This window comes from Streptomyces sp. NPDC047079, assembly GCF_040643755.1.
Lineage (GTDB): Bacteria > Actinomycetota > Actinomycetes > Streptomycetales > Streptomycetaceae > Streptomyces.
Window position 1 is genome coordinate 1 of sequence record NZ_JBEYUZ010000003.1, and the last position, 115343, is coordinate 115343.

At 70.1% G+C, this 115343-nt stretch carries 98 protein-coding genes, 5 tRNA genes, 4 pseudogenes and 1 riboswitch (1 of these 108 running past the window's edge); of the genes and pseudogenes, 57 read left to right on the plus strand and 50 right to left on the minus strand.

Translation table 11 applies throughout. The annotated features are described in order from the left end of the window. Positions 1 to 531: 531 nt before the first annotated feature. On the minus strand, positions 532 to 2199 hold the full coding sequence (locus tag ABZ823_RS04830; RefSeq protein ID WP_361653698.1) for a substrate-binding domain-containing protein: 1668 nt from the start codon (positions 2197 to 2199) through the stop codon (positions 532 to 534). 763 nt (positions 2200 to 2962) lie between these two features. On the opposite strand from ABZ823_RS04830, the gene ABZ823_RS04835 reads away from it, so the two are divergent. Further along, entirely contained in the window at positions 2963 to 5602 is a 2640-nt protein-coding gene (locus ABZ823_RS04835) for a SpoIIE family protein phosphatase (protein ID WP_361654726.1), read from the plus strand. Between the two features lie 205 nt (positions 5603 to 5807). Here ABZ823_RS04835 and ABZ823_RS04840 read toward each other — a convergent pair whose 3' ends face one another. From ABZ823_RS04840 to ABZ823_RS04865, 6 genes are all read right to left on the minus strand, one after another. After that, positions 5808 to 6692 (minus strand): carbohydrate ABC transporter permease, encoded by an 885-nt coding sequence (locus tag ABZ823_RS04840; protein WP_361653700.1) that lies wholly within the window; start codon positions 6690 to 6692, stop codon positions 5808 to 5810. Next, a complete protein-coding gene (locus tag ABZ823_RS04845; RefSeq protein WP_361653702.1) occupies positions 6689 to 7672 on the minus strand; it encodes a sugar ABC transporter permease in 984 nt (327 codons plus the stop codon). Before ABZ823_RS04845 ends, ABZ823_RS04840 begins: the two co-directional genes overlap by 4 nt. Continuing rightward, positions 7669 to 8982, minus strand: a complete 1314-nt coding sequence (locus ABZ823_RS04850; RefSeq protein WP_361653704.1) for an ABC transporter substrate-binding protein — start codon at positions 8980 to 8982, stop codon at positions 7669 to 7671. Before ABZ823_RS04850 ends, ABZ823_RS04845 begins: the two co-directional genes overlap by 4 nt. Before the next feature lie 339 nt (positions 8983 to 9321). Next, complete coding sequence (locus ABZ823_RS04855; RefSeq protein WP_361654728.1) at positions 9322 to 11241, minus strand: copper resistance protein CopC; 1920 nt, start codon at positions 11239 to 11241, stop codon at positions 9322 to 9324. 312 nt (positions 11242 to 11553) lie between these two features. Then, complete coding sequence (locus tag ABZ823_RS04860; RefSeq protein ID WP_361653706.1) at positions 11554 to 12327, minus strand: SDR family NAD(P)-dependent oxidoreductase; 774 nt, start codon at positions 12325 to 12327, stop codon at positions 11554 to 11556. After that, complete coding sequence (locus ABZ823_RS04865) at positions 12315 to 12794, minus strand: cupin domain-containing protein (protein WP_361653708.1); 480 nt, start codon at positions 12792 to 12794, stop codon at positions 12315 to 12317. Before ABZ823_RS04865 ends, ABZ823_RS04860 begins: the two co-directional genes overlap by 13 nt. 262 nt (positions 12795 to 13056) lie before the next feature. Between ABZ823_RS04865 and ABZ823_RS04870 the strand changes: the two genes are divergently transcribed. The 4 genes from ABZ823_RS04870 to ABZ823_RS04885 all read left to right on the plus strand — a co-directional run bounded on the left by ABZ823_RS04870 (position 13057) and on the right by ABZ823_RS04885 (position 15136). Further along, positions 13057 to 13650: an HhH-GPD-type base excision DNA repair protein gene (locus ABZ823_RS04870; protein ID WP_361653710.1), complete on the plus strand. Its 594-nt coding sequence runs from the start codon at positions 13057 to 13059 to the stop codon at positions 13648 to 13650. A gap of 63 nt (positions 13651 to 13713) precedes the next feature. After that, positions 13714 to 14391: an HdeD family acid-resistance protein gene (locus ABZ823_RS04875; RefSeq protein ID WP_361653712.1), complete on the plus strand. Its 678-nt coding sequence runs from the start codon at positions 13714 to 13716 to the stop codon at positions 14389 to 14391. Positions 14392 to 14592: 201 nt separating this feature from the next. Then, positions 14593 to 14943, plus strand: a complete 351-nt coding sequence (locus tag ABZ823_RS04880) for a hypothetical protein (protein WP_361653714.1) — start codon at positions 14593 to 14595, stop codon at positions 14941 to 14943. 52 nt (positions 14944 to 14995) lie between these two features. Beyond that, positions 14996 to 15136 (plus strand): hypothetical protein, encoded by a 141-nt coding sequence (locus ABZ823_RS04885; RefSeq protein WP_361653716.1) that lies wholly within the window; start codon positions 14996 to 14998, stop codon positions 15134 to 15136. Positions 15137 to 15198: 62 nt separating this feature from the next. Here the strand turns inward: ABZ823_RS04885 and ABZ823_RS04890 are convergent, their stop codons facing one another. Further along, positions 15199 to 16782 carry a helicase HerA-like domain-containing protein gene (locus ABZ823_RS04890; protein WP_361653718.1) on the minus strand — a complete coding sequence of 528 codons (1584 nt, stop codon included), beginning with the start codon at positions 16780 to 16782 and terminating at the stop codon, positions 15199 to 15201. A 104-nt stretch (positions 16783 to 16886) separates the two neighbouring features. On the opposite strand from ABZ823_RS04890, the gene ABZ823_RS04895 reads away from it, so the two are divergent. Both ABZ823_RS04895 and ABZ823_RS04900 read left to right on the plus strand, forming a co-directional pair. Then, entirely contained in the window at positions 16887 to 17183 is a 297-nt protein-coding gene (locus tag ABZ823_RS04895) for a type II toxin-antitoxin system VapB family antitoxin (protein WP_004943146.1), read from the plus strand. Positions 17184 to 17344: 161 nt separating this feature from the next. Then, positions 17345 to 17992 carry a LytR C-terminal domain-containing protein gene (locus ABZ823_RS04900; protein ID WP_361653720.1) on the plus strand — a complete coding sequence of 216 codons (648 nt, stop codon included), beginning with the start codon at positions 17345 to 17347 and terminating at the stop codon, positions 17990 to 17992. Positions 17993 to 18240: 248 nt separating this feature from the next. On the opposite strand, the gene upp is transcribed toward ABZ823_RS04900, so the two are convergent. Then, a complete protein-coding gene (gene upp, locus ABZ823_RS04905; protein WP_361653722.1) occupies positions 18241 to 18876 on the minus strand; it encodes a uracil phosphoribosyltransferase in 636 nt (211 codons plus the stop codon). 156 nt (positions 18877 to 19032) lie between these two features. Here upp and ABZ823_RS04910 point away from each other — a divergent pair, with 156 nt between their 5' ends. The 8 genes from ABZ823_RS04910 (at position 19033) to ABZ823_RS04945 (ending at position 23881) form a co-directional block, all read left to right on the plus strand. Continuing rightward, positions 19033 to 19218 (plus strand): hypothetical protein, encoded by a 186-nt coding sequence (locus ABZ823_RS04910; protein ID WP_361653724.1) that lies wholly within the window; start codon positions 19033 to 19035, stop codon positions 19216 to 19218. 287 nt (positions 19219 to 19505) lie between these two features. Then, complete coding sequence (locus ABZ823_RS04915; RefSeq protein ID WP_361654731.1) at positions 19506 to 20033, plus strand: hypothetical protein; 528 nt, start codon at positions 19506 to 19508, stop codon at positions 20031 to 20033. Between the two features lie 65 nt (positions 20034 to 20098). After that, the gene (tadA, locus tag ABZ823_RS04920) at positions 20099 to 20527 is read left to right on the plus strand and encodes a tRNA adenosine(34) deaminase TadA (protein WP_361654734.1); all 429 of its coding nucleotides are present in this window, start codon (positions 20099 to 20101) and stop codon (positions 20525 to 20527) included. Between the two features lie 69 nt (positions 20528 to 20596). Next, a tRNA-Ser gene (locus ABZ823_RS04925) sits at positions 20597 to 20681 on the plus strand. A 233-nt stretch (positions 20682 to 20914) separates the two neighbouring features. Beyond that, a complete protein-coding gene (locus tag ABZ823_RS04930) occupies positions 20915 to 21091 on the plus strand; it encodes a hypothetical protein (RefSeq protein WP_361653726.1) in 177 nt (58 codons plus the stop codon). A 46-nt stretch (positions 21092 to 21137) separates the two neighbouring features. Further along, a complete protein-coding gene (locus tag ABZ823_RS04935) occupies positions 21138 to 21431 on the plus strand; it encodes a Dabb family protein (protein ID WP_361653728.1) in 294 nt (97 codons plus the stop codon). 215 nt (positions 21432 to 21646) lie between these two features. Beyond that, entirely contained in the window at positions 21647 to 22723 is a 1077-nt protein-coding gene (locus ABZ823_RS04940; RefSeq protein WP_361653730.1) for a SigB/SigF/SigG family RNA polymerase sigma factor, read from the plus strand. A gap of 246 nt (positions 22724 to 22969) precedes the next feature. Continuing rightward, positions 22970 to 23881 (plus strand): RNA polymerase sigma factor SigF, encoded by a 912-nt coding sequence (locus ABZ823_RS04945; RefSeq protein ID WP_361653732.1) that lies wholly within the window; start codon positions 22970 to 22972, stop codon positions 23879 to 23881. A gap of 463 nt (positions 23882 to 24344) precedes the next feature. On the opposite strand, the gene ABZ823_RS04950 is transcribed toward ABZ823_RS04945, so the two are convergent. Then, positions 24345 to 24539: a hypothetical protein gene (locus ABZ823_RS04950; RefSeq protein ID WP_361653734.1), complete on the minus strand. Its 195-nt coding sequence runs from the start codon at positions 24537 to 24539 to the stop codon at positions 24345 to 24347. Positions 24540 to 24784: 245 nt separating this feature from the next. Here ABZ823_RS04950 and ABZ823_RS04955 point away from each other — a divergent pair, with 245 nt between their 5' ends. The 4 genes from ABZ823_RS04955 (at position 24785) to ABZ823_RS04970 (ending at position 29327) form a co-directional block, all read left to right on the plus strand. Then, the gene (locus ABZ823_RS04955; RefSeq protein WP_361653736.1) at positions 24785 to 25288 is read left to right on the plus strand and encodes a MarR family transcriptional regulator; all 504 of its coding nucleotides are present in this window, start codon (positions 24785 to 24787) and stop codon (positions 25286 to 25288) included. A gap of 22 nt (positions 25289 to 25310) precedes the next feature. Further along, entirely contained in the window at positions 25311 to 27872 is a 2562-nt protein-coding gene (locus ABZ823_RS04960; protein ID WP_361653738.1) for an MFS transporter, read from the plus strand. Positions 27873 to 27980: 108 nt separating this feature from the next. Next, positions 27981 to 28802, plus strand: a complete 822-nt coding sequence (locus tag ABZ823_RS04965) for a YceI family protein (RefSeq protein ID WP_361653740.1) — start codon at positions 27981 to 27983, stop codon at positions 28800 to 28802. A 51-nt stretch (positions 28803 to 28853) separates the two neighbouring features. Further along, positions 28854 to 29327 (plus strand): PPOX class F420-dependent oxidoreductase, encoded by a 474-nt coding sequence (locus ABZ823_RS04970; protein WP_361653742.1) that lies wholly within the window; start codon positions 28854 to 28856, stop codon positions 29325 to 29327. A 9-nt stretch (positions 29328 to 29336) separates the two neighbouring features. Here the strand turns inward: ABZ823_RS04970 and ABZ823_RS04975 are convergent, their stop codons facing one another. From ABZ823_RS04975 to ABZ823_RS05010, 8 genes are all read right to left on the minus strand, one after another. Continuing rightward, positions 29337 to 30122 (minus strand): TetR/AcrR family transcriptional regulator, encoded by a 786-nt coding sequence (locus ABZ823_RS04975; RefSeq protein ID WP_361653744.1) that lies wholly within the window; start codon positions 30120 to 30122, stop codon positions 29337 to 29339. A gap of 261 nt (positions 30123 to 30383) precedes the next feature. Further along, positions 30384 to 32642, minus strand: a complete 2259-nt coding sequence (locus ABZ823_RS04980; protein WP_361653746.1) for a glycosyltransferase family 39 protein — start codon at positions 32640 to 32642, stop codon at positions 30384 to 30386. Then, positions 32639 to 34273: a glycosyltransferase gene (locus tag ABZ823_RS04985; protein WP_361653748.1), complete on the minus strand. Its 1635-nt coding sequence runs from the start codon at positions 34271 to 34273 to the stop codon at positions 32639 to 32641. The genes ABZ823_RS04980 and ABZ823_RS04985 overlap by 4 nt, the downstream gene beginning before the upstream one ends. A 14-nt stretch (positions 34274 to 34287) precedes the next feature. After that, positions 34288 to 35955 carry a HAMP domain-containing sensor histidine kinase gene (locus ABZ823_RS04990; RefSeq protein WP_361653750.1) on the minus strand — a complete coding sequence of 556 codons (1668 nt, stop codon included), beginning with the start codon at positions 35953 to 35955 and terminating at the stop codon, positions 34288 to 34290. Then, positions 35952 to 36692, minus strand: coding sequence for a response regulator transcription factor (locus ABZ823_RS04995; RefSeq protein ID WP_361653752.1), 741 nt, complete (start codon positions 36690 to 36692; stop codon positions 35952 to 35954). Before ABZ823_RS04995 ends, ABZ823_RS04990 begins: the two co-directional genes overlap by 4 nt. A 377-nt stretch (positions 36693 to 37069) precedes the next feature. Then, entirely contained in the window at positions 37070 to 37942 is an 873-nt protein-coding gene (locus tag ABZ823_RS05000; protein WP_361653754.1) for a DUF2797 domain-containing protein, read from the minus strand. Positions 37943 to 38070: 128 nt separating this feature from the next. After that, complete coding sequence (locus ABZ823_RS05005) at positions 38071 to 38823, minus strand: 3-oxoacyl-ACP reductase family protein (RefSeq protein WP_361653756.1); 753 nt, start codon at positions 38821 to 38823, stop codon at positions 38071 to 38073. A gap of 270 nt (positions 38824 to 39093) precedes the next feature. Then, positions 39094 to 39498, minus strand: coding sequence for a hypothetical protein (locus tag ABZ823_RS05010; RefSeq protein ID WP_361653758.1), 405 nt, complete (start codon positions 39496 to 39498; stop codon positions 39094 to 39096). A gap of 837 nt (positions 39499 to 40335) precedes the next feature. Between ABZ823_RS05010 and ABZ823_RS05015 the strand changes: the two genes are divergently transcribed. Beyond that, a complete protein-coding gene (locus ABZ823_RS05015) occupies positions 40336 to 40539 on the plus strand; it encodes a hypothetical protein (protein ID WP_361653760.1) in 204 nt (67 codons plus the stop codon). 43 nt (positions 40540 to 40582) lie between these two features. Here ABZ823_RS05015 and ABZ823_RS05020 read toward each other — a convergent pair whose 3' ends face one another. Further along, positions 40583 to 42076 carry a class I SAM-dependent DNA methyltransferase gene (locus ABZ823_RS05020; protein ID WP_361653762.1) on the minus strand — a complete coding sequence of 498 codons (1494 nt, stop codon included), beginning with the start codon at positions 42074 to 42076 and terminating at the stop codon, positions 40583 to 40585. Between the two features lie 831 nt (positions 42077 to 42907). Here ABZ823_RS05020 and ABZ823_RS05025 point away from each other — a divergent pair. The 4 genes from ABZ823_RS05025 to ABZ823_RS05040 all read left to right on the plus strand — a co-directional run bounded on the left by ABZ823_RS05025 (position 42908) and on the right by ABZ823_RS05040 (position 47357). Next, entirely contained in the window at positions 42908 to 43180 is a 273-nt protein-coding gene (locus ABZ823_RS05025; protein ID WP_361653764.1) for a hypothetical protein, read from the plus strand. 6 nt (positions 43181 to 43186) lie between these two features. Further along, positions 43187 to 45403: a hypothetical protein gene (locus ABZ823_RS05030; RefSeq protein WP_361653766.1), complete on the plus strand. Its 2217-nt coding sequence runs from the start codon at positions 43187 to 43189 to the stop codon at positions 45401 to 45403. Positions 45404 to 45653: 250 nt separating this feature from the next. Then, the gene (locus tag ABZ823_RS05035; RefSeq protein WP_361653768.1) at positions 45654 to 46451 is read left to right on the plus strand and encodes a hypothetical protein; all 798 of its coding nucleotides are present in this window, start codon (positions 45654 to 45656) and stop codon (positions 46449 to 46451) included. A gap of 372 nt (positions 46452 to 46823) precedes the next feature. Then, on the plus strand, positions 46824 to 47357 hold the full coding sequence (locus ABZ823_RS05040; RefSeq protein WP_361653770.1) for an NUDIX hydrolase: 534 nt from the start codon (positions 46824 to 46826) through the stop codon (positions 47355 to 47357). On the opposite strand, the gene ABZ823_RS05045 is transcribed toward ABZ823_RS05040, so the two are convergent. Beyond that, complete coding sequence (locus ABZ823_RS05045) at positions 47335 to 48678, minus strand: tetratricopeptide repeat protein (RefSeq protein WP_361653772.1); 1344 nt, start codon at positions 48676 to 48678, stop codon at positions 47335 to 47337. The genes ABZ823_RS05040 and ABZ823_RS05045 overlap by 23 nt on opposite strands. A gap of 125 nt (positions 48679 to 48803) precedes the next feature. Between ABZ823_RS05045 and ABZ823_RS05050 the strand changes: the two genes are divergently transcribed. From ABZ823_RS05050 to ABZ823_RS05065, 4 genes are all read left to right on the plus strand, one after another. Continuing rightward, positions 48804 to 49034 (plus strand): hypothetical protein, encoded by a 231-nt coding sequence (locus ABZ823_RS05050; RefSeq protein ID WP_361653774.1) that lies wholly within the window; start codon positions 48804 to 48806, stop codon positions 49032 to 49034. 252 nt (positions 49035 to 49286) lie between these two features. Beyond that, positions 49287 to 49730 carry a hypothetical protein gene (locus ABZ823_RS05055; RefSeq protein WP_361653776.1) on the plus strand — a complete coding sequence of 148 codons (444 nt, stop codon included), beginning with the start codon at positions 49287 to 49289 and terminating at the stop codon, positions 49728 to 49730. Positions 49731 to 49799: 69 nt separating this feature from the next. Next, the gene (locus ABZ823_RS05060) at positions 49800 to 50636 is read left to right on the plus strand and encodes a protein kinase (protein ID WP_361653778.1); all 837 of its coding nucleotides are present in this window, start codon (positions 49800 to 49802) and stop codon (positions 50634 to 50636) included. Between the two features lie 471 nt (positions 50637 to 51107). Then, positions 51108 to 51332 carry a tyrosine-type recombinase/integrase gene (locus tag ABZ823_RS05065; protein ID WP_361654737.1) on the plus strand — a complete coding sequence of 75 codons (225 nt, stop codon included), beginning with the start codon at positions 51108 to 51110 and terminating at the stop codon, positions 51330 to 51332. A gap of 101 nt (positions 51333 to 51433) precedes the next feature. Here the strand turns inward: ABZ823_RS05065 and ABZ823_RS05070 are convergent. Together ABZ823_RS05070 and ABZ823_RS05075 are read right to left on the minus strand one after the other, a co-directional pair. Further along, a tRNA-Arg gene (locus tag ABZ823_RS05070) sits at positions 51434 to 51506 on the minus strand. Positions 51507 to 51735: 229 nt separating this feature from the next. Beyond that, positions 51736 to 51826: transfer RNA gene (locus ABZ823_RS05075), tRNA-Ser, on the minus strand. Between the two features lie 269 nt (positions 51827 to 52095). Here ABZ823_RS05075 and ABZ823_RS05080 point away from each other — a divergent pair. After that, a complete protein-coding gene (locus ABZ823_RS05080; RefSeq protein ID WP_361653780.1) occupies positions 52096 to 52575 on the plus strand; it encodes an SSI family serine proteinase inhibitor in 480 nt (159 codons plus the stop codon). 187 nt (positions 52576 to 52762) lie between these two features. Continuing rightward, positions 52763 to 57094 (plus strand): PAS domain-containing protein, encoded by a 4332-nt coding sequence (locus ABZ823_RS05085; protein ID WP_361653782.1) that lies wholly within the window; start codon positions 52763 to 52765, stop codon positions 57092 to 57094. Between the two features lie 177 nt (positions 57095 to 57271). Here ABZ823_RS05085 and ABZ823_RS05090 read toward each other — a convergent pair whose 3' ends face one another. The 4 genes and pseudogenes from ABZ823_RS05090 to ABZ823_RS05105 all read right to left on the minus strand — a co-directional run bounded on the left by ABZ823_RS05090 (position 57272) and on the right by ABZ823_RS05105 (position 60666). After that, positions 57272 to 58915, minus strand: a complete 1644-nt coding sequence (locus ABZ823_RS05090) for a long-chain fatty acid--CoA ligase (protein WP_361654740.1) — start codon at positions 58913 to 58915, stop codon at positions 57272 to 57274. Positions 58916 to 59026: 111 nt separating this feature from the next. Then, the gene (locus ABZ823_RS05095; RefSeq protein WP_361653784.1) at positions 59027 to 59602 is read right to left on the minus strand and encodes a SigE family RNA polymerase sigma factor; all 576 of its coding nucleotides are present in this window, start codon (positions 59600 to 59602) and stop codon (positions 59027 to 59029) included. A 303-nt stretch (positions 59603 to 59905) separates the two neighbouring features. Further along, positions 59906 to 60136 (minus strand): annotated as a pseudogene (locus ABZ823_RS05100) (hypothetical protein); the annotation flags it as partial. Positions 60137 to 60354: 218 nt separating this feature from the next. After that, on the minus strand, positions 60355 to 60666 hold the full coding sequence (locus ABZ823_RS05105; protein ID WP_361653786.1) for a hypothetical protein: 312 nt from the start codon (positions 60664 to 60666) through the stop codon (positions 60355 to 60357). A gap of 347 nt (positions 60667 to 61013) precedes the next feature. Here ABZ823_RS05105 and ABZ823_RS05110 point away from each other — a divergent pair, with 347 nt between their 5' ends. Next, on the plus strand, positions 61014 to 61886 hold the full coding sequence (locus ABZ823_RS05110) for a bifunctional DNA primase/polymerase (protein WP_361653788.1): 873 nt from the start codon (positions 61014 to 61016) through the stop codon (positions 61884 to 61886). A 171-nt stretch (positions 61887 to 62057) separates the two neighbouring features. Next, entirely contained in the window at positions 62058 to 62201 is a 144-nt protein-coding gene (locus tag ABZ823_RS05115; RefSeq protein WP_361653790.1) for a hypothetical protein, read from the plus strand. 928 nt (positions 62202 to 63129) lie between these two features. Here the strand turns inward: ABZ823_RS05115 and ABZ823_RS05120 are convergent. Beyond that, on the minus strand, positions 63130 to 63585 hold the full coding sequence (locus tag ABZ823_RS05120) for a MarR family transcriptional regulator (RefSeq protein WP_361653792.1): 456 nt from the start codon (positions 63583 to 63585) through the stop codon (positions 63130 to 63132). Then, positions 63582 to 64076 carry a MarR family transcriptional regulator gene (locus tag ABZ823_RS05125; RefSeq protein ID WP_361653794.1) on the minus strand — a complete coding sequence of 165 codons (495 nt, stop codon included), beginning with the start codon at positions 64074 to 64076 and terminating at the stop codon, positions 63582 to 63584. The genes ABZ823_RS05120 and ABZ823_RS05125 overlap by 4 nt, the downstream gene beginning before the upstream one ends. Before the next feature lie 98 nt (positions 64077 to 64174). Here ABZ823_RS05125 and ABZ823_RS05130 point away from each other — a divergent pair. Continuing rightward, positions 64175 to 64266 (plus strand): annotated as a pseudogene (locus ABZ823_RS05130) (GntR family transcriptional regulator); the annotation flags it as partial. A 175-nt stretch (positions 64267 to 64441) separates the two neighbouring features. On the opposite strand, the gene ABZ823_RS05135 reads toward ABZ823_RS05130, so the two are convergent. From ABZ823_RS05135 to ABZ823_RS05145, 3 genes and pseudogenes are all read right to left on the minus strand, one after another. After that, positions 64442 to 64526 (minus strand) — tRNA-Ser (locus tag ABZ823_RS05135). A 190-nt stretch (positions 64527 to 64716) separates the two neighbouring features. After that, positions 64717 to 65127, minus strand: a pseudogene (locus tag ABZ823_RS05140) (GNAT family N-acetyltransferase); the annotation flags it as partial. A gap of 132 nt (positions 65128 to 65259) precedes the next feature. Next, positions 65260 to 66729 carry a trypsin-like peptidase domain-containing protein gene (locus ABZ823_RS05145; protein ID WP_361653796.1) on the minus strand — a complete coding sequence of 490 codons (1470 nt, stop codon included), beginning with the start codon at positions 66727 to 66729 and terminating at the stop codon, positions 65260 to 65262. 278 nt (positions 66730 to 67007) lie between these two features. On the opposite strand from ABZ823_RS05145, the gene ABZ823_RS05150 reads away from it, so the two are divergent. From ABZ823_RS05150 to ABZ823_RS05160, 3 genes are all read left to right on the plus strand, one after another. Beyond that, positions 67008 to 67817, plus strand: a complete 810-nt coding sequence (locus ABZ823_RS05150; RefSeq protein ID WP_361653798.1) for a glycerophosphodiester phosphodiesterase — start codon at positions 67008 to 67010, stop codon at positions 67815 to 67817. Between the two features lie 368 nt (positions 67818 to 68185). Beyond that, positions 68186 to 68686, plus strand: a complete 501-nt coding sequence (locus tag ABZ823_RS05155; RefSeq protein ID WP_361654742.1) for an ATP-binding protein — start codon at positions 68186 to 68188, stop codon at positions 68684 to 68686. A 299-nt stretch (positions 68687 to 68985) separates the two neighbouring features. Then, complete coding sequence (locus tag ABZ823_RS05160; RefSeq protein ID WP_361653800.1) at positions 68986 to 69951, plus strand: DUF5926 family protein; 966 nt, start codon at positions 68986 to 68988, stop codon at positions 69949 to 69951. Positions 69952 to 70210: 259 nt separating this feature from the next. Here the strand turns inward: ABZ823_RS05160 and ABZ823_RS05165 are convergent, their stop codons facing one another. Together ABZ823_RS05165 and ABZ823_RS05170 are read right to left on the minus strand one after the other, a co-directional pair. Then, positions 70211 to 70819: a hypothetical protein gene (locus ABZ823_RS05165; RefSeq protein ID WP_361653802.1), complete on the minus strand. Its 609-nt coding sequence runs from the start codon at positions 70817 to 70819 to the stop codon at positions 70211 to 70213. Positions 70820 to 70875: 56 nt separating this feature from the next. Beyond that, a complete protein-coding gene (locus ABZ823_RS05170; protein WP_361653804.1) occupies positions 70876 to 71541 on the minus strand; it encodes a bifunctional DNA primase/polymerase in 666 nt (221 codons plus the stop codon). A 481-nt stretch (positions 71542 to 72022) separates the two neighbouring features. Here ABZ823_RS05170 and ABZ823_RS05175 point away from each other — a divergent pair, with 481 nt between their 5' ends. The 3 genes from ABZ823_RS05175 to ABZ823_RS05185 all read left to right on the plus strand — a co-directional run bounded on the left by ABZ823_RS05175 (position 72023) and on the right by ABZ823_RS05185 (position 76600). Continuing rightward, positions 72023 to 73540 (plus strand): PP2C family protein-serine/threonine phosphatase, encoded by a 1518-nt coding sequence (locus ABZ823_RS05175; RefSeq protein WP_361653806.1) that lies wholly within the window; start codon positions 72023 to 72025, stop codon positions 73538 to 73540. A 94-nt stretch (positions 73541 to 73634) separates the two neighbouring features. Next, the gene (locus ABZ823_RS05180) at positions 73635 to 75113 is read left to right on the plus strand and encodes an aminopeptidase P family protein (RefSeq protein WP_361653808.1); all 1479 of its coding nucleotides are present in this window, start codon (positions 73635 to 73637) and stop codon (positions 75111 to 75113) included. A 74-nt stretch (positions 75114 to 75187) separates the two neighbouring features. Further along, the gene (locus ABZ823_RS05185; protein WP_361653810.1) at positions 75188 to 76600 is read left to right on the plus strand and encodes a PLP-dependent aminotransferase family protein; all 1413 of its coding nucleotides are present in this window, start codon (positions 75188 to 75190) and stop codon (positions 76598 to 76600) included. A 39-nt stretch (positions 76601 to 76639) separates the two neighbouring features. On the opposite strand, the gene ABZ823_RS05190 is transcribed toward ABZ823_RS05185, so the two are convergent. Then, the gene (locus ABZ823_RS05190; protein ID WP_361653812.1) at positions 76640 to 77095 is read right to left on the minus strand and encodes an ATP-binding protein; all 456 of its coding nucleotides are present in this window, start codon (positions 77093 to 77095) and stop codon (positions 76640 to 76642) included. Positions 77096 to 77340: 245 nt separating this feature from the next. Between ABZ823_RS05190 and ABZ823_RS05195 the strand changes: the two genes are divergently transcribed. From ABZ823_RS05195 to ABZ823_RS05235, 9 genes are all read left to right on the plus strand, one after another. After that, complete coding sequence (locus tag ABZ823_RS05195; RefSeq protein ID WP_361653814.1) at positions 77341 to 78168, plus strand: hypothetical protein; 828 nt, start codon at positions 77341 to 77343, stop codon at positions 78166 to 78168. A 146-nt stretch (positions 78169 to 78314) separates the two neighbouring features. Beyond that, positions 78315 to 79061 (plus strand): YcnI family protein, encoded by a 747-nt coding sequence (locus ABZ823_RS05200; protein ID WP_361653816.1) that lies wholly within the window; start codon positions 78315 to 78317, stop codon positions 79059 to 79061. A 106-nt stretch (positions 79062 to 79167) separates the two neighbouring features. Further along, a complete protein-coding gene (locus tag ABZ823_RS05205) occupies positions 79168 to 79842 on the plus strand; it encodes an SCO family protein (protein WP_361653818.1) in 675 nt (224 codons plus the stop codon). Next, entirely contained in the window at positions 79839 to 80300 is a 462-nt protein-coding gene (locus ABZ823_RS05210) for a copper chaperone PCu(A)C (RefSeq protein WP_361653820.1), read from the plus strand. Before ABZ823_RS05205 ends, ABZ823_RS05210 begins: the two co-directional genes overlap by 4 nt. 103 nt (positions 80301 to 80403) lie before the next feature. Continuing rightward, positions 80404 to 82458, plus strand: a complete 2055-nt coding sequence (locus ABZ823_RS05215) for a copper resistance protein CopC (RefSeq protein ID WP_361654745.1) — start codon at positions 80404 to 80406, stop codon at positions 82456 to 82458. Positions 82459 to 82464: 6 nt separating this feature from the next. Beyond that, positions 82465 to 83931 (plus strand): iron uptake transporter deferrochelatase/peroxidase subunit, encoded by a 1467-nt coding sequence (gene efeB / locus ABZ823_RS05220; RefSeq protein WP_361653822.1) that lies wholly within the window; start codon positions 82465 to 82467, stop codon positions 83929 to 83931. Between the two features lie 68 nt (positions 83932 to 83999). Continuing rightward, entirely contained in the window at positions 84000 to 84932 is a 933-nt protein-coding gene (gene pheA / locus ABZ823_RS05225) for a prephenate dehydratase (RefSeq protein WP_361653824.1), read from the plus strand. A gap of 521 nt (positions 84933 to 85453) precedes the next feature. After that, positions 85454 to 86731 (plus strand): serine--tRNA ligase, encoded by a 1278-nt coding sequence (gene serS / locus ABZ823_RS05230; RefSeq protein WP_361653826.1) that lies wholly within the window; start codon positions 85454 to 85456, stop codon positions 86729 to 86731. Then, positions 86728 to 87546: an HAD family hydrolase gene (locus ABZ823_RS05235; protein ID WP_361653828.1), complete on the plus strand. Its 819-nt coding sequence runs from the start codon at positions 86728 to 86730 to the stop codon at positions 87544 to 87546. The genes serS and ABZ823_RS05235 overlap by 4 nt, the downstream gene beginning before the upstream one ends. Before the next feature lie 28 nt (positions 87547 to 87574). Here the strand turns inward: ABZ823_RS05235 and ABZ823_RS05240 are convergent. The 6 genes from ABZ823_RS05240 to ABZ823_RS05265 all read right to left on the minus strand — a co-directional run bounded on the left by ABZ823_RS05240 (position 87575) and on the right by ABZ823_RS05265 (position 92057). Beyond that, a tRNA-OTHER gene (locus ABZ823_RS05240) sits at positions 87575 to 87678 on the minus strand. 418 nt (positions 87679 to 88096) lie between these two features. Then, a complete protein-coding gene (locus ABZ823_RS05245) occupies positions 88097 to 88336 on the minus strand; it encodes a hypothetical protein (RefSeq protein WP_361653830.1) in 240 nt (79 codons plus the stop codon). Positions 88337 to 88505: 169 nt separating this feature from the next. After that, positions 88506 to 89225, minus strand: a complete 720-nt coding sequence (locus tag ABZ823_RS05250) for an ABC transporter permease subunit (protein WP_361653832.1) — start codon at positions 89223 to 89225, stop codon at positions 88506 to 88508. A gap of 10 nt (positions 89226 to 89235) precedes the next feature. Next, entirely contained in the window at positions 89236 to 90147 is a 912-nt protein-coding gene (locus ABZ823_RS05255) for an ABC transporter ATP-binding protein (protein ID WP_361653834.1), read from the minus strand. Between the two features lie 49 nt (positions 90148 to 90196). Beyond that, positions 90197 to 91105: an ABC transporter permease gene (locus ABZ823_RS05260; RefSeq protein ID WP_361653836.1), complete on the minus strand. Its 909-nt coding sequence runs from the start codon at positions 91103 to 91105 to the stop codon at positions 90197 to 90199. Continuing rightward, complete coding sequence (locus tag ABZ823_RS05265; RefSeq protein ID WP_361654748.1) at positions 91095 to 92057, minus strand: ABC transporter ATP-binding protein; 963 nt, start codon at positions 92055 to 92057, stop codon at positions 91095 to 91097. The genes ABZ823_RS05260 and ABZ823_RS05265 overlap by 11 nt, the downstream gene beginning before the upstream one ends. A 313-nt stretch (positions 92058 to 92370) precedes the next feature. Here ABZ823_RS05265 and ABZ823_RS05270 point away from each other — a divergent pair, with 313 nt between their 5' ends. The 4 genes from ABZ823_RS05270 (at position 92371) to ABZ823_RS05285 (ending at position 97002) form a co-directional block, all read left to right on the plus strand. Beyond that, the gene (locus ABZ823_RS05270; RefSeq protein ID WP_361653838.1) at positions 92371 to 94125 is read left to right on the plus strand and encodes an SDR family oxidoreductase; all 1755 of its coding nucleotides are present in this window, start codon (positions 92371 to 92373) and stop codon (positions 94123 to 94125) included. A 354-nt stretch (positions 94126 to 94479) separates the two neighbouring features. Next, on the plus strand, positions 94480 to 95040 hold the full coding sequence (locus ABZ823_RS05275; protein ID WP_361653840.1) for an RNA 2'-phosphotransferase: 561 nt from the start codon (positions 94480 to 94482) through the stop codon (positions 95038 to 95040). Between the two features lie 93 nt (positions 95041 to 95133). Further along, entirely contained in the window at positions 95134 to 96036 is a 903-nt protein-coding gene (locus ABZ823_RS05280) for an LLM class flavin-dependent oxidoreductase (RefSeq protein ID WP_361653842.1), read from the plus strand. A 96-nt stretch (positions 96037 to 96132) separates the two neighbouring features. Further along, positions 96133 to 97002, plus strand: a complete 870-nt coding sequence (locus ABZ823_RS05285) for an HAD hydrolase family protein (protein ID WP_361653844.1) — start codon at positions 96133 to 96135, stop codon at positions 97000 to 97002. 36 nt (positions 97003 to 97038) lie between these two features. Here ABZ823_RS05285 and ABZ823_RS05290 read toward each other — a convergent pair whose 3' ends face one another. The 5 genes from ABZ823_RS05290 to hisC form a co-directional block, all read right to left on the minus strand. After that, on the minus strand, positions 97039 to 98103 hold the full coding sequence (locus ABZ823_RS05290) for a peptidoglycan DD-metalloendopeptidase family protein (RefSeq protein WP_361653846.1): 1065 nt from the start codon (positions 98101 to 98103) through the stop codon (positions 97039 to 97041). A 290-nt stretch (positions 98104 to 98393) separates the two neighbouring features. Next, positions 98394 to 101927 (minus strand): thiol reductant ABC exporter subunit CydD, encoded by a 3534-nt coding sequence (gene cydD / locus ABZ823_RS05295; protein WP_361653848.1) that lies wholly within the window; start codon positions 101925 to 101927, stop codon positions 98394 to 98396. Positions 101928 to 101987: 60 nt separating this feature from the next. After that, entirely contained in the window at positions 101988 to 103007 is a 1020-nt protein-coding gene (gene cydB / locus ABZ823_RS05300) for a cytochrome d ubiquinol oxidase subunit II (RefSeq protein ID WP_361653850.1), read from the minus strand. A 20-nt stretch (positions 103008 to 103027) separates the two neighbouring features. Further along, positions 103028 to 104536 carry a cytochrome ubiquinol oxidase subunit I gene (locus tag ABZ823_RS05305; protein ID WP_361653852.1) on the minus strand — a complete coding sequence of 503 codons (1509 nt, stop codon included), beginning with the start codon at positions 104534 to 104536 and terminating at the stop codon, positions 103028 to 103030. 284 nt (positions 104537 to 104820) lie between these two features. Continuing rightward, positions 104821 to 105900 (minus strand): histidinol-phosphate transaminase, encoded by a 1080-nt coding sequence (gene hisC / locus ABZ823_RS05310; protein ID WP_361653854.1) that lies wholly within the window; start codon positions 105898 to 105900, stop codon positions 104821 to 104823. A 534-nt stretch (positions 105901 to 106434) separates the two neighbouring features. On the opposite strand from hisC, the gene ABZ823_RS05315 reads away from it, so the two are divergent. From ABZ823_RS05315 to ABZ823_RS05325, 3 genes are all read left to right on the plus strand, one after another. Continuing rightward, entirely contained in the window at positions 106435 to 107547 is a 1113-nt protein-coding gene (locus tag ABZ823_RS05315; RefSeq protein ID WP_361653856.1) for a LacI family DNA-binding transcriptional regulator, read from the plus strand. Between the two features lie 255 nt (positions 107548 to 107802). After that, complete coding sequence (locus ABZ823_RS05320; RefSeq protein WP_361653857.1) at positions 107803 to 108912, plus strand: metallophosphoesterase; 1110 nt, start codon at positions 107803 to 107805, stop codon at positions 108910 to 108912. Between the two features lie 194 nt (positions 108913 to 109106). Beyond that, positions 109107 to 109979 carry a hypothetical protein gene (locus ABZ823_RS05325; protein WP_361653858.1) on the plus strand — a complete coding sequence of 291 codons (873 nt, stop codon included), beginning with the start codon at positions 109107 to 109109 and terminating at the stop codon, positions 109977 to 109979. Between the two features lie 214 nt (positions 109980 to 110193). Here ABZ823_RS05325 and thiC read toward each other — a convergent pair whose 3' ends face one another. Further along, positions 110194 to 111996, minus strand: coding sequence for a phosphomethylpyrimidine synthase ThiC (gene thiC, locus ABZ823_RS05330; protein ID WP_361653860.1), 1803 nt, complete (start codon positions 111994 to 111996; stop codon positions 110194 to 110196). Beyond that, positions 111989 to 112144: riboswitch (TPP riboswitch) on the minus strand. (Overlaps the previous gene by 8 nt.) A gap of 60 nt (positions 112145 to 112204) precedes the next feature. Between thiC and ABZ823_RS05335 the strand changes: the two are divergent. Then, positions 112205 to 112432: pseudogene (locus ABZ823_RS05335) on the plus strand (YibE/F family protein); the annotation flags it as partial. 200 nt (positions 112433 to 112632) lie between these two features. On the opposite strand, the gene ABZ823_RS05340 reads toward ABZ823_RS05335, so the two are convergent. From ABZ823_RS05340 to ABZ823_RS05355, 4 genes are all read right to left on the minus strand, one after another. Next, on the minus strand, positions 112633 to 113070 hold the full coding sequence (locus tag ABZ823_RS05340) for an SsgA family sporulation/cell division regulator (RefSeq protein WP_361653862.1): 438 nt from the start codon (positions 113068 to 113070) through the stop codon (positions 112633 to 112635). Between the two features lie 100 nt (positions 113071 to 113170). Further along, positions 113171 to 113905 (minus strand): helix-turn-helix domain-containing protein, encoded by a 735-nt coding sequence (locus ABZ823_RS05345; RefSeq protein WP_361654751.1) that lies wholly within the window; start codon positions 113903 to 113905, stop codon positions 113171 to 113173. A gap of 362 nt (positions 113906 to 114267) precedes the next feature. Next, on the minus strand, positions 114268 to 114480 hold the full coding sequence (locus ABZ823_RS05350; protein WP_361653864.1) for a DUF5326 family protein: 213 nt from the start codon (positions 114478 to 114480) through the stop codon (positions 114268 to 114270). Between the two features lie 167 nt (positions 114481 to 114647). Next, on the minus strand, positions 114648 to 114965 hold the full coding sequence (locus tag ABZ823_RS05355; RefSeq protein WP_361653866.1) for a cupin domain-containing protein: 318 nt from the start codon (positions 114963 to 114965) through the stop codon (positions 114648 to 114650). A gap of 60 nt (positions 114966 to 115025) precedes the next feature. On the opposite strand from ABZ823_RS05355, the gene ABZ823_RS05360 reads away from it, so the two are divergent. Continuing rightward, a protein-coding gene (locus ABZ823_RS05360; RefSeq protein ID WP_361653869.1) for a phage holin family protein crosses the window boundary here: on the plus strand, positions 115026 to 115343 show its 5' portion. The gene runs 63 nt beyond the window's last position; 318 of the gene's 381 nt are visible here — the first part of the coding sequence; its start codon is at positions 115026 to 115028; its stop codon lies off the right edge, out of view.

Below are 115343 nucleotides of genomic sequence, written 5' to 3' on the forward strand. Positions count from 1 at the left end.
GGCGCGGCATTGCCACCCGCTATGACAAGACCCCCGAGAGCTACCTTGCCGGACTCCACTTACGAGGCGCCGTCATCTGGATCCGCAGCCTTCAGCCAAGTCACTGATCACGACTCCGTACAGGCCCTAGCCCCAGGAAGAGGCCTACTCCCAGTGCGCCCCATGCCGAAGCGTGTTGCAGACCCTCGCTAAGAGCAATGAGCGTGAACAGCCCGACGAGGCCCGCGAGCGCATACGTGCCATGGTGCCGCTGCGGACTGAGATCTTTGCGCCCCATCGGCTCAGGAAGTCCCAGGTGAGAAGCAGCTCGGGGATGCAGTGCCCTGTTCTCGAAGCACCCGTTCCTTTCGCCTGGGCACTCAGCCACCTTCTCCCCACCCCCGTCAAAAGCAGTGACCAGCATGCACATTTGCCATGCCCATGGCGCTTTTGCGATATGCCTCTGCGGTGGACGAGCGGCCGTTTTGGCTTGATCTCGCCGCGTCGCGTCCCGCGGGAGGACATAGCGCGGGGACGGGTGTGCGGTGGGGGTCAGACCGGGCGGCACTCCCCCGAGTTGTGCGCCTCGGAGCAGAGGCCGTGGCCGTGGTCGCGCAGGATGTCACGGCCGCTCTGCTGGGTGAGGAAGTTCAGGAAGGCCGCGGCGACGGACCCGGCCGGGGCCTCGCCGTAGGTGTAGGCGAATTCGGTCTGCCAATAGGGGTAGTTGGAGCCCTCGACCCCTTCGGCCGTCGGCTTCTTGCCGTCGATCGTCACCTTGACGAGGCTGCCGGCCGCATCGTGTCCGTCGACGCCTGCGGCCTCGCTGTAGCCGATGCCGCCGGGGGTCGAGACGGTCCTGTCCAGCATGGTGTCCGTGCTGCTGACCTCGCAGCGGCCGTACCGCTTCGGGTCCATGGCCGCGCAGTCGGTCTCGGTGAACTGGGGCGGTTCGCGGCCGTCCAGGACCTTGCGGACGAGGGTGCTGCGGGTGCCCGAGCCGGGGTCCCGGTTGATGAGGTGGACGGGGACCGGATTGCCGCCGATGTCGGACCACTTCTTCACCCGGCCAGCGTAGATGTCGCGGACCTGGTCCAGTTTCAGGTTCTCCACACCCGCGTCCTTGTTGACGACGATGCTGAACACGGAGAACGCGACGGGCCTGGGGATCAGCCGGGGGTGGCCGCCGGAGGCGAGGCCGTCGGTGAAGGCAAGGTGGTCGCCGAGACCGTCACCGACCGGGATCTTGGCCTTCCGGCCGGCCTCGTCGAGTTCGGTGACCCCTTCGGTGCTGCCCTTGAAGGGGGTGTCCTCAAGGGGAATCGACACGTTCGCCCCTTTGCACCGGTTGAGGTAGTCCTCGGCGGCAGCCTCCACGGCACGCGCGAAGGCCGTGGAGCCGTGCAGGTGCAGGGTGCCTTCTACGCAGTCCAGCGGGCGCCGGTCCGCGGGCAGGAACAGCGTGACACTCTGGGCGACCACCGCCAGCGCCAGCAGACAGATGCCTATCCAGGCGGACTGCGAAGCGAACAGGTGGCTCTCGGTCTCCTTCAACCGGAGCCGCAGGAGCTTCGCCGCCAGCCAGGAGATCCCGATCAGCCGGAAGAGGCGCCGGTCGTACCAGCGGACGCGGCTGCTGTCGCGGCTGCGGTGGCGGTCGCCGCTGACCCGGCCGTGGATGACCGGCTTCCCGATCTCGACCCGGGCCGCGGCGCGGTCGTCCAGCACGACCAGGATCTTGTACTCGTCGCCGCGCTCCAGCTTCACCTTGGGCAGCCAGACCCGGCCGGCGTTCTCCCCCGGCACGTCACCGAAGGCGAAACCCGGCGCTCCCCTGCCGAAGAAGGTCCGCACCTGCTCATTGGCCTGGGTCACCACCATTCCCTTGACCTCGCGCCCCGGGAACGTGACCCAGATGCCGTAGTCCACGGTGTCGGGCGTCAGATAGTCCGCCGTTCCGATCGAGGTCTGACCGGCGTTCTCGACCCGCAGCAGCACGAACGACGGGTTGCTCAACCCATCAGGCGCGTCCCCCATGGCGGCGAGCACCCCCGCGTGCGGTGCATGGGCCACACCCGAAGTGCGCGTGTCCATCTGCACGCGGTAGCCGAGCCGCTTGCGGCCGACGACGCCGAACTCCCAGAAGAACGCGGCGAGGGGAATCGCGATGCTGAGGATCGCGACGATGGTGTTGAAATCCCATTGTATGCCGAGGCTCACCGCGGATTCCCCCGAATTCCGTTGCCATGCCAAGTGGTCGACCGGGAGCCCAGGGTGACAAGTGCTAGCCGAGTGTCGCCAGGGATGCCGTAACCCTCCCGATCAAGTTCATCCGGCGGCCATCTGTGAAACGTTCCGTTCTTCCACCGGCCCCGATAGGGGGCAAAGGCGCTCCCCGCGGCCGCCCGCCACCCCTGCCGTGGAGCGCCTGCGCCGCCTCGGCGACCTGCCTCACCAGCACGGCGGCCTGGGCAGGGCGAGAGCGCAGGCAGCGGCCACTGCGCGTCTACGTACTTCGCTGCGAAGCCCTGTCCCCGGCCGTGCGCGGCGACCGGCAGATGGGGAGGAGACGACTGGCGTCTCGCTTCGTGATCACTGGCATGGTGAGGGCCTTTTCCACCGCCGGCTCGGGCCTCGTCGGGGGACGCACTCGCACGGTCGCCGAGTGACGTCCGTGCTCCTACCGCCCCGAGGAGATCGCCGCCGCGTCCCGGGCCTGCCCGTCGGACGGGGCCGCCGGGGATGGCGGGGCGGGCTGGTGGGCCTGTTTCGGGTGGTTTGATCCCTTTTGCCGGGCACCCTTATGAGGGGACCATGGAGGTGTACTTCCGCGACATCGGAGCCCGTCGTGTCTGCTGCCCACCGGGCGCGCGCTGGTCGACGCGCCTCCCTGCTGAACCTGCACAGTGCGGCCGGGCAGGCCTTCCTCGTCCAGTTCGTGATCGTGCTGCTGCTGATCCTGGCCGCGGTGGCGGCCGTGGTGATGCAGGCGGCCCGGGACGCGGTACAGCAGGGGCGGCGGGAGTCGGTCGTCGCGGCGCAGTCGTTCGCGAGCGCTCCCGGCGTGGCTGAGGCGTTCCGCAGCCCTGACCCGACCGCGGTCCTCCAACCGAGGACCGAGGCGGCCCGGAAGAGGGCGGGCGTCGACTTCGTCGTGGCCGTGAGCACCCAGGGGACCCGTTACACGTACCCCTTCCCGCGGGAGATCGGGGACAAGTTCGTCGGCGACATCCGGCCCGCGCTCCAGGGCCGTACCGTCATCGAACAGGCGGGCGGCCCACCCCTGCCATCGGGCGGGGGAACGGCCGTACAAGCAGTGGTCCCGGTGACCGACGCGCAGGGGAAGGTCGTGGGGGTCATCTCGGCCGGGCTCACGGTCAAGAACGTGGCCCGGCTGTGGATGCCGCAGCTCCCGATCGTCCTGGGGGTCGGCGCGGGCGGGCTCGTGGTGGTCACGCTCGCGAGCGTGCTGGCGGCCCGGCGGCTGCGCCAGCAGACCCACGGCCTGGGCCCGGCGGAGCTTGCCCGGTTGTACGAGCACCACGACGCGGTCCTGCACTCCGTGCGGGAAGGCGTGCTGATCACCGACGCCGAGGGGCGGCTGCTGCTCGCCAACGACGAGGCGCGGCGGCTGCTGGGCCTGCCGGAGGACGCAGCGGGGCGCCTCGTGCAGGAACTGGGGCTTCCCGAGCAGCTCACCCGTCTGCTCACGTCGCCGGAGACGGTCACCGACGAGGTGCGGCTGGTGGAGGACCGGCTGCTGGCGGTCAACAAGCGGCCCACGTTCCCGGGCGGGAAGCCGGGCGGCGGCGTGGTGACGTTGCGGGACACCACGGAGCTGGCGGCCGTCTCGGGGCGGGCCGAGGTGGCGCGGGAGCGGCTCAAACTGCTGTATGAGGCCGGTCTGCGGATCGGCACGACCCTGGATGTGGTGCGCACCGCGGAGGAGTTGACCGAGGTGGCGGTGCCCCGGTTCGCCGACGTCGTCACGGTGGACCTGCTGGATTCGGTGCTGCGGGGGTTCGAGCCGACGGCCGAGGGATGGCGGCGTCTGCGGCGCGCGGCGATCGGCGGCGAGGTCGGGACGATGCCGGTGTATCCGGTCGGCGAACTGATCACGTTCCTGCCGAAGACACCGCAGATGAAGACGTTGCAGCAGGGCCGGGGGGTGCTGGAGCCGGACCTGCGGCAGGCGCCCGGCTGGCAGGAGCAGGATCCGGAGCGCACCCGAGAGGCCCTGAAACGCGGGATGCATTCGCTGGTGGCCGTGCCGCTTCAGGCCCGGAACGTGCCGCTGGGCGTGGCGAACTTCTACCGGACGGGAGACTCCCCGCCCTTCGAGCCGGAGGACCTGTCCTTCGCGGAGGAGCTGGCCGCGCGGGCGGCGGTGGCGATCGACAACGCCCGCAGGTTCACCCGGGAGCACGCGATGGCGGTGACGTTGCAGCGCAGCCTGCTGCCGCGCGGGCAGCCGGACCAGGACGCGCTCGAGGTGGCCTGGCGGTATCTGCCGGCGGAGGCGGGAGTCGGCGGGGACTGGTTCGACGTCATTCCGCTGTCCGGCGCACGTGTGGCGCTGGTGATGGGGGACGTCGTCGGTCACGGGCTGCACGCGGCGGCGACGATGGGGCGGCTGCGCACCGCGGTGCACAACTTCTCCACGCTGGACCTCCCCGTGGACGAGGTGCTCGGGAACCTGGACGACCTGGTCGGGCGCATGGACAGCGAGGAGCGCGTCGACGGCGCCGCGGACGGCCACGAGGGGGAGGGGGTGACGGGTGCGACCTGCCTGTACGGGATCTACGACCCGGTGACGGGGTTGTGCACGATGGCCCGTGCCGGGCACCCCGACCCGCTGGTGGTCTCCCCGGACGGGGCCGTCAGCTGTCCCGATGTGCCGGCCTCGGCACCGCTCGGGCTGGGGGGCTACCCCTTCGAGACGGCACAGGTGCGTCTGGCCGAGGGGTCGGAACTGGTGCTGTACACCGACGGCCTGGTGGGGGACCGCGACCGGGACATCGACGCCGGGGTGGAAGAGCTGTCCCAGGCCCTGGCCGGGGTCGGGGGGCGCACTCCGGAGGAGGCGTGCCAAGCGGTGCTCGATGCCGTCAAGCCGGCCCACCCTTCCGACGACATCGCCCTGCTGGTGGCGCGTACCCGGCTGTTCCCGCCCTCGTGCGTGGATGAGTGGGACGTGCCGTCGGACCCTGCGGTGGTGCCCTCGGTGCGGGCACGGTGCCGGCAGAAGCTGCGGCAGTGGGGGCTGGAGGAGACCGGGTTCACCGCCGAGCTGATCCTCAGCGAGTTGGTCACCAACGCGATCCGGTACGGTTCGCCGCCGGTCAGGGTACGGCTGCTGTACGCGCGCTGTCTGATCTGCGAGGTGGCGGACGGCAGCAGCACCTCGCCGCGTCTGCGGCGGGCGGCGACCACGGACGAGGGCGGGCGCGGGATGTTCCTCGTGGCGCAGTTCGCCCAGCGGTGGGGGACGCGGTACACCAGCCGCGGCAAGGTCATCTGGGCGGAGCTGTCTCTCGAGGACAGCGCGTCCGCCGCCGCGGACGGACCGGTCGACGCTCTCCTCGAACAGTTCGGTGAACAACTCGGCAACGCGACCCTGTGAGCCGGGCGGCGCCGTGACGTGCGCGCCCGGCCGGCTGCCTCCGCGCCCGCTCGGCCTGGCTCTCAGCCCAGGAGGACCACCAGGACCGGTACGAGCGCGGCGACCGCGAGCGTCACCGAGGCGACGGCCGTGAAGCGGACGACTTGTCGGCGCGAGGGCCGTTGGACGACCTTGCTGCCACCTCCCCCCGGCCGTACCGCCCGGGTCAGCCCTTGTTGGCGCCCAGGGTCAGGCCGCTCACGAACTGACGCTGCAACGCGAAGTACACGATCAGCGTGGGGATCGCCGTGAGCAGGGCTCCCGCGGCGACCAGGTTCGGGTCGGTGAAGTACTGCCCGGACAGATTCTTCAGGGCGGAGGTGATCGGCATGTTCTCGCCGGTGGAGATCAGGACGATGGCCCAGAAGAAGTCGTTGTAGATCCAGATGGACAGCAGGGTGGCGAGGGCCGCCATGGCGGGGCGACACAGCGGGAGCACGATCTGCCAGTACGTACGCCACACCGACGCGCCGTCGACCAGCGCGGCCTCGGTCAGTTCGTGCGGCAGCATCCGCATGTAGTTGCTGAGCACGAAGGCGCAGAAGCCGGACTGGAACGCCACATGGATGAGCACCAGACCGAGCGCGGAGTCGTACAGCTTGCCGCTGACCGTGATGCCGGGCAGGTCGACGAGCAGGTACAGCCGGTACAGCGGGGTGATGATGACCTGCTGCGGCAGCAGGTTGCCCGCCGTGAAGACCAGCAGCAGGGCCAGGTTGAGGCGGAAGTCGAAGCGGCTGACGTAGAAGGCGACGCAGGACGACAGGAACAGGGTCAGCAGCACCGCCGGTACCGCGATCAGCAGCGTGTTCATGAAGTAGTGCGTCATGTCCGACTGCTGGAACGCGTGGGTGAAGTTGTCGAGGCTCAGCTTGCCCGGCCAGGACACATAGCCCTTGGTGCTGGTCTCCGAGTACGGCCGCAGCGCCGCGTACACCGCCCACAGCAGCGGCGCCAGCCAGGCGAGTGCCGTCCCGGCGAGGAAGACGTGCAGCAGCACCCGGGCCGGACGGATGGGTGCCCGCCGCTTCGCCACGGTCACGGTGCTCACGATCGGCGCTCCTTCCGGAAGGTGCTCACCAGGTAGGGGATGATCACGCCGAGCGAGATCAGCAGCAGGACCACCGCGATCGCCGACCCGTACCCGATGCGGCTGGACTCACCGATGATGTTGTTGGTCACCAGGATCGACAGCAGTTCGGTGCCGTGCGCCCCGCCGTTGAAGACGAACACCAGGTCGAAGGCGCGCAGCGACTCGATGATCGTGACCACCAGGACGATGGTGTTGGTGGGACGCAGGGTCGGGAAGATGACGTTCTTGAACGTCTGCCACTCATTGGCGCCGTCCAGGGCCGACGCCTCCCGCAGCGACGGATCCACGCCCTTCAGACCGGCCAGGTAGAGGATCATCATGTAGCCGGTGTGCCGCCAGGAGGCGGCGATGAGGACGGCCCACAGGTTGAGGTCCGGGTCGCCGATCCAGTCGATGTAGTGGCCGGGCTTGTTCGCCCCGATCACGCTGTTGATCAGGCCCGTGTCGGGGTTGTAGACGAGCTGCCAGACGAATCCGATGACCGCGAAGGACACCACCACGGGCAGGAAGAAGGCGGTCTGGTAGACCCTGCTGAACCGGATCTTCTTGTCCAGTTGCACGGCCAGGAAGAGGCCGAGCGGGGTGGGGATCAGGATCAGGACGACGAACCAGACGACGTTGTGCTGGACGGCGGGCCAGAACTGGGGGTTGTTGCTGAACAGTTCCTTGAAGTTGTCCAGGCCGACCCATGTGATCGAGTCGAAGCCGATGCCGTCCCAGGTCGTGAAGGCCAGGGCGATGGAGGCGAGGGCCGTGAGCCACACGAGTGCGACGTGCAGGACCGTCGGGACCCCCGCCATCAGGCCCAGGGTGAGCCGGTCGCGGCGGGTGAGCAGGCGGCGGTGGCCCTGCTGGACGCGCTGCTTCTGCGCGGGGGCGCCGCCCGGAGGCGGCGTGGCGGCCGTCTCCGGGTTCTGGGTGCTGGTCTCGGTGCTCATGCCGACGCGAAGATCGTCTTCTTCTGGCGCTCGATGGACGAGAGCAGACTGTCGATGCCCTTGGGGTTGCGGATGAACGTCTGCATCGCGGGCTGCATCACCGTGGAGGTGAAGTCGGGCCGGCTGTCGCGGTCCATGTACTGGGTGAGGTGCTTGGCCCCGGAGATCATCTCGTACGCCTTCTTCTGAAGGGCGGTGTACGAGGAGGTGTCGGCCTTGCTGGAGGCGGCGACCATGCTCGGGTCGGACGTGAGGTAGATCTGCTCGGCCTCCGGAGTACCCAGGAACTCCAGGAGCTTGACGACGCCGGCGTGGTTCTTCGGTGCCTTGCTCACCATGAAGCCGTCGGTGGGAGCCTCGACGGTGTCCTGCCCGATGGACGGGTCGATCTCGGGGAAGGCGAAGAAGTCGAGGTCGTCCAGGTCGGCCTTGTCGGTGAACTGCTGCGCCACGAAGGAGCCGAGCAGGTACATGCCCGCCTTCTTCGACACCAGGGTCTGCGCGGCGTCCTGCCAGGTACGGCCGATGGCACCGTCCTGGTGGTAGGGGAGGATCTCGGCCCAGTTGTCGAAGGCCTTGCGGACCTTGGCGTCGGTCCAGGAGGCCTTGCCCGCCATCAGCTGGACGTGGAAGTCGTAGCCGTTGGTACGGAAGTTGATCTGGTCGAAGGTGCCGAGCGCGGGCCAGGCGTCCTTGTCGCCGAAGGCGAGCGGGATCAGTCCGTCCTTCTTCATCTGCTTGCACAGCGCGATGAACTTGTCCCAGGTGGTGGGGATTTCGTACCCATGCTGCTGGAACACGCTCTTCCGGTAGAAGACCGCCCAGGGGTACGTGTACAGCGGCACGAAGTAGTACTTGCCGTCCTCGCCCTTGCTCAGGGCCTTCATCGCGTCGGGGAAGTTGCCCCCGATGGTCTGCCACACGTCGTCGATGGGGGAGGCGAGCTTCTTCGCGGCGAAGAACTGCATGCGGTAGCCGGCGAACCAGTTGAACACGTCGTCGGGCGTTCCCTGGAGGTAGGAGTTGATCTGCTCCTGGAACGTGTTGTGGTCCTTGGTGTTCACATCGACCGTGATCCCGGACTTCTTCTTGAAGGCCGTGTAGATCTCGGCGAACGCCTTCTTCGGCACGGCGTCCGAGGCGTTGGAACCGAGTGTGACGGTCTTCGGATCCCCGGATCCGGCACTGCCGCCGCAGGCGCTCAGCAGGGGTATGCCCGCGCCGGTGAGGACGGCGGCACCACCGATGCCGCGCAGCAGGGAGCGGCGGCTCGGGCTCGGGAGAGAGGGACCGGACGGAGTGCGGTGCATGACGGCTCCTGGGGGCAGGGTCGGTCAGGCTGGCCTCTGCGAGCGGGTCAGAATCAATCAGAAACCAACTTGACCGAACATCGTGGGCGTCATCCCACTCGTAGTCCGGTGATGCGTCAAGAGCTGTTCACGGCCGTTTTGGAAACGTAATCGACACGACCTTGATCATTTCTGCTAACGACAAGGCCACGGGAGCGAGTACCAGACCGGCGCCGCCCGGTATCCGACATGGCGTCATCAAAGCCCAGAGGCACAGCAGAAGCTCCGGGAACCGAACACTTCCGTTCACCCGCGCACATCTGGCGGCTCATCAGGTTCGGCTGTGGTGTCCAGTTTTCGTCAGCCGATCCTCACCGACTTCGACACGGTCACCTGGTCGACGTCGGTCGTGCGGATGGTCGCCTTCATGGTCCAGACCCCCGGCAGCGGGAGATTCAGCGCGTCCGCGGCCCAGTAGCCGCCCCGGTCGGTGAGCCTCGCGTCCAGGGGACCGAGGCCACGCGCCTTGAACGTGAAGGCCAGGCGCAGTTCGGGAACGGTGGCGATGCCGCCGTCCGGCCCGTAGATGACCGCCTGGACGGCGTTCTCGCCCACCCGGCCCGGGCTCAGTTCGATCTGTACCTTGCCGTGCCCGCCGGGCGTGCCCACGTCGAAGGGAAGCACCGTGGTGGAGCCAAGGGGCTGTTCGGCCGCTGCCGTGGTGGCCGCCGCCTCCGTCGCCGCCCGGCCCGGCTGCGTACCGGTGAGCAGCGTCGTGAGCACCAGCACCACGACCCCGACCGTGATCTCCGCCAGCACCGAGCGCCGCAGGGCGCGCCGGTGCGGGCCGGGGTCCGGCGCACTCTGGCGCCCCGGTATGGCACCGGCGCGCGCGCCCTCCCCATCCCGGTCCGTGCGCGCGCCGTCCGCGCTCCGGTCCGTGCGCAGGCCGTCGCCGCCCGTGTCCGCCGGTACGCCGCCACCGTCCGCCCGGGCGCCGTCCCGGTCCGTGGGCCCGGCCTCCGGGTCGCCGTCCGTGCCCCCGGCGCCCGGTTGCCGGTCCGTGCCCGCCGGCTCCTCGTAACGCGCCACGGACAGGGCCCGTCCCGTCCCGGCCGCCACCAGTTCCCGCACCCGCTCCGGCACCGGGACCTCGGCCGCGGACGCCGCGAGCAGCGCCGTCCAGCGGCGCGAGTACGCCGCCGCCGTCAGCAGGAACAGCACCGCGACCAGCTTGGCGGTCAGCAGCCTGCCGTACGCCGTGGAGGTCAGCGCGTCGAGGGAGCCGAGGCCGCGCCAGGACTGGTAGACGCCGGTGGCGACCAGCACGGCCACCGCGGTGAAGGCCAGCCGCGAGAAACGGGCCACCGCGCGGGCCGGAAGGTCCTCGGGCGTCCGGTACAGCGCCGTGAGCAGGGCCGCGAGGCCACCCAGCCACACCGCCATCGCCAGCAGGTGCAGCACCGCCGACGTCATCGCCACCGGCACCTGGATCCCGGCGGCGGCGTGCTCGGACACCACCCAGGTGAGAGCCAGGGCGACCGACAGCACGCTCACGATCGCGAACCGCAGCCGGCCCCGCGGCGCCGTACCGGCCCGGCCGGCGACCACCGCCGCCAGCCCCAGCAGCACCAGCCGCGCGAGCAGCGCGAGGCCCGGACGGCTCGTCACCGTGTCCCGCAGGACCGAGGGGTCGAATGCCGCCGCCGGGCCGCTGCCCCGCTCGTACGGGCCACGCAGCAGCAGCAGCGCGCTGGTGGCACCGAGCAGCGCCCACCAGCCGCCCACGAGCAGGCCGCTGGCCCCGCTCACGCCGGTCGCCATCGCGAACGCGGTGATGCCCAGCAGCAGGGCCAGTCCACCGTAGGCGGCGTACCGGGCGAGGTTGTAGAGCGCGGCGGAGGCGGCGTCCTGGGCCGCGTCGCCCGGCACGACCGCGGTCGTCACGGAGGGCTTGCCGACGGAGAACGTGAGGGCGCCGGACACCGGATGACTGTCGGCCGACACCACCCGCCAGGCCACGATGTAGGTGCCGTCGGCGAGGTGCGGGAGCGTGACCCGCGCGGTGTCGGCCCGGCCGTCGGCGTGTTCCTGCCTGCCCGTGTGCACCCGGCGGTTGCCCGGGTCGAGGACACGGATGGAGTTGTCCAGCAGGCCGACCGACTCGGTGAAGGTGAGGGTGACCGCCTTGGGCGTCTTCTTCAGCACGCTGCCGTCCGCCGGATCGATGCCCTTCAGCGCGGCGTGCGCGGACGCCGTACCGGTCCCCGCGAGAAGCATCAGAGGGACGAGGACCAGCAGGAAGGCCAGATGCCGAAGCCCGCTGGGACATGTGCCCGCCCCTGTGCTCCTCCCGCTCACGCGTCCTGCGCCCACGTCATGTCTCCCGTATCCGCTGTTCCCGGGTCCGGTTACGTACGCACGCGGCGGGCTCCGTGCTCAGTGCCGGGGCAACACCGCAGGTCCGTAACGCTAATCACGCCATCATGACCGCCGGCCGCGTCGCCACGTGGGCCGGGCCGACACCCTGCCGTCCACCATCACGCGTCACCACGTGGGCCGGGCCGACACCCTGCCGTCCACCATCACGCGTCACCACGTGGGCCGGGCCGACACCCCGCCGTCCACCACCAGGTCGTGGCCGGTGATCCAGGACGCGAGCGGGGAGGCCAGGAACACACAGGCGTCACCGATGTCCTCCGGGCGTCCCAACCGGCCCGTGGGGACGGCTCGTTCCCACCGCCGCACGCCCTCCGGCCAGGCCTCGGCCAGGCCGTCGCGAGTGATCAGGCCGGGCGAGACGGTATTGACGCGGATGCCGTGCGGGCCGTACTCCAGGGCCGCCGAGCGGGCGTGCATGACGACGGCGGCCTTGGACGCGCAGTAGTGGGCGTGCAGGGGCGCCGGGTGCGTGGCCTCGATCGAGGCGATGTGGGTGACGCTGCCGCCGCCAATCTCCCGCATGACCCCCGCCGCCGCCTGGGTGCACGCGAACACGCTCGAGAGGTTGGCGTCGACCACGGCCCGCCACTCGGCGGCCGTCATCGCGTCCAGTTCCCGTGTCGGCTGCACCCCCGCGTTGTTGACCAGCGCGGTGAGCCGGCCCTCGCCCCACTCGGCCGCCTCCAGCACCAGGCGCCTGCACGCGTCCTCGTCGGTCAGTTCGGCCCGCAGGACGACCGCCCGGCCACCGGTGCCGCAGATTCGCGCGGCCACCTCCCGCGCCGCCTCCACCGAGGTACGGCAGTGGACCGCGACGGCCGCGCCCTCCTCGGCGAACCGCAGCGCGATGCCGCGTCCGATGCCGCCGCCGGCCCCGGTCACCAGGGCCACCTGCCCCGCCAGCAGCCCGCTCACGACCGGCACAGCCCCGCGATCCGGCCCGCCTCGGCGGGGTAGCGGGCGCTCAGCGCTGCCGCGTCGCCGTGCTCGTAGCCCTCGTCCGTGAATCCCGGCGCCATCGTGCACCCGAAGAGCGTCCACGCACCGCCCCCCGCGACCCGCCCGCCCATCCAGGTACCGGCGGGCACAGTGAGCTGAACGTGCTGGCCGCCGAGGGCATCCGGTCCGAGAAGAGCCGTGCGGGCGCTGCCGTCCGGGGCGAGAAGCAGCAGCTGAAGCGGGTCACCGAGGTAGAAGTGCCAGATCTCGTCGGCCGGGAGGCGGTGCAGCGCCGAGTAGTCGTCCGGGGCGGCGGTCAGCAGGGCGACGATCGCCGTGCCTTCCGGGCGCCCGTCGGGCCGCTCCGGTCCCGCCCAGGTCCGCCGGAACCGCCCGCCCTCACGCGGGATCGGTTCGAGGCCGTAGTGCGCGATGAGGTCGTCAGGAGTCACGGCAGGAGGCTAATGCCGCGACCGAAAGGTTCACCGGCTCGCGACGCCCGGCATGGGATCTCGCCGCGTTGTCGCGGGGGTTTCGTGGTCGAGGAACGCCCGCCGTTGCACGCTTCTCGGGCAGGTACACGTCCGGGAGGTCGGCCTCGGTCAGGACGACGGCCGGGCCGGGGACGAAGCGCCGGCGCAGGAGGCTTGCCCAAGTGACACGGAATCGTACGCGAGGGGTGCGGAAGCCGTGCGGCGGGGCGACCATCGGGACATGGACGTCACGCTTCACCTCGCCCAGGACCCCGAGGCCGACGCGCTCCTCGGGCGCAGTCCGCTCGCCGCGCTGATCGGGATGCTGCTGGACCAGCAGATCCCGATGGAGTGGGCGTTCAAGGGGCCGTGGACCCTCGCGCGGCGGCTGGGCACGGACGACCTCGACGCGCACGAGATCGCGGCCTACGATCCGGAGGCCTTCGCCGCGCTGCTGTCGGAGAAGCCCGCGGTGCACCGCTACCCGGGCTCGATGGCGGGACGCATCCAGCAGCTGTGCCGCTATCTCGTCGAGCACTACGACGGGGACGCCGAGGCCCTCTGGAAGGACGCCGGCAGCGGGCCGGAGCTGCTGAAGCGGCTCCAGGAACTGCCCGGGTTCGGCAAGCAGAAGGCGCAGATCTTCCTCGCACTGCTCGGCAAGCAGCTGGGCGTGCGGCCCCGCGGCTGGCGCAAGGCCGCGGGCCCGTACGGCGAGGCGGAGTCCTTCCGTTCGGTCGCCGACATCACCGGCCCCGACTCGCTGGCGAAGGTGCGGGCGCACAAGCAGGAGACGAAGGCGGCGGCGAAGGCCGCCAAGGCCGCGCGCGCGTAGTCACGGTCAGTCGATCGGACCACCCGGGTGGCGGGCTCGCCGGGCCCGCGCCCAGCATGGATCATGACCGACGCACCGAGCGGTTCCCCCTGGGAATCCGAGTACGACGACCGTCACGTCCACGCCTCGCACGATCCGCACGCGCGAAGGCCGCCACCGGACGGCATGGAACCCCCCTTCGAGGGACTCCTGCACCTTCTCTCCCGCAGCGCCTGGCAGGTCGTCCTGGCCACCGGTGTCGCCTCCCTGATCCTGGGGATCCTGGTCCTCGTCTGGCCGGGCCCGACCCTGCTGGCCGCGGGAGTCCTCTTCGGGGTCTACCTCATCGTCAGCGGCGTGCTCCAGGTGGCATCCGCCTTCGGTACACACAGGGCCACCTCGCTGCGCGTCCTGGCGTTCATCAGCGGCGCCCTGTCGATCGTGCTGGGGCTGTTCTGCTTCCGGAGCGTCCTGGAGTCGATCCTGCTGCTCGCGCTGTGGATCGGCATCGGCTGGCTGTTCCGCGGGATCGCCCAGACCGTGGCGGCCGCCCATGACCCGGCGGTGCCCGCGCGCGGCTGGCAGATCTTCCTCGGGATCGTCACCTTCCTCGCCGGCATCGTGCTGATCGTCTCGCCGTTCGCGTCGATCGCCGTCCTGGTACTGGTCGCCGGATGGTGGCTGGTGGTGGTCGGGATCGTCGAGCTGATCACGGCGTTCCGGATCCGCGGTCGCGCCGAGCACATCCCGCGCACCGCGTGAACCAGACCCCACGCAACACGTGAACCCAGACCCCACGCACCGCGTGAGCCAGACCCCACGCACCGCGTGAACCAGACCCCACGCACCGCGTGAACCAGACCCCACGCACCGCGTGAACCACGTCAACCGCACACCGCGCATATCACTCGAGCGGGCGATTCTCGCAACCGATGCGATGAACCGCGCCGTGTCGACGGGCAGATGACCCCTGTGAGCACCACCCCGCACCCCCCTCGTACCGCTCGTCGGTATGCCTGGCTGCGGGTTCTCCTGGTGCTCCTCGCGCTCCTCGCCGCCGGTGCGAACGCCGAGGCCATGACAGCCGAACCCGAGGTGCTGTCAGCGGCCCAGGCATGCGAGGCGGAGCACGAGGTGCTCGTGGCGGCGCTGCGGCCGGCCGGCCCTCAGGGACCCCGTGCCCCCGCGCCGCTGCGGCCGGTGCCACGAGGGACCTGCGGGCCGTACGAACCGCAGTCCTCCGGCCGCGCGCCCGCACGGGCGCCGTTCTTCCCCGCCCTGTCCGCCCTGCGCACCGTCGTCCTGCTCTGCTGACCGGTCCTGCCTCCGCACCGTCACCTGCCGTCAGCAATGCGAGGACGAAGTCATGCCCAGAGATCCGTACGCGGCCCTGCTCGCCCTGCTGCGGGCCGAGGCCGCCCGCAGCACCCGACCGAAACCCGACCCCGAGCCCGACACCGGGGAGGAGCCCCCGCCCGCCCTCACCCGGGAGGGTGACCAGGAGTAGCACACAGCGGCCGCCCCCCACCGGGCGGCCGCCCTCTCCGGACCCCCCGCGCGGTGCCCGCCCTAATGCCTACGGCGGGCCGTTCCGAAGAGCGAGCGGGTGATCTCCCGGCCCAGTTGCGTGCCCAGGGAGCGCGCCAGGGACCTGAAGGCCCCGCTGGTGACGACCTGTTCGACCACGGAGGGCTCCTCCCGCCCCGGCTCCCCTCCGGACGCGGCCGTCTCCTGGACCGGCCGGCTGGCCGCCTCCCGGGCCGCGAGCCTCTCGTATGCCGACTCACGGTCGACCGCCTCCGCGTAACGCTCGTACAGCGGCGACGACCTGACCGCCCTGTCCAGCGCCTCCGCGGCCACCGGCCCCATCAAGGACTCCGGGGCCCTCAGCCGCGTCACCGCGACCGGTGTCGGCGCGCCCCTGTCGCTCAGGACCGTCACCGCGGCCTCCCCCGTGCCGAGGCCGGTCAGCACCTCCTCCAGGTCGTAGGCGGAGGTGGGGAAGGTCCGCACCGTGGCCCTCAGCGCCTTCTGGTCGTCCGGGGTGAAGGCGCGCAGCGCGTGCTGGACGCGGTTGCCGAGCTGGGCCAGGACATCCGCGGGCACGTCGCTCGCGGTCTGTGTGACGAAGAAGACGCCGACACCCTTCGAGCGGATCAGCCGTACCGTCTGCGTGATCGAGTCCAGGAAGTCCTCGGACGCGTCGTCGAACAGCAGGTGCGCCTCGTCAAAGAAGAAGACCAGCTTCGGCTTGTCGACGTCACCGACCTCCGGAAGGTCGTGGAAGAGGTCCGCCACCAGCCACATCAGAAAGGTGGAGAACAGCCGCGGCTTGTCCTGGACCGCGGGCAGTTCGAGTACGGACACCAGGCCCCGGCCGTCGGACGCCGTCCGCAGCAGCTCACCGGTGTCGAACTCCGGCTCCCCGAAGAAGGGCGCCATCCCCTCCACCTCGAAGGCCGTCAGCGCCCGCAGGATCACCCCGGCCGTCGCCGTGGACAGGCCGCCGATCTCCTTCAGTTCCTCCCTGCCCTCGTCCGACGCCAGGAAGGCCACCACCGCCCGCAGGTCCTTCAGGTCGATCAGCTCCAGGCCCTTGCTGTCCGCGTAGTGGAAGACCAGGCCGAGCGACTGTTCCTGGGTCTGGTTCAACCGGAGCACCTTCGACAGCAGCACCGGGCCGAAGCTCGTGATCGTGGCGCGCACGGGGATGCCCTGGCCGGTGCCGCCCAGCGCGTAGAACTCGGCCGGGCAGGCGGCGGGAGTCCAGTTCTGACCGACCTCGGCCGCCCGGGCGCACACCCGCTCGTTCGCCTGCCCCGGCGCCGAGACACCGGAGAGGTCCCCCTTGACATCCGCCAGGAACACCGGCACGCCCTGGGCCGACAGTTGCTCGGCGATCAGTTGCAGCGTCCTCGTCTTCCCGGTGCCGGTGGCACCCGCGACCAGACCGTGCCGGTTGAGCGCCGACAGCGGGACACGGATCGGCGCGTCCGGCAGGCACTGCCCGTCCCACACCAGGGCGCCCAGCTCGACGGCCGGACCCGCGAAGGCGTAACCGGCGGCGATGTCCCGGGCCTTTGGCGGGAGCGCGGGAGCGTTCCCGGGGGCCTCGGGCGCGGTGGGTCCGGGCACCGGCCGACTGTCGCTCATCTCAAGCCCCTGATCCTTTTTGCACCCGTTTACCGCGTCTTTTCCAGCGTCGCACTCCGTCGCCATGGCTGCGCCCGGAACGTCAGGCCCGGTAGGCTTTCCGTGTGATCTTCAAGCGCATCGGAAACGGCCGGCCGTACCCCGACCACGGCCGGGAAAGCACCCGGCAGTGGGCGGACGTCGCGCCGCGCCCGGTCCGCCTCGATCAGCTCGTGACGACCAAGCAGCAGCTCGATCTGGAAACGCTCCTCGCCGAGGACTCGACGTTCTACGGCGACCTCTTCGCGCACGTCGTGAAGTGGCAGGGCGACCTGTATCTGGAGGACGGCCTCCACCGCGCGGTGCGCGCGGCGTTGCAGCAGCGCCAGGTCCTGCACGCGAGAGTCCTCGAACTCGACTGATTCCCGGGCTTGGTCCGCTGGTCCGGGCGCCGGTCCGGCTTTTCCGGCGGGCTCGGGCCCGACGCGGCGCGCCCACTGCGCATGACCCGTTCGGGTTGGACTGAGGGGCTCCCAATGATCATCTAGTAGGCATTGCCGCCCGGGAGCACTACGCTGCGCCCATGAGCATGCTGACTCCCCCCGGCATGGGTGGCCAGTACCGGATCACGGGGGGCAAGTATCCGAGGATGCGCCGGCCCCGACGCCGCGGCAGGCTCGTGTTCGCCATCGTCGCGTCGGTGGCCGCCGTCGGCGTGATCGGCTGGGGGACCCTGCAGCTCATCGAGGTCTTCACCGGCGGCGACAGGACGTTGGTGGCCGGCTCGAAGACGGGCTGCGCGACCAAGGCGAGCGCGTCTCCCGCGACCCGCGCCGAAGCCCTGCCCCAGCCCGGGCAGATCACCGTCAACGTCTTCAACGCCACGGCCCGCACCGGCCTGGCCAAGGAGACCGCGGACGAGCTGAAGAAGCGAGGCTTCCGCATCGGCACGGTGGGCAACGCGACCGAGGACTACGACAAGAAGGTCAAGGGCACTGGGCTGCTGCTCGGCCCCAAGGCCGCCGTGGACAGCGCCCTGCCGGTTCTCGGCACGCAGCTCGCGGACGCCGAGCGCCGCACCGACGCCCGCACGGGTACGGCCGTCGACCTCATCCTGGGCGACGGTTTCAAGTCCCTGACGGCCCAGCCGGACGCGGACAAGGCCCTGGCGGCACTGAGCGCCCCGTCACCGTCCCCGTCGCCGGGCAAGAACGCCAAGAAGAGCTGCTGAGCGGCTCCACCCCGCCGACGTGACCGCGGTGTCCGGGGTGCGGATGCGTGGGCCGGAGAAAAGGGGCTGCCTCGCCAACGGGTACGGAAGGTGCCTGACCGGCGCACCGGACAGCGGTGCCTGCCACCGGCGAGACCCGCCAGGCCGCGACAGCCGTCGGCGAGCCCCGCCAAGTCATGGCGGCCACGGGCGAGACCCGCCCGGCCACGACAGCCGTCGGCGAGACCCGCCCGGCCGGCGTACGCCGTCTACTCCGCTGCCCCGTACAGCCGGTCACCCGCGTCGCCCAGGCCCGGCACGATGTAGCCGAGCTCGTTGAGGTGGTCGTCGACGGCGGCCGTGACCACCGTGACCGGCGTGCCCGCCAGTTCGCGCTCCATCACCTCGACGCCCTCCGGGGCGGCGAGCAGCACCACGGCCGTCACGTCGCGCGCCCCGCGCCTGATCAGCTCCTGGATCGCCGCGACAAGCGTGCCGCCGGTCGCCAGCATCGGGTCCAGCACGTACACCTGGCGCCCCGACAGGTCCTCGGGCATACGCGTCGCGTACGTGGAGGCCTGGAGCGTCTCCTCGTTGCGGATCATGCCGAGGAAGCCCACCTCGGCGGTCGGCAGCAGCCGGACCATGCCGTCGAGCATCCCGAGGCCGGCCCTCAGGATCGGCACGACCAGCGGGCGGGGGCGGGAAAGCTTGACGCCGGTGGTGGCGGCGACCGGGGTCTCGATGTCGATCTGGTCGGTGCGCACGTCCCGCGTGGCCTCGTAGGCGAGCAGGGTGACGAGTTCGTCGGCGAGCCGACGGAAGGTCGCGGAGTCGGTGCGGCGGTCGCGCAACGTGGTGAGCTTGTGGGCGACCAGGGGGTGGTCGACGACGAGGAGACGCATGTCCCTAACAGTAACCGGGCTTCCCCCGGCCACCGCGCGGCCGTACCCCCGAGCTCCCGCCGACCGGCCCGCGGCCCGTTCGCGACCGCTTCCACCCTGGCATCGAACCCCCCATCAGGGGGAAAGTGGGAGGGACGCGACTGGGGTGGTGTGCCTATGCCGGACCGGGAATCCCACGAGGACGTCGAACCGCAGGAGACGGACGCCGAGCGCAGGCGGCGCCGGGCCCTGTTCCTGCGCGAACTCACGGAGGCCCGGGAGCTCCGCGACCGCGTCCAGCCCCGCCGCGCCAAGGCCGCGCGGCTGCGTCACGCGATGCGTATGCGCACCTTCCGCTGGTAGCGACGCGGCCGCCGCGGGGGTGGCCATGCGGCCACACCGCCCCGGGCCGCGTACGATCCGCTGGTGGCGGCAATGAGTGCGCTGGTGAGTGGACCGCTTCGATCGGGGTGTTCGGTCGGGGCATCCGCGATCGAAACGGCCAGACACAGGGAGTCGAAGACGTCCCCTGAGCGCCTTGTTTCTGCCACGATTCCGAGTGGGTGGGGCTCGGAGAGAACACTCCCCGCCCACAACCTCCGCCGGGGGGACCCCCAACCGGCACGCCTATGACCAGTGGGAGAGTCACGGTGTACTTCGCCGCACTGCTCGCGCGCACCGAAGACGGGTGGGAAGCGAGCGACACAGAGCTCGACGATGTGGAGACCCTGTCGGATCTGACCGACCTGGCCCGCGACGCCTCGGTCGACGAGGACACGGTGCTCGTACTCATCGAGCAGGAGGACGCGTGGTTCGGCGTCGTCCGCGTGGACGGCGAGGACGACCCTCGTATCTACGTGTCGGACGCCTCCGCCGCCGCCCGCAGCTCGTACGGCGAGATCCTGCTCACCGACGAACTGCTCGGAAGGGAGCCCGGCGACGACGTCGCCGACCTGGACTCCCTCGACCTCGACGGCACGGAGGACGGTGAGCCCGAGGACGACGACGACACGACGGGCTCGGACACCGCCGTACCGCACGGCCCCGTGGGCGACAGCGAGATCCTCGACGATCTCGGTGTCGGCGAGAAGGAGCTGCGCATCCTGGACGCCGAGGACGCCCTCAACTCGATCGCCGAGGCACTGGGCGCCTCGGAGGTCCTGGAGACCGTCCGCTAGGAGCACCGGTGACCGAGGACGGGACGCCGGCCCCCGATCCGGTACGCGACCGGTGGCGGGCCGCGATGCGGCTCGCCCTGGACGAGGCCGGCAAGGCCGCCGAGGGCGGTGACGTGCCCGTCGGCGCGGTTGTGCTGTCCCAGGACGGCTCGGTGCTGGCCACCGGCCACAACGAACGCGAGGCGACGGGGGATCCGACGGCCCATGCGGAGCTCCTCGCGCTCCGCCGGGCCGCGAGCGCGCTCGGCGAGTGGCGGCTGTCCGGCTGCACGCTCGTCGTCACGCTGGAGCCCTGCACGATGTGCGCGGGCGCGGTGCAGCAGTCCCGGGTGGACCGGCTGGTCTACGGCGCGCGCGACGACAAGGCCGGCGCGGTCGGGTCGCTGTGGGACCTGGTGCGCGACCGGCGTCTCAACCACCGCCCCGAGGTCGTCGGCGGCGTGCTCGCCGACCGGTGCGCCCAGCTCCTCACGGACTTCTTCCGGGGCCGCTGAGAATCCCTGCCTGGCGATACCCGGAAACGGATTTCGGACCACGGCCCCCCTTGGGGTAGGGTCTCCCTCGGTAGCGTGTCCGAGCGGCCGAAGGAGCTCGCCTCGAAAGCGAGTGTGGCGCAAGTCACCGAGGGTTCAAATCCCTCCGCTACCGCCGGAGAAGGGCCCCGTCGACAGACGGGGCCCTTCGTGCGTCCGCGAAAGCCCCGGCCGCGGAAGCCCGCGGAGTCCCGTCCGCGGGACGGGTCTCCGCCGTGCCACCGCCGGGAAAGGGTCGAGTGAGGACCTGGTGCATTCGTGATCTTTTGCGGGTCCCGAACGCCCGGCCGAGATACACTCACCGCCGGCGAACGGGCCCACGGGGCGCAGCAGACGGGGGAGGCCGCGGTGGCGGTGCAGGGAAAGAAGATCGCGCTGTACGCGCTCGTGGTCTTCGCGCTCTACGTGATCATCACCGACCCCGCCAAGGCCGCGGACTACGTCCAGATAGGGTTCGAGGGCATCTCCAGTGCCGCCAAGGCCATCGGCCACTTCATGACGTGGATCGCCGACGGAGCCAAGTGAGGCTCCCCTCGGCCGGGCGGCCCCCGTCACACCCCTGGGAGCGCCCGTGATCCGTCACCTGGTCCTCTTCAAGCTCAACGAGGGCGTCCGGCGTGACGACCCGCGCGTCGTGGAGGGGGTGCGCGCGTTCGAGGCCCTCGGCGGCCGGATCGACGAGCTGCGCTTCTGGGAATGCGCCTGGAACATCACCGACCGGCCCATCGCCTACGACTATGCGATCAATTCGGCGGTCGACGACACGGACGCTCTGCGCCGTTACCTCGAGCACCCGGCGCACCAGGCGGGCGTCGCGCTGTGGCGCGAGTTCGCCACATGGGTGATCGCGGACTACGAAATCTGAGCGACAGCGAGCACGGATTCCGTGCGACACCCCTCGCGGAGCCCTCCATCGGAACGGTGGGGGGCTCTCCTGTGTCTTGCGTGCCCTGTGCCCCAACTCTCCCTCAACACGGAGTTATGGGGTGCTTGCACACAGTGTCCATTCTTGTGATGCTATGACCGCTTTTGATGGTTGAGTTGACAGAGGCGTTAACGGACGAAGAGGTGGCGTTGACCGTGTCGGCCAGTACTGCGCCGCCGCAGGACGAGGAGGCTCCGAGCCCGGGTCCCGACCGGCACCGGACACCCGCCACGGCCCCCGCACGGCCCCAGGAATCCAGAACCGCCTCCCCCGAACCCCAGGAACCCGACGACGCCCTCTGTACCCCTTCCGCCTCCTCCGACCCCCAGCCGCCCGACGCCGCTTCCCCTGCCTCACAGCCCCCCGATACCGCCTCCTCCGCCTCGCCGCCGCCGGACAGTGCCTCCTCCGCGCCCTCGGACGCCTCCTCCGCGCCCTCGGACCCCGCCTCGGCGACCGCCCCCAAGCGCCGCGGCGCCGACACCCGGGCCCTCACCCAGGTGCTCTTCGCCCAGCTCAAGAACCTGGAACCGGGCACGCCGGAGCACCAACGCGTGCGCGGGGCGCTCATCGAGGCGAACCTCCCCCTCGTGCGCTACGCCGCCGCCCGCTTCCGCTCCCGCAACGAGCCCATGGAGGACGTCGTCCAGGTCGGCACCATCGGACTGATCAACGCCATCGACCGCTTCGACCCCGACCGGGGCGTGCAGTTTCCGACCTTCGCGATGCCGACCGTCGTCGGCGAGATCAAGCGCTACTTCCGCGACAACGTCCGCACGGTGCACGTCCCGCGCCGGCTGCACGAACTGTGGGTGCAGGTGAACAGCGCCACCGAGGACCTGACGACGATGCACGGGCGCTCCCCGACCACCGCCGAGATCGCCGAGCGGCTGCGCATCACCGAGGAGGAGGTGCTCGCCTGTATCGAGGCGGGCCGCTCGTATCACGCCACCTCCCTGGAGGCCGCCCAGGAAGGTGACGGACTGCCGGGCCTCCTCGACCGGCTCGGCTACGAGGACCCGGCCCTGGACGGCGTCGAGCACCGCGACCTCGTACGGCACCTGCTCGTACAGTTGCCCGAGCGCGAGCAGCGGATCCTGCTGCTGCGCTACTACAGCAATCTGACTCAGTCGCAGATCAGCGCCGAACTGGGAGTCTCCCAGATGCATGTGTCAAGGCTCCTCGCCAGGAGTTTCGCGCGTCTGAGATCCGCAAACAGGATCGACGCATAACTCACCCGAGCGAATCGCCCGCAAGGGTTCTTCCCGACAGTTCCGCGCTGAAAGGCACTCAGAAGCCCTTCAACCAGGGCGCATTCACCTCTCACATGTCGACATGTCACTACAGCGTGTTGCCGACATGTGACATTCTTCCGGGAGCGCGTTTGCCGCAGCCTCGTGGCCGGTATTCAGGTGGAGGCTGCGTTCCTCACGACGGGAGCGTCCGCCGCGACCGTCCCGCGACCCAAAGGGGGTGGCATGTCCGCAGACCAGGGCAGCTCGAAGGTGCTCACGCTCATGCAGAGCGACTCCGCGCCCGACGTGCTTCAGGACCTTCCGGCCACTCAGGAGCTCCCGGGTGCCGAGATCGTTCCGGCACCCGAGGCCCCGGACCTTCCGTCCTCGGAAGCCATCGACACCCGCACCCTGTCCCGCTCCCTCTTCCTGCGGCTCGCCGCCCTCGACGAGCACAGCCCGGAGCGCGCCTACGTCCGGGACACGCTCATCGAGCTGAACCTCCCCCTAGTGCGCTACGCGGCCGCCCGCTTCCGCAGCCGCAACGAGCCTATGGAGGACATCGTCCAGGTCGGCACGATCGGGCTGATCAAGGCGATCGACCGGTTCGACTGCGAACGGGGCGTGGAATTCCCGACCTTCGCGATGCCGACGGTCGTCGGCGAGATCAAGCGGTTCTTCCGGGACACGTCGTGGTCGGTGCGGGTGCCGCGCCGGCTCCAGGAGCTGCGCCTGGCCCTGACCAAGGCCAGCGACGAGTTGTCGCAGAAGCTCGACCGCTCGCCGACGGTCACCGAACTCGCCTCCGTGCTCGGGGTGTCGGAGGAGGACGTGGTCGACGGACTCGCCGTCGGCAACGCGTACACGGCGTCGTCGCTGGACTCGCCGGCCCCTGAGGACGACGGCGGCGAGGGCTCGCTCGCGGACCGCCTCGGCTACGAGGACTCGGCGCTGGAGGGCGTGGAGTACCGCGAGTCCCTCAAGCCGCTGCTGGCCAAACTGCCGCCCCGCGAACGGCGGATCATCATGCTGCGCTTCTTCGCGAACATGACGCAGTCGCAGATCGGCGAGGAGGTCGGCATCTCGCAGATGCACGTCTCCCGGCTGCTCACCCGGACGCTGGCTCAGCTGCGGGAGGGCTTGATCTCCGACTAGTCCCGCCCGACTCACGGAGGTTGACGCCTCGTCGGCCGTGCCTCACAGCCGCTTGGTGTGACGTGGTCGAAGGGTCGCCGAGGCCGTGGCGGGGTCTCGGCGGCCCTGGTGTGTCCGGTGCGGGGTGACTTCGACACGCCAACGCGCCTTGCGCGCCTGTCAGTTCAGGGAGCACGAGGTCAGGCCACCGCCGTCCGGGAGACGGGGTGCACCGGACGGCCGCGGCCCTTTTCTGGACACGTGCGCGCCGGCGAAGGCGATGCGGCCTTCGGCAACCGCAAGCGCCCGGCACAGGAACCCCGCTGAGGCCCGCCGCACCGTGCACCTCGCCAAGGCTCGTCACTCCGGGCGCCCCTGCCACTGAGCCCGCGCGCCGGGCGCGCCTGCCACAGAGCCCGCGCGCGGGCGCGGAGGCCGACGGCGCCACGAGAAAGAGGTCTTGCGAAGTCCGGCTCTTGGCCGGTTACTTCAGCGCGAGCCAGGCGACCGCGGCGACGATCACCACGGCGGCGATGACACCGACGATGAGGCCGATACGCGGCCCTGCCGGAGCGGGTGCCGACTGCCTGGCCTGCGGCGCCTCGTCGACGAACGCGCGGAACATCTGCGTGCTGCCGGCGGGGTCGTAGTTGCCCTGGGGGCCCTGGGTGTTAGCCATGGCCCGAGACCCTAGCGAATCCGCGGTGGCCGCCCAAGTGGGGGGCTCCGCCCTCACGGCCGTTCAGCCGGAATCGCCTGGTCCGCGCCCGGCGGGCGGGCCGGCCTCCCCACCCCCCACCTCGGGATTTACATTCGCCAATACTTGCCTTTGCCAAGTTTTTGCCGCTGAAGCCCATGATTAATTTGCCTGCAGCAACCAATATCTCTACGGTTGCTCTAGGCAACGATCTAGAGGGAGGTGCGATGGCCGAGCGAGCACAGTACGAGGAGCTGGCGCGTCAGCTCAGCGCCTTCGGGGCTGTAAAGAGGGACATGGGGCGGATCCTGCCGCCCGAGTGCCCCGGCGGCTCTGCCGCCGTGCTGTCCCTGCTCGGCCGTCACGGCGACATGCGCATGAGCAAGCTGGCGGAGCTGCTGGCCGTCGACATGTCGGTCACCAGTCGCCATGTCGCCCATGTCGCGGAGCGCGGCTGGATCGAACGCTCCCCCGACCCCGCGGACAAACGCTCCCGCATCCTGCGCCTGACCGGCGCCGGCCAGGCCCAGCTCGACGAGCTGTCCCGGCGCAGCGCCGAACTGCTGGCCGAGCGGCTCGCCGACTGGCCGGACGACGACATCGGCCGGCTCATCCAGCTGATGGCACGGCTGCGAAACAGCTTCGGCGACTGCCGCTCCGCACCCCGGCTCGCGCAGTCCGCCCCCGTGGCGGAAACCGTTGCCCACCGGACCACCCGTACACCCGCATAACGAACGTAAGAAAAGGAAGCCCATGGCAACGACCACACCAGCCGGTGTGCGGGCTCACGCCAAGCACGGGGGAGGCTCCCCGGACGGCGCTCCGATGACCCACCGGCAGATCATGGAGGCCCTGTCCGGGCTCCTGCTCGGCATGTTCGTGGCGATCCTGTCGTCCACGATCGTCTCCAACGCGCTGCCGCACATCATCGGCGACCTCGGAGGCGGCCAGTCCGCCTACACCTGGGTCGTCACCGCGTCGCTTCTGGCCATGACCGCGACGACCCCGCTGTGGGGCAAGCTCGCGGACCTGTACAGCAAGAAGGCACTCGTCCAGATAGCCCTGGTCATCTACGTCCTGGGCTCGATGGCCGCGGGCCTGTCGCAGAACCCCGGCATGCTCATAGCCTGCCGTGTCGTCCAGGGCGTCGGCGTCGGCGGCCTGTCCGCCCTGGCGCAGATCGTCATGGCGGCGATGATCTCCCCGCGTGAGCGCGGCCGTTACTCCGGCTACCTCGGCGCCACCTTCGCCGTCGCGACCGTCGGCGGCCCGCTGATCGGCGGCGTCATCACCGACACCGACTGGCTCGGCTGGCGCTGGTGCTTCTACGTCGGCGTGCCCTTCGCGGTGATCGCGCTGATCGTGCTCCAGAAGACGCTGCACCTGCCCGTGGTGAAGCGGGACGTCAAGGTCGACTGGGCCGGCGCGCTCTTCATCTCCGCCGCCGTGTCCCTGCTGCTGGTCTGGGTCACCTTCGCCGGTGACAAGTACGACTGGCTGTCCTGGCAGACGTACACCATGATCGCGGGATCGATCGTCCTCGGCGCGATCTTCGTGTTCATCGAGACCAAGGCCGCCGAGCCGATCATCCCGCTGCGCCTGTTCCGCAACCGCACCATCACCCTGTCGTCCCTCGCCTCGCTCTTCGTGGGCGTCGCGATGTTCACCGGCACGGTGTTCTTCGCCCAGTACTTCCAGTTGGCCCGCGACAAGTCCCCCACGATGTCCGGTGTGCTGACCATCCCGATGATCGGCGGACTGTTCGTCTCCTCCACCGTCTCCGGCCAGATCATCACCAAGACCGGCAAGTGGAAGGCGTGGCTGGTCAGCGGTGGCGTGCTCGTCACCGCGGGTCTGGCCCTGCTCGGCACCATCCGCTACGACACGGCCTACTGGGAGATGGCCGTCTTCATGGCGCTGATGGGTCTCGGCATCGGCATGATGATGCAGAACCTGGTGCTGTCCACGCAGAACCAGGTGGCGCCCACCGACCTCGGTTCGGCCAGCTCCACGGTGACCTTCTTCCGGTCCCTCGGCGGTGCGATAGGCGTCTCCGCGCTCGGCGCGGTCATGGCCCACCGGATCACCCACTACTTCACGGACGGCCTCGCCGACCTCAGCCCGAAGTACGCGAGGCTCGCGGCCGGCGCAGGCTCCGGCGGCGCCATCCCGGATCTCGCCAAGCTGCCCCGGCCGCTGCGCACTCTGATGGAGAGCTCGTACGGCCACGCCATCGCGGACGTCTTCCTGATCGCCGCGTGCATGGCGTTCCTCGCCTTCCTGATCACGCTGTTCATCAAGGAGGTCCCGCTGAGGACCAGTGGCGGCCTGGCGCAGGCCGCGGCGACCGAGGCCGACCAGGCCCCCGTGGCCACAGCGGCCGACCAGGCCCCTGTGGCCACCGCGACCGCCGCCGCCGGGCTGCCCGTCGCCGCCGAGGAGAAGGTTCCCAGCTGGGCCGTCGCCGGCGCCGAGGCCGCCCCCGAGGGCACGGGCACGCAGAAGCTCGCGGCCGTCGCCACCCTCGCCGCACCCGGCGAGTCCGCGCCCTCCGGCGGCGTCCCGGTGCGCGGCTTCGTCCGCGGCGCCGAGAGCGCCCCGGTCCCGGGGGCCGCCGTCACGCTGATCTCCCTCGGAGGACGCCAGCTGGGCCGGTCGGTCGCCACGGCCGACGGCTCCTACGCCGTGGACGCGCCGGGCACGGGCTCGTACGTCCTGATCGCCTCCGCCGACGGCTACCAGCCGCAGGCGTCCACGATCGTGGTGAACGGGGAACCGCTGTCCTACGACATCCTGCTCAGCGGCACCAGCGGACTGACCGGTGTCGTCCGGGCCGCCGAGACCGCACTGCCGGTCAAGGACGCGATGGTGATCGTCACGGACGTCCGTGGTGATCTGCTGGCCACCGCCACCACCGGCGAGCAGGGCGACTTCTCCCTCGCCGAGCTGGTGCCGGGCTCCGTCACCGTCGCGGTGAACGCCTCCGGCTTCCGGCCGCGGGCCCTGCCCGTCGAGGTGGGCGGCACCGGGGTCACCCGGATCGAGGTCGACCTCGACTCCGGCGCCCAGGTCCAGGGCGTCGTACGCGCCCCGCACGGCCCCCTCGCGGACGCCCGGGTGACCCTGGTGGACGCGGCCGGCAACGTGGTCGGCACGGCCACGACCGGCACGGACGGGGCGTACGCCTTCACCGACCTGAGCAGCGGCGAGTACACCGTCATCGCGACGGGCTACCCGCCGGTGGCCACGGCTGTGAACGTGAGCGGCCGCGGCGTCGACGACCACGACATCGAACTGGCCCATCCGGGCGAGTAGGTCGGACCCCGGCCCGCGGGTGCGCGCTCTGAGCGGAGGTGCGCCCCCGCGGGCCGGATTTTTAAGGCTTCTACGGGGATATCCGAGGATTTAGAGGGAGACCACACGATGGCACTGACCGCACGGATCCGTACGCGGGACGGCTGGGCCGTGTCGCACGCGGTCGTCACCGTGACCGACATGACCGGTACGCAGGTGCTGCGCGCCGAGGCCGACGCGGAGGGGGCCGTCCGGGACACCACCGAGCTGGCACCCGGCGCGTACACGGTGATCGTGACCGCGGTCGGGTACGCGCCCGCCGCCTCCAGCGCGATCGTCACCGCGAGCGGCCGCGCCGAGATCGGGGCCGTGACGCTGGCCCGGCAGGGCGGCGCCGAACTGCCGCCGCCCGGCCCCTGGACCATCGACCCGGCGCACTCCTCGGTGGGCGCGGTCGCCCAGCACCTGGGCATCTCCAGCGTGCACGGCCGGTTCACCGAGTTCTCCGGGCGCATCGAGATCGCCCCGGACGAGGTGCAGAAGTCCCGCGTGGAAGCCGTCATCAGCGCCTCGTCCATCGACACGGGAAACGGCATGCGCGACACCCACCTGCGGTCGGCCGACTTCCTGGACGTCGAGACGTATCCGCAGATCACCTACCGCTCCACCGGCCTGACGGCCGCGGGCTCCGACCGCTGGACGGTCCACGGAGAGCTGGGCATGCGCGGCATCGTCCGCCCGGTCGACCTCGACCTCGCCTACCTCGGCACCGGCTCCGACCCGTGGGGCGGCACCCGCGCGGCCTTCCGCGCCACGACGGAACTGCGCCGCGAGGACTTCGCGATGAACTACAACCAGGTCGTCCAGGCGGGCATCGCCGCGATCGGCACGACGCTGCGGGTGGAGCTGGACATCCAGGCGGTGCAAGGTGAGTCACTCCCGCAGGCGTAGGCACGGCAGGGTCAGTCTCCCCGGCCGCGTGAGCGCCTAGGCTTTCGTCCCATGGCACCGAACATCGCGACGAACACCGCCGTATCGCTGGACGAGCTGCTCGACTTCGTCCGCCCCCGGCACCGCGCGATCCTGCTCACGCGGCGCGCCGACTCAAGCCCCCAGGGGTCGCCGCTGACCTGCGGGGTCGACGACTCGGGCCGGATCGTGGTCTCCACGTACCCGGAGCGGGCCAAGACGCGCAACGCCAAGCGGGACGAACGGGTCAGCCTGATCGTGCTCAGCGACGAGTGGAACGGCCCGTGGGTCCAGATCGACGGCACCGCCGAGGTCATCGACACACCGGACTCCGTCGAGCCGCTCGTCGAGTACTACCGCAACATCGCGGGCGAGCATCCGGACTGGGACGAATACCGCGCTGCCATGGTCAAGCAGGGCAAGTCGATCATCCGGATCACCCCGGTGAAATGGGGCCCGGTGGCGACCGGCGGCTTCCCCGCCCGCCTGGCGGCCCCGCAGGGCTGACCGTCCGGCTCACTCGGGCCGGCCCCGGGCGACCATGGCCTCGATCCCCGCGATCAGCGTCTCCAGCGCGAACGCGAAGTCGCGTTCGCGCATCTCCTCCACCGTGTCACCGCCGCGGGCCTCGATGAGGTCCGCGGAGTGGCGCACGACCTCACTGAAGTCCGGGCTCTGCGTCACCGCGCTCAGCGCCTGACGGACATACTCGTCCTGGGTCGTCCCGGCCGCCGCGCAGCGGTCGATGAAGTGGCCCTCGATCGTGCCGAATCCGTACACGAACTGGAAGACCGCCGAGATCGCCCCCATCTGACCGTGCACGGGCAGCCCGGTCAACCGGATCACCCGCTGCACGGCGAGCGAGAAGGCGACGGCGTGCGGGCCGATGTTGAGGAACCTCCCGGCCAGCGGTGACAGCCAGGGGTGGCACACCAGCAGCGCCCGGTACTCCGCGGCGAGCGCCCGCAACTGCTCGCGCCAGTCCCGGCCCGAGTCGGCGGCCGGCAGCCGCATCTCCCCGAAGACCGCGTCGAGCGCCAGCTCCAGCAGGTCGTCCTTGGTGTCCACGTACCAGTAGACCGACATCGCCGTGACGTTCAGCTCGGCGGCCAGTCGGCGCATCGAGAACTTCGCGAGGCCCTCCGCGTCCAGCAGCCGCACGGTCGCCCCGGTGATCCGCTCGCGGTCCAGTCCGGACGGCTGGCCGCCGCCCCCGCGCGAGCCGCCGCGCCGGGGCGCCTTGCCGTCCAGCCAGACGCTGGTCCGCGCCAAACGCCCCGCCCGCTGGGCTGCCTTCACCATGGCGCACCTTCCTCGACACTCCGACCGCCGATCACGATGCCAGGTGCCCCTTGGGGGGCGCGAGGCCGTCACCCCCCTGCGGCTTCGCCGCGGGGACGCGAGCGGCCACCACCGACCCGCGGCCGCCCGGCCACCGCACCGGCCGGGCCGCCATGCGGCCGCCATCCCCGAGTCTTCCCCTTCCGCCGCCGCGAAAAGCGGTGGGCCGGGCAGGTGCCCGGCCCACCGCTTTCAGGCCGACCTTCGGGTGTGGACCGGCCGTCAGCCGCCGGTCTTCTGCGTGAGGTCGTAGAAAGTGGCCGAACCGACCGTCACCTTCTTGAAGTTCTTCTCGACCCACGAGGTGATCTGCGAGGAGACGTCGGAGCCGCCGGTGCCGCCGCCCCGGCCGCCGAAACCGCCCCCGGAGATGAAGTAGTGGATGTCGCCCCGCGCCACGTACTTCTGGAACTGGGCCAGCGTCGGGGACGGGTCGCTGCCGTTGAAGCCGCCGATCGCCATCACCGGGTCACCGGTGGCGAGCTGATAGCTCGCGGCGTTCTGGGAGCCGATGGACGCGGCCACCCAGGTGTACTTCCCGGCGTCCTGCTCCAGCAGTTTCCTGGCCTCGGAGCCGACCTCGGCGCCGTCGAGCAGACCGCCCATACCGCCGGCGCCGCCCATACCGCCCTCGCTCCTCCGGCCCCCGGGGAAGCCGCCCTGCTGGTTGCCCTGTCGGTTGCCCTGTGGGTTGCCCTGCTGATTCTGGCCGGTCTGGCCCGGGATGCCACCCCCGGCAAGGCCGCCGGGGGAGCCGCCGGTGCCACCGCCCGGGAATCCGCCGCCCTGTCCGCCCTGGGCGTTGCCGTCGCCGTTCCGCTGGTTCTGGCCCGGCATGCCTGCGCCGAACCCGCCGCGCATCCCGCCGCCGGGACCGCCCATCATGCCGGCGCCCGTCGGACCGGCCGTGACGATCGACCCGGTGTGCCCCTGGTTCACCGTGGTGAGGCTGTACGCCGCCGGACCGGCGACCGAGGCCACAAAGCTCAGACCCACCACGGCTAGGGCCAGTTGCCGGCCGAGCCGGGTCACGAAGATCAGACCGAGGGCGCCGACCAGACCGCCGACGAGGACGAGCCACTTCAGCCAGGGCAGGTAGTCGGGCGTGCGGTCGAGGAGCACGTACCCCCAGGCGGCGGTCGCCGTGACGGCGGCCGCGAGCGTGAGCGACGCCCATGTCCTCGACCGCTCCTCCCACAGGACCGTGACGCCCATGCCGACCAGGGCGGCGATGTAGGGGGCCAGGGCCACCGTGTAGTACTGGTGGAAGATGCCGGCCATGTAGCTGAAGACGACCGCGGTCATCAGCAGGGAGCCGCCCCAGGCGAGGAACGAGCTGCGGACCAGGTCCGTCCGTCGCGCCTTCCTGGTGAGCACGACACCGGCGACCAGCAGGATCAGTGCGGCCGGCAGCAGCCAGGAGATCTGGGAACCGATCTCGGAGTCGAACATCCGGTGCCAGCCGGTCGTCCCCCACCGTCGGCCCCCGTTGCCGCCACCGCCACCGCCACCGCCACCGACGCTGCCGGTCTCGTCGCCGTTGATGCGGCCGAGGCCGTTGTAGCCGAAGGTCAGTTCCAGGAACGAGTTGTGCTGCGAGCCGCCGACATACGGTCGTGAGGACGCGGGCCACAGCTCGACGACCGCCACCCACCAGCCGCCGGAGACGACCAGCGCCACCGTCGCCAGGCCCAGTTGCAGCAGCCTCTTCCTCAGCCGCACGGGCGCGCAGACCCCGTACACGACCGCCAGTGCCGGCAGGATCAGAAAGGCTTGCAGGGTCTTCGTCAGGAACGCGAAGCCGACCGCGGCCCCTGCCCACACCAGCCACTTGGTGCGGCCGTCCTCCAGGCCCCGGACGACGAAGTAGACCGTGAGCGCCATCAGCAGCGCGAGCAGCGCGTCCGGGTTGTTGAAACGGAACATCAGCGCCGCGACCGGGGTGAGCGTCAGCACGGCACCCGCGATCAGGCCGGCCGCGGGGCTGAACCGTCGCCGGACGGCCGCGTACACCACGGCGACCGTCAGGACTCCCATGATCACCTGGGGGACGAGGATTGCCCACGAGTTCAGGCCGAAGATCCGCACCGACAGGGCCATCGGCCACAGCGCGGCCGGGGGCTTGTCCACGGTGATCGAGTTGCCCGCGTCCAGCGAGCCGAAGAAGAACGCCTTCCAGGACTTGCCGCCGGCCTGGACCGCCGCGGAGTAGAAGGAGTTGGCGTAGCCGGAGGCGCTCAGGTCGTACAGGTACAGCAGAGCGGTGGCGAGGAGCAGCCCGAGGAACGCGGGGCGGGCCCAGCGGGGGTCCTCGGGCCGGCCGCGCAGGAATCTGCGCGCGAGCGGCGGCGTGGGCTCACCGGCACCGGGGGCCGACGCCGGCGAATCAGCGGGCTCCTGCGGCGGAGCGGTGGGGGGCGGCCCCCAGGAGTGGGGCCCCGGACCCCCCTGATGGGTCGGCTGGTCGTAGTGGGTGGTCATCGGTAGTCCCTCGGGTCGGTGTCCTGCGGACGCATCGGCCGCAGCGGCATGGTGGCGTCCCTCCGGATGGCGCGGTCCGCGCCGGCATCGGCGCGGAACGGGGCGGTGTCGTACGGGGATCGGGGCGCCGCGGGGCGCTGAGGCAGCGAAGGGCGCTGCTCGGAGTGCTCGGAGTGCTGGGAGTGCTGGGAGTGCTTGGAGTGCTGGGAGTGCTGGTGCGGCTGGTGCGTTTGGTGCGGCTGGTACTGGTACGGCCGACCGTGGCGGGGGCTCTGGTCGTGGGGCGTCTGGTCGCGGGGCGTCTGCTCGTCGTAGCGGCGGGTCTGGTCATGGCCGGGCGCGCTGTCGTCGTAGCGGCCGGTCTGGGCGTAGCCGGGCGCACGGTCGTCCTCGCCCCGGTCCGGGAAGACCCAGGCCCGGAAGAGCAGGAACCGCAGCACGGTCGCCGCGAGGTTGGCGGCGATCAGCACCGCGAGTTCCGTGGAATGCGCGGGGTTGCCGCTCGCCGAGTTCAAGGCGGCGAGGGAACCGCTGGTGAGAGCGAGGCCGATACCGAAGACGACCAGGCCCTGCGCCTGGTGGCGGGCCGCGCCGCCCCGGCCGCGCACCCCGAAGGTGAGCCGGCGGTTGGCCGCCGTGTTGGCGACCGCCGAGACCAGCAGGGCGAGCGCGTTGGCGATCTGCGCGCCCGAGAACTGCCGGAAGAGGCTGTAGAGCAGCAGATAGAAGAGGGTGGACAGACCACCGACCACACAGAAGCCGACGAGCTGACGGGCCAGCCCACGCGGGACGTCCTTGATGTCCCGGTCGCGCGGGTCGTCGCCGAACGGCCGGGCGAGCCGGTCCAGTGGCAGCGAGCCGGTGGCCAGCGCCCTGCCGATCCGCCACACGCCCTTGAGGTCGTCCGTCGCCGTCTTCACGATGTGCACCGTGGAATCGGGGTCGTCGACCCAGTCGACCGGCACCTCGTGGATGCGCAGACCGGCGCGCTCGGCGAGCACCAGCATCTCGGTGTCGAAGAACCAGCCGGTGTCCTCCACCAGCGGCAGCAGCACCTGGGCCACATCGCGGCGGATCGCCTTGAAGCCGCACTGCGCGTCCGAGAACCGGGCCTGGAGCGAGCCGCGCAGGACGAGGTTGTAGGCGCGGCTGATGAACTCCCGCTTTGGGCCGCGTACGACCCGGGAGGTCCGGGCCAGCCGGGAGCCGATCGCCAGGTCGGAGTGGCCCGAGATCAGCGGTGCCACCAGGGGCAGCAACGCGTTGAGGTCGGTCGAGAGGTCCACGTCCATGTACGCGAGGACCGGGGCGTCCGAGACGGACCAGACGGTCCGCAGCGCACGGCCGCGGCCCTTCTGCTCCAGCCGGAAGGACGTCACCTCCGCGACCTCCGCCTCCAGCCGCGCGGCCACCTGCGGGGTGGCGTCCGTGGACGCGTTGTCCGCGATCGTGATGCGGAAGGCGTACGGGAACGTGCGCCTGAGGTGCTCGTACAGTCTGAGCACGCACGGCTGGAGGTCCTTCTCCTCGTTGTAGACGGGGATCACTACGTCCAGGACAGGCGTACCGGCTCCGGCGGCCGGGAGGTGCTCCCGCGCCGGCAGGGTGCCGGGAGAGGAATCGGTTCGCATGGGACCGACTCTTCTCAAGCGCCCTGTCGCACCCATGTGGTGGCGCTGTGCTGTGCCTGTGAGTGCCGTTGCCGGCTCGTTCCGGGAGCGGGCGCGGGTACGTCCGGACCGAGCGCCGGCAGATACACGGTGAACACCGTGCGTCCGGGCGCGCTGTCGACGGTCACCTCACCACCGTGCGCGGTCGTGACGGCCTGCACGATGGCGAGCCCGAGTCCGGTGGAGCCGGTCGACCGCGAGCGCGCCGAGTCGCCGCGCGCGAACCGTTCGAAGACGTGCGGCAGCAGATCCGGCGGGATGCCCTGTCCGTCGTCCCCGACGTCCACACACAGCCATGGGCCCCGCCGCCCGACGCGTGCGGTGACGGTCGTACCGGGCGGAGTGTGCGTGCGGGCGTTGCCGAGCAGATTGACGAGCACCTGCTGCAACCGGGCGGTGTCCGCCGACACGAGCGCCGGCTCGTCCGGCAGCTCCAGCCGCCAGTTGTGGTCCCGCCCGGCCGCACGAGCGTCACTGATGGTGTCCACGACGAGCGGTACGAGGTCGGTCCGCTCGAACCGGAGCGGGCGCCCCGCGTCCAGCCGGGCGAGCAGCAGCAGGTCCTCGACGAGGAGGGTCATGCGCCCGGCCTCGGACTCGATCCTTCTCAGGGCGTGCCGGGTGTCGGGCCCGGTCTCCTCGCGTCCGCGCCGGGTCAGCTCGGCGTACCCACGGATGGAGGCGAGCGGTGTGCGCAGCTCGTGACTGGCGTCGGCGACGAACTGCCGTACGCGCATCTCGCTCTGCTGCCGTGCGTGCAGGGCGCCGTGTACGTGGTCCAGCATCCGGTTGAGCGCGGCCCCGACCTGCCCGACCTCGGTGTGCGGATCGGTCTCGGACTCCGGCACCCGCTCGTTGAGGGTGACCTCGCCGCTGTGCAGCGGCAGTTCGGAGACGCGGGTGGCGGTCCCGGCCACCTTGCGCAGGGGCCGCAGGGCGAGGCCGACCAGGACGGATCCGGCGATCCCGGCGGCGACGAGACCGGCGGCGGTGACGCTGACCTCGACGACGACGAGGGTGTTGATGGTGTTGGTGACGTCGGAGGTGGGCAGCCCGATGTAGTAGTTGCCGCGCGTGCCCTCCACGTACGTGACCCGGTACTCGCCCCGGGCCGGGATGTCGACGGTGTGGATGCCCTTCTTCGGCACGGTGGAGAGCGCGGCGACCCCCGCGGCGCCGAGCTGGGTGGGGACCATGCCCTTGAAGCCGCCGTTGCCGTCGGTGCGCGACTCGGAGACGGCCGCCTTGACGATCCGGCCCTGTGCGTCGACCACGGCGGCGACCGCCCCGGGCTGCGCCCCGCCCCTGGTGACGATGAAGTCGAGTTTGCCGTCCGTCGATTGGGCCCTGCCCGAGGAGTTGGGCGGGGACGAGGTGCCGGACGTCGTCGCCGAGCCGTCCCCGGGATCGGGCGGCCCCTCGCCGGGTGCACCCTTGGGCAGCCCGGCGGCGCGCCGACCGGCCTCGACGACCTGCGCGTTCTTCTGCTCGTTCAGGTGCTGGCTCAGCGCGATCGCCGTCACCGTGCCGATCACCGCGCACACCACGGCGATCAACGCCACCGACGAGACGACCAGCCGTGTCCGCAGCGTGCGCGGCCGGCTTCCTCGCCTCTGGGTATGCGGCCGTCGCCGCCTGCTCATGACGCCGCGGGCTTGATCAGGTAACCGGCACCGCGCCGGGTGTGGATCATCGGCTCACGGCCGGCGTCGATCTTCCGGCGCAGATACGAGATATAGAGCTCGACCACATTGGCCTGCCCGCCGAAGTCGTACGACCACACACGGTCGAGGATCTGCGCCTTGCTGAGCACGCGCCGCGGATTGCGCATCAGGAAGCGCAGCAGCTCGAACTCGGTCGCGGTCAGATGGATGCTCTGCCCGGCCCGGGACACCTCGTGGCTGTCCTCGTCCAGGGTGAGGTCCCCGACGACCAGGACGGAGTCCGAGCGGCGGTCCGCGGCGCCGGAGCGCCGGATCAGCCCGCGCAGCCGGGCCACGACCTCCTCGAGGCTGAACGGCTTGGTGACATAGTCGTCCCCACCCGCGGTCAGACCCGCGATCCTGTCCTCCACTGCGTCCTTGGCGGTCAGAAAGAGCACGGGCACGTCGGGCAGTTCACGACGCAGCCGCCCCAGGACGCTCAGACCGTCCATGTCCGGGAGCATCATGTCGAGGACGACGGCGTCGGGCCGGAACTCGCGCGCGGACCGGATCGCGCCCTGCCCGTCACCCGCGCTGCGGATATGCCAGCCTTCGTAGCGCAGGGCCATGGAGAGCAGTTCGGTGATCGACAACTCGTCGTCCACCACCAGCACTCGGACGGGGCTCCCGTCCGGCCTCAGCAGTTCGGTGCGCCCCTGGGGCGAGGTCGTGGTCATGGTGGACACCTTGTCGGGGCCCGCTGAGAGAGCCCTTTCACGCATCTGTGATTTCCCTGAGAAACTCACAGGCACCTCTCAGGGAACTCCTGGGAAGATCGCCAAGTGGCCTGGTTTCCTGGGGCAGTGACCTTCGCCGCAGGGCACGGACGAGACGGGAATGAGCGCCCGGCCCCAGGAAACGGCTGTGACGCCGCTGGGCAACCACCGCCCGTCCACCCCACCTTCACCGAACGGATCCGGAAGAAACCCACGCGGCCACCCGGCGCGCAAGAAGACCGGCCACCCACCGTGCACGAAGACCGGCCACCCGCCTTGCAAGAAGACCGGTTCGTCCCCCGACGCAAGGAGACCGGCCGTCCCCCGCGAGCAGGCCGTCAGAACAACCCGTCCTGCGCGCCCGGGCCCGCCTCCCTCAGCGCCACGACCGGCACGGTCAGCCCGTCGTCCGTGGTCCCCGTCAGCTCCCACCCGGTCATCAGCCGCGTGTCGAGTACGACGACACCGCGGCCGGTGGCCAGATGAAGATCGGGTCCGGCGGCGGCCAGCAGATCTCCGCTCACCACCCCGCCTGCGACCAGCTCGCTCACCACACCGTCCGCCCGCTCCAGCCCCTCAAGGCCGAACACCGCGCCGTGGTCCACGGCCCGGAACGGCGCCCGCTCCAGCGACTCCGGCCAGCCGTCGAGCGCCACCGCCCGCGCGTGCAGCTCCGCGAGCTCGGCGACCCGCTCCCCGGCGGGCGGCAACGCGGCCCGCGCCGCGCGCTTGTCGGCGTACGGAATCCGGTCCGGTACCCCCAGCGCGGCTCGCAGCAGCTCCTCGGTGCGGCGCGCCGCCATCAGGGGCCCGACACCCAGCCAGCTGAAGGAGACTGCGCCCTGTTCCAGCAGCCGCGCCGGCCCGCGCTCCGACGCGGTGATGCCGACCTTGACCATGCCGGGTCCGAACCAGGCCAGATACACCCGATACGGCCGTGGATCATCGGCGACGGTGTCGGCGGCCACGGAGTGCGCCCGGTCCAGACGCGCACACTCCGCGCACCGCGCGCCGATGCTCCGCCTCGACACCTCGGCCCGCACCGGGCATCCGTGTCCCCGCGCCCCCACGCAGGTCCGCGCACTCCCCGCAACGACCGCGAAGGCCACCCGCCTCCCCCGCTCCAGCTCACTGTGCCGCCCGCCTTCCCACCGCAGCCGGGGCCCGCCGTCGCCCCACGGCAGCCCCGCGCATCTCCACGCCCCAGTCATCTCCTCCGAGGGTAGGGGCCACCACTGACAGCGCCCCCGCGGCAGCCTGGAGTCTTGGGTGACCGGCGACGCCGGGGCCGCTCGGGTCGGTCGGTCGCCGACGCGATCACTGCCCCTGACTGCCGGGGTCAGGCGGTGAAGCCGCCGTCGACATGGATCGAGGCTCCGGTGATGTACGCACCGTCTGCACTTGCCAGGTGGGCGACGGTGGCAGCGATCTCAGCCGTTTCCGCATAGCGGCCCACAGCGGTGAAGCCGGCGATCATCTCGGCGTTCGGCCCGTCGGCGGGGTTGGCGTCCGTGTCGGTGGGGCCGGGGTGCACCAGATTCACGGTGATTGCACGCGGGCCGAGTTCTCGGGCCAGGCCCTTCGTCATCCCCACGAGAGCGGTCTTGCTCATCGAGTACAGCGCCAGTCCGGGGAAGACCGCACGCTCGGCGACATTGCTGCCGATGCTGATGATGCGGCCGCCCTGGTCCATATGACGCACTGCTGCCTGGGACGCCGTGAACGGTGCCCGGACGTTCACCGCCAGAGTGCGATCGATCTCTGCCGGCCCCAAGTCTGCAAGTGGGCCGACGAGGAATACGCCGGCGTTGTTGACCAGGATGTCGAGTCTGCCGAACATCGCGGCGGCCTCGTCCACTGCGGCGCTGAGTGCCTCAGGAACCGCGCTGTCGGCTTGGATGGCAAGTGCACGGCGCCCCCTGGCCTTGATCTGCTCCACCACTTCGGTGGCGCGTTCCGCGCTGTTCTCATAGGTCAGGACGACATCAGCGCCTTCTTCCGCCAGTCGTAATGCCACGGCGGCACCGATGCCCCGGCTTCCGCCCGTGATCAAGGCCACTTTTCCTTCAAGTCGGTTCATGACGTCGAGCATCGCGGACCACCGGCGTCGGAGGCTGGCGGGATTGCGACCTGGAGTTCGACCCATGGGCGGCTGATGTCAGAAACCCCTCGGGATGATCCCGAGGGGCTTCTGGCCTGTGCGCACTCGGCAGGATCCGAACCTGCAACCTTCTGATCCGTAGCTCTGCAGAGATCGGTCATTGAAGGTCGTGCAGGCTTCCGGGAGGCCTCTGAGGGCCGGTGTCAGGCGCCGCCGGTTCAGGTGCGCCACACGACCATCGCCGCCGCAGCCAACGCGAACCTACCGGCCCACGGGGGTTCCCGGAATGTGGGTGAACCCGACGCCACAAGCGGCGGCCAAATTTGATGCGTCGAATGGCGTGGTGCTGACGTTGCAGACGGCCTCGTAGGCCTTCCCCTCCTTGGTCAGCAAGTTCACATAGAGTTTCTCGGAGGCGTCGGGGTTGGTGCTCTCTTCCGTATTTGCCACAGCGGTGTCCACCACGCACCGCGGGGCGCCGGGGAGGATGTTCAAGTTCACCCAGACTCCCGGATTCCGGCTGTCGTTGAGGAAGGCGTTCCCCTCCGGATCTGTCGCCGTGCGCCACCGGGTGCCTTGAACAATGTCGTCGAAGTCCCTGACGGTGACGTTGAAGTCCCGCTCCCCCTCGCACTTGCTGGGGCGATCAGGGGACTGGGCATACATGCGACTTTGCGCTACCGCAGGTGAAGCGATGAGGACGGCGGTCGCTACAGAGCCGACCGCTAGCGGCAGACGTCTACCGAACCAAACGTAGCCGTTGGACCAGTTGTGAAGACGCCGCCGGGCCCCACGTTCCCATGTCATCGTGCGCTCCCTTGTGAGGTTGGGACACCTGGACAAGTGCGCCGCCTGCCTGCCGCTACCACGAACCCTGCACCGGCGGCGCCCCTTTTGGGATACAGACCTCTTGTCTGCAGAAATCAAGACTTCCGTCGACGGTGCATCAGTTTTGACAACTGATCCGAGTTGTCATCCATTCAGGTCACTGAAGTTACCTGGGTGCAGTACGTTTACGCACACCCTGGGCAAGTAGGCCCGCCGCACCGGCCCGTTGTGGAAGGGGCCGTGTACGCGGTGGGTGCGGGAAGGTCTGAGATGGCCCGACACTCGCTCGGAGGCCACCGCCGACGCGGGCCTCTGACATGCTGCGCACTCGGCAGGATTCGAACCTGCAACCTTCTGATCCGTAGCTCTATGTGGATCGGTTGGTGAAGGTGATACCGGTCGCGCTATGGCCTTACGAGGTCGTTGCCGAACGGGGCCGGTTGTTGTGGTTGCTGTACTCCGCTGCTGTACCGAAAGGCCTTCACCTCACCGCTGTAGTGAGGGCCGCGCCAGCCGTGAAGACCTGCACCCACGCCTACGGTTGCTCTTTGTGCGCCCAGGAGCTGGAGCCCGACAGTCTTGACGATGTTCTGATACGCAGCTTGTTGACGCCCCGTTCCACACGGCGTTGGATCGTCTCTGCCCGTGCGGGTGTACGGGCAGAGAGCTGGGACGATGACCGAGGACGCCAGACCCGGGCTGATAAGGGTGGTGTACTTCCAGCAGACGTCCGCACTGATGATGGGCGCGGGCGCGGTGCTGTCCGAAGCGTTGCTGCTGGTTTTGATCGGTACGGCTCACCGGCTGGAGACCCTCCTGGTGGGAGCAGTTGCGGTGGCACTCGTGTCGCTGGTGCTGCTGCCGCTGCGCTTCCGTTAGGACTCCAGTTCCCGCTGAGTGATCTGTCTCGGACTTGTCGTGGTCATGCGCCCAGTCCCCACTTCGCCAGTTCGGCCTCCAACGCTGCGCGGGTTTCGCGGGCCTTCGCGTGCGCGGTCTCCAGGTCGGCCACGGCCTGCTCCAGGGTGATCTGCTCGCCGACCTCGACCGGCTCGACGTACAGCGGGATATTCAGGCTCCAGCCGTTGGCCTTGATGTCGTCCAGGGTCGCGACGGCGGCCAGGCCGGGCTGGTCGGCGTACTGCTGGTATGCCTTCAGAAGGGTTTCGGCATGGTCGGGCTCGAGGGTGTTCTGGCTGCGGCCGCGCTTGGAAAGCGTCTCTCCGTTGATGAAGAGCACCTTGTCCTGCTGCTCGGCGGGGCGCTGACGGCGCAGGATCAGCACGCAGGCGGCCAGGTCGGTGCCGTAGAACAGGTTGGGCGCCAGGCCGATGACGGCCTCCACGAAGCCGGCTTTGAGGATGTGCTGGCGGACGCGGCCCTCGGCGCCCTGGCGGAACAGGGCGCCCTGCGGGAGGACGACCGCGACCCTTCCTCCAGTGGGTGCAGCGGAGGTGAGCATGTGCTGGGCCCAAGCCCAGTCGGCGTACCCCTTCGGCGGTACCCCACCCAGCTCATTACGACCCCACGGATCGGATGCCCATTGTTCGCGGCCCCAGTTCTTCAACGAGAACGGCGGGTTGGCGATCACGCAGTCGAACCGAGCTAGCCGACCGTGGTCGAAGTAGGCCGGGTCGCGCAGTGTGTCACCGCGCTCGATGTGGAAGTCCTCCATGCCGTGCAGCAGCAGGTTCATCCGAGCGATCGCGGAAGTGGTGAGCACCTTTTCCTGGCCGTACAGCTTGCCGAGCACGGTCTTCGGGTCACCGCCGCGGGCCTTGATGTGCTGGATGACCTCGATCAGCATGCCGCCGGTGCCGCAGGCCGGGTCATAGACTGTCTCGCCCTCCTGGGGGTCGAGGATGTTGACCAGCAGCGCGACCACCTCGCGCGGGGTGTAGTACTCGCCGGCCTTCTTGTTGGACTGGTCGGCGAACCGCTTGATCAGGTACTCGTATGCCTGCCCCAGCACGTCGGGGGCGGCCTGGGAGATCGAAAGGGTCTTGGTCGAGAAGTGCTCGATCAGATCGATCAGCTTGCGGTCTGGGAGCTTGTCCTTGTTCGTCCAAGTCGCGCCGCCGAAGATGCCGTACAGCGTGCCCTGGTTGGCCTGTTCGATCCCGCGGAAGGCGATCTTGAGCGCCTCGCCGACGTTCTCGGTGCGTTCGCGCACGTCTGCCCAGTGGCATCCCTCGGGGATGGTGAACCGGTGGTTCTCCTCGAACGCCGCATAGGTGTGGTCACCGCCGGACTCGTCCAGCGCGCGGGCGTACTCCTCGTCGTACACGTCGCTGATCCGCTTGAAGAACATCAACGGGAAGATGTACGCCTTGAAGTCCGCCTGATCGATGCTGCCCCGCAGTAGATCAGACGCCTTCGCTAGATACGACTCCAGCTCTCCCAACGTCAACGGCACCGGAAGCTCCTGCGCCCCAACACCGACCGCACTCGACCCCACCCGATCACTGCCCACTTTCACATTCGACTTGCTCAGCTCGCCGTCCCGGCGAGCACTTGTCGGAGCCTAACGGCATCCGCCAGGGCTGCACCGCATACATGTCGAAATTTCGACCACCCAGTCCAGGCCACGGCATAGATCGACTGATGCACACAAGTAAACGAAAACGCCTAAAACTGTGCAAACCGCTACAAGATCGATTGGTCCCGCCGGTTTCCCTTCCCCGAGCCGGACACTGACCCGGCGTAATGGGAGGCTCGACAATCCGGCTGCGTCCAACTGGACGTGGACGCGGGCCAAGCACGCCAACATGACATAGGCCCCTGACCGGCAACGTTATCGGAGTCCGAAGGGGCCTCCGGGGAACCGACGACAAGGAGCGGGATCAGACCTACAAGTTGCATCAGTGTTACTTCAAAATCGGTCATCAGACGATCAGGGACGATCGATAGCGGCGAAATGTCAGATCTTCAGCGGAATCTTGGCGTCCGACACTCAAGGCATGCGATCTTCTCGCTGAGCGCGCCCTAGTCGCGCCGTCCAACCGCAGGCCCGGACTGGAGACACCAGTTGGCCCGGCCCCGGAGGCACTACATCGCCCACAGCTATACGGCGATCGAGTGCGGGGGTTTGCGGAGCGGTCGGCCGATGGGCGGTCTCACCGAGCAGGCCGTCAGGCAGACGGAAGCACGGTGTGGCGGGCTGCCGATCTCGTACGCGAGGTGAGCCCACTCTCCCGGCGTCCAAAGGACCCGGTGACTTTCACCTGCGTCACGAGAGGAAGGCATCGTGAACGATCAAGACAATCCGCATCCATACGCCTGGTCGGTGGTGCCGCCGAGCGGAGCGTCTGACCTGTGGGAACTGCGCGCCACGTTTGAACGGATGGACCGGAAGCTCGATATGCTGTTCGGTCTAGCGCGCCAGGTCAACGACCACGAGCAGCGGATCAGCAAGCTGGAACAGCAACTGCGCAGCCGTACCTGGGGCTCCTCGCTGATCAGGGCAGCGGCCATGCTTCTCCCGGTCGCGTTGGGCGAATTGGACGATCACCGGTTCTAAATCCCCGTGGCGGGTGCGTTCCGGTTCGCCGGCGTGCCCGCCATCCCTCTTCATCACCAACTTTCTAATAAGGCTTGTGTCATGGTTGAGGCGAATTCAGGCCCCTTTCACCTGCCGGCTCCTAGGGAGGTACAGGAGACGTGGGTCAACGCTGTGCTGGCGACACCTGGGGCCAACGTGCCGCGGGCGGCTCTTGAGGCCATAGCCCCATTCATCGTCCGGCCCAAGGAAATGCTCGCGGAACCAACTTCTGGCGGGACGCGCCAAATCGCATCGGACCGACTGCGGAAAGTCAGGACTGATGCCGGCGAACTGTTGGTCGTCATCGTTGATATGCACGGCATCGGAGGCGTGGTTTGGGAGCACAATGAACGGATCTCCGCGACCTGGCGATCGGTGGTTGACCCTGCCGGTGCCAAGGATGGCGTGCGCAGCCTCTCGCGAGTACGTCCGTGGAGCCGGTTGACGGAGGGCGGCGAAGAAAAGGTACTTGCTGCTCTTGAAAGCACCGTGGCGAACCGCGAGCACCTGATTGCCAACGTGGACGCGGCCGTTCATGCCCTCCAAGCCCGGGATGGCTTCCGATCATACGACCTGCGAGAGGACTTGATTCTGAACGGCCAGGTAGAGCCGTGCATGTATGTTCCGCAACACGTCCTGCTGAATGAGGAGCCGCCACAGGCTCTAGACGGAGAGCCCAGTTATCCGGACTCGTATTGGGGCTGGATGGCCGTCCGGGGTAACAACAGAACCAGGTATCGGCATGATCTCTTCGAGGTAACCTCGTCCGAGGTGCTCACTGGCATTCCGTTTCGGAAGCTCGGGCAGGACCGTGAGGGACTGGCAGTCAATCCAAGCTATTGGCTTGCTCAGTACTCAGAGCTGCTCAACGCCGAGTACTGCGCAGGGAGCGAAAACGGTGAGCTCACCGGACGGGCTCAGCGGGCAGCTCGGGTGGCTATCGTTGAGACGCACCTAGTGATCGGCAGCCCCACTCCGCAACGGTTGTTCCGTATCGTGCAGGGCAGCAACCGGCGAGACCACGTGCACCCGCCGCTCGAGTTCGCCCCGAACGATCGGAGCCGTGCCCTAGGCCGGAGTGTACTGGGTGCGTACACGGCTCACGGCGAGCTAGAAGACAGGGTCGCCGACGTTCTCACTGGCCTTGCTCCCATCACGGACTTGCCCGACGTATCCGACGACGCCTCCATCTCCACGCTGCGCGATGTCCGGTCGATGCGACTACTGATCGAACTATTCCCGACCAAGGCTCAAGCAAAGAAACGCCAGCTGATCCGTAGCGCACTCAGCGAACCCGCTCCGTCCCAGATGCAGCTCTCCGACGTGAACCGCCGGGTGCGTGCGTGGTCCGCCCTGACCTCCGAGAGCTACCCCAACCCGTGGAACCCTCGCGTGGCTGAGGTCCTCAAGCGCACCGTGGCCTCCAACGGAATTGAGCTCACCGGGCGACCACTTGCGGATCTCCTAGCCACTGCGGAAACGGATGACGAAGCATTTGAGGAATTGCTCGCATACCGTGCACCGCACTGGCTCGCTGCGTTCGACCTCATTGATGCCGACCGCGGTTCGCTGGCCGGCCAAAAGATCGACGACGAGGGCACTAAGGCAGATCGCGTTCGGCGTACCGTCACGAACAGCATCAATGCGATGCGTAACAACCGTGTGATGGCCGTTGGCCTCCTGCGAGAGCTTGCCAATGCGATGGACCAGGGCGACCGCCCTCCTTCACAAATCGGTCCCGACGGGCGACCAACCGCGAATCGGGCTACTCGAGCGTGGTTTAACCGATCCTTCAGCAAGGAGTCCGGCACCCGCTCCTATCGAAAGCGGCAGACACCGGAGAACACCGCCTCCGGCCAAGCCGACGCACCCGAACGGGACTCGCAGGACACCGACGTCCCTGCCGCTGCTCTCATGACCAGGATCGACCCGGCAGGCAGTGCTACCAACACGGAGGAGTCCGATACCCAGGCACTCGAACGACTGCGGCGTGAGTTCGAGCGCCACATCCTCATGCTCTCCGAGGGAGTCGGGGAGCTCCCCGAGCAGCTGGAAGAGATGTCCGAGCGTGCGAAGGCCGCCGGCCTCGACTACGCGATCGGCGCGCAAGAAGCCAGCGATTGGACTCTGACCCTCACTCGGATGCTCGCCGCCCTTCGCAAAATCCCGGAGACCGTCATGTCCATCAGCAGTCCTGAGTAGGGGGATGGTGCGCCGCTGCATGACCCCACCCCGCTGCTCGGGCGCGGAGCATGCCTCGCCCAACCCAGCACCTGCTCCTGGACCATTCATGGACGGGGATTCTCGCTGAGCGGATCCGTAGGTCCGTAGCCTGCAGGAATCCACAGCAGCGAAGGGCCCTCCGGAGCCGTTGCCCCAGACCGGACTACTCGTGCAATGTCACCGCCGGATGCCAGGATGACCGGTCACGTATCGAGGGGGCGGCATTGCCATGAGATTCGACCAAAGGCTTGCGGACAAGCTCGACGCAGCGATGCTCGAACTGCTGCTGCCGGAAGACGCAGTGGAGTCACTGGGGAGGTGGCTGGCCGACCCGGAGGGGGGCAAACGCTACGCGAAAGGAACCGGCCCTCACACCATCCCGTACTCGCCTTCGAGCTGGATGGGCGTGGCTCCCTGGCCTGTCACCTTTGCCGACCGGATGGCGATCCAATCCGCATACGTGAGCCGAGCCGACGTCGTGGCCGCGGTCACGGCCGCCTGTCAGTCAGAGAACTGGAGAGAAGCGTTCGTGGCTACCCAGGTGTGGGGCTACGGAGATAGAGGCTACGGCCCGTTCCGTACGGGACAGGTACTCGCTCAACCCGACGCTGACGTCGTCATCGCAGACGCAGTGTCTCTACTTCGGTACCAGGGTCCGGTCGCAGCATACGAGAAGCTGAACACGGCGGACGGTCTTGGGCCGGCATTCTTCACCAAGTACCTCTACTTCGCTGCTCTAGCACTGCCGAAGGTGACGGGTCTTTGTCCATTGATCCTTGACAGCGTTCTCGCTGAGGTTCTCCGCAGGCACGCCACGAGACTCGGGCGCGCGGTTGGTTACGAGTGGTCCGAGGCGATCGCCAAGCGAATCTGGCGCGACGGTGGTTGGACTTCTCACCGCTACGACGTCTACCTCCGGTGGATGCACGCAGCCAACGACCAACTGGCAGCTAGGTTGGTGGGCTGGCCCGCGGCTCCCGACGTCCTGGAACTAGCCCTCTTCAGCGGCGCCTGGAACCCTGCATGACCGCGTCGCTGGGCCTTCCCAGCGTGCTGAGCTTCGCCGAGGGCCAGACCTAGCCGTGCCAGACGCGTGCCAGATCGTGCGGGAATTACGGGGAATAGTGGGGACCGAACCGTCGGCCTGCTCGACCTAATACCCGCTCCGCCCCAGGTCAGCTCATCAACCACTCACAGAAGACGCCAGCTTCCCAAGCTGAGAGCGCGAGTCTGATCCTCATCATCCGCTCCAAACGGAACCCGGCCAGGGGATCCGAGGCTGCGGTCTCGCGCACCGGCGAGTCCATCGACGCTGCATTCGTCACCTTGACGCGAACCTTGTACTCGTCCGTCGCTTGGTCTGGAATGCTGGATGCATCGTGTGAGAGGGGCGGCGTTCATGCAGTGGAAGACCCATGGCGAGCGGCAGATCTACACCAACAAGTGGGTGAATCTGTGTCTGGTCGACGTCCAGCAGCCAGACGGGCGCAGGTGGGAGTACCACGTCGTTCGCCTCCGGCACCTGGCTGTGGCCGCTGTGGTCAATGACCGCCACGAGGTTCTGATGATGTGGCGACACCGCTTCATCACCGACTCGTGGGCCTGGGAGCTCCCCATGGGCCTGGTCGAGGACGGCGAGACTCCGGAAGAGGCGGCGGCGCGCGAAGTTCTGGAAGAGACGGGCTGGCGCCCCGGCCCCATCAAGCCCCTGATCTACGCCGAGCCGGCCAACGGCATCACCGACTCGCAGCACCACGTCTTCCGCGTGGACGGCGCCACCTACGCCGGGCCGCCCACGGAGAAGAACGAGTCCGACCGCATCGAGTGGATCCCCCTCTCCGAGGTGCGGGGGATGATCGACCGCCGCGAGATCGTGAGCAGTGGATCGCTGGTCGGTCTGCTGTACCTGCTCATGGACGAAGCGATCCGCTGACCGGTGGGAGGAGTTCCCGTAGCCGAGCCTCGAAGACCAGGGCTACGGGCTCTTGCCTGTGCGGGGCCAGCTGGTCGTAGAACTCCCTGAGATGGCCTGATACTCGCTCTGAGGACACCACCGACGCGGCCCTCAAAGCTTGCGTAGCGGTGTGGCAGGCCTGGTCCAACTTGCCTTGGTCCAGCTGCGTACGCGCCAACCAGAAGGCGTGAAACGCACGGCCGCGCTGGTTGGTGCTGTCCTCCTGGCGCAGAGCATCCGCGATCAAGGGTTCCGCCTTCGCTGCTTCTCCCAGCCGTCCGTGGGCGATACCCGTGTCCACGATGAGCTTCGGCTCGTCGAAGTAGGACACCCATGCCGGGTCCGGATCGGTCGGCTGGATCCGCTCGAAGTGGCGGTGTGCTTCCCCGATCGACCGGTGCGTGGAGGTCTCGTCGCCCAGGGTGGCGTGGGCGAAGGCCTCCCGCATGGACAGCATCGACAGAACGCGCGGGGTCGTGCCCAGGGCTGAGCGGGCCTGGTCCTGGGCGGCGGTCACGAGTGCTAGGGAGTCCGCGGGCTTGTCCTGGTACGTCGCCTGCAAGCTCATGCAGGCAAGGACGTTGGCCATGAACTCGCGGTCGTCTATCTCCTTGGCCAGTTGCAGGGCCTCGGTGAAGTACGCGCGGGCCTGGTTGTACTGGCGGGCGTCGAAGTAGGTCCAGCCGGTGAGGCGGGCCAGTTCGGCGGCGATACCGTACAGTCCGTTCTGGATTGAGGGCGGTCGGCTCTCCTTCAAGAGGCCCACCACATGCCGCAGCTGGCCGACGATGGCCGGCCTCAGCGCCTCTCCGCCGTGCTGGTCATCCCGTCGCCAGTAGTCCTCGATGGAGGCACGGAACGCCTCAAGCGTGGCCGCGCTCAAGTTCGTGCGGGTAGCCAACGCCAAGATGCCGTCTACGTCTGGCCCCGGCAGAGAAGCGGGAGTCTGGTTCTCAGCCTCCGCCTGCTCCTCGGGTGCCTGACGCTCGGTGACCACAAGGGCCTGGGGTGTCTCCCAGGGGCGCCGGGCAAGCCCCAGCATCTGCCCCGGGATGCGCAGACCATCCGCGATGCGCTCGATGACGTCGATGTGTTGCAGCTGGCGTCGCCCGGCGATCACTTCGCCAACGCGGCTGGGGGTCAGATTGCATCGCCTGGCGATCATCGACGGGTAGATGCCCGCCTTGATCTTCACCAGCCGGAAGACTCTCGCGAAGTCCCGTACCCGACAGGCATTGATCATCTCGGGATCGGTGAGCAGCCTGGCAGGCAGTTCCTGCGGCCGGTCGGCGTCGGGCATTGGGCAAGCTCCCACACTGCGAGGGCTACGCAACGTCGCTGGTTCTCTACTTCCCGCGATGTTACCCAAGTTGGGTAATCAGCCTGACCTTTCGACGGCGGCCTCCTGATCGCGATGCTCCTTGCATGGCGAGCAACCAGCAGACCAGACCAGGCATCGGTGAACTGGCGAAGGACAGCGCCCGCGGCCGGATCGGCATCGTCATGGGTGAGGTCGGCGGCCGGGTGCAGATACGGCCGATCGGCGGCGGCAGGGAGTGGGATGCCCTGCCGGACCACGTGGTGGCGCCGAGTGCGCGGGAGGAACTGAGCGCACGCCTGGCCATCAAGAACAGCAACAGTCGGGATCGGCTGTGATGCGCGCCATCGGCCGGTACGCGGGAGTCCTGTTCATCATCGTGATCAGCGGGTCGTGCGGCCTGGTGATCGGTATGGCTCTCGGTACCAGCCAGTAGACCGGCCGCCCCGAACGGGTGCCAGTTCCCCGGCTCCCCCGTCCCCGTTCGGGGCCGGCCATCCAAGCCCACGTCCTGGTCGTCCATGAGCCGAAGCTCAGCGACCGCCGTGGGCGGCAAGTGCCATGCTCCGCCACACACGAGGAGTTATCGCATGACGACAACAGCGAACGACCAGAAGACCGGCCGCGCGGTGGCTGGTGAGGAACTGTTCGAGAGCCTCGCCCACTTCGTGGTCGTCCACAGCGGGCAGTCGCCCGAACGTGCCGAGCGGATCGCGGACCAGGCGGTCGCGTTCGTGGTCACCGCGGCCACCGCCACCGTCCCCATGGTCCCGTCGGACGATGTGGACCTGGGCCTCCACGCGCTCATCCTCCACACGAAGGAGTACGCCGCGCTGTGCGAGCGGTACGCGGGCCGCTTCCTACACCACAGCCCCAAGCCCGGCGGGGGCGCACGCGACCCGGAAATGGTCGCCGCGTCGGCTCGCGCCATGAAGGCCGCCGGGTTCATGGTCTTCGACGACCTTTGGACCGTGAACGGCCAGAACCTCGCCCAGTGCGATGCGGACTGCGGTCGACCGTACGGCCAGGCGTAGACACGACCACAGCGACGCGGTCGGCCTCTGCTCATTGGTCGGCCGCGCTCGCCGGAAGGAGAAGTGACGTTGTCCGGCTCAACCCCTGAACTGCCAGTCGTGGTGCTCGACGCGCTCATGCCCACGGCTCAGCGCCTGGTCATAAACCGCCGGGGTTCCACGGTCTGGGAGGTGGACAGCCCTCGGGGCCGCTACGCCGTGAAGCTCGGTTATCCGATCGAGGCCACCCCCGACTGGCCCGCCCAGCCCTGGACCGCGCTGGCACCTGCGCGCGAGGGTGCCGTACTGCATCGCCTCGGCTTCGACGAGATCGCCTACGGCGAGTGGGAGCGCGGGACGTGGAACTTCCAGCCGTGGCATGAAGGGCCGGACCTCTACCGGCTCTGGGAGCCCTGCCGCAGGACAGACTCGGTCGTCGAGCCACACACCAGCGTGGCGCTGGGATGCGTCGAAGCGCTGGCCGAACTCCACGCGCAGGGTTGGGCCCACGGCGATGTGCAGCCCGCCCACTTCATCATCGGCCCGGAACGGACACACCTCATCGACCTCGCCCTTGCCCGGGGCGGGCAGGTTCCCGAGGGGTACGACTTCCCGTTCCGTGGTTGCCTGGTCCACTACGAGGCCCCGGAGATCGCGCGCACGGTGCTCGCCACCGGGCAAGCCGAGCCGACGCCGGAAGCCGACGTATACGCGCTCGGCGCGTCCCTGCTCATCTCCGCCACCGGGTGGCGAGCGGTCGAGTATCCGGACGACGCTCCGCGTCCAGTGCAGCGGGAGGCCGTGGCGAGCGGTCGTCGCCGGTCCGTAAAGGTGCCGGGTGAGCTGGGCGCACTGATCGACGCGATGCTCAGCCATGCCCCGGGGGATCGGCCCACGATCTACGAGGTGGGCAAGGCCCTGAGCTGATCCCGAAGCGCTGGGCCCCCGGCGTCGTCCGCATCAAAGACCAACAAGCAAAGACCGGACCACCCTCAGCCTGGACAGCATTCCGGGTGGTCCGGTCACGGAATCCCTGATCAGGACCCTGGTGCCGATGGTACCGGGGCAGTTGGCGTGCCCAAGTGCGGGTGCCGCTGCAACACCGGCCTCGACTTATCGAGTTGGAGGGAGTTCTGACCTGAGCCACAGAAAGTCAGCCACGACGGCGAGGACGTCGAAGGAGCACCCGCCACGTGTGCCTCCAGCAACCCCGCGCCGGCGTCAGCCACGCTTCATCGATGCGTCACGGCCCTCGCCACTGACCCGGCCTGGGCGTCGTCGACGAAGCTGTCTGGCGTCTGGACCCCCCTGTGGTTCTGAGGGCCATCCGGTCGCGGCGTCGTGGACGGCTGAACCGTGTGACGCCGCTCGATCGCTGTCGGCTGGCCCTGGTATGACCTGCGCCACACCTGCGCCTCGCTTCTCCACGAACAGGGCGCCGACGCTCGCATGATCATGGAAGTCCTGGGCCACAGCTCCATCCGCGTGACCATGGACATCTACACCTTCGTACGGCTCGACTCCCAGCGCTCCGCCTTCGACCGCGTCGGGGACGCGCTCAGGGATGACGGCAACGATCCGGACGATGACGACGGCGCGGCCGGTGTCCCGGTGGCCATCTGACCCACCCCGTATCGCCCTCGAAGGCGGTTGCCGTCAAACACTGCCGTCAAAGCAAAAGCCAGAGGCCCTGTGGATCACTCCACAGGGCCTCTGACATGCTGCGCACTCGGCAGGATTCGAACCTGCAACCTTCTGATCCGTAGTCAGATGCTCTATCCGTTAAGCTACGAGTGCATGTTTTCTGTTTTTTTGTCCCCGCTCCCGGTTCTTCCGGCCCGCTCGCGGCGACAGGAAGAACATTACATGACTGCCGCCGCCATGTGAAATCCATTAGGCACACCCCTTGTGACCTGCGAAAACGCCATGCGGGACGGTGGGGAGGCGGTTCGTGGGCGGCGGGCCCAGGCGGTCTTGGAAACGCCGAAGCCCCGGTCGCGGGGGACCAGGGCTTCGGGATCAGGTGCGGAGGCGGAGGGATTTGAACCCTCGATGGGCTTTAAGGCCCAAACCGCATTAGCAGTGCGGCGCCATAGACCGGACTAGGCGACGCCTCCAGCACAACCGCCCGCGCGAGCGCGAATGGTGCGTGCAGATGATGACACAGCCGAGTGGTGTGTCACCAATCGACCCCCACGGTACTAGGCAGGAAGGCCACAGGGCAAAGCACAGGGCCGCTGACCCGGGGCGGGATCCACTGGGGGCGCGTCGGAGATCGTCTTGCCCCACCTCGCTCCCCCGAGGGCCCGCGATTCGACACGGCAGCCACCTGCGCCACTCGGGTCACATCCGCAACCGGCCCGACCCCGCCGCCGTTAGTCAGGGCATGGTCCAGCTCACCTCGCGCGCCGCGCTCCTCGGGGCCGTCGCCGTTCTTGCCGCCGTCGCGGCGCCCGCCCCGGCGAACGCCCACGGCACCCCGCCCCTGCCCCGCGGCGACCAGCTCGTCATCACCGTCCGGCACGCCGGGCACGCCGACGGGACGTATCTGCTGCACTGCCACCCGTCGCGCGGCAGTCATCCGAACCCCGCCGCCGCCTGCACCACGCTCGACCGGCGGACCATCTGGGGCCGCGACCCCTTCGCCTCGGTGCCGCCGCGCGCCGTGTGCACGATGCAGTACGGCGGCCCTGCCACCGCGCACATCTTCGGGACCTGGGCCGGGCGGCCGGTCGACGCGCGGTACGACCGCCGCGACGGCTGCCAGGTGGCCCGGTGGGACAGCCTCGTGCCCTTGCTGCCGGACGTGCGTTCGCGGGAACGGCAGCACCGGAGCGAGGCCGGCGCCGGGGCGCGTCCGAGCTGACACCGGGGTTCCGCTCGGCGACCTGCGCGGTCACAGCTTCTGCGTCACTTCCGCGTGCGACCTCCCTCTCATCCGGCGCCGCGGGCCGGGCCACTGCCCGTAGACTCCCTCGCGTGACACGCCGCGGGCCGGTTGGCAAGATGGCCCTCGCGGTCAGCAAGGTGCGGTAACAGGGAGGAAGCGTCTCGTGAGCAGCAGGCCATCCCGAGGCGCTGCTCGCCTCGCTGCCATACTGGACGCGCTTCCCGACGCTTTGGTGCTGGTCAACGCCAACGGGACGGTCGTCAACGCCAACACCATCGCCCTGGAGGCCTTCGAAGCGCCCGGTACCGCCCTGGTGGGGCGGGGGCTGCTCGACCTGCTGCCGCAGTTCGACTCTCGGCTGATCCCCGGGTCCATGCGGCGGCCCGACTCCATGGATCCGCACGGACGCACCAAGCCGACCCGGATGACGGCGCGGCGCACCGACGGGAGCGAGTTCCCCGTCGAGGTCACGAGCGCCAACCTGGAGGACGGCCGGCAGGCCTACGACGGCTACGGCTACACCGGCGACGAACTGCTCATGCTCGTCGTCCGTGATCTCTCCGGCACGGTCGACACCGAGGCCGAACTCGCTCGCTCCCAGCGGCAGACCGAGATGATCCTGCGGGCCGCGGCCGAGGGCGTGGTCGGCACGGACACCGACGGGCGGATCGTGCTCGTCAACCCCGCCGCCGCCCAGATCCTCGGCTACCGGGCCAGCGACCTGGGTGGCAAGGAGCTGCACACTCTCGTCCTGCACTCCCGCGAGGACGGCTCCCCCTTCCCGTACACGGAGTCGCCGCTGCACGACACCCTCCGCTCCGGGCGCAAGCACCGGGTGCGCGGGCAGGTGCTGTGGTCCAAGCCCGGGGACAAGGTGCCGGTCGACCTGACGACCTCGCCGGTACGCGACGGCGACCAGATCGTCGGCGCCGTGATGACGTTCACCGACCGGCGCCCGTTCGACGGGCTCGTCGCCGAGAAGGAGGCGGCCGACCAGGAGCACCGGCAGGAGCTGGAGCGGGTCGCCAAGGAGCACGAGGAGGAGCTTCAGCGGCTGCGCGAGGAGCATGCCGCCGAGCTCGCCGAGCTGCGCGAGCGGCACGCTGAGGAGATCGCGGCGGGCGAGGAGCGCTACGCCGCACTCGGCGAGCGCGAGAAGGACCGCTACGAGGCGCTGACCGCCCGGCACGATCAACTGCTCGCCGTGCTCGGCCAGTCACTGCGCGGTCCCCTCGACGAACTGCGCGGTGATCTGTCCAAGCTCGCCGCGGACGACGCCGGCCAGCTGTGGCCCGAAGCCAACCAGGTGCTCCACCATCTCGCGGCCGGCTACTCGCGGATCACCACGCTCGTCGACAACGTCCTCGGCTACCAGCGGCTGGACGCGGGTGAGGACGAGCTCGTACGGACCACCGTCATGCTCGACGCTGTCGTCGCCGCGGGTGTCGACGGCGCCGTCGAACTGATCGGACCCGGACGCGTCCAGTTCGCCGTGCACGCCCCGCCCATCGAGGCCGAGGTCGATCCGCAGCGGCTCGCCCAGGCTCTCGCGCACCTCGTCGCGGACGTTGCGGGCGTCGACGCGACGGGCAACGCGCCCGTCTCGGCGGGCGGTTACCTGGACAACACCGTCGTCGTGGCGGCCGCGCAGCGCGGCGAGGTCGTGCGGATCGAGGTGCGCGGCCCGTACGCCGGGGGAGACCCGGTGCACGAGCCGATCGTCGCCAGGATCGTGCGCGCGCACGGCGGTGTACTGCAGACGCACGAGGTGCCGGGGATGAGCGGCAGCGCGTATGTGCTCGAGGTGCCGCTCGGAGGCGGCGCCGGGGCGGTCGCGGCACCTCAGGCGAAGACGACCGCGCAGGGGTCCGGAGGCGAGATCGCGCAGATCGCGCCGCCGGAGCAGCCCGCGCAGCAGGGTGGCGGACGGCGACGGGCCCGCCGGTCCTCCGTGGACGCCTTCCTGGAGAGCGAGGTGGGCCCCGAGTCCGCCTCGTCCTCCGAGCCCGCCGCGGTGACGCCCACCGGGCGGCGCAGACGGCGCGCCGCGGGGGAGCCGTCCGCCGAGGCACCGGTTCCGGCGCAGGCGGCCGAGGGCGAGAACGCGCTGGAGGCGGCGTCCGGCGGCACGGGACGACGGCGCGGGCGGCCGAGCCCCGCCGAGGGCGTCTCCGAGGGCTCGGTGGTGACCGCGGCGGAGCATGCCGCCGGGGCCCCGGCGTCGGCCACCGGACTGGGGGAGGCCGTACCACCGCGGGGAGTGCCGGTGCCCACGGGCCGACGCGCCCGCCGGGACGAGCCGCAGGCGCTGCCGCCCGCGCTGCCCGCGGCGTCCGGTACGCCGTCCGCCCAGGACCCGGATGCCGGCACGACGCCGACCGGACGTCGTCGGCGTGCCCTGGCCGCCGCGAACGAGCGGGCCGCCGCCGCGGATTCCGGTGCCCGGACCGTGTTCGCGCTGCCCCCGGCCGAGGCGGACCGCACGCCGCAGCAGTCCACTCCCGTTCCCGGCCCTGCCCCCGTTCCCGGCCCGGCGGACGAGGGCCGTCATGACCCGGTGGCGCACGACTCGGCCGACGACCACACCCCGCCGCAGCCGCATCCGGTGGCCGCGCCCACGGGCCGCCGTCGCGCCCGCCCGGACGGGGCGGACGCACCCGGAACCGCGCCTGGTGTGCCCCGACCGATGCCCCCGGCCACCGGTGGGCCCGGACCAGTGGTGCCTCCACAGGGGACGCCCGGGCAGATGAACCCGACGGTGCCCGCGCAGGGTGCGCCCGCTCCGGGGGGTCCGCAGCCCGTCCCTGCCCAGGGCCTGCCCGCGCCCGCGGCGCCTTCGCCGACCGTGCGCCCGCAGGGACTTCCGGCCCAGGGCGCACCGGTGCAGCCGGGTCGGCCCTTCCCGGCCCAGGGTGGGGCGGACAGGCCCGGCGCCGGTGAGCGGTCCGGGCCCGTGGCGCCGGGTCGACCGGCCCCCGCCCCCGCTCAGCCCGGTCCCGGGCAGGCCCCCGCCTCGCCTCCCGCTCAGCCCGCCGTTCCCGGTCAGCCCCCCGCCGCTTCGATGCCCGCGGCACAGGCGCAGCCCGCCCCGCAGCCGGTGGTGCCCGCCCAGGGAACGCCCGCGGGCGGCGTCCCCGTGGCGGCCACGCCGACGCCGGTGCCTCCGGGGCCCTGGTCCGGTTCGGGCGAGACCTCCGGAGCCAGGATGCCGCTGCCGCAGGCCACGCCGTCGGCGGGCACACCGCTGCCTCCGGAGCGCGGCACCCAGCCGGGCACCGCTCAGCCGCGGACCGCCCAGCCGAGGACCGCCCAGCCGAGGGCCGCTCAGCCGCTGCCGGCCGAGGCCGCCGCGCCCATGGACCACAACTCGACGCAGGGGCGGGCGATCAGCGTACGGACCCTCGGACAGGGCGTGCCCTTCGCGCGTCAGGCGGCGGCCCAGCCCCAGGCCCAGCCCCGCCCCCAGTCCGCGACACCTCCTCCGCACCCGTCGAACGGTGCGGGTCGTCGCCGCAAGCTCGGAACGCCTCCCGCGTCCACGGGCGAGCGCCCGGAGTCCGCGGCGCGTCCGCAGTCCGCCTCGGCTCCGCTCCCAGGGCAGCCCTCACTGGCCGGGGAGTCCCGTCTGGCCGGAGCCACCGAGGGTCCCGGACGGTCGTACGCCATAGGGGCCCCGGATGTGAACGCCGACGAGGGTCCCGAGCCGCTCGACGGACCCGGCGGCGCCGTGGAGGTCGCCGACCACCCCCAGTCACGGCCGCTGGACGACGAACTGCCCCCGGAGCCGCTCGACAACCCGCGCCGGCTGCTCGTGTGGCCCGCCCCGGACGTGACGACCCAGCAGGCGCTCAGTGACCGCGGCTACCGGCCCGTCATCGTCCACTCCCGTGAAGAGGTCGACGCGCAGATCGCCGCCTTCCCGGCCGCCCTCTTCGTCGACCCGCTCACCGGACCGATCACCCGGACCGCGCTCCAGTCCCTGCGCCAGGCGGCGGTGGCCGCCGAGGTTCCCGTACTGGTCACGGCGGGACTCGGGCAGGCGACGCGTGAGGCGGCGTACGGCGCCGACCCGGCCGTACTCCTGAAGGCACTGGCCCCGCGGGACTCCGAGCAGCACCCGCCGCGCGTGCTGCTGATCGAGGAGCACGCGGAGATCGCGCTGGCCCTCACGGCGACCCTGGAGCGGCGTGGCATGCAGGTCGCGCGGGCCGCGTCGGACGCGGACGCGGTCACGCTTGCGGCGCAGATGCGGCCGAATCTGGTCGTGATGGACCTGATGCAGATGCACCGCCGACGGGCCGGAGTGGTCGACTGGCTGCGCGCGAACAACCTGCTCAACCGCACCCCGCTCGTCGTCTACACCGCGGCCGTGGACCAGGCGGATCTGCCCCGGCTGGTCTCGGGGGAGACGGTGCTGTTCCTGGCGGAGCGGTCGACGAGCGCCGAGGTGCAGGAGCGGATCGTGGATCTGCTGGCACGCATCGGCACCAACTGAGCATCGACGGTGCACCGATGGTGCATCGACGGAGTACCGGCGGAGTACCGCCCGAGTGCCGGGCGGAGCAGCAACTGAGTTTCCTTGTGAGGGGCTTACCGGTTCAGATGTCGTGTGGGGCGCTGTTTCACGTGGAACAGCGCCCCACAGCCGTACTCAACGTGCCCGCGAGCGGCCTTAGATGAGCGTGACGTCCAGCTCGCCTGCCGCGTACTGCCGGCGCAGCAGCTTCTTGTCGAACTTGCCCACACTCGTCTTGGGCACCGACGTCAGGATCGTCCAGCGTTCCGGGAGCTGCCACTTGGCGATCCTCGTCTCCTCGGCGAGGAAGGACCGGAGGGCGACGAAGTCCGCGGTGGAGCCGTCCTGAAGCACGACGATCGCCAGCGGACGCTCACCCCATTTCTCGTCGGGCACGGCGACGACGGTGGCCTCGGTGACCTCCGGGTGGGACATCAGCGCGTTCTCCAGGTCGACCGAGGAGATCCACTCGCCACCGGACTTGATGACGTCCTTGGCACGGTCGGTGAGGGTGAGGAAGCCGTCGGGGCTGATGGTGCCGACGTCCCCGGTCTTGAGCCAGCCGTCCTCGCTGAACTTGTCGCCCGGGCGCAGGGGCTCCGCATCGGGGCCGTTGTAGTACGCGTCGGCGATCCACGGTCCGCGTACCTCCAGCTCGCCAGCGGACTCGCCGTCCCAGGGCAGCCGTTCCCCGCCGGCACCGGTGAGACGGGCCTCGACGCCGGCCGGGAAGCGGCCCTGCGTGACCCGGTAGGCGAACTCCTGCTCCGTGCCCACCGTGTGGGCGGGTGGCCGGGCGACCGTGCCGAGCGGGGAGGTCTCGGTCATGCCCCAGGCGTGACAGACACGCATGCCGAGCTTGTCGAAGGCCGCCATGAGCGAGGGCGGACACGCCGAACCGCCGATGGTGACATTGCCGAGGGACGTGACGTCCCGGGGTCGGGCGGTCAGCTCGGCGAGCAGACCCTGCCAGATGGTGGGGACGGCGGCGGCGTATGTCGGCCGCTCCTTCTCGATCATCTCGGCGAGCGGCACGGGTTGCAGGAAGCGATCCGGCATGAGCAGATTGACGCCGGTCATGAAGGTGGCGTGCGGCAGGCCCCAGGCGTTGACGTGGAACTGCGGGACCACGACCAGTGCGGTGTCCATGTCGGTAAGGCCCAGCGACTGCGCCATGTTGCACTGCATGGAGTGCAGGTAGACGGACCGGTGGGAGTAGAGGACGCCCTTGGGGTCGCCGGTGGTACCGGAGGTGTAGCACATGGAGGCGGCCTGGCGTTCGTCCAGCTCCGGCCAGTCGTAGGAGGTCGGCTTGCCGGCGAGGAGGTCCTCGTACTCGTGCACCTGGGCGGAGACGCCCGCGAGCAGCGAACGGTCGCCCGGGCCGGACACGACCAGGTGCTCGACCGTCTTCAGATGCGGCAGCAGCGGGGCGAGCAGCGGCAGCAGGGAGCCGTTGACGATGACGACCCGGTCGGCGGCGTGGTTGGCGATCCACGCCAACTGCTCCGGAGGCAGGCGCAGGTTGAGGGTGTGCAGCACTGCGCCCATGGAGGGGATCGCGAAGTACGCCTCGACGTGCTCCGCGTTGTTCCACATGAGGGTGGCGACCCGGTCGTCGTCCCGGACGCCGATGTCCTCCCGCAGGGCGTGCGCCAACTGGGCCGCGCGGGCGCCGATTTCGGCGTAGGAGCGACGGTGCGGTTCGCCCTCACCGGTCCAGGTGGTCACCTGAGACGATCCGTGGACCGTCGACCCATGGGTCAGGATCCTCGAGATCAGCAGCGGTACGTCCTGCATCGTGCTCTGCACGGCGTCCTCCCGGGGCGACGTTGCCTAAGCGGTAGTAGGGGGTTGCGCTGATTCTGCGCACATACCGCGTGGTATGTCACTACTCCCCGGGATGATCGATCAGTGTCCGGGCCGTGATGTCCAACGCACCGGCTCCAGTTCGGCATCCTCACGGAGCTTGCCCAGGGCCCTGGACACCGCGGACTTCACCGTGCCGACGGAGACGCCGAGCACCTCCGCCGTCTGGGCCTCGCTCAGGTCCTCGTAGTACCGCAGGACGACCATCGCCCGCTGACGTGCGGGAAGCTTCATTATCGCCCGCCACATGGCGTCGTGCAGCGCCTGCTCCTCGGCCGGATCCGCGGCGGGCATCCCCTCCGGTTCGGGCAGCTCGTCGCAGACGAACTCGTCGACCTTGCGCTTGCGCCACTGCGAGGTCCGCGTGTTGAGCAACGCCCGGCGCACATACCCGTCGAGCGCGCGGTGGTCCTCGATCCGGTCCCACGCGACATAGGTCTTCGCCAGGGCGGTCTGCAGCAGGTCCTCCGCGTCGCTCGGATTCGCGGTCAGCGACCGGGCGGTACGCAGCAGCACCGGCTGGCGCGCCTTGACGTACGACGAGAACGACGGGTAGGGAAGGGTCTGCCTCGCTGATGCAGCGACGTTCGGAGCGCTGGTGCAGACGGGTGTGGTCATGGCTCCACGCTAGGTTCGCCGCCCATTGCCGCGGATCGGCCGCAGGTCCCGAAGCGGCCTCCCCCTCAGGTTGTATGCGGGGGGTCGTCCCCACCTCCTGAAGGTGGACGGGCCGGGGCCGGTGTCTGAGGGTTCCCCCCTGAGGGACGAGTACCGGGGCAGCCGAAAGCGGCGACGAAGCGGTGGAAATACGCCCCCGGGTTCGTCGCCGCGTACCCGCGGTCCACCACGGCCACCTGGTCGAACGCCTCGGGAGTCAGCCCGTTCGCGCTCAGGTACCGCTGGGCCGCTCGCCGTACGCCCCGCGCGTACCGCGTGTCCGGAGAGAGCGCCCTTCGTCCACGCCTGGAGCATGGTGGGCGGGGCGATGGCGTCCGGACCGGTGTACGCGGGGTTGGTGTCGCCCATCGCCTCGCACCAGGGCCGGATCACGGGGGCCTGGACCCGGTCCTTGCCGGCACCCGCGACGGCCGCGGGCCGGCCCTGGTACGCCTTCAGCCGCGCGGCGAACGCGGCTTCGCCCGCGTCACTCATCGGCTTCCTCTCTCCGGGAGCACGGCTTCTGTGACCTTCCGTCAGCTAATGATGGCTGTCAAGGGAGCGGCACCCCGGGGAAGCCCGGGGGGCACGCGCGCGTGAGCGCCGGAAAACGACCGCGCGACGGTACCGGAGTACCGCCGCGCGGACGTGTGATGACCCAAGAAAGCACCCAGGCGGACATCAGGGCCGACGACGGCGCATCGGCCCCCCGCTCACCACAGGCGGGTGAAGTGGATGAGCACGGTCTGGCTCCGCTGGTTGATGGCCGTGAACGCGGAGCGGTTCACCTGGGCCGTGTTGCTCTGGTTCGAGGCACCGGTGCCGACCGCCTGTTGCTGTGTGGTGGACGAGTTTCCGTTGTTGTCGCGGCCGACGCCGCTGCCGGTGATACTCGCCGCCGCCGCGTTCGATCCGTCGTCCGCGAAGGCGCCGTTGTCCGCCGAGGCGACGCCCGTGAAGAGGGCGGCCGCAAGGGGCAGGGCCGCGACGGCGGCGAGGACGCGGGCGGTACGGATGCTTGCCATGTGTTTCCTCCAGAACCCTGTACGTGTCGGCCGGATCGCCGATGCGTACGTGAAGTACGGCTGTTCCCAAGGCAGTTGGCCGACCGCCTCGGACAGTGCACGACGTCGCGACTCCAGAGTTGCCCACCGCATCACCGGCGAATCACCCCTGAAGCCGCGATTCGCCCGCAAGCGTGAGGATCAATCGATAAACCCCTTTCGCGACACTTCTCGTCGGCGGACCGGACGGTTGGCCGGTCAAGGCCGCCGGATCCCGTACACCCCAAGGGAGGAAGCCGTCTCGGCGACACCCGCCGGGCACCCGCCCCCCTCTTCCCTTTTTCGAACGTACGTACGAACATGGAGCCATGGCCACCATCGACCGGCAGGCCACCACCCTGGCCCTCGCCCACGCCTTGTCCGCCGCGGAGCGTGGACTCGCGGTGATCCCACTGTCCCGGACGAAGCTTCCGGCCCTGCGCTCCCCCCACCGCGACGACCCCGATCCGGCGGCCCGCATGTGCCACGGCGAGTGCGGCCGCTTCGGCCACGGGGTCTACGACGCCACGACCGACCCCCGCCGCATCCGCGCGCTGTTCGCCGCGGCGCCCTGGGCCACCGGCTACGGCATCGCCTGCGGCCTGCACCCCCACCATCTGATCGGCATCGACCTCGACACCAAGTCCGGCACGGACTCCTCGGCCGCACTGCGCGAACTGGCACTGCGCCATCTGTTCACCATCCCGGAGACGGTCGTCGTCCTGACCCCGAGCGGCGGACGTCATCTGTGGCTGAGCGGGCCGCCGGACGTCGTCGTCCCCAACTCGGCGAGCCGTCTGGCCCCCGGCATCGACGTCCGGGGGGCCGGCGGCTACTTGGTCGGCCCCGGCTCACGCACCGAGCACGGCTCCTACGGCACGGCGCCGGGCACCGCGCACCTGGCGCCCGCGCCCTGCCCGCCCGCCCTGTTGCACCTGCTCACGCCCCCGCCCCGCAGCCGGCACCCCGCACCCTCGTCGACCGGGCGGCACGGCCAGGGCCTGGTCCAGTTCGTCCTCGCCGCGCACGAGGGCCAGCGCAACACCCGCCTCTTCTGGGCCGCCTGCCGGGCATACGAGAACGGCATCGGACCCGACCTCGCCCCCGCCCTGGTCGACGCGGCGATCCGCACCGGCCTCACCCAGCGCGAGGCCCGCTCGACGGTCGCGTCGGCGGCACGGATGACGGGGCAGCGAGCCTGACCCGGCGCAGGGGCCTGCCTTCGCTCCTCCGCACGCCGGCATCAAGGCACCATCGTTCCGCTTGTTCGCCGACTCGGACCCGAGGTAATTTCACGCCCTGCTGCGTCCGTGGTCGTCGCCCCCACGTCGAGCTTCCGGCAGAACTCGCCGGCGTGGTAGCAGTTACCGGCGTTGGATCGGATACTGCACAACTGCGTCGTGGTGGAGCTGCCCGAGGAGGACGGGCCGGCAGCCGTCGACGTGCTTCCGCCCGAGCTGGAGCCAGAGCTGCCGTTCGAGGACGAGTCGTCACCGGAGTCGGGCAGCGGCGGATAGGCGCACGCCTCGTTCGTCTTCAGAACCGCGAACGTGACAGTCCCGTTGCTCTTGGCCCCAGCATCAGGCCATTGAGAGCACACCTTCCAGTCACCGAGGTGAACCGGATTACGGTCCAGGTCGCTCAGGTCTGTGTACGTCACCGACCTGACGTGGTGCTTGTGGGCGTCTGCCACAGCCTTTGCAAGGTTCCAGTCCTGGTAGTCGCTCACCGACGCCGTGGAAGGCGGCTTCTGTGAAGGCGACAGAGACGCGGAGAGGGGCGAGGAGGATGTGGCCGAAGGAGAGGCGGTCACGCCAGGCAACGCTTTTGGCTTGGCGGATGCGGCCTTGACCTGGTCCCCGCCAGCGCCCCCGCGACGATGGCGAACCAGGCCACAAGCCCTACCACCAGGCCTCCGTAGGTCAGGAGGCTCTTCTTCGCTCTGTTCTTCGTGTTCTGAGCAGCGTTGGATTCGGTGGGCTTCCTGTCGCGGACATGCTGGACAAGTCGCTCCCGTTCCATCTCCGGGCGTCGTGGCGGGGGCAGGGTGATGCGCTCGGGGATCTTGTCACGGGTGGACTGCTCGTTGCGTGACAACCAGTCGGAGAAGAGCGCGTTCAGTTCTGCACGGCGTGCTTCCCGAGCCGCCTGCTGCGCCGGTGGGGATCCGACGCAGGGAACGGGAACCGGCGGGACCAGTCACTCTTGTGGCAACGCGCGCAGTTGGAAACGCCTTCGTCCTTGACGCGCATCAGCCGGCCTATACCGTGTCCGCAATGTGGGCACGTGTGCCTCACTTCGACCATGCTCCCCCTCCGGTGACCTGCACATGCTAATGCGCACTTCAACGTCGTTGTGTTTGGTCGGTGAGTGGTTCGCCGAGGCGGTGATGACGAAGAAGGGGACGTCTGGTGGATCACTTGCGTTGAGCAAGATGATCAGCGGTCAGGCGGTCAGCGCCGCGAGCTCCGCGTTGGCGCGCTCGGTGACCAGGGTGAGGACGCGGCCGGCGACGGCCAGGTCCGCGGCGGGTATCCCGCCCCAGATGCGGGCGCTGACGGGGGCGGTTTCCGCGCCGACGGCGGCCATCAGCGCGCGCCCTGCATCTGTGAGGCGAAGGTGCGCCCCGTCCGCGACGAGCAGCTGTTTGGCCAGCAACTCGTCGACAGTGGCGCGGATGTCGGCCGGAGCGGCCTTGAGGGAGTCCTGGACCTGGGTGACGAGATCGTCCGGCGTCTGCGGGGCGTCGGTGGTGAGGGCGGCGCGCAGGGCGACCTGCTGCTGGAACGTGATGCCGTGTCGGGCCAGGACGTGCTCCAGCACGCCGCGGGCGGCGTAGTGGGCCAGGGCGAGGGTGCGGGCGCCGGCGACGGGTTCGGTGGTGGATGCAGTGGTGGTCATGATGTTGCCCCCTGAGTGCTGTCGTCGTTCGGTACGGATGGAGTGAGAGGTACGTCGAGCAGGGTCGTCAGCTCGTCGGTGAACGCGCGCGTTCGCGGGGCGTCGAGGCCGCCGAGCGGCTCCAGCAACTGCTGAAGCAGTGCCTGGACCACCGTGATGGCCTGCCGCGTGATGGCCTGGCCCTGCTCGGTGAGGGCGAGCTGTACGGCACGGGGGTCGCGGGGGTCGCGGGTGCGCTCGATCAGACCGGCCGACTCCAGGGCTCGCGCCAGCTTCGAGACGTACAGCGCCTCCAGGCCGGTGTGGTCGGCGAGTCGGCGCTGGCTGGGCCGCTCACCGGTGCGCTGCATGCCGTACAGCGACGCGACCAGTACGTACTGCGCGTGTGTGAGACCCAGCGGAGCCACCGCGCGATCGACCGCGACGCGCCACTTGTTGGCGAGCCGCCATACCAGGAAGCCGGGCGTGGGGCCCGGTGAAACCTTACCCATGGCGGATAGAGTACATGGCTACTATGTCCATGGCTACTATTTTGGGGTGAACGCGGCGGCGCACCCCGAACAGACCAAGGACGCCGACACTTGAGTGCAGCGACCAGGGGCGGCCCGTGGAGACGGCGGACATCGTGGTGCCCGCCGCTCACTGCGAGAGATCGTCTGCGAGATTCCGACCAACCGGTAGCCGACGGCGTCCGCCGTCCCGCGGATCTTCTCGAGCCGCGTTCAGGCCGTGCCTCGCGCGTGCCTCTCGCGTGCCCGACCGGGCGGGAGGCCACGGGGAGACACGGTGGCGAGCGGGCGGCGCCCAGCACCACGGCCCCCGACCGTCATGCCTGGTCAGGGGCCGTCGACCTGCGCGGTGGGTGTGGGATTTGAACCCACGGTGGCTTGCGCCACGACGGTTTTCAAGACCGTTCCCTTAGGCCGCTCGGGCAACCCACCTGGGCCCCGTCCCACCTGGGGCGGAGCGGCTACAGCCTACCGGCCTCACGCCTTGCGCGGGGGCCATGGTCCACACGGGGTCCACTGGCTCCGTTGCCGGGCCTGGGTACCGTCGAGGGTGGAAGCCCCGGCGGATGGAGCCGATGCCTCGCCGCTCGCTGGACCGCCGGCGCCTCACGCCCAGGGGTTCTCAACCGGCTTCCGGTGCGGCATATGAGAAGTCGTACACGGCCCGGTCGGTGAGCGTGCGATAGCCGAGGCGGTGGTGGACAGCGTTGCTGGTGGGGTTGGACAGATCCGCGAACAGGACGACCTCCCTCGCGCCCGCGGCCTGCGCGGCCCGGCTCACCTCCGCCGTCACGGCGCCCGCGTAGCCGCGACCACGTAGGTGGGTGTCGGCCCACGTGTCGGCGTCGATGGAGACGTCTTCCCCGACGGCCTCGGCGAACTAGCCGCACCCGAACAGGACTTGTTCAAGATCCTGCTCGCCCAGGATGCGGCCTCGGCCTGCAGGCAGCGGCTGTGGAGGGATGAGCGTGCCGAGGCGGTACATGCGGTACATACGGAGCCTTGTGTCGCGGAGTTTCGGCGTCGCCCCGGTGTACCCCTCAGGACCCGCGCCGAAGGGGTGCCCCTCAGCGAGAGGCACCCCTTCTGACCAGCACGTCGATGACCTGCGGCGTCGGTGGGATGCGAACCCGCGGTGACGAACCGATGTCGCGGGCCTGCGGGCTCAGCTGTCGCCGGCGCGGGAGCCGAGGGTCACGTCGACCGTGTGGGACTTTCCGTCACGCTCGTAGGTGATGGAGACCTTGTCCCCCGGCTTGTGGGTCCAGATCTCGCCGATCAGGGTCGGGCCGCTGTCGATCACCCTGTCGTCGAGCTTGGTGATCACATCGCCCGGCTTGAGGCCCGCCCTGTCCGCCGGGCCGCCCGGCTCGACCGCGGCGGAACCGGCCGCGCCCTGGTCGCTGATCTTCGCCCCGCCGCTGTTCTCCTCGAGCGAGACGGAGGCCCCGATCTTGGCGTAGACCGGCTTGCCCGTTTTGATCAGCTGCTGGGCGACGTACTTGGCCTGGTTGATCGGGATCGCGAAGCCCAGGCCGATCGAACCGGACTGGCCGCTGCCGCCGAGGCCGCTGCTGCCCGTGGACTGGATGGCCGAGTTGATGCCGATGACCGCGCCCTGGGCGTCCAGCAGGGGGCCGCCGGAGTTGCCCGGGTTGATCGAGGCGTCCGTCTGGAGGGCGCTCATGTAGGACGCCTTGGTGGAGGAGCTGCCGTCGCTGGAGGCCACCGGCCGGTTCTTGGCGCTGATGATGCCCGTGGTCACCGTGTTGGACAGACCGAAGGGGGCGCCGATCGCGATCGTCGCGTCGCCGACCGAGACCTTGTCGGAGTCGCCGAGCGGCAGCGGCTTGAGGTCCGACGGGGCGTTCTTGAGCTTGATCACGGCGACGTCGTAGCCCTGCGCGTGCCCGATGATCTCGGCGTCGTACTTCTTGCCGCTGGGGAAGGTCGCCGTGAGCTTGCCGCCGTCGACCGCGTCCGCGACCACGTGGTTGTTGGTGACGATGTGGCCCTGGGTGTCGAAGACGAAGCCCGTGCCGGTGCCGCCCTGGCCATTGGTGCTCTCGGCCTCGATGGTCACCGTGCTCGGCAGGGCCTTGGCGGCCACGGCCGCGACGGAGCCGTTGTCGTGCTTGACGTCGCCGCCGCTGGTGGCGGCGGACACGGTCGTCGAGCCGGAGTCGTCGTTCCTGGCCAGCTGGTAGCCGATGCCGCCGCCCACGCCCCCCGCGACCAGCGCGGCGACGAGGATCGCAGCGACCATGCCGCCACGGCCCTTCTTCGGCTTCGGGGCCGGCTCCTGGTACGAGGCGCCCCAGACGCCGGCCGCACCGCCGCCGCCCGCATCGCCGGGGACGACCGGAGTAGGCGGCGGCCAGCCCGCGGCGGCCGAGGGGGTGCCGGGCTGCCCCGGAGGCATGGGCGGGAACTGCGCGGTCGGCGCGCTCTCCGGCTGGGAGGCGCTCGGCGCGTACTCCGGGGGCGGAGTGCTCCCCGCGTGCGGGCCGGGCGCCGCTGCGGACGACGCGTGCGCCCCGGGAGCCGCGCCCGAGGCGGAAGCGGGAGCGTCCACCGGCACGGGAGGTGCAGACGGGGCCGGGGGTACCGCAGTGCCCTCGTTCTCGGTGCTCACAGCTCTTCTCCTCGTTCCACGGCTGTTCCAATGGGTCGCACTCGGCCGCATGCGCTCACCCTGCGAGACGCCGGGCGCGTTCACCTATGCCAGTCTTTTGTACGCCGTCAAGCTTTTCCCACGGGACGTCAGGGCACCATAAGCGGCGGCTGTGGGTCCGCCCGTTCCCTTTATATCGGACCAGTCCGAACAAAAATCTGCATCCCCGACACCTCGCCGATACCGTCGCGTCGCCTCCCGATCCCACGCCTTCCCCTTGACGGTGGCACCATGACGCGGTGACCCACGCACGACAGCACCTGGTCCAGGTGGTCGCCCACCGCGGAGCCTCAGAAGAGGCCCCCGAGCACACCCTGGCCGCGTACAAGAAGGCGATCGAGGACGGTGCCGACGCCCTCGAGTGCGACATCCGGCTGACCGCGGACGGGCACCTCGTCTGCGTCCACGACCGACGCGTCAACCGTACGTCCAACGGCCGCGGCGCGGTCTCCGCCCTGGAGCTGGCCGACCTCGCCACCCTGGACTTCGGCTCCTGGAAGAGGAGCGACGAGGAGCCCGACTGGGAGCACCGTCCGCAGGACCCCGAGGACACCTCCGTCCTCACCCTGGAGCGTCTGCTCGAACTCGTCGCCGATGCCGGGCGCCCCATCGACCTGGCGATCGAGACCAAGCACCCGACGCGCTGGGCGGGCCAGGTGGAGGAGCGGCTGCTGGTCCTGCTGAAGCGATTCGGCTTGGACGCCCCGGCGTCCCCGGCCGAGTCGACGGTGCGGGTCATGAGCTTCTCTGCCCGCTCGCTGCACCGCGTACGGTCCGCGTCCCCGAACCTGCCGACGGTCTATCTGCTGCAGTTCCTCTCGCCCCGGCTGCGGGACGGACGGCTGCCCGCGGGCGTCCGGGTCGCGGGCCCCTCGATGCGGATCGTGCGCAGCCACCCCACGTACATCCAGCGGCTGAAGCGGGTCGGCCACCAGGTTCATGTGTGGACCGTGAACGAGCCCGAGGACGTCGACCTCTGTCTCGAGCTGGGCGTGGACGCCATCATCACCAACCGCCCGCGCGCGGTGCTGCACCAGCTCGGCCGCTGAGCGGTGCGCGCTGCCACACGCCGGGCAAGCCGGCGCGTCGGACCCGCCGGGGAGGCCATCGCCTGAGGCTTCCCGGGGACTGCGTCGCCTGGGCCCCTTGGGGCTGCGCCGCCTGAGGCACACGCCCGGGGTTCCCTCGCCTGTGAAGCGCCGGGAATTCCGCCGCATAAGGGACCGAAACCAGCCAACTGGTGACGGGGTGTGCACCGGCGCGTTCGCTCCGTGTTCGACCGTTAGCGGTGCGTCAGCACAGGTGCACGGTCCGGTTTCCAGGCCATTCCCATGGGGCATTCACACCGTGGCGTGGGGCGAAGGAGGTCTCGGGGGTGGCGTTGGTGGTGGCACAGGAGGTGCCCACGTCGTCGAGCATGGCCGTACCCCATGGTCCTGCGGGCGTGGGGGAAGCAAGACATCGGATGCGCGATCAACTGCGAACCGGTGGCGTGGCGGAATCGGTCATCGACGATGCCGTACTGATCCTTTCGGAACTGCTCAGCAATGCGTGTCGCCACGGCAGACCACTGGGCGACCGCCTGCCGGGAGACGGGGACGTACGCGCCGCGTGGCGCGTCGACGCCTCCGGTCGGCTCACGGTCGAGGTGACGGACGGCGGTGGCCCCACCCGTCCGGTCCCCTCGACCCCGTCGGTCACCGCGCACGGCGGCCGCGGACTGAACATCATCACGGCCCTGGCCGAGGACTGGGGCGTCCGGGACGACGTCCACGGCGAGGTCACGGTCTGGGTGGTCGTCCAGGACGACATCGGCTCGGCGCACCGGCGCGACGATTTCGCTACGCGTGTCACGGCCCCCTCCGTGTCGGAGATCCCCGGCCTGGGCTTCGCGGACGCGTTCGACGATCTGGACTGAGACGGTACCGGGAGCCGACACGCCCACGAACGCTCCCGACAAGGATCGGGACAGCTGGAAGGCCGCTGTCGCGGACCCCCGCCGACCGGAATCCGAACGGCCGGAAACGCCCCTTCGCCCGGCGGGCGGCCGGGCCCGGAGAAGGCGGCCGGCACCCGCCCGCCCGGCACCCTCCGACCTGGAACGGAGCACCGCTTCAAGGTCGCCCCGGTGCGTTGTCCACAGGATCCCGTCGGGCGTCGTGGGAGCGGCTAGGCTCGCGCCCGTACGAAACGAGCCGTAACCGGGAGACACCCACGATGGCCAAGAAGCGACCCCAGACCAAGGCCAAGCGCCCGCAGCTCACGGACGATGAGATCCCGGTCGTCGGCGCCCGTGAGCCCTGTCCCTGTGGCGGCGGCCGCCGCTACAAGGCCTGCCACGGCCGGGCCGCCGCGCACGCGGTGACCGAGCTGGTGCAGCGCCCGTTCGAGGGGCTTCCGGGCGAGTGCGACTGGATCGCGCTGCGCGAGCTGGTGCCCGCGGCGACAGTCGAGCTGAAGCTCAGGGACGAACTCCCCGAGGAGGTCCCCTCGGTCACGCTCGTCACGGTCCTGCCGATGGCGTGGCCGGCCCTGCGCCGCGACGACGGCTCGGTCCTGCTCGGCCTCCAGAACGACACGGCGTCGGGTGACATCAGCCGCGACCTCGCCGACACACTCCAGCGCGCCCTGTCCGCCCCGCCGGGCACGCCGGTCCAGGGCCGCCGCGCACCCGCCGACGGACCGCGGCTCCAGGATCTGCTGGACCCCGAGGGTCCCTTCGAGCCGGTCGTGCACAGCGGCTTCGAGTTCTGGGTCCCGGACGCGGAGAACGCGACGCCGGAGGTGGCCGCCTCCCTGGAGCGGGCCAACGCCGCTGCCATCCCGACCGTGAAGCTCGAGGGCGTCGACGCCGCCTACTGGTGCGAAACCCCCGAGAAGAACCACCTGCGGTGGGTCATGCCACACCCCGAGGAGCGGCTTCTGGACGCTCTCGCACGGCTGCACGCGGCCGGGCAGTCGAGCCTCGGCGAAGGCACCCGTCTGGTCGGCTCCTTCCGAGCACACGGGCTCACGGTGCCGGTTTGGGACCTGCCGAGCGAAGTGAGCGCGCAGGACATCGAGAAGCCGGCCGCCGAGTTCGCCGAGCGCCTCGCCGCCGCCCTGGCGTCGGACACACCGCTCACCGCGGACGAGCGCCGGGCGCGCGGCGGGCTGACCAACCGGCAGGTGACGCTCAGCTGACGCACCGCCGCCGCCTGACCGACCGGTCAGGCGGCCCGGGGCGCCCCGCACAGGTGACTCCCGTCACAAGTCGCCGTCGCGACAGGTAAATCCCTGTCCGAATAGCCGACATCGAATTTGCGAACCGCCGATCTCTTGTTACCGTTCCAGTAGCCCGGTTGCTGGTGCATCCCCCGTCGCCAGCAACCGGGTCTTTCCATGTGGCACGTGTGCGCACTCCGTCGCGCACGGCCTTCAAATGCCTTCAGCGGCGGGCGGGTTACCGCTCGCTCGACTCGGGCCGTTCGCTCCCGCTGCGCAGCAGCAGCGGTCCACCCCCGTCACCCCGGGCGAACTCCGCCACCGCCGCATACGCCCCCGGGTCGCCCGTCAGGTGCTGCCGGGGTGTCTCGCAGGCCTTCGGGTCGTCCGCCGCGGCGACCACGCAGTGCATCTCGACGGTGCGCCCGTCGGGCCCCATGAGGCTCAGGACGGAACCGAGGCGCTCGCCGCTGGCGTTGCGGTAGTACGTACGCGCCCAGATGTCCCCCTCCCGAATCAGCACGCATGTCTGCGCCTCGATGCCGTCGCCGGAGGAGAGCGGGGATCCGCAGCGGACGGCGGTGGCGAGATGGGGGCCCAGCAGCAGCGGGGAACGCGCGGAGACCGACCGCTTCGCGTCGTCGTGCGCGGGCGTGTGGGCCGAGGCCCGGTCCGCTTCGCCGACCGGTCCGGCGGAGGCCACGGTGAGCGGCAACGCGGCCACGGCCGCGACCACGCCCAGAAGCGCCAGCAGCCGGAGCCCCCGGGGGTCGGGCAGGCCGGGCCCCTGCGTGTCCTCTCCGGGGCCGAGCGCCCGTTTCCCGTGTCCCCCAGGACCAATCAGCATGAGGGCGAAGATATCCGCCGATCACGGGCGCCCGGTTCGGCGCGCGCCCGACGCCCCTACAACTCGGGGGCGCTCACACCCTTACGAGTGAGGGCCTCCACGGCTGCGTCCACGACGGCCTCCACGTCCGGGACCCAGGGGGAGGCGGAGCCGGGCAGCGGGGCACGCTCCCAGCGGATCTGTCCGTGGCCGGTCTCGGACGGCGGGAGGGCCAGATAGCCGCCCTCGCCGTGGAAGTGCAGCGAGCCGGGGACGAAGTCCTGCGCGTAGAGCAGTTCGCCCAGTTGTTCCATGGAGTACGGCGCCACGAGGATCGCCCAGCGGTGCGGCCCCGCCACGACCGGGCCGAGACGCATGCCCTTCCGGTCGAGCGCGGCTAGGGCGCGCGAGGCCGCGAGGGCGGGCAGGCTCACCGCGCACGGCGCCCTTCCCCCGGTGGCCAGCACGATCGGTGCGGACGGGCGGTTGGTCCACCACCAGCGCACCATGCGCTCGTCGATGGTGGCCGCCAGCAGTCCGGGGTCGAAGGGGTGCGCTCCGGGCACCGTGCACTCCGGATCGGGGCATCCGCAGCGGGCACGTCCCTGGGGGTCGGGTGCCACACCCGGGAGAACGGGCCACTGCCATTCGGTCGCGAAGGTCAGGGCCGCGCTGATCAGCTCGGGCTTCCCGTCGCTCCGCCTGGACAGGAGCCTGCGTCGCCTTCCGAGGATCTCGCGCATGAGCGCTCGTTCCTTTCCGTTGCACGCCTGGCAACACCGAGGGCCACATCACACCATGTGTCGATCACTTCACTGTGCGTACCTACTGGCGCATCACACCCTTGTCGCGGACAAGGGGAACCCCATGGGCCGAGCGTTGGCTGAGTCCGCGTCCATAGTGCGCCCATGGACAAGCATGGGCATGGCGTGGGGTGGCGGCGCCTGGCGATTTGCCGTCCCGCTCTTACTCGCCGCCTCCGCCACGGGAGGATGGGGCTCGGTCGTCGGTGGTTAAGACGCCCGGGTCCGGCGCCAGGTTCCGGGTGATCCCCAACCACCCCTGGCCTTCACCGAGTACGTACCCATCACGACCGCTGTGACGCTCCGTCGAACAGGGCCAGTCGACCGCAATGGCCCGATACCCCAGGCAGTTTTGAGCCAACTTTGGTTTCACGCAAGAGAGTAAGCAAGCCCCACGGACACCAGGAATCCCAGCAGGACAATGCTGGACATCCCCTCACGAGTGCGTGTACATGTGGAGACACCGCTAGCGGCGCAGATTGACATGGGGGTTTGCGATGCTATCGAGCAATACGCACCGGTTCGAAAGCCGGACGCCATGAACGCCCCTCACCCTCCGAAAGTGGCCGGAATCGATTCAACGGTTCCCCCGCCCGCACACACTGTCGCGCCGACGCCTGCCGTCACGGGTGGTCCCTCGGCCGCCCTCACCGCCCCCGCCGGGCCCGGAGCCCTACTCCAGGACCGGCTCGCCGGCTGGGTCTCCGATCTGACGACCCTCCACGAACTCACCGAACGCCTGGCGCGCACGGACTCACTCGCCGATGCGCTCCAGGAACTGCTGCGCGCCGGAGCCGCCCTGGTGGGCGCCCGGCGCGGTCTCGTCGTACTGGAGCCACGCGATGGCCTCGGCCCCGACACCACGATGGGCCTCGGCCTCGCCCGCGCCGATCTCGGGCACATCGAGACCGTGCCGCGCAGCGCCCTGTCGTACGGCAGGATCCTCGACGGACTGCCGGGCGGCGAGCGCGAGATCGCCCAGCCGGACCTGTTCTCCGAGGACGGGCTCGACCCCCGCCACCGCGAGGTGGCCGCCCGGCTCGGCTACGCGGCGAGCTACGCGCTCCCCCTGTCCAGCGACGCGGCCGGCCGTATCGGCGCCGCCGTGTGGCTCTACGACGAACCCGCCGAGCCGGTCGAACGCCAGCGCCACCTCGTCGGCCTGTACGCCCGCTACGCGACCGAACACGTGGCGCGAATGGTCGAGATCGAGCGCACGCGCGCGTGCCTGACGACGATCTCCGAGGAGCTGCTGCCCACCCGGCTGCCACGGGTCGCCGGCGTCCAGCTGGCGGCTCGCCGCCGCACGGGTCCCCGCGGGGGCGGCGACTGGTACGACGCGCTGCCGCTGCCCGATGCCGCGCTCGGCCTCGCGGTCGGTTCCGTGACCGGGTCCGGGCCCGGCGCGGTCGCCGCCATGGGACGGCTGCGGGCCTTTCTGCGCGCCTACGCCGTGATGGAGGGCGAGGACCCGGTGGCGGTCCTGTCCGACCTGGAGCTGCTGCTGAGGCTCACCGAGCCCGCGCGCTGCGCCACCGCGCTGTTCGCGTACTGCGAGCCCGCGCTGCGCAGGCTCACGCTCGCCGGCGCCGGACACAGCCCGCCGCTCGTGATCGGCCCGCGGCGCACCGAGTTCGTCGAGACCTCCCTGTCGGCGCCCCTCGGGATGCTGGCCTGCTGGGAGGCGCCGAGCATCGAGCTGACCGCGGAGCCAGGCGAAACCGTCCTGCTGTACACCGACGGGCTGCTGCGCCGCACCGGAGACTCCCTGGACCGCGCCTTCGCCCGGCTGCGCGCGGCGGCCGCCGGCGTGCCGAGGCCGCTGCGCGCCGATCCGGGCGCGGTCGCCGACCATGTGCTGCGCACGGTGCTGCCCGACGGCCTGGACGAGGCGGACAGCACGGAGGACGTGGTGCTGCTGGCGGCGCGGTTCGAGTGAGGCCACGGCTGCCTTCGGTAAGAGGCGCTCCGACCCTGGGCCCCCTTCTGTACGACCGTACGATGGTGGGGGCCCAGTGCCGTATCCAAGGAGGATGACCGTGGCGGACGAGCTCACTCCGGCGACCCCGGACGAGACCGAAGAGCCGATCAAGCAGCGCAAGAACGGCCTGTACCCGGGCGTTTCCGACGAGCTGGCCGAGAACATGAAGTCCGGCTGGGCCGACACCGAGCTGCACGACCTGCGGCCGATCGCCCAGACCGCCGAGACCGCCGCCCGCCGCGCCGCCCTGTCCGCACGCTTCCCGGGCGAGCGTCTGGTGATCCCCGCGGGCAATCTGAAGATCCGCTCGAACGACACCGAGTACCCCTTCCGCGCCTCCGTCGAGTACGCCTACCTCACCGGCAACCAGACCGAGGACGGCGTCCTCGTCCTGGAGCCGGCGACCTCCCCGGACGGGAAGAGCGGCCACAAGGCGACGATCTACCTGCTGCCCCGCTCCGACCGTGAGAACGGGGAGTTCTGGCTCTCCGGCCAGGGCGAGCTGTGGGTCGGCCGCCGCCACTCGCTCGCCGAGGCGGAGCAGCTGTACGGCATCCCCGCGTCGGACGTGCGCGAGCTGCCCGAGAAGCTGAAGGAGGCCAGCGGCCCGGTCCGCGTCGTCCGCGGCTACGACGCCGGCATCGAGGCCGCGCTGCACGACAAGGTCACCGCCGAGCGCGACGAGGAACTGCGCGTCTTCCTCTCCGAGGCCCGCCTGGTCAAGGACGACTTCGAGATCGGCGAACTGCAGAAGGCCGTCGACTCGACCGTGCGCGGCTTCGAGGACGTGGTGAAGGTCCTCGACAAGGCGGAGGCCACCTCCGAGCGCTACATCGAGGGAACGTTCTTCCTGCGGGCCCGCGTCGAGGGCAACGACGTCGGTTACGGCTCCATCTGCGCGGCGGGCCCGCACGCCTGCACGCTGCACTGGGTGCGCAACGACGGCCCGGTCCGCTCCGGCGACCTGCTCCTGCTGGACGCGGGTGTGGAGACGCACACGTACTACACGGCGGACGTCACCCGCACGCTGCCGGTCAACGGCACCTACAGCGAGATCCAGAAGAAGATCTACGACGCCGTGTACGAGGCCCAGGAGGCCGGTATCGCGGCGGTGAAGCCGGGCGCCAAGTACCGCGACTTCCACGATGCCGCCCAGCGGGTGCTGACCGAGAAGCTGGTCGAGTGGGGTCTGGTCGAGGGCCCGGTGGAGCGCGTCCTGGAGCTGGGCCTGCAGCGCCGCTGGACCCTGCACGGCACGGGCCACATGCTCGGCATGGACGTCCACGACTGCGCGGCCGCGCGCACGGAGACGTATGTGGAGGGCACGCTGGAGGCGGGCATGGTGCTGACGGTCGAGCCGGGTCTGTACTTCCAGGCCGACGACCTGACCGTCCCGGAGGAGTACCGCGGCATCGGTGTCCGCATCGAGGACGACATCCTGGTCACCGAGGACGGCAACCGGAACCTGTCGGCGGGCCTTCCGCGGCGCTCCGACGAGGTCGAGGCGTGGATGGCGTCCCTGAAGGGCTGATAGGGACGGGAAGGGCCGGGTAACCGTTCGGCGGTGGGCGCCCGGCCTTTCGCATGAGCTACGGGGGGATGGCAATGGGGGACACGGAGCCTCGTTCCGTCGACGGCTTCTGGGCCGGGATAGGCGTCGATCAGCACCGTGGGCCGGAGGCGGCCGAAGGGCGCCGGGCGGGGCTTGAGCGGGCGCTGCGGGACGCCGTGCGGGACGGTCGGCTGGCACCCGGCACCCGGCTGCCCGCGATGAGCCGGCTCGCGGCCGACCTCGGCGTCTCGCGCGGCACGGCGAAGGCGGTGTACGACCAGCTGGTGGCCGAGGGGTACCTCACGGCCCGCCAGGGCTCGGGAACCCGGGTCGCCCGGCTTCCCTCCCAGACGCCCGCGGAGGGCGGCGAAGCTCCCCGGGCGGGTGCTCCCCGTCTCGACCTGCGGCCCGGCAGCCCGGACGTCGGGGCGTTCCCGGCGGCGGCCTGGCTGCGGGCGCTGCGCCGCGCGATCGCGACGGCACCCTCGCGTGCGTACGACTACGGGGACCCACGTGGCCGGATCGAACTGCGCACGGCGCTGTCCGGGTACCTGGGACGGGCGCGGGGCGTGATCGCGCCGCCCGAACGCATAGTGATCACGTCGGGGTATGTGCAGGGCCTCGCCCTTCTCACGCGGGTGCTGGACGGCGCGGACATCGCGATGGAGGACCCCGGGCTGCCGTTCCACCGGGACGTGGTGCGGCACAACGGCGGGCATGTCGTGCCGCTCGCCGTGGACGAACGCGGCGCCTGCGCGGGGCACTTGAGCGGGAGCGTGGGAGAGGCGGCGGCCGTAGTGGTCACGCCGGCCCATCAGTACCCGACCGGGGTGACCCTGCACCCCGAGCGGCGGCGGGCGCTGACAGACTGGGCACGGTCGCGGGGCGGGCTGGTCGTCGAGGACGACTACGACGGGGAGTTCCGCTACGACCGGCAGCCCGCCGGGGCGCTCCAGGGGACGGCTCCCGGCCACGTGGTGTACCTGGGCACGGCCTCCAAGACGCTCGGGCCCGCGCTGCGGCTGGGCTGGATGGTGCTGCCGCCGTATCTGGTGGACGCGGTGGCCGACGCCAAGCTGCACAGTGATCACCACACCGAGTCCATCGGGCAGCTGGCTCTCGCGGAGATGGTCGACAGCCATGCCTACGACCGGCACATCCGCGCCTGCCGACTGCGCTACCGGCGCCGTCGCGACCAGCTCGTCGATCGGCTGGGGGCGCGTTGGAACGTGCGGGGGATCGCGGCCGGGCTGCACGCGCTCGTCGATGTTCCCGACGAGAAGGCGGTGGTGGCGCGGGCCGAGGAGGAAGGGCTCGCGGTGGGGCGGCTCGGGGACCACTGGCACCCGTCGGACGGGGACCGGCCGCAGGGGCTGGTGATCGGCTACGGCACGCCCCGGGACCGGGCGTACGCGGAGGCGCTGGAGGTGCTCGGGCGGGTGCTGGAGGAGACGTCCGGACCCTGACGGCCGCCGGCACCTCAGGGCCGGCGGCGCCTTCGGGGGCTATACGACCGCCAGCGGGGAGCCCTTCTTCCACTTCAGGATCTTGTCGAAGCTCACCACCGCCCCGTCCCGCCCCGGCGCGTTGCCGATGTGGACGTGGTCGGCGAGCTCCTCGATGAGGCACAGGCCCCGGCCGTGCTCCGCCTCGGTACAGCTCGGCAGGGTCACGGAACGGGATCTGCCGACGGGGAAGCCCGGACCCGAGTCGGCGACTTCGATGCGGCACGTCTCGCCGTCGAGATACGCCGTGACCCGGTACGCCTCCGACATGCCGCCGCGGGCGGTGTCGCCGCCGTGCTCGACCGCGTTGGCGCAGGCCTCGCTCAGGGCGACGGAGAGGTCGTAGGAAATGTCCGGGTCGACGCCCGCGGTCTCCATCGTGCCCATCAGGAGCCGTCGGGCGAGCGGCACGCTCGCAGCCTCGCGCCGCAGTTGGAGTGACCACCAGATGCTCATGCTCCAGCCTCCTGGCCGCGGCTCGACATACCGTTACGTATTGCCGCCCGTGGGGGACGGCAATCGCTCGAGCGACGAGATCCCGCCCGTACGGCGGATGTGCCAGGGCCGGGAACCGGTGTATGCACGCAGCGCGCATCACCGGAGTGCGATCGTCCGGAAGCACCGCACCACAAACCACCCGAAAGCCATCTTGCGGACCTGCCGCATGCGCCCGGGACGGTCAGTGCGATGATGAGGCCGCCATGAGTGCCCCCCACCAGCGCACGGCGCGCAGCGGATGCGATCTGCGGATCCTGCGGGCCGCGGTGTTCGCCGCGGTCTGCGTCGTGCTGGCCGGGGCCGGGCACGCACTCGCGTCCTGCGCCACGATCCCGCTGTGGACGCTGGGTGCCGGCTTCCTCGGCGTGTTCGCCGTGACCGCCGCGCTCGCCGGGCGGGAGCGCTCCCTGCCGGGCATCGCGGGGCTCCTCGCGGTGGGCCAGACCGTGCTGCACACCCTGTTCGGGCTGGGGCAGCACTCCGGTGCGGCGTCGATGGGGCAGATGGCGTCGAACGCGACGGCCTCGGCCGATGCCACGCTCGTGGCACGGGCCGCGCACCTGCTGTGCGGCACCACCGCGGCGGCGCTCTCCCCCGCGCAGGCCCAGAAGATCCTCGCCGACGCGCGGCTCGGCACGGGGACGGACCTGGCCGCCATGCACCACCCCGCGGACGCGCTGTCGACCACGGCCGGTTCGTGGTGGTCGGTGCTGCCGTCCGTGTCCATGCTGCTCGGCCATGTCCTCGCCGCCGTCGCCGCCGGGTGGCTGCTGCACCACGGGGACCTGGCACTGCTGCGGCTCATGCGCCTGTCGGCGCACGGGGTCGCCGAAGGGGCGCTCGTACGGTCCCTGCGCTTGTCGTTCGCTCTGGTGCGCGCCCTGCTGGCCGGGCTTCCCACGACTCCCGCGGACGCGCGCGCCCCGCGCACCGCGTTCCTCGTACCGCCGAAGCCGCGGACCATCGCGCTGCGGCACGCGGTCATCCGGCGCGGACCGCCCTTCCCCGCTCCCTGCGCTCTCGCCGCCTGACGCGACGCGCCGCTCCCGTCCTTGCGGAGGGGCCGCCGTCGCGCGGCACTCGCGCGTGCCCGTGAGACGCCATGACCGTGGCGACCCCCGCGCACGCGCCCCTCTTCCTCAACGGACTGTCACTCGGAGTGGAGTGTTCTCACGTCATGAAGACCATCAAGGGTTCCCTGAAGCCGTCCCGTGCCGCCGTCACCGGTGTCGCCGCCGCGTCGGCCGTGCTGTTCCTGTCAGCCCCCGCGTTCGCACACGTCAGCGTGCAGCCCGAGGGCGTTGCCGCCAAGGGTGACTACGCGGTCGTCGACTTCAAGGTCCCGAACGAGCGCGACAACGCCTCGACCACCAAGCTCGAGGTCACCTTCCCGACCGACCATCCGCTCGCCTCGGTGATGCCGCAGCCCCTCGACGGCTGGACGGTGCAGGTCACCAAGTCAAAGCTGGACAAGCCGCTCACGCTGCACGGCGAGCAGATCGACGAGACCGTCACCAAGGTCACCTGGACCGCCACCGGCAAGGGCATCGAACCGGGCTACTTCCAGAAGTTCCCCCTCTCCGTCGGCCAGCTCCCCGAGGACACCGACCACCTCGTCTTCAAGGCCCTCCAGACGTACTCCAACAAGGAGGTCGTGCGCTGGATCGAGCCGCAGAAGGAGGGCCAGGAGGAGCCCGAGAACCCGGCCCCGGTGCTCCAGCTGACCGCCGCCTCCTCCGGTCACCACGGCTCCACGGCCGAGGACGCCTCCGGCACGTCGGCCGCCAAGGACACCGCGGCCGACACCTCCGCCGACTCCGCTGACACCACCGCCCGCGTCCTCGGCATCGTGGGCATCGTCGTCGGCGCGGCAGGCGTGGCGTACGGCGTTCTGGCCGGCCGCCGACGCACCCCTCAGGCCTGAGGTCCGACTCACCTCCGGACACGCACCGGGGTCGTGCGGCATCGCCGTGACGCGCCCGCACGACCCCGGGGCACACCGGAATCATTACGATCTGGGACATTTCTCTATGCGCAAGAAGAAGACGCTCGCCGCGGCCGCCCTCCTCGCCGCCGCCGCGTTCACCCTCTCCGCCTGCGGATCCGACGGCAGCGGCGACAAGCCGGTCGCCGAGGTCTCCGCCGAATCCGGCTCGGGCAAGGCCGTCACCGTGCTCGACCAGGCGTTCGAGAAGCCGGACCTCGTCCTCACCGACACCCACGGCAGGAAGTACGACCTGCGCGCGGAGACCAAGGGCAAGCCGACGCTGATCTACTTCGGCTACACCCACTGCCCCGACATCTGCCCGCTCACCATGAACAACCTCGCCGTCGCCAAGAAGGAGATCGAGAAGAGCAAGGAGCTGACCCAGGCGCAGAAGGACTCGCTGCGGATCGTGTTCGTCACCACCGACCCGGAGCGGGACACCCCTGCCGCACTCGGCAAGTGGCTCCAGGGCATCGATCCCGCCGTCGTAGGCCTGACCGGCGACTTCTCCACGGTCCAGGCCGGCGCCCGCACTGTCGGCATCAGCGTCGAGGCGCCGAGAAAGGACAAGGACGGAAAGATCGTCTCCACTCACGGCACCCAGGTCATCGCGTTCTCGCCGAAGACCGACGCGGGTTACCTGGTCTACGGCCAGGACGCCACCGTCGACGACTACACCAAAGATCTCCCCAAGATCATCAAGGGGGAGAACCCGTGAGCCTCCGTCTCGGCCGGATCGCCGCCCTGACGGCGGCGGGTCTGGTGCTCGCAGGCTGCGGCGGCTCGGGCGGCTCGTCCTCGGCCCGGCCCGAGCTGAAGGTCACCGGGGCCTACATGCCCGCGCCCGTCACCGGCGACATGGCGGCCGGCTTCTTCACCGTCACCAACTCCGGCGGCGCCGACACCCTCACCTCCGTCACGAGCAACGACGCCCGTGACATCACACTGCACTCCACCAAGGGCGGCGCGATGGAGGAGGAGAAGTCGTTCGCCGTGCCCGCGGACGGCACACTCGACTTCGCGAGCGGCGGCAACCACCTGATGTTCGAAAACCTCACCCACAAACCGAAGCAGGGCGACAAGGTGCCCGTGCAACTGCACTTTGCCAAGTCCGGAACAGTCACGGTCGAGATGCCGGTGAAGTCGGCGACGTACACCCCCGAGAACGGGCACTGAGAGAGGGATCACCGTGACGCAGGCCACCGCTCCCGACGCGCACGTGCGGGGAAACCTCCGCACGGCACACCCGCGCACGCGACGTCTCCGGGCGCTCCAAGCGCTGCTGGCGCTGCTGCTCGCCGTCACCGGCGCGCTCGCCGGCGGGGCCGCGCCCGCCTCCGCGCACGCCGCGCTGCTCGGCAGCGACCCCGCGCAGGGAACGGTGGTCGACAAGGCGCCCACGCAGGTCACCCTCACCTTCTCCGAGAAGGTCGCGCTCTCCGACGACTCGCTGCGGGTCCTCGATCCTCGGGGACAGCGCGTCGACACCGGGAAGCCGTCCGCCCTGAGCGGGACGATGTACGGGGTGCGGGTGCGCACGGGACTGCCCAAGGGCACGTACACCGTCACTTATCAGGTGGTGTCCGCGGACAGCCACCCCGTCTCCGGCGCCTTCACCTTCTCCGTCGGCGCGCCGTCCGCGACCACGGTCGCGGCCTCCGGCCCGGTCGTCGGCGGTGGGGTCGTCGGCTGGCTCTACGGGTTCGCGCGGTACATCTCCTACGCCGGATTCATCGTGCTGGTCGGCGGCGCGGCCTTCGTACTGGCCTGCTGGCAGCGGGGCGCCGGCGTGCGGGCAGTGCAGCGGCTGGTGGTCTCCGGGTGGGTGGCCCTCACCGCGGCGACACTCGCGCTGCTCCTCCTGCGCGGTTCATACACCGGCTCGGGGAAGCTCGCCGACATCTTCGACCTCTCCCTGATCGGGCAGGTACTCCAGACCAAGGCCGGGGCGGCGCTGGTCTCGCGGCTGCTCCTGCTCGCCGCGGGGGCGCTGTTCATCGCCGTGCTCTTCGGAGCGTACGTACGGCGGGACACGGACGCCGAGGAGGCAGCCGACGCCGGGAGCAAGACGGGCGGGCCCGAGGGTTCCGCGGACCCCGGCGCCGTCCGTGGCGGGCAGCAGGGCGCATCCGGGCGTGACGCCACCGACGGGGCCGCCGTCCGCGACGCCGAGAGGCGGGACCTCACCTTCGGGCTCGCCCTCGGCGGGACCGTCGTGGCGGCCGGACTCGCCGCGACCTGGGCGATGGCCGAGCACGCCTCGACCGGCATCCAGACCTCCCTCGCCATGCCGGTCGACGTCCTGCATCTGCTGGCCGTCGCCTGCTGGCTGGGCGGGCTCACGACCCTGCTCGTCGTGTTGTACCGGGCACCCTCGGTCGAGGCGGCGGCCGTGCGGCGCTTCTCGCGGTTGGCTTTCGGGAGCGTCGTGGCACTGACCGCGACCGGGGTCTACCAGGCGTGGCGCCAGCTCGGCTCCTGGTCCGCCCTGACCGGAACGTCGTACGGGCAGCTGCTGCTCGTGAAGGTCGCCCTGGTCGCCGTTCTCGTGGGCATCGCCTGGATCTCACGGCGCTGGACGGCGCGGCTGGCGGACACAACGGACGCATCGGTCTCCGCGACACGGACGGAACGCACGGCGGGCCGACAGCGCGCGGCGGAGAAGCAGCGCGCGACCGTGGCGGCGAAGGCGTCGGCGAAGGAAGCAGCAAAGGCATCGGGGCACGCGTCGGCGAAGAGCGGCAAAAAGGGAAAAGTGCCCAGCTCCGGACGTGCCGCGCAGCTGGCCCGGCAGCAGGCCGCCATGGCCGCGGCCCAGGCCAGGCGCGCCCGCGAAGCCGACCCCGTCCGCTCGGGGCTGCGCCGCGCCGTGCTCGCCGAGGCGGGTGTCGCGATCGTCCTCCTCGCCGTCACCACCGCGCTGACCACGACCGAGCCGGGGCGCACGGAGCAGGCCGCCAGGACGGCCACCTCGGCCACCGCTCAGCGATCCGGCCCGCTGTCGCTGAAAGTCCCCTTCGACACGGGCGGCCAGGACGGCAAGGGAACCGTGGAGGTCACCCTCGACCCGGCCCGTGTGGGCAGCAACGAGATGCACATCTACGTGGTGCGGCCCAATGGCAGGGCCTTCGACGTCCCCGAGGTCAAGGTCGCCTTCACCCTGCAGGCCAAGGACATCGGACCGCTCCCCGTCGTGCCCGACCGGATCGCCACCGGACACTGGTCGGCGAGCGGTGTGCAGATCCCCATGGCGGGCGACTGGGACATCGCGGTGACCGTCCGGACCTCCGACATCGACCAGGCAACCGTGAACAAGAACGCGAAGATCGGCTGACCCACCATGGCTGACCAGCCCACGCCTGAGGCATCCTCCGGGAACCTCCCCTCCCAGAAGACGCCGGGCCGTCCCGCCGCCAAGGCCTCACCCACGGGAGGCGCGGCACGGGAATCCTCCAAGAAGGCCGCTGCCGGTGCCGCCCGCAGAACCGCTGCCGCCGCCCACGCGGTCGCGTCCGGCAGGAGCGCCCGAGGAGAGGCCGCTCCCGGCAAGAGCACCCCCAAGGACGCCGGTCCCGGCAGCGGCTTCCCGCGCGGGGCGATCTCACGGCGACGGCTCCTCGGGACCGCCGGAGCCACCGGACTGGCGCTGGGCGCGGCCGGCGGAGCCGCCGGATACGCGGCGGCGCCTTCCGAGAAGGCCACTCCCCTGACATCGCTCGGCACCGACCGGGCGATGTTTCACGGGAAACATCAGCCCGGCATCACCGACGCCCTCCAGGCGCGCGGCCATCTCGCCGCCTTCGACCTGACCGCGGGTGCGGGCCGCAGGGAGGCCGCCGCGCTGCTGCGCCGCTGGTCGGCCACCGCTGAGCGGCTGATGGCGGGCGAGGCGGCCCCGCACGACGACACCGACATCGCCCGTGACGCCGGCCCCTCGGCTCTGACGATCACCTTCGGCTTCGGGAACAGCTTCTTCTCCCGTACGGGCCTGGAGAAGCAGCGTCCGTCCGCCCTGGACCCGCTGCCCGACTTCTCCTCCGACCGCCTGGACAAGGCCCGCAGCAACGGCGACCTCTGGGTCCAGATCGGCGCCAACGACGCGCTCGTCGCCTTCAACGCCCTGCGTGCCATCCAGAAGGACGCGGGCGGAGCGGCACGGCTGCGCTGGCAGATGAACGGCTTCAACCGTTCCCCGGGTGCCACCGCACACCCCATGACGGCACGCAACCTGATGGGCCAGATCGACGGCACACGCAATCCGAAGCCGGCCGACACCGACTTCGACCGGCGGATCTTCGTACCCGCCTCCGGCGACCCGGCCTGGATGGCGAACGGCTCCTACGCCGTCGTACGCCGCATCCGCATGCTCCTCGACGACTGGGAGAAGCTCACCCTCCAGGCGCAGGAGGCAGTGATCGGACGCCGCAAGTCCGATGGAGCACCGCTCAGCGGCGGCACCGAGACGACCGCGATGGATCTGGAGAAGCCCGGTGCCGACGGCAACCCGGTCGTCCCCATGAACGCGCACGCCCGTATCACCCGGCCCGACCAGAACGGGGGCGCGGCGATGCTGCGCCGCCCGTTCTCCTTCCACGACGGCTTCGACGCGGACGGCACACCCGACGCGGGCCTGCTGTTCATCTGCTGGCAGGCGGACCCGCTGCGCGGCTTCGTCCCGGTCCAGCGCAAGCTCGACCGGGGGGACGCGCTGTCGCAGTTCATCCGCCACGAGGCGAGCGGCCTGTTCGCGGTGCCGGGCGGGGCGGCACAGGGGGAGTACGTGGGGCAGCGGCTGCTGGAGGGGTGACAGGGCACGCCACCGTCGTTTTCCACAGGTTCGAGCCGGGTTCCGTCGGGGCCCATTAGGGTGAGGTCATGCCAGCCAGCTATGCGTATCTCGGTCCCGAGGGCACCTTCACCGAGGTCGCCCTGCGCACGCTGCCGGAGTCCGCGACCCGGGAGCTCGTCCCGATGGTGTCGGTCCCGGCGGCGCTCGACGCCGTCCGCAACGGCGAGGCCGAGGCCGCCTTCGTGCCGATCGAGAACTCGGTGGAGGGCGGCATCACGACCACGCTCGACGAGCTGGTCGCGGGTGAGCCGCTGATGATCTACCGGGAGGTCCTCCTCTCGATCACCTTCGCGCTGCTGGTCCGGCCCGGCACCAAGCTCTCCGAGATCAAGACCGTCACCGCGCATCCGGCCGCGCAGCCGCAGGTGCGCAACTGGCTGAAGGACAATCTCCCGGACGCCGGGTGGGAGTCCGCCGCATCCAACGCGGACGGCGCCCGCCTGGTCCAGGAGGGTCGCTATGACGCGGCTTTCGCGGGCGAGTTCGCCGCCGCTCGCTATGGCCTTGAGGCGCTGGAGACCGGCATCCACGACGCCGAGAACGCACAGACACGGTTTGTGCTGGTCGGCAGGCCTGCCCGGCCGGCGGCTCCGACAGGCGCGGACAAGACCTCGGTCGTGCTCTGGCAGCGCGACGACCACCCCGGTGGCCTGCGCGACCTGCTGGGCGAGTTCGCCGTTCGCGGTGTGAACCTGATGCTGCTGCAGTCACGCCCGACCGGAGCGGGCATCGGGAACTACTGCTTCTGCATCGACGCCGAGGGCCATATCTCCGACCGCCGAGTGGCCGAGGCCCTGATGGGGCTGAAGCGGATCTGTCTCCAGGTGCGGTTCCTCGGCTCGTACCCGCGCGCAGGCGTCACGCCGGACGACGTCCGGGTCCCACCGGCGGGGACGACGGACCACGAGTTCATGACCGCCGCGGACTGGGTGGCACGCTGTCAGGACGGCCGGTTCTAGCGCGTCCGGTACTACCTGCGGATTTTCGTTATCCACAGAAGTTATCCACAGGTTGGCTTCTCGATCTGGGGACAAGTCGACAACGAGGTGCTCTGGGGTCGACAAATCTCCCCGATGACTCCCCGTCCGTCTACCGGCGCGTCCGGCACAGTTGTCCACCCGTTCCTCTCGATCAACTCCTTGGAGCGACCGTTTTACACCCAAAAGTGCAAGTAGTGGCGGTTTGCCCGGCAAATTCACCGCCCCCCGGACGCCTCCCGGAATGATCAACTCCGAAATCCACAGATCTTCCGCACAGCCTGTGGATAACTCCATGAGCCCTGTGGATGTCTGTGGACAAGCGAACCTCAAATCCCGCTGCCCACAAGGAATTCCAGTCAACGAAGTACACCCGGAACACCTCCTTCCGGTGGCACTACTGCTTTTCCCGACACGCGGCGTAATTGCCGCACAACGGAACATGCGCCGCGGATCGATAAACGGAGTCGTAGGCCGGAACTCCGCACCGGTAGCCTTGAGGGGTGATTGACCTTCGCCTGCTCCGTGAGGACCCCGACCGTGTTCGCGCTTCCCAGCGCGCCCGTGGTGAGGACGTCGCGCTCGTCGACGCCCTCCTTTCCGCCGACGAGCGGCGCAGGTCGTCCGGCGTCCGCTTCGACGAGCTCCGTTCCGAGCAGAAGGCGCTCGGCAAGCTGATCCCCAAGTCCTCCGGTGACGAGAAGGCCGGGCTGCTGGAGAAGGCGAGCCGGCTCGCCGCCGAAGTCAAGGCCGCCGACGCCGAGCAGCACGAGGCCGACGAGGAGACCAAGCGGCTTCTGCTCCAGCTGGGCAACCTGGTGCACCCCGACGTCCCGGTCGGCGGCGAGGAGGACTTCGTCGTCCTGGAGACGCACGGCACCATCCGCGACTTCGGCGCCGAGGGCTTCGAGCCCAAGGACCATCTCGAGCTGGGCGAGGCGCTCGGCGCGATCGACGTCGAGCGCGGAGCGAAGGTCTCCGGCTCTCGCTTTTACTACCTGACGGGCGTCGGTGCCCTGCTGGAGCTGGCACTCGTCAACGCGGCGATGGCCAGGGCCGTGGAGGCCGGGTTCACCCCGATGCTCACCCCGGCCCTGGTCCGTCCGCGCGCCATGGAGGGCACGGGCTTCCTCGGCCAGGCGGCGGAGAACGTGTACCACCTGGAGAAGGACGACTTCTACCTGGTGGGCACCTCCGAGGTGCCGCTCGCCGCGTACCACATGGACGAGATCATCGACGCCGACCAGCTGCCGCTGCGTTACGCGGGCTTCTCCCCCTGCTTCCGCCGTGAGGCCGGCACGTACGGCAAGGACACGCGGGGCATCTTCCGCGTGCACCAGTTCGACAAGGTCGAGATGTTCTCGTACGTCGACCCCGAGGACGCCGAGAACGAGCACAAGCGGCTCCTGGAGTGGGAGAAGGAGTGGCTCGACGCCCTCGAGCTGCCGTTCCAGGTCATCGACGTGGCCACGGGTGACCTGGGCGCGTCCGCCTCGCGCAAGTACGACTGCGAGGCCTGGATCCCCACCCAGGGCAAGTACCGGGAGCTGACCTCGGCCTCCAACTGCGACGGCTTCCAGGCCCGCCGCCTGTCGGTGCGCATGCGGGACGGCAAGAAGGTACAGCCGCTGGCGACGCTGAACGGCACGCTGTGCGCCGTACCGCGGACGATCGTGGCGATCCTGGAGAACCACCAGCTGGCCGACGGCTCCGTGCGGGTGCCCGAGATCCTGCGTCCCTACCTGGGCGGCCGGGAGCTGCTGGAGCCTGTGGCCAAGTGAGCACGGCCGAGTCCGCCCGCTTTCCGTACCAGCTGATCGCGACCGACCTCGACGGGACGCTTCTGCGTCCCGACGAGACGGTCTCCGCGCGTACGCGTGCGGCGCTCGCCGCGGCCACCGCGGCGGGCGCGGCGCACATCGTCGTCACCGGCCGCGCGGTCCCGTGGACCCGCCATATCCTCGACGACCTCGGGTACCGGGGGCTCGCGGTGTGCGGCCAGGGAGCACAGGTGTACGACGCGGGGGAGCATCGGCTGCTGACGTCGGTGACGTTGGACCGGCAGATAGCGGGTCTCGCGCTGGCGAAGATCGAGGCCGAGGTGGGCCCGCTGCTGCTGGCGGCGAGCCGGGACGGGCTGGACGGGGAGGTCCTGGTCGGTCCCGGGTACCGGGTCCATGACGGACCGCTGCCGTACCGGCCGATCAGGGACACGGCGGACCTGTGGTCGGCGCCGCTGAACAAGGTGTACCTCCAGCATCCGAGGCTGGGCGACGACGAGCTGGCCGAGGCGGCGCGGCAGGCCGCCGGGGGTCTGGTCGGTGTGACGATGGCGGGCGAGGGGATAGTGGAGATCCTGCCGCTGGGCCTGACGAAGGCCACGGGTCTGTCGCTGGCTGCCCGCCGCCTGGGGATGAAGGCCGCGGTCACCATCGCCTTCGGTGATATGCCGAACGACATCCCGATGTTCGCCTGGGCGGGCCACAGCGTGGCCATGGCCAATGCGCACGGGGATCTCAAGGCGGTCGCGGACGAGGTGACGCTGTCCAACGAGGAGGACGGCATCGCGGTGGTCCTTGAACGGTTGCTCGAGTAGTGGTCCGGCTCGGATCGACGGTGTCTCGCGGAGGATGCGCGGATCGAACGCGCGCGGGGACTGACCCCGACCACGACTTGCTGGTGATCGAACACAGCGCAAGCCGGTGCCTTGCCACTCGGCCAATCCTCCGGGTGGGCGGCCCACGCGACACCCGTCGCGTGCTCGAAGCGGCCGCCCCGGGCAGCTCCCGGTGCGGGGCGGGCTCGACGGAGGGGTAACTACTCCGGAGCCCGCCGCGGGCTGCCCTGTCGGGAGCTCGGCGTACTGCCGTGCATGGACATCGCCCAGCTCCTCTCCCAGAACGTGGCGCCGGCTCGGTCCGCCGTCGTGGACTCCACCACTGTGCCCGCCCGTCGTATCGGACGCCACCGAATAAAACGCGCCAGGTGACAGTGCACCGGATAACACGCACGGGATGAAACACACCGGGGCACCGGGGTCACCAGACGCACCAAGGCAGCAGAAGCACCGGGCACCGGGACGGAAAAGCACCGGCACACCGGGCCCGCCGGGCCGGAACGCGCCGGCCGCGCGAGGGGTGCGGCCGTTACCGGCGGCGCCACCTGCGGCGGCGGGCCTTGCTGAAGAACCAGCCGGCGGGCGGCTCGTCCGAGCGCCACGGCTGGGGGTCGGGTGCCTGGTTCCGCCAGCGGGCGGCCAGCATCCGGGCGCGCGCGGAGGCTTCCGTCGTCGGCGCGGACCGTATGAAGTCCTCGTCGAACACGACGCCGTCCCAGGCTTCCCCGGCCTCGTCCGGCCCTTCGCCCCGTGGTGCCTCCGCTGTCATGCCCGGTCCTTTCCGCAGCGCTCCCCCTTCGCCCAGTGTGCCAAGGCGGAGGTGAAGCCACTGTCAAAAACACATTCGAAGAAGGCAAGAACGACGGCCGGCCCCGGTGCGGGCGCGCCCTTCCGGGCCGCACCCGCACCGGGGCCACGCCGAGGCGCCGCGGGGGCTGTCACTCCTCGCCGGCCAGCGTCAGCGTCCGCAGTTTCTGTCCGGCGTACCAGGTGGCGGCCAGGGTCAGCACGATCAGCAGCACGGTCGCGGTGGGCAGTCCGACGTCCGACGTGACGAGCGGGCTGTCGGAGACCTTGTGCGCCACGGCGAGCGCCCACTGCTGGACGCTGAGCGTGCGCGCCCCGGAGACCAGCGAGCCGAAGAGTGCCTCCCAGACCAGCGCGTAGACCAGTCCGAAGACCACCGCGTGCCGGCTCACCGTGCCGAACAGCAGGAACAGTGCGGCATAGGCGATGGAGGCGACCAGCGCCGCCACGGTGTACGCGACCGCGATCTGCTGGCCGTTGCCGTTCAGGATCAGGCCCGCGGCGAACGTCGGCAGTGCCGAGAACGCCATGGTGACGGCGATGGCGACGATCAGTTTGGTGACGATGATCGTGGGCCGCTTCACCGGTTTGGCCAGCAGGTACACCACCGAGCCGTCGTCGATCTCGGGTCCGATCGCGCCGGTGCCCGCGATGACGCCGATGATCGGCACCATGGTGGCGAGCGCGAAGCCGCCGAGGACGTCGTGGGCCACCTGGTCGTCGGCGCCGGTCAGCGCCCGGACGATCACGGAGATCACGATCAGCAGGGCGGGCAGCGCCCCGAGGATGAGGGCCCTGCGGCGGCCGAGCAGGCCCCGGTAGGTGAGCCGGGCGACTGTGGGGTCGTACATCTCGGGCCTCCTACGCCGCGACCAGATACGAGAAGACGGACTCGAGGGACTCGTCGGACGGCGAGACCGTGAGCAGCCGGATGTCGTGCCGGCGCGCGACCTTCGGCAGCAGGGCCGTGAACCGGCCGAAGTCCACCGCCTGGATGCGCAGTGCGCCCTCCGCGAGGTCGACCTCGATGCCGGACGTCGACGGGTCGGCGATCAGCGCGGCCGCGAGCGCCCGGTCGTCGCTGGAGCGCACCAGATAGCGGTGCGGACGGTCGGTCATCAGACGGCGGATCTTCCGGAAGTCGCCGCTCGCCGCGTGCCGTCCGGCGACGATCACCTCGATGTGCGAGGCGAGCTGCTCGACCTCTTCGAGGATGTGGGACGAGAAGAGGACCGTGCGGCCCTCGGCGCCCATGCGCCGCAGCAGCTCCATCAGCTGCATGCGCTGGCGCGGGTCCATGCCGTTGAACGGCTCGTCGAGCAGCAGCAGGGACGGATCGTGCACCAGCGCGGACGCCATCTTCACGCGCTGGCGCATGCCCTTGGAGTACGTGGAGATCTTGCGGTCCTGTGCGTACTCCATCTCGACCGTGGCGAGTGCCCGCTGTGCGGCCTTGGCGCCAAGGCCGTGCAGCTCGGCGTTGGCGACGACGAATTCCCGGCCGGTGAGGAAGTCGTACATCGCCTCGCGCTCGGGGACGATGCCGATGTGCCGGTAGATCTGCTCGTTGCGCCACACGGGCTGTCCGTCGAGGGTGACGGATCCGGTGGAGGGGGCGAGGAAGCCGCCCATCATATTGATGAGGGTGGACTTCCCGGCGCCGTTCGGGCCCAGCAGGCCGGTGACGCCGGGGCCGATGGTCATCGTGACGTCGTTGACGGCGACCACGTTGCCGAACCAGCGCGAGACGTGGTCGATGGAAAGAGTGGTCATGGGCGCAGCCCATTCCTTGGAAGGGTGGTGGTGGGCGACGGGCGGGCGGTCACAGTCCGGCCTTTCGGTAGCGGCGCATCAGCAGGCCGTAGCTGCCCGCGATGAGTCCCAGGACGACGAGGACGTAGACGACTCCCTGCGCGGCCGAGGGCCCTTCCCCTCCCGGGAAGGAGGAGCTCGCGCCCAGGAAGGCGGTCTGCACACCGTCGATCAGTGTGACGGGCGAGAACAGGCCCATCCAGACGATGGCGGTGACACTGCCCGACTGCGCGTCCGCGATGGCCTGGATGGTGGAGACGGCTCCGTAGGAGATGGTCAGGACGGCGATGACGGCCGCGATACCGAAGCCACGCCGGGGGGTGGCCGCCGCGATCACCAGGCTGATCCCGGAGAACAGCAGGGAGAGCAGGGCCACGGAGACCAGTCCTTCTGCGAATCCCTTGGTCTGGTGGCCGAAGTCCAGCTTGGCGAGGAGCGCCCCCACATACAGGACGAGCAGCGGGGCGGCCGTCAGGATGAACATCGCGGAGGCCAGGGCCGCGTACTTGGCGCGTACGTAGTCGGCGGTCTCGATGGGGCGTGAGAAGTACAGGGGCACGGTCTTGAAGCGGAGATCCCGGGAGACCGACTGCGGCGCCTGCGAGGCGACGTAGAGACCGATGACGGCCTGCATGATGATCGCGTAGCGCGTGTAGTCGACGGGCAGGTCCTTCGCCTTCGTGGCGACCGCGACCGCGACCATGATCAGCGCGGGTGCGCACATCACCGCGAAGAGCAGCATCGGAAGCACCTTCGACTTCACCGAACGGCCGAGGCCGTAGGCGCCGCGCAGGGACTGCGAGTACAGCGAGCGGCGGGCGTAGGCGCGGCCCAGGCGTGGGCCGTCGTACGCGCGGTAGCCGATGTTGTGGATCCGGGTCTGCTCGGCCGCACGGGCCGTGGGCTGTTCAACCGCCATGGCCGACCGCCTCCTTCCGCTGGTCGTCGCTGTCCTTGAAGACCTCCGCGATGTGGTGCCTGCGCTGTTCCATGCGGACCAGGCCGAGGCCCAGGTCGGCGACGACGTCCCGGACCAGGTCGTACGTCTGCTCGCCGTCCGCGGTCAGCAGCAGGATGTGCCCGGCGCCCGGCAGCCCGCTGCCGTCGTGCGCGGTCACCCCGCGTGCGAGGAGCGCGTCGCGCACCGCGCGGGTGCCGTCCGGGTGCTCGTCGGTGTCGGTGACCTCGATCGCGAGGGTCGTGGTGGTCTGGGTGAAGTCCCGGGTGGAGCTGGAGCGCAGCAGCTTGCCGCCGTCGATGATGACGACGTGGTCGCAGGTGCGCTCCAGTTCGCCGAGCAGGTGGGAGGTGACCAGGACCGAGATGCCGAAGTCGGTGTGCACCCGGCGGATCAGGCCGAGCATCTCGTCACGGCCGACCGGGTCGAGACCGTTGGTCGGCTCGTCCAGGAAGACCAGCTGGGGGTCGTGGACCAGGGCCTGGGCGAGTTTCACGCGCTGCTTCATGCCGGTCGAGTAGCCGCCGATGGGGCGGTAGCGCTCCTCGTACAGACCGACGTGGCGCAGGGTGTCCGCGGTGCGTTCACGGGCGGCGGCCGGGGGGAGCCCGGACATGCGCGCCATGTGGACGACGAACTCGGTGGCCGAGACGTCGGGTGGCAGGCAGTCGTGCTCCGGCATGTACCCGACGCGCTCGCGGATGGCGCCGCCCTTGGTGGCGACATCCAGGCCGAGCACCTCGGCACGGCCCTCGGTGGCGGGGGACAGACCCAGCAGGATCTTGATCAGTGTGGACTTGCCGGCTCCGTTGGCGCCGACGAGCCCCGTCACACCGGGCCCGACATCCACGGAGAGCCGGTCAAGCGCGGTCACCCGGGGGAACCGCTTGCTCAGGCTTTCGGTCGCGATCACAGTCACGTCGTCGACGGTAGTGAGGCGTAGCACTGCCGTCGTCAGACCGAAGAGCTGTCTGCGGGTCAGCCTCCAGTCGTACAGGCCCGTAGGGGTCACCCTGAGGTCGAACAACCGGGCGGTCACGTCGGCCGGCTTTGTCCATATTGCGGAGGTTGTCCACAGGTGGACACCGACCTGTTGACGCGCTCTCTAACAACTGCGAGATTCGCCGGTGTCACGGGACGGACACCAACTGTGGCCGGCGTGGGCTGGCGGGGCCGTTGTCGAAGGGCGGCGACCCGCCTCGTGCGCGGGGCCGGGCGGAGGGCAAGTGACTCTTGAGGGGGCGCGGGAGCGCCGGGTACGGACGGGCGGGGTCGAGCTGAGCGTGGCGGAGCTGGGCGATCCCGGTCGGCCCACGGTGGTGCTCGTGCACGGCTATCCGGACAGCAAGGAAGTCTGGTCGGAGGTGGCCCCCCGACTGGCCGGTCGATTCCATGTGGTGCTCTACGACGTCCGCGGCCACGGCCGGTCGACGGCACCGAGTCGGTTGCGGGGCGGATTCACACTGGAGAAGCTGACGGACGACTTCCTGGCGGTCGCGGACGCGGTCAGCCCGGACCGGCCCGTGCATCTCGTGGGGCACGACTGGGGCTCGGTGCAGTCCTGGGAGTTCGTCACCGTCCGGCGCACCGAGGGCCGGATCGCGTCCTTCACCTCGATGTCCGGGCCTTCCCTGGACCACTTCGGGCACTGGATCAAGCAGCGGGTGCGCCGGCCGACCCCACGCCGGGTGGCCCAGCTGCTCGGCCAGGGCGCCCGGTCCTGGTACGTGTACCTGCTGCACACCCCCGCCCTGCCGGAGCTCGCCTGGCGCGGCCCGCTGGGCAGACGCTGGGCGGGACTCCTGGAGCGTCTCGAAAAGGTCCCCGGCGGCGACTACCCGACCCCGTCGCTGCCCACGGACGCGGCCCACGGCGCCTGGCTGTACCGCGACAACGTACGGTCCCGGTTGCGCCACCCGCGTGCCGACGCGTACGCGCACGCACCGGTGCAGCTGATCACGCCCCTCGAGGACGCCTTCCTGTCGGAGCGGCTCCACGACGAACTGGAGCGGTGGGTACCGCAGTTGACCCGACGCACGTTGTCGGCGGGGCACTGGATCCCCCGCACCCGTCCCGACCGGATCGCCTCGTGGATCGACGACTTCGTGACGTCCGTCGAGGGCGGGCGGTCGTCACCGGCGGCGAGCGGCCGGCACACGGACCGGTTCGGGGGACAACTCGTCCTGGTCACAGGCGCGGGCAGCGGCATCGGACGGGCCACGGCCCTTGCGTTCGCCGAGGCGGGAGCGCGTGTGGTGGCCGTCGACCGGGACGCGCAGAGAGCGGCCCGCACGGCGGAGAAGGCCCGTCTGCTCGGCGCACCGGGCGCGTGGGCCGAGCAGGTCGACGTGTCGGACGAACAGGCCATGGACAAGCTCGCCGAGAGGGTCGCCACCGACTACGGGGTGGTGGACGTGCTGGTGAACAACGCGGGGATCGGCCTGTCGGGATCCTTCTTCGACACGACCCCGGAGGACTGGCGCAAGGTCCTGGACGTCAACCTGTGGGGAGTCCTGCACAGTTGCCGCCTGTTCGGGAAGCAGATGGCCGAGCGCGGTCAGGGCGGCCACATCGTCAACGTCGCGTCGGCGGCGGCGTATCAGCCCTCCAGGGCGCTGCCCGCCTACAGCACTTCCAAGGCGGCGGTCCTGATGCTGAGCGAGTGCCTGCGCGCGGAACTGGCCGGTCGGGACATCGGGGTGTCGGCGATCTGCCCCGGGTTCGTCAACACGAACATCACCTCGACCGCGCGCTTCACGGGCGTGGACGCGGAGGAGGAGAAACGCCGGCAGAGAAGGGCGGCGCGGCTGTACGGCCTGCGGGGATATCCGCCGGAGAAGGTCGCCGAGGCCATCCTCCGGGCCGTTGTGCGCAACCAGCCCGTCGTGGCCGTGACGCCGGAGGCGCGTGCGCTCCGTCTGATGTCCCGATTCGCGCCGGGTGCGCGTCGTGCGGTCGCTCGATGGAAGTTACGGCTGTAGGAGTTTGACTACTTGTCAGGTATGGCCTCTAAATTCTGACTTATTGTCAATTGCTGTTCCAGCAGTCAGCGACAGCACCATCGTCGAGGCAACGCACCGTTCCCCGCTGTCGGTTCACGCGGCTTCTTGTGTCTATTTGGTTGCTCACCCCCCAACAAGGCGGCTGAATCCGGCCCTTACCTCAATACTGCTCAAACCTCCCTTGAGCCACAGTGATTGACGAACACCTCGCAGTAACCGCCCAGTTGTCCACAGTGACGCCAATTACCTTGTGGAAAAGCACACTTGGTTGTGGATCAAACATGCGGAACAGAATCAAGTGCGTGATCCGCGTCTCTCCCGCACGCTGGAAGGATGACGGAAAGGGACGACGAGAGACGCACCGTGAAGGTGTCGAAGTACCTCTCGAAACACCTCCGGCACCAGCCGGAGCGGATCGGCCTCACGCTCGACGAAGCCGGCTGGGTGGAGATCGACGTGCTGCTCGCCGCGGCGGCCTCGCACGGCTTCCGGATCACCCGCTCAGAGCTGGACCGCGTGGTCGCCACCAACGACAAGAAGCGCTTCGCGATCGAGGGCACGCGCATCCGCGCGAGCCAGGGACACAGCATCGACATCGAGCTGGGGCTGCCTCCGGCGACGCCGCCCGCGTACCTCTACCACGGGACCGTGGCGCGCCACCTGGACGCCATCCGCGCGGAGGGCCTGCGGCCCATGCGCCGGCACGACGTCCACCTGTCGCCGGATCGCGAGACCGCGACCCGTGTCGGGGCCCGCCGCGGCCGTCCGGTCGTCCTCACCGTCGACGCCGGCGCCATGCACCACGACGGCCATGTCTTCCATCTGAGCGCGAACGGAGTGTGGCTCACCCAGGCCGTTCCGCCGCAGTACCTGCGTTTCCCGGGATCGCGCTGACGCTCCGCCTCCGATGTCTTGGCCTGCCCCGGTCGGGCCTGCCCGGTCAAGCCGGGGCCGAGAGCACCCCGTGCCTCCGCTTACGCTCGATGCATGAGTCTGCGTCTGAGCACCGTGATCCTGCCGTACCTCCGCTGGCACGAGGGCGGGCGTTCCGCATGGCAGCGCGCGGAGCAGCTCGGCTTCCACACCGCGTTCACCTACGACCACCTGTCGTGGCGGTCCTTCCGCGACGGCCCGTGGTTCGGCGCCGTGCCGACCCTGACGGCCGCGGCCGCCGTCACCGACCGGTTGCGCCTGGGCACCCTGGTGACCTCGCCGAACTTCCGGCACCCGGTCACCCTCGCCAAGGAGCTGATCTCCCTCGACGACATCTCCGGTGGCCGGGTAACGCTGGGCATCGGCGCGGGCGGTACCGGCTTCGACGCCACCGCCCTCGGCCAGGACCCCTGGACGCCGCGCGAGCGCGCCGACCGGTTCGGCGAGTTCGTACCACTGCTCGACCGGCTGCTCACCGAGGACTCCGTCTCCTACGAGGGTGAGCACTACTCCGCCCACGAGGCCCGCAACATCCCCGGCTGCGTCCAGCGCCCCCGGCTGCCCTTCGCGTTGGCCGCGACCGGGCCCCGAGGTCTGAGGCTCGCCGCCCGTCATGGCCAGGCCTGGGTGACGACCGGCGACCCGAAGCTGTACGAGACCGGCACCCCGGAGCAGTCGGTTCAGGCCCTGCGCGCGCAGACCGAGAAGCTGGCCGACGCGTGCGCCCTGATCGGCCGCGACGTGACGGAACTCGACAAGATCCTGCTCACCGGCTTCACCCCGGACCGCGGGCGACCGCTGGAGTCCCTCGACGCGTTCGTGGACTTCGCCGGCCGCCACGCCGCGCTCGGCTTCACCGACATCGTGATCCACTGGCCCATTCCCGACTCCGACTTCGCGGCGGACGAGAAGGTCTTCGAGCAGATCGCCATGGAGGGCCTCGCCCAGCTCGGCTGAGCATGACGACCTGTGACCGCGCTGGTGAGGAGCGTCACCACTCACGTGTGCGGACTCACGCACACCCGTGCGGGCATATGCGGGACAATGGCGCCCGTGACCTCAGCGACCCGACAGCCCGAGACCCCGGCCTCCACCGTTCCGCCCCGGCTGATCGCGACAGATCTCGACGGCACTCTGCTGCGCGACGACAAGTCGGTCTCCGAGCGCACGGTCGCCGCACTGGCCGCCGCCGAGGAGGCCGGTATCGAGGTGTTCTTCGTCACAGGGCGCCCGGCCCGCTGGATGGACGTCGTCAGCGATCACGTCCACGGGCACGGGCTCGCCATCTGCGGCAACGGCGCGGCCGTGGTGGACCTGCACGGCGGCCCGGGCACGCACCGGTTCGTCAAGGTCCGGGAGCTGGCGCGGGAGAACGCGCTCGACGCCGTACGGCTGCTGAGGGACGCCGCACCGGGGACGGTGTACGCGGTCGAGCAGACGTACGGCTTCTACCAGGAGCCGGCGTATCCGAAACTGCACATGGAGATCCCGGACCTCCTCGCCCCCGCCGAGAAGCTGCTGGCATCGGATGCGCCCGGCGCCCACGAGCCGGTGCTGAAGATCCTGGCGTACCACCCGGAGCTGGACCCGGACGCCTTCCTCACCCTGGCCCGCCTCGCCGTAGGCGATCGCGCGACCATCACCCGGTCCAGTCCCAGCGCGCTGCTGGAGATCAGCGGCCCGGGAGTCTCCAAGGCGAGCACGCTCGCGCTGTGCTGCGCCGAGCGGGGCATCTCCCACGAGGAGGTCGTCGCCTTCGGTGACATGCCGAACGACGTGGAGATGCTCACCTGGGCCGGCCAGTCGTACGCCATGGGCAACGCCCATCCGGATGTCGTCGCCGCGGCCTCGGGGCGGACCGTCGCCAACAACGAGGACGGAGTGGCCGTGGTGATCGAGCGGATTCTCGCGGAGCGGTCCTAGTGCTGCGACCGGAGCGGACAGGGGCCGCCGGGGTGCTCACAGTCGCACGCCGTGTGCCGCCAGCCATGGCACGGGATCGATGCCCGACCCCCACGCCGGAGTGGCCCTGACCTCGAAGTGCAGATGCGGTCCGGTCGAGTTGCCGGTCGTGCCCGACTGGGCGATCAACTGCCCGGTGGCCACCCGATCGCCCTCGGCGACGGTGACGGCGGCCAGGTGCGCGTACTGCGTGCAGTAGCCGCCCCGATGCCTGATCACGACTTCGATGCCGAACGCGCCCCCGCACGTCACCCGCACCACCTGCCCGGACCCGACCGCCCGCACCGGCGTCCCGATGGGCACCGCGAAGTCCTGGCCCGTGTGCCCGTGGGCCCAGTGGTCGCCGCCGCTGCCGAAGCCCGCCGATAGCCGGTACGCCTCCACCGGCGCGACCCAGGATCGCTCGGCCTTCCCCCCTGGCCGGCCCAAACGGACGGCCGCGCGGCACGTCCTCGTGGCCGCGGACGCGTCGGCCTGTCTCTGGAGTACCCATCGCGCCTCCTCCAGCTTCGAATGGAGGGCCTGCTGCCTCGCGGCCAGTTCCCGGTTCCGCCTCTCCAGCGCCCGCCAGCGCGCCGACGCCCGTGCTTGCTCCGCGGTGAGCCCGGCCTCCACCAGGCGGCTCCGGATGACCGCGTTCCCCACCGCGAGGTCCAACCGGGCGAGCGTCTCTTGACGTTCTATCAGCTCCTTCGCGCTGTCCGGGAGCAAGGTCTGCGCGGAGTACGGCAGTCCGCCGCTCTGGCGGTACCGAGCCGGCGCGATCCGGCCCAGATCCGTGTGCAGGGCCGCTATCAGCCCGCGCTCACGCGCGAGGAGCTTCTCGTCCCGCCCCGCTATGGCGCGCTGCTTCTCGGCCTCCCGGCGCACGGTGTCGTACTGCCGCGTCACCGCGGCCGCTTCGTCGTGCAGCCGCGCCACCCGGGCACTGGCACGGGTGTACGCGCCGTCACCGGCCGCCTCGCTGCCACCACCCCCTGCCGCGGCGGGACTGGCCGGGAACACGGCAACCGTGCCCAGAAGAAGGGTAACGAGCGTCGAAGAACGGAGAAATGAAGTCATGTCAATGATCGTGGCCCGTGTCCCGGCCGGCGTCCTGTCGAGGTCCCACGGCTGGAGGAACAGGCGGCCACGGATGGTCCAGCGGCGTCCCCCGTCCGGGGGTTCGCCGCCGGGCCGCGCCGTCCGATCGCGGCGCGCACGACGGCAGACACCCCTGCGCGCCTGGCCCGTGAACCACGGAAGCCGGTCAGTGCACGCGTGCACCGCACTCGACCGGAAACAGGGCGGCGCCGGGCGGCAGTTCACCCGGATGCCCTCCCCTCACCCGCGGGCATGCTTCACGGGAGCCCTCAGGCGTCGGCGAAAGCCGGCTCCGTCGAATCCGTGGATTCCTTCCGGTCGCCCAGCAGATCGCCCCGCGCCTCGCGCTCCACCATCGTGCGCAACGGCCCCTCCGCCGCCGCGAGTTCCTCGTACGCGCCGCGCTGGACCACCCGGCCCTCCTCGAGCACGATCACCTCGTCGACCGCGTCCAGTCCGGCCAGCCGGTGAGTGATCAGCACCGTCGTACCCCCCTGCGTGGCGGCCAGCAGGTCCGCGGTGAGCGCGTCCGCCGTCGGCAGGTCGAGGTGTTCGGCGGGCTCGTCGAGGACGAGGACGGGGAAGTCGGCGAGCAGGGCGCGGGCCAGCGCCAGCCGCTGACGCTGGCCGCCGGACAGCCGCGCGCCGTGCTCGCCGATCAGCGTGTCGAGGCCGTCCGGCAGCCCGTCGGCCCAGTCCAGGAGCCGTGCCCGCGCAAGCGCGTCACGCAACTGCCCCTCGCTCGCGTCCTTCCGCGCGAGCAGCAGGTTCTCCCGTACCGAACTGTCGAAGAGATGCGCGTCCTGGGCACACAGTCCGACCATGCGCCGTACCTCGTCGCCGTCGAGCGCGCGGACGTCCGTGCCGCCCAGCGTGTAGACACCGGTGGCCGGGTCCAGGAACCGCAGCAGCACCTGCGCGAGGGTCGTCTTGCCCGCGCCGGAGGGGCCGACCACGGCGATCCTGCGGCCCTGTTCGAGGGTCAGCCCGAGTCCGCTCAGCGCGTCGCGCTGCTGTCCGTCGTGGCGGGCGATCAGCCCTTCGAGGACGAGCGGGAAGGGCGACGACGGCGGCGGCAGTGGCCGTTCCGACTCGCGGACGGGCTCCGGTGCGTCCAGCACCTCGTACACGCGCTCCGCGCTCCTGTGCACCCGCTGCCGGTGCTGCACGGCGAGCGGCAGTCCCAGGACGGCCTCGAACGCGGCCAGTGGTGTGAGCACCACGACGGCCATGGTGACGCCGCCGAGCCGTCCGTCGGCCACGGCCTGCGCGCCCACAAGTGCCGCGGCGGCGACGGTCAGCCCGGTGGCGAGCGCGGTCAGCCCGTCGCCCAGCGCGGTCGCGGTTGCGGCACGGGAGGCGATACGGGTGAGCACCGCGTCCGCCCGCCGCGCCTCCGCGGTCCGCGCGGGCAGTGCGCCGGCGACTGTAAGCTCGGCGGTTCCCGTGAGCAGATCGGTGACCCGGGTCGCCAGCACTCCCCGGGCCGGTGCCAGGGCGCGCTCCGCTCGACGCGCCACGGCACCGGTCACCAGGGGTACGCCGACTCCGGCCGACAGCAGCCCGGCGGCCAGGACGGCGCCGGCCTCCGGCAGCAGCCAGGCCGTGAAGCCGACAGCACCCGCCGAGACCACAAGCGCGGCCGCCGTGGGCAACAGCCAGCGCAACCAGTAGTCCTGAAGGGCATCCACGTCGGCGACGAGCCTCGACAGCAGGTCGCCGCGCCGGGTCGTGCGCAGACCGGCCGGTGCGAGGCGTTCCAGACGCCGGTAGACGGCGACCCGGGTGTCGGCCAGCATCCGCAGCACGGCGTCGTGCGACACGAGCCGCTCCGCGTACCGGAACACGGCCCGCCCGATGCCGAACGCCCGCGTGGCGGTCACGGCGACCATCAAATACAGCACCGGCGGCTGCTGAGAGGCGCGCGAGATCAGCCATCCTGAGGTGGCCATCAGCCCGACAGCGCTTCCGAGCGCGAGGCTGCCGAGCAGCAGGGCGAGCGCGAGCCGCCCCCGACGGGCCCCGGCCGCCGCCCGTACTCGGGCGAGCACCGCGCCGCGCCCCTGCGGTGAGGGAGCGGGCGGCTGTTCGTCGTGCGTCCTGGCCGGCTCCGGCATCCGGGGGCGGGGCAGCGGCACGGCTCCGGAGCGCCGAGCGATGTGCGCCGGGTACTCGTCCGCGTCGAAGCGGACGATCCGGTCTGCGATCCCGAGCAATGCCGGACGGTGCACGACCAGCAGCACCGTCCGTCCGGCTGCCAGCCGGCGCACCGCCTCCACGATCTCCGCCTCGGTCGCTCCGTCCAGGGAGGCGGTCGGTTCGTCGAGCAGCAGCACCGGCCGGTCGGCGAGGAAGGCCCGGGCCAGGGCCAGCCGTTGCCGCTGGCCGGCGGAGAGTCCTGCCCCCTCCTCGCCGAGCACGGTGTCGGCTCCGGCGGGCAGCGCGTCCACGAACTCCAGCGCACCGGCATCGGCCAGCGCGCTGCGCACCGCCGCGTCGTCCGCGTCGGGCCGCGCCAACCGCACGTTCTCGGCGATGGTCCCCGCGTACGGATGCGGCCGCTGCGGCACCCAGGCGATCCGCGAGCGCCACTCTTCCAGGTCGGCCGAGGCGAGATCGACTCCTCCGACCCGGACGCACCCGTCGGTCGGCGGCACAAACCCGAGCAGGACGTTCAGCAACGTCGACTTGCCCGCGCCGCTCGGTCCGACGAGGGCCACCGTCTCCCCCGGTGCGACCGTCAGGGACATCGCGGACACCGCGTCGGACGACCGCCCCGGGTAGCGGACGGTCAGGCCCTCGAAGGCGATCTCCCCATCGGGGAGGCGTCGCGTCCCTGAGGTCGGTACCGGTGTCTCCAGCACCGTGAAGATCTCCTCGGCGGCGGAGAGACCCTCCGCCGCCGCGTGGTACTGAGCGCCGACCTGACGCAGGGGCAGATACGCCTCCGGAGCCAGCACGAGGATGACCAGCCCGATGTACAGGTCCATGTCGCCATGGACCAGTCGCATGCCGATGGTCACCGCGACGAGCGCGACCGAGATCGTGGCCAGCAACTCGAGCGCGAAGGACGACAGGAAGGCGATCCGCAGCGTCCGCATGGTCGCCTGCCGGTACTCGCCGGTGATCCTCTTGATCGATTCGGCCTGCGCCTTGGCCCGGCCGAACACCTTCAGGGTCGGGAGCCCGGCGACCACGTCGAGAAAGTGCCCGGACAGCCTGGAGAGCAGGCGCCACTGACGATCCATCTGGGAGCGCGTCGCCCAGCCGATGAGAATCATGAAGAGCGGGATCAGCGGCAGCGTGGCGACGATGATCGCCGCCGACACCCAGTCCTCGGTGACGATCCGTGCGAGCACTGCAACCGGCACGACGACCGCGAGTCCCAGCTGCGGCAGATAGCGCGAGAAGTAGTCGTCGAGGGCGTCGACTCCTCGCGTGGCCAGAGTGACCAGCGATCCCGTCCGCTGCTCGCTGAGCCACCCGGGACCGAGTGCCCCAGCCCGCTCCAGCAGTCGCCCCCGCAGTTCGGATTTCACCGCCGCGCTGGCTCGGTGGGCGGCAAGTTCGGTGAGCCATGAGACCAGCGCCCGGCCCAGGGCGACGGCCGCCAGAAGCAGCAACGGGATACGCAGCGCGGCAGCCGAGTCATGGTGCTGGAAGGCGCCGACCACCACCTCGGCGATCAGCATCGCCTGGGCGATGACCAGTGACGCGCCGACGACACCGAGGCCGATGACCGCCACGAGGAACAGGCGGGTGGCGCGGGCGTATCGGAGGAGACGGGGATCGATCGGTTTCACGTGAAACACGCCCTTCGGTTCGAGTGGGGCGTTTCACGTGAAACGCCCCACCCACCAGACTCAGTGCACGGCGCCGGCGGCCGCGTCGGCGGCGATGTGCTGTGTTCCGATGCGCTTGCGGAACACCCAGTAGGTCCAGCCCTGGTAGAGCAGAACGAGCGGCGTGGCGATGCCCGCGCACCACGTCATGATCTTCAGGGTGTAGGGGCTCGACGAGGCGTTGCTCACCGTCAGGTTCCAGTCGGCGTTGAGCGTGGACGGCATGACGTTCGGGAAAAGCGTCAGGAAGAGCATCGCGACCGCCGCCACGATGGTGACGCCGGAGAGAGCGAACGCCCATCCCTCGCGCCCGGCCTGGTTTGCCACGAGCGCCACGATGAGAGCGGCGACCGCCACTACGAGGGCGACCAGGCTCTTGCCGTCGCCCTGGTCGATCTGCGCCCAGCCGAGGAAGAGCAGCGCCAGCACGGCGGTCACCAGTCCGATGCCCAGGGCCAGCCTTCGTGCCCGGTGCCGGATGTCCCCGACGGTCTTGAGTGCCGTGAACACCGCTCCGTGGAAGGTGAACAAGGTCAGGGTCACCAGTCCGCCGAGGAGCGCGAAGGGGTTGAACAGATCCCAGACATTGCCCACGTACTCCAGGTGCTGGTCGATCTTCACGCCCCGCACGATGTTGCCGAAGGCCACACCCCACAGGAACGCCGGGATCAGCGAGGTCCAGAAGATCGCATTCTCCCAGTTGCGCTGCCAGCCCTCCTCGGGCCGCTTCGCCCGGTATTCGAAGGCGACACCGCGCACGATCAGGCAGACCAGGATGATCAGCAGCGGCAGATAGAACCCGGAGAAGAGCGTCGCGTACCACTCGGGGAACGCGGCGAAGGTCGCGCCGGCCGCGCTGAGCAGCCACACCTCGTTGCCGTCCCAGACGGGTCCGATCGTGTTGATCAGCACCCGCCGCTCGGACCGGTCGCGAGCCAGCAGCTTGGTGAGGATCCCGACCCCGAAGTCGAAGCCCTCCAGGAAGAAGTAGCCGGTCCAGAGAACCGCGATGAGGACGAACCAGACGTCGTGAAGTTGCATGAGATGAGCGCTCCCTCGGCCTAGTAGGAGAAGGCCATCGGCTTGTCGGCGTCCCGGGAGTCGCCGCCGATCCTGGTGGGCGGGTTGAGGTCGGACTCGGTGAGCTCCGGCGGTCCGGCCTTGACGTACTTCGCGAGCAGCTTGACCTCGATGACCGCGAGGATCGCGTAGAGCAGCGTGAACACGGTCATCGAGGTGATGACCTCGGCTTGGGAGACACCGGGGGAGACCGCGTCACGGGTGCGCAGCACGCCGTAGACGACCCACGGCTGACGGCCCATCTCGGTGAAGATCCAGCCCCAGGAGTTGGCGATGAGCGGGAACGCCAGGGTCCATATCGCGATGCGCCAGTACCACGTGGTGAGCGCCGGACCGAGGGCCTTGTTCCTGAACAGGACCAGATGCGGCACCTCGTCCTCACCGACCCGCAGATGCGGGGGCAGCATGAACTTCTTGCGGGTGAGCCAGAGCCCGGCCAGACCGAGGGCGAAGGACGCCATGCCGAAGCCGATCATCCAGCGGAAGCCCCAGAAGGTGACGGGGATGATGGGGCGGTAGTCGCCGGGACCGTACCTCTGCTGCTCCGCCTTGTTGGTGTCGTTGATGCCGGGGACGTACGAGCTGAAGTCGTCGTCGGCGAGGAAGGACAGCACTCCGGGGACGGACAGTTCGACGCTGTTGTGGCCCTTGCTCACATCGCCGTAGGCGAAGACCGAGAACGGCGCGGAGTGCTGACCGTCCCAGAGCGCCTCGGCGGCGGCCATCTTCATCGGCTGCTGCTTGAACATCACCTTGCCGAGCAGGTCACCGCTGACCGAGGTCAGCAGACCGGCGATGACCACGGTGACCAGGCCCAGCCGCAGCGACGTCTTCATCACCGTGACGTGCTTCTTGCGGAACAGGTGGTAGGCGGCGATACCGACCATGAACGCGCCGCCTGTGAGGAAGGAGGCGGTCAGGGTGTGGAAGACCTGGGTAAGCGCGGTGTTCTGTGTCAGGACGTGCCAGAAGTCGGTGAGCTCGGCGCGTCCCCTCGCCTTGTCGATCCGGTAGCCGACGGGGTGCTGCATCCACGAGTTGGCCGCGAGGATGAAGTACGCCGACAGGATGGTGCCTATGGAGACCATCCAGATACAGGCCAGGTGAATCTTCTTCGGCAGCTTGTCCCAGCCGAAGATCCACAGCCCGATGAAGGTCGACTCGAAGAAGAAGGCGATGAGCGCTTCGAACGCGAGGGGCGCCCCGAAGACGTCGCCGACGAAGCGCGAGTAGTCGGACCAGTTCATGCCGAACTGGAACTCCTGGACGATGCCCGTGACCACGCCCATCGCGATGTTGATCAGAAAAAGCTTGCCCCAGAACTTCGTCGCCCTGAGGTACTTCTCCTTCTCCGTTCGCACCCAGGCGGTCTCGAGGCCGGCTGTCAGCGCGGCGAGCGAGATCGTCAGCGGGACGAACAGAAAGTGGTAGACGGTGGTGATGCCGAACTGCCATCGCGCCAGTGTCTCCGGCGCCAAAGCCAGGTCCACGTCGTGTGTCTCCTTACGTCGCCGTGGTCACAAGCGGCAGCTTGCCCCTGTCTGTCACACCCATCAGGAGCAATCCGGGCGCGTTTGTGAACGCGTTCACATTCACAAGCAATTATGGCGCATATGGGTTCGAGGCTGGACAGGCGGGGGGCCTTAAGGTGACGCCTTGAGAAGCGCATGCCAACAAGCGGCCGCCGGACGGCGGCCGCGCATCCCGAGCCGGGAGACCGGCAAAGGCGGACGGGCGGGTCACCGACGCCGCGGTGGCCCGCCCGCCGCGGTGCCTAGAGGTCCCTGCGGAAGCCTTCCGCCACCTTCACGAAGATGTCGTTCGCCTCGGACTCGCCGATCGTCACCCGCACCCCTTCCCCCGGGAACGGCCGGACGACCACGCCGGCCTGCTCGCATGCGGCCGCGAAGTCGAGCGTGCGCTCCCCCAGCCGCAGCCACAGGAAGTTCGCCTGTGTCTCGGGGACCGTCCAGCCCTGGGCGCGCAGGGTGTCGACCACGCGCGTGCGCTCGCACACCAGCGAGCCGACCCGGCCGAGCAGTTCGTCCTCCGCGCGCAGGGAGGCGACCGCCGCCTCCTGCGCCAGCTGACTCACCCCGAAGGGCACCGCCGTCTTGCGCAGCGCCGCCGCCACCGGCTCATGGGCGATCGCGAAACCGACGCGCAGCCCGGCCAGGCCGTACGCCTTTGAGAAGGTGCGCAGCACACAGACGTTCGGCCGCTTGCGGTACAGCTCGACGCCGTCCGGGACCTGGACGTCGCGGATGAACTCCCGGTATGCCTCGTCGAGCACCACGAGCACATCACTCGGGACCCGGTCGAGGAAGCGCTCCAGCTCGGCCCGGCGCACGACCGTGCCGGTCGGGTTGTTGGGGTTGCAGACGAAGATCAGCCGGGTGCGGTCCGTGATCGCGTCCGCCATCGCGTCGAGGTCGTGCACCTCGTCCGAGGTCAGCGGCACCTGGACCGCTGTCGCTCCGCTGATCTGCGTGATGATCGGGTACGCCTCGAAGGACCGCCAGGCATAGATCACCTCGTCGCCCGGGCCGCTCGTGGCCTGCAGCAGCTGCTGGGCGACACCGACCGAGCCCGTGCCGGTCGCTAGGTGGGACTGGGGCACGCCGAAACGCTCCGACAGCTCGCACAGCAGCCCCGTGCACGCCATGTCGGGATAGCGGTTGAACGACGCGACCGCCGCGGTCACGCGCTCCATCACGCCCGGCAGCGGCGGGTACGGATTCTCGTTCGAGGAGAGCTTGTAGGCCACCGGGCCGCCGGACGCGGCGGGCTTGCCGGGCCTGTAGGTGGGGATACCCTCCAGCTCGGCACGCAGCCTCGGGCTCGTCTCGCTCACCGCAGTCCTCCTCGCGCACGCACCGGCTCATGACCGCCACCGGCTTCCAATGCTTCTCACCTTATGAGGATTCGGCGCCGCTGCGAATGGGCTGTGTACAACCGCTTCGGGTTCGTGGTGCCGTCCCGGAAACCGGGCCCGTCACCGCCCGAGCCCGGGCACGTCACCGTGCGAGCCCGGATGCATCACCGTACGAGCGCGAGCGCGTCACCGTACGTGCGCACATCACCGTACGAATCCGGGCACATCGCTGGAGCACGGTGCGCCTATCGGGGGGCGCATCGCCCTTTGCCGCACGCGCCGGTAGCTCGCGCCGTGGCGCGCATCCCTCGTGAAGGTGAGTTGAGACCTCTTCGAAATATGGCGACCTTGGCAGGCACATGCGTGCCAACACGTCACGTACTGACCTCGGACCGTTCAACTCCCTTGCATTCCAAGGTATTTCCCTCCCTCTGGCCATGCAGAAACGTGCCTGTCAACGAGCGCATATGCGTCCGCACTACCCCACCGCATGAGCCCTACTATCGGCTCGCCATGACAGCAGCAGGGAAGCACCAGGTGAGCCGGGCGGAGACCTCCCGCCGAGGCAGTCGGCCGGGCCGAGCGGGCATCAGAGACGTGGCCGCCGCCGCCGGAGTCTCCATCACGACCGTCTCCGACGCCCTCAACGGCAAGGGCCGCCTGCCGGACGCCACCCGACGCCATGTCCGAGAGGTCGCCGACCGGCTGGGCTATCGGCCCTCGGCCGCGGCCCGCACCCTCCGCACCGGCAAGTCGGGCCTGATCGGCCTGACCGTGACCACGTACGGGGATGAACCTTTCACCTTCACCGAATTCGCGTACTTCGCGGAGATGGCCAGGGCCGCCACCTCCGCGGCGCTCGCCCGGGGCTACGCCCTGGTCATCCTGCCCGCGACCTCGCGCCACGACGTGTGGTCGAACGTCGCCCTGGACGGCACCGTCGTCATCGATCCGTCCGACCAGGACCCGGTGGTCAGCGAGCTGGTCCGGCAGGGGTTACCGGTCGTGTCCGACGGACGGCCGGCCGGCTCCCTCCCGGTCACCGCCTGGGTGGACAACGACCACGAAGCCGCGGTCCTCGGCATCCTCGACCATCTGGCCGCCGCCGGCGCCCGCCGTATCGGACTGCTGACCGGCACCACCACGGACACGTACACGCATCTGTCGACGACCGCCTATCTGAACTGGTGCGAGCGTGTCGGACAGGATCCGGTCTACGAGGCCTATCCCGCCCACGACCCGTGCGCGGGCGCCGTCGCCGCCGACCGGCTGCTCGCCCGCCCCGACCGCCCCGACGCGGTCTACGGACTCTTCGACCCGAACGGCACCGATCTGCTGGCCGCCGCCCGCCGCTACGGACTGCGTGTTCCCGAGGACCTGCTGCTCGTCTGCTGCAGCGAGTCCGCCGTGTACGCGAGCACCGAGCCGCCCGTCACGACGCTCTCCCTCAAACCGCGCCGGATCGGTACCGCCGTGGTCCAGCTCCTCATCGACGCCATCGAGGGGATCGAGTCGGACCAGCCGGTCGAGCAGGTCATACCGACGGAGTTGATCGTGCGCACATCGTCCCAGCGACGGCCGCCACGCACCACGGTCAGCCCGCCCCGGTCGCCCGGGCAGGGGTAGCCCGTGGCTGATCCACGGATGACGCACAGGTTGCCCGCGGGCGGGTGACGCACAGGTCACCCGCAGGCGGGTGACGTACCTGGTCGCAGCAGGGAAAGCCCCGCTCATTTGGGGCGAAAGCCGCGGTGACCGGGGGTCCTTCCCCGATTCACCACCCCTGGGTCATCACATGGCGCGATCCGCATTCCTATGATGGGCCCACGACACCGCGGACCGCTGCGACCAGGCAGTCCGATGCGGTGCAGATGCGGCGCGATGGTGGAGGGGTCGATGACTCAGGGGGCCGGTCAGGGACCCGAGGTGGAGCAGGCGGCGGCGTTGCGCGACTTCCGGGTGCCCGCATACGTCCACGAGACCGGTCCCTACGCACAGAGCACGCCCCCCGGTGAGGTCACCGGGCCCGTCGCGCCACCGGAGGCGTATCCGCACGGCTACTCCGACGCGTACACGCCCACCGAGCGGGACCTTCCGGTCATCAACCCCGGCGACACGCCCCAGGTGACCGCCGACCCGGCGACCGCCCCCGCCGCGCATCCCGCCGAAGGCCCCGGACCGCTGTTCGTGGTCGGGGACGTCCACGGCTATCTGGACCAGCTCGTCGCCGCGCTCCAGGAAAAGGGGCTCATCGACGCCCAGGGCCAGTGGTCCGCGGGCACCGCGCGGCTGTGGTTCCTCGGGGACTTCACCGACCGCGGACCCGACGGCATCGGCGTGATCGACCTGGTGATGCGGCTGTCCGCGGAGGCGGCCGCGGCCGGCGGCTACTGCAAGGCGCTCATGGGTAACCACGAGCTGCTGCTGCTCGGCGCCAAGCGGTTCGGTGACACGCCCGTCAACTCGGGCGCGGGCACCGCCACCTTCCAGGCGGCCTGGCTGCTCAACGGGGGCCAGAAGACGGACATGGACCGCCTCCAGGACCACCACCTTCAGTGGATGGCCCGTCTCGACGCGGTGGAGGAGGTCGACGGACACCTTCTGGTCCACTCGGACACCACCGCCTACCTCGACTACGGCGACTCCATCGAAGCGGTCAACGACACCATCCGCGAGACGCTCACGCGCAATGACGCGGACGAGGTGTGGGATCTCTTCCGGAAGTTCACCAAGCGCTTCTCCTTCCGCGACGAGGGCGGCGCCGACGCCGTACGGTCCCTGCTGGAGACCTACGGCGGCCGGCGGATCGTCCACGGCCACAGTCCCATCCCGTACCTGCTCGGCGAGGTCGGCTCGGAGGACGGCGACGACGCAACGGGTCCGGTCGTCGAAGGCCCCCACGTCTACGCGGACGGCCTGGCGATCGCGATGGACGGCGGTGTGACCATGGCCGGAAAACTGCTGGTCCAGCAACTCCCCTTGGACCACTGAGCGTTCGACGGGCAGGCATCTCCCGGCGGGGAACCGTCCAACGAGTACCCGAACCGGGCGGCAATTTCTGGAAACCCCCTGTCACCGTGTGCCGTCGCCGCTCTACCATCGGCTTATCCGTAGCAGGCTCCCCTCCGTTTCTGCCCAACGGCTCGTCAGCATGCCGAGCCACAAGCCCTACGGAGCATCGGGGGATGCACATGAACAGCGTTCCGCAGCACCTGCTGAGCGAGGACCGCCAGGACTACGAGCGGATCCTCGGTGAGGCGCTGCGCTCCGCGCCACACCGCCCGGATCTGGCCGCTGTGGGACAGCGGCTCAACCCCGAACAGCTGCGCACCATGGCGCTGAACGCCACCGCCCTCATCACCGCGGCGGCGACCGAGGAATACCAGCACTATGTGAAGGTCCGCGAGGAACTGCGCCGGCCGGCGCCGTCCACCCCGCCCGTGCACGAGAGCGGCGAAGCACGCGACTCCACCGAGCCGGAGACGGACGGCCAGGGGCTCGCCGCCACCGTGGGAGAGGCCGCGGCAAGCGCCGGAGCGGGGGCCGTCGTCGCGGTCCTCGCCCCGTTCCTCGCCGGTGCCGCCGCGGCGATCTTCCTGCTCGTGGGTTACATCCTCAAGATGGTCAACCCCGATCAGGCGTTCGCGCGGACCCTCCTGACCACCGGGTGGGTCTTCGGCGCGGTGACCGCGGCGGCGATCCTCGTCGCCGCGATCGGTCTGTTGCTCACCGCGCTGCGCAACAGCGCATCGGCCCGGGATGCCGACGCCCAGAACGCGCTGGCTACGGAAGTGGCGCGGGCTCGGGAGGCCTGGCACGAGGCACTGCTGGAGCGTGGCATCCTGCCGTTCCTCCGCGAGGCCCTCGCCGACCCGGGAAGGGCCGCGATGAGCCGAAAGGCACCCGAAACGACGCCCAGCCGCATCCCACACCTCGGCTACGACCGCCCGGGCTTCAGCAGCCCGGACAGCGGCCCCACCGCGGGTCCGCGCCCCAGCTTCAGCAGCCCGGACTTCACCAGTCCGGACTTCGGGGGCCCGGAACACCAGCCGGAGTGACGGATCTCGGCCGACATCCCGCCGGCCGAGGTGAAACCGTCGGCGGACCGGGCCGACCGGCCGCCGGACCGTCACCCGGAGCCGGCCCCACCTCCGGGCCCTCGCCCGGAGCCGGTCCCGAACCGCGACATCCACCGAAGCCGGCCCGCCCTTCCGAAGGAGCGCGGGCCGGGACTTCAGCGCGCGCCCTGGACCGGCACTGCGCGACGGCGGATCACTCCGCGATCGGCAGATACACCCGGTTCCCGCTCGCCGCGAACTCCTTCGACTTCTGGAGCATCCCCTCGGCGATCTCGTGCTGCGTCGCGCCCTCGGCCGCCTCACCGCCGAACCGCTCGGTGATGCTCTGGCTGATCTTCATGGAGCAGAACTTCGGACCGCACATCGAGCAGAAGTGGGCGGTCTTGGCAGGCTCGGCGGGGAGGGTCTCGTCGTGGAAGTCACGGGCCGTGTCGGGGTCGAGGGCCAGGTTGAACTGGTCCTCCCAGCGGAACTCGAAACGCGCGTCGGACAGCGCGTCGTCCCACTCCTGCGCACCCGCGTGCCCCTTGGCCAGATCGGCCGCGTGGGCGGCGATCTTGTAGGTGATGACGCCGGTCTTGACGTCATCACGGTTGGGCAGGCCCAGGTGCTCCTTGGGGGTGACATAGCAGAGCATGGCCGTGCCCCACCAGGCGATCATCGCGGCGCCGATACCGGAGGTGATGTGGTCGTACGCCGGCGCGATGTCCGTGGTCAGCGGACCCAGCGTATAGAACGGCGCTTCATCGCAGATCTCCTGTTGCAGGTCGATGTTCTCCTTGATCTTGTGCATCGGGACGTGTCCCGGGCCCTCGATCATGGTCTGTACGTGGAAACGCCTGGCGATACGGCCGAGTTCCCCGAGCGTGCGCAGTTCCGCGAACTGCGCCTCGTCGTTGGCGTCCGCGATCGAACCGGGCCGCAGGCCGTCGCCCAGCGAGTAGGTGACGTCGTAGGCCGCGAGAATCTCGCAGAGCTCCTCGAAGTTCTCGTAGAGGAACGACTCCTTGTGGTGTGCGAGGCACCACGCGGCCATGATCGAGCCGCCGCGGGAGACGATGCCGGTCTTGCGGTTCGCCGTCAGCGGTACATACGCCAGGCGCACCCCCGCATGGACCGTCATGTAGTCCACGCCCTGTTCGGCCTGTTCGATGACCGTGTCCTTGTAGATCTCCCAGGTCAGCTCCTCGGCCCTGCCGTCGACCTTCTCGAGCGCCTGGTAGAGCGGCACCGTGCCGATCGGCACAGGGGAGTTGCGCAGTACCCATTCACGGGTGGTGTGGATATTGCGGCCGGTGGACAGGTCCATGACCGTGTCGGCACCCCAGCGGGTCGCCCAGGTCATCTTCTCGACCTCCTCCTCGATCGAGGAGGTCACCGCGGAGTTGCCGATGTTGGCGTTGACCTTGACCAGGAAGCGCTTGCCGATGATCATCGGCTCGATCTCCGGGTGGTTGACGTTCACCGGCAGCACCGCGCGACCCGCCGCGATCTCCTCGCGGACGATCTCGGGAGAGACGTTCTCCCGGAGAGCCACGAACTCCATCTCCGGCGTGATCTCCCCGCGGCGCGCGTACGCGAGCTGCGTCACCGCGTTGCCGTCGCGGCCACGGCGCGGCTGGCGCGGGCGTCCCGGAAACACCGCGTCGAGGTTGCGCAGGCCGCCACGCGGCGAGGTGTGCTTGATCCCATCGTCCTCGGGACGGACGGGACGGCCCGCGTACTCCTCGGTGTCGCCGCGAGCGGTGATCCAGTTCTCCCGCAGCGGCGCAAGGCCCCTGCGGACGTCCGTCTCGGCGACTGGATCGGTGTACGGACCGGAGGTGTCGTACAGGGTGACCGACCGCCCGTTGGTGAGGTGCACCTGACGGACCGGCACCCGCAGGTCGGGGCGAGAGCCCTCGATGTACGCCTTGTGCCAGCCGATGGACTTCCCGGCCTCCTGGGGCTCGTCACCCTGGACGGAGGCAGGCGTGCGTACGTCCTTGATGGTCATGAGACCTACTCCCTACGCCGGCATTACCCGGTAACAGGTTCAGCGGTCGACGCAGCAGTTCCCGCCCGCCGATGTTCCACGTGAAACATCGCGTCTGCGGAGTCAGCGCCCTCTCAGCCCGGTGCTCCGAGCTCCCGCGTGTGCAAAGGTGCCTTCACGCTAGCGTCTTGTTGGGCAAGCTGAACAGTGGGCCTCACGCGTTCCTTGCTTCGACCGGGAGACCCAACCGGCCACGGTGACCACGGTCGTGGCGGTGGACTGCGCATCCGTGAACGCCTCGGCTGGGACCACGCCCGGCTGCACCTCCATCGCCAGGGACCCGTCGGCCCCACAGAAGCCGACCGGCACCTGCAAGAAGGCGCCGGTCCACATCGACACCGGCAAGGACAAGGGCGGTACGTTCACGGAGATCGTCCAGCCGGACCAGTCACGGCAGTCGGCCCCCGCCCGCAGGGGTCGAGGGCGCCGCCGCAAGCGCAGAGACTTCCCACACCGGGACCGAAAGAGGCCCAGGCCGAAAGACGCCCCCGCAGAACCGTTACGGCATATCCGCGCGCCCGTACCGCCTTGAAGGGACGGTTTACGGCGCGAGGAACCGTTACGGCCCGAGGAACCGTTACGGCGCCGCGCGCGGTCTCAGCCCGCGCTCTGCTCCTCCGCCAGGATCCGGTCCAGCGCCTCGTCCAGATGCGCGTCGAAGTCGGCGAGAGATCCCTCCTGCCCGAGCGGCACCAGCTTGTCGGTGCGGTCGAGAAACGCCACCAGGGGCACCGCACCCGACCGGAACAGCGCGCGGTCGCCGCCCACCTGGAGCCGGATCAGCACATCACCGAAGGTGTCCGGCTCGGCGGGCGCGATGTGCACATCGCCGTCGCCGCACGGCCGACCCACCCCGTCCACCAGCAGCTCACGACCGAAAGCCCAGGTCACGGGTGCGTCGCCGGGCAGATGGAAGGTCAGACGCACCGCATAGGGATCACAGGTCTCGTAACACAGCTCCACCGGAATGCGGAAGGAGAGCTCCTCGGACACGAGAAAGCTCATCATGACCTCTGCCTGCACCGACTTGCGCATCGTCTACCCCGTCAGTAGCCGTCGACTGGCCAGGAATGATCACCCTGACACCTGCAGGAAGTTTGCTGAACGTGTATGGCAGATCACAAGGAGTGAGTTTTCAGATGCTGATAGAGAAGGCGAGTGTCCCTAGCAGTCTGCCGGTCTCCGCCTGCAGCTGACGGGCCGCCGGCAGCAACCGGTCGGCCTGGTGGGACGGCAGGGAGATGGCCACCGCCGCGGCCGTCGTACCCGCGGTGAGGGGGATCGCGGCGCAGGCCGCCCCGAGCGCGTACTCCTGGCACTCGACGACGGCCTCCATCGGCCCCAGGCGCTCCAGACGGCGCTCCAGGCTGCGGTTGTCACGCACCGTGTACGGAGTGAGGGGGTGCACCGGATAGCGATCGAGATGGTCGTGCCGGGCCTCTTCGTCGAGCTGTGACAGCAGGCACTGACCGAGCGCGTGCGCGTGCCCGGTCTCCCGGAAGTCGGCCCACTCTCCGACCGCCGGACCGTCCGGGCCGGCGGCAACACCGAGGACCTCGATCTCACCCTCGCGGTAGACCGCGTAGTAGACCGGGACACCGATCGAATCACGCCATTGTGCGAGCGCGTCGTTCACCATGCTGCGACGTTTCTGCTGGGCCGCGGTGGCGCCCAACCGCTCGGCGGCCTCCCCGAGGAAGAACAGGCCCTTCTCCCGCCGCAGATAACCCTCATGAGTCAGGGTGCGCAAGAGGTGGTACGCCGTGGGAAGCGCCAGACCGACCTCACGCGCCAACTGCTTGGCGGGAGCCCCGTACGCATGCTCGGCGACGGCCTCCAGCAGCCGCATCGCCCGCTGCACCGATCCGATGAGGGTGGTGGACTGTGCCGGCGCGGGCGGAAGGTGCTCTTCCGCCGGTGAGGCGCGCCGCTGTGCGGGCGGCGTGGCTGAGTAGGCGGGTGCGGTGCCAACCGTGGCCAAAGGTCACTCCCGGAGCACGAGGGTGGGCCTCCCGTGCGGGGACACGGGAGGGGGATGCGCCGTGCGCGGGACCTGCCGCGCGCCGGGCTCCGGACTTTAACGGCCACCCACCGGCCACCGGCGGCACCACCGGGAAAACTTCCCTCGCCCGAGGGAACCTCGGATTCCTTACCGGCGGCCCGTTGCCGTCCGCTAGCCCGGCCCCCTGACGTCACGTGGAGCCGCTCCCCGCCCGGTGTGCCCCGGGTGGTTCACCAGTCGCCGCGCGAGGACGAACTCGACATGAACTTCCGTACGACGTAGATCAGTCCACCGACCAGAGCGACGAAGAGCAGCACCTTGAACAGCAGCTGGATGACGAAACCGACGACGGTCGCTATCACGCTGCCGAAGACGACCAGGGCGATGACCGGCACCGCGATCCACTTCACCCACCACGGCAAACCAGCGAAGATCTCTCGCATCGCCCTCGTCCTTGTCTTGTCCGCCCGTTGCCCCGCGTACTTTTCGGGGGCTGCGCAACCGGGTCCTTCTGTGCTGCTTCGATGCTAGGACCGCGCGGGGGCGGAACACGGACCTCGCGCCCCTTGTCCTCCCCTGATCGTTCCCCTAGGGAACCCCGAGACGGGGCTCAGCTCTCCGGCGGAGAGAACACCACCAGAACCCTCAGGTCCTCGGTGATGTGGTGGAACTTGTGGGCGACCCCGGCGGGCACATAGACGACGCTTCCCCGTGCGACCTGGGTGGTCTCCAGGCCCACGGTGATGGAGGCGCGGCCGCTGACGACGAAGTACACCTCGTCCTGCTGGTGCGGCTTCTGCGGGTCGAGGTCCCCGGCGTCGAGCGCGTACAGGCCGACCGACATGTTCCGCTCCCGCAGGAACTGGAGATACGCGCCGTCGTTGGCGGCACGCTCCGCCTCCAGTTCGTCCAGCCGGAATGCCTTCATCGCCCCTTGCCCGCCCTTGCTCGCTACTCGCCTCTGACCCCGTCTGCCACGATCAGACACATGAAGAATTTCGTAGTCAAGACGATCGCCAACGCGGGGGCCCTGGCCGTCGCCGTCTGGCTGCTCGACAAGATCACCCTGACGGGCTCGAACACCGGGAAGAAGATCGGCACCCTCATCGTGGTCGCGCTGATCTTCGGACTGGTGAACTTCCTGGTCAAGCCGGTCGTGAAGGTACTCACCTTCCCCTTGTTCATCCTGACCCTGGGCCTGATAACCCTGGTCGTCAACGCCCTGATGCTGCTGCTCACCTCCTGGGTGGCGGGCAAGCTGGACCTGAGCTTCCATGTCGAGGGCTTCTGGACCGCCGTCCTGGGC

Coding starts and splice junctions, on each gene's coding strand:
- ABZ823_RS04855 (WP_361654728.1), bottom strand. CDS start 11,241: ATGCTTCTCGCGGGGACCGGTACGGCGTCCGCGCACGCCGCGCTGAAG.
- ABZ823_RS05045 (WP_361653772.1), bottom strand. CDS start 48,678: ATGCCCGACGCCGACCGGCCGCAGGAACTGCCTGCCAGGCTGCTCACC.
- ABZ823_RS05340 (WP_361653862.1), bottom strand. CDS start 113,070: ATGCGCAAGTCGGTGCAGGCAGAGGTCATGATGAGCTTTCTCGTGTCC.
- ABZ823_RS04880 (WP_361653714.1), top strand. CDS start 14,593: ATGACCCCTGTGAGCACCACCCCGCACCCCCCTCGTACCGCTCGTCGG.
- ABZ823_RS05290 (WP_361653846.1), bottom strand. CDS start 98,103: ATGACTTCATTTCTCCGTTCTTCGACGCTCGTTACCCTTCTTCTGGGC.
- ABZ823_RS05005 (WP_361653756.1), bottom strand. CDS start 38,823: ATGCTCGACGTCATGAACCGACTTGAAGGAAAAGTGGCCTTGATCACG.
- ABZ823_RS05110 (WP_361653788.1), top strand. CDS start 61,014: ATGGCCACCATCGACCGGCAGGCCACCACCCTGGCCCTCGCCCACGCC.
- ABZ823_RS05350 (WP_361653864.1), bottom strand. CDS start 114,480: ATGCGAGAGATCTTCGCTGGTTTGCCGTGGTGGGTGAAGTGGATCGCG.
- ABZ823_RS05080 (WP_361653780.1), top strand. CDS start 52,096: ATGGTCCAGCTCACCTCGCGCGCCGCGCTCCTCGGGGCCGTCGCCGTT.
- ABZ823_RS05015 (WP_361653760.1), top strand. CDS start 40,336: ATGACCGAGGACGCCAGACCCGGGCTGATAAGGGTGGTGTACTTCCAG.
- ABZ823_RS04835 (WP_361654726.1), top strand. CDS start 2,963: ATGCAGGCGGCCCGGGACGCGGTACAGCAGGGGCGGCGGGAGTCGGTC.
- ABZ823_RS04955 (WP_361653736.1), top strand. CDS start 24,785: ATGGCCGAGCGAGCACAGTACGAGGAGCTGGCGCGTCAGCTCAGCGCC.
- ABZ823_RS04950 (WP_361653734.1), bottom strand. CDS start 24,539: ATGGCTAACACCCAGGGCCCCCAGGGCAACTACGACCCCGCCGGCAGC.
- ABZ823_RS04875 (WP_361653712.1), top strand. CDS start 13,714: ATGACCGACGCACCGAGCGGTTCCCCCTGGGAATCCGAGTACGACGAC.
- ABZ823_RS05205 (WP_361653818.1), top strand. CDS start 79,168: ATGCGCAAGAAGAAGACGCTCGCCGCGGCCGCCCTCCTCGCCGCCGCC.
- ABZ823_RS05280 (WP_361653842.1), top strand. CDS start 95,134: ATGAGTCTGCGTCTGAGCACCGTGATCCTGCCGTACCTCCGCTGGCAC.
- ABZ823_RS05165 (WP_361653802.1), bottom strand. CDS start 70,819: ATGCTGATTGGTCCTGGGGGACACGGGAAACGGGCGCTCGGCCCCGGA.
- ABZ823_RS04980 (WP_361653746.1), bottom strand. CDS start 32,642: ATGACCACCCACTACGACCAGCCGACCCATCAGGGGGGTCCGGGGCCC.
- ABZ823_RS04890 (WP_361653718.1), bottom strand. CDS start 16,782: ATGAGCGACAGTCGGCCGGTGCCCGGACCCACCGCGCCCGAGGCCCCC.
- ABZ823_RS05040 (WP_361653770.1), top strand. CDS start 46,824: ATGCAGTGGAAGACCCATGGCGAGCGGCAGATCTACACCAACAAGTGG.
- ABZ823_RS05355 (WP_361653866.1), bottom strand. CDS start 114,965: ATGAAGGCATTCCGGCTGGACGAACTGGAGGCGGAGCGTGCCGCCAAC.
- thiC (WP_361653860.1), bottom strand. CDS start 111,996: ATGACCATCAAGGACGTACGCACGCCTGCCTCCGTCCAGGGTGACGAG.
- efeB (WP_361653822.1), top strand. CDS start 82,465: ATGGCTGACCAGCCCACGCCTGAGGCATCCTCCGGGAACCTCCCCTCC.
- ABZ823_RS04910 (WP_361653724.1), top strand. CDS start 19,033: ATGCCGGACCGGGAATCCCACGAGGACGTCGAACCGCAGGAGACGGAC.
- ABZ823_RS05090 (WP_361654740.1), bottom strand. CDS start 58,915: ATGCAGGACGTACCGCTGCTGATCTCGAGGATCCTGACCCATGGGTCG.
- ABZ823_RS05315 (WP_361653856.1), top strand. CDS start 106,435: ATGACAGCAGCAGGGAAGCACCAGGTGAGCCGGGCGGAGACCTCCCGC.
- ABZ823_RS05320 (WP_361653857.1), top strand. CDS start 107,803: ATGGTGGAGGGGTCGATGACTCAGGGGGCCGGTCAGGGACCCGAGGTG.
- ABZ823_RS05195 (WP_361653814.1), top strand. CDS start 77,341: ATGAGTGCCCCCCACCAGCGCACGGCGCGCAGCGGATGCGATCTGCGG.
- ABZ823_RS04985 (WP_361653748.1), bottom strand. CDS start 34,273: ATGCGAACCGATTCCTCTCCCGGCACCCTGCCGGCGCGGGAGCACCTC.
- tadA (WP_361654734.1), top strand. CDS start 20,099: ATGCGGCTCGCCCTGGACGAGGCCGGCAAGGCCGCCGAGGGCGGTGAC.
- ABZ823_RS04845 (WP_361653702.1), bottom strand. CDS start 7,672: ATGAGCACCGAGACCAGCACCCAGAACCCGGAGACGGCCGCCACGCCG.
- pheA (WP_361653824.1), top strand. CDS start 84,000: ATGCCAGCCAGCTATGCGTATCTCGGTCCCGAGGGCACCTTCACCGAG.
- upp (WP_361653722.1), bottom strand. CDS start 18,876: ATGCGTCTCCTCGTCGTCGACCACCCCCTGGTCGCCCACAAGCTCACC.
- ABZ823_RS04870 (WP_361653710.1), top strand. CDS start 13,057: ATGGACGTCACGCTTCACCTCGCCCAGGACCCCGAGGCCGACGCGCTC.
- cydB (WP_361653850.1), bottom strand. CDS start 103,007: ATGCAACTTCACGACGTCTGGTTCGTCCTCATCGCGGTTCTCTGGACC.
- ABZ823_RS04885 (WP_361653716.1), top strand. CDS start 14,996: ATGCCCAGAGATCCGTACGCGGCCCTGCTCGCCCTGCTGCGGGCCGAG.
- ABZ823_RS05180 (WP_361653808.1), top strand. CDS start 73,635: ATGACCGTGGCGGACGAGCTCACTCCGGCGACCCCGGACGAGACCGAA.
- ABZ823_RS05170 (WP_361653804.1), bottom strand. CDS start 71,541: ATGCGCGAGATCCTCGGAAGGCGACGCAGGCTCCTGTCCAGGCGGAGC.
- ABZ823_RS05095 (WP_361653784.1), bottom strand. CDS start 59,602: ATGACCACACCCGTCTGCACCAGCGCTCCGAACGTCGCTGCATCAGCG.
- ABZ823_RS05050 (WP_361653774.1), top strand. CDS start 48,804: ATGGCGAGCAACCAGCAGACCAGACCAGGCATCGGTGAACTGGCGAAG.
- ABZ823_RS05010 (WP_361653758.1), bottom strand. CDS start 39,498: ATGTATGCCCAGTCCCCTGATCGCCCCAGCAAGTGCGAGGGGGAGCGG.
- ABZ823_RS05175 (WP_361653806.1), top strand. CDS start 72,023: ATGCTGGACATCCCCTCACGAGTGCGTGTACATGTGGAGACACCGCTA.
- ABZ823_RS04965 (WP_361653740.1), top strand. CDS start 27,981: ATGGCACTGACCGCACGGATCCGTACGCGGGACGGCTGGGCCGTGTCG.
- ABZ823_RS04945 (WP_361653732.1), top strand. CDS start 22,970: ATGTCCGCAGACCAGGGCAGCTCGAAGGTGCTCACGCTCATGCAGAGC.
- ABZ823_RS05035 (WP_361653768.1), top strand. CDS start 45,654: ATGAGATTCGACCAAAGGCTTGCGGACAAGCTCGACGCAGCGATGCTC.
- ABZ823_RS04900 (WP_361653720.1), top strand. CDS start 17,345: ATGAGCATGCTGACTCCCCCCGGCATGGGTGGCCAGTACCGGATCACG.
- ABZ823_RS05255 (WP_361653834.1), bottom strand. CDS start 90,147: ATGACCACTCTTTCCATCGACCACGTCTCGCGCTGGTTCGGCAACGTG.
- ABZ823_RS04960 (WP_361653738.1), top strand. CDS start 25,311: ATGGCAACGACCACACCAGCCGGTGTGCGGGCTCACGCCAAGCACGGG.
- ABZ823_RS05160 (WP_361653800.1), top strand. CDS start 68,986: ATGGCCAAGAAGCGACCCCAGACCAAGGCCAAGCGCCCGCAGCTCACG.
- ABZ823_RS05185 (WP_361653810.1), top strand. CDS start 75,188: ATGGGGGACACGGAGCCTCGTTCCGTCGACGGCTTCTGGGCCGGGATA.
- ABZ823_RS05275 (WP_361653840.1), top strand. CDS start 94,480: ATGACGGAAAGGGACGACGAGAGACGCACCGTGAAGGTGTCGAAGTAC.
- ABZ823_RS04975 (WP_361653744.1), bottom strand. CDS start 30,122: ATGGTGAAGGCAGCCCAGCGGGCGGGGCGTTTGGCGCGGACCAGCGTC.
- ABZ823_RS05105 (WP_361653786.1), bottom strand. CDS start 60,666: ATGGCAAGCATCCGTACCGCCCGCGTCCTCGCCGCCGTCGCGGCCCTG.
- ABZ823_RS05260 (WP_361653836.1), bottom strand. CDS start 91,105: ATGGCGGTTGAACAGCCCACGGCCCGTGCGGCCGAGCAGACCCGGATC.
- ABZ823_RS05155 (WP_361654742.1), top strand. CDS start 68,186: ATGGCCGTACCCCATGGTCCTGCGGGCGTGGGGGAAGCAAGACATCGG.
- ABZ823_RS05245 (WP_361653830.1), bottom strand. CDS start 88,336: ATGACAGCGGAGGCACCACGGGGCGAAGGGCCGGACGAGGCCGGGGAA.
- ABZ823_RS05250 (WP_361653832.1), bottom strand. CDS start 89,225: ATGTACGACCCCACAGTCGCCCGGCTCACCTACCGGGGCCTGCTCGGC.
- ABZ823_RS05000 (WP_361653754.1), bottom strand. CDS start 37,942: ATGACTGGGGCGTGGAGATGCGCGGGGCTGCCGTGGGGCGACGGCGGG.
- ABZ823_RS05125 (WP_361653794.1), bottom strand. CDS start 64,076: ATGGGTAAGGTTTCACCGGGCCCCACGCCCGGCTTCCTGGTATGGCGG.
- ABZ823_RS05190 (WP_361653812.1), bottom strand. CDS start 77,095: ATGAGCATCTGGTGGTCACTCCAACTGCGGCGCGAGGCTGCGAGCGTG.
- ABZ823_RS04990 (WP_361653750.1), bottom strand. CDS start 35,955: ATGAGCAGGCGGCGACGGCCGCATACCCAGAGGCGAGGAAGCCGGCCG.
- ABZ823_RS05200 (WP_361653816.1), top strand. CDS start 78,315: ATGAAGACCATCAAGGGTTCCCTGAAGCCGTCCCGTGCCGCCGTCACC.
- ABZ823_RS05325 (WP_361653858.1), top strand. CDS start 109,107: ATGCACATGAACAGCGTTCCGCAGCACCTGCTGAGCGAGGACCGCCAG.
- ABZ823_RS04850 (WP_361653704.1), bottom strand. CDS start 8,982: ATGCACCGCACTCCGTCCGGTCCCTCTCTCCCGAGCCCGAGCCGCCGC.
- ABZ823_RS04995 (WP_361653752.1), bottom strand. CDS start 36,692: ATGACCACGACCTCGCCCCAGGGGCGCACCGAACTGCTGAGGCCGGAC.
- ABZ823_RS05120 (WP_361653792.1), bottom strand. CDS start 63,585: ATGACCACCACTGCATCCACCACCGAACCCGTCGCCGGCGCCCGCACC.
- ABZ823_RS04970 (WP_361653742.1), top strand. CDS start 28,854: ATGGCACCGAACATCGCGACGAACACCGCCGTATCGCTGGACGAGCTG.
- ABZ823_RS05055 (WP_361653776.1), top strand. CDS start 49,287: ATGACGACAACAGCGAACGACCAGAAGACCGGCCGCGCGGTGGCTGGT.